Raw genomic sequence first — 111,220 nt, 5'->3', positions numbered from 1 at the left:
CTAGCGCTTGAATGCCGCCCGCAGTGCCACGAAGGCCCAAAGTGCGCTCGCAAGCACGTTCCAGCCGGCAAATGAGAGCCCCAGAAAACGGCCTGCGGCTTCGCTGCAGGATGGGGGAATCACCGCATTCAACTGGTCGAGCAGATTGCCTCCAAGGTTCTGGCTGGACGCGCCGGCACCGCAATCGGCCGGGCCTTCCCACCATTTCCACTCTACCCCGGAATGATAAACCCCAAGCGCCATTCCATAGAGCATCAACGCACCACCGATCAGCAACAGCCCGCGCGTGATGAGCGGAGGCGCCTTCAGCCATGAAGCCAGAACCGCAAGCAGCATCAGCGGCACGCCAATATAGTAGGGCGTACGTTGCTCAAGACACAGCATGCAGGGAAGGTAGCCACCGATATGCTCGAAGCCGAGCGCCGTGCCCACGGTTGCGGCCAAACCGAAAAAAAGCAAGCCGGCACTCAGGGTTTGTGTGGCACCGGTGGGAGCGGTCAGGGACATTGGGGGCCTCTAGAATACATAGCGGATGGTAACGAAGCCGCCGATCAGCAAAACCATGAAAAGGGTGAAAAGAAGGCCAAGGTTCTTCTCTATAAACGTCCGGATCGGGGCGCCAAACTTGTAGAGGAGCCAGGAGACCAGAAAGAATCGAAGGCCGCGACCGAGAATCGAGACGACCACGAAGACCGCAAGGTTGAGCCCTGTAGCGCCTGAAAAAATGGTCAACACCTTGTAGGGGAATGGTGTGACGGCAGCGAAAAGCACCCCCCAGCCACCCCATTCATTGTACCAGCCGGCCACTTGTTCAAATGCATTTTCCTTGCCGTAGAAGGCCAGGATCGGCTGCCCGACCGTTTCGTAAAGAAAGGCGCCGATTGCATATCCGAGAAGCGCACCAAGAACGGAACTCACGGTGCAGATCAACGCATAACGAAGCCATCTTGCGCGCTCCGAGAGCACCATTGGGATCAACAGAACATCGGGCGGGATGGGAAAGACCGAACTTTCAATGAAAGACACGGAGCCGAGCGCCTTCTCCGCATGCCGTGTGGCAGCGAGCGACATGGTCCAGTCATAGAGTTTGCGAAGCATGGAGGGCCCTCGGTGAGGTGTTTTGTCTAACCGCTGGCGCCCCTTGGCGCAACGGCGATGGTGAAAGAGGTGACAAGCGTGAGGATTTGCGACGTGAAGTGTTGACGCAAGCCCGCTTCCCCGTATAGTCCGCAACCTGTTCGTCCGTTCGCGGCGGGCCCCTGTGGCGGAATTGGTAGACGCGCTCGACTCAAAAGCGCCTCCCCTCTCTACGCACTACCACACAATCCCCATCCAGAACCACGGAGCTTTCCGCCATATGCTTCGGACAATCTATACGCATCTTCACACGGTCGTTCGCTCTATGTGGCAGAGAAATGCCACACAAAAAGTGCCCGCCTGTCACCTCCCAGACGAGACCAATTGGGAGGCAATGCTCCTCCTCTACAGTTTCATTGGGGTCGATGAGAACGGTGTCTGGTGGCGCGTCGAAACCCGCCAATGCAGGTGGACCGGCGTCATCATTCGCAAGACCAGGAGGATCACAAACTAATGGGCATCCACTCCATTCTCCTAGCTGACGCCCTCCAGAAGGGCTGGCTCGAAATCGAAGCCCGGAAGGGGTTCACCTCTGGGGACAAATATGTCCCTCCCCAGGTCGTCCTGTTTGCCAAGGTGCTGGGCGTACGTGTGCGCCTGCACCAACTCACTCAGACCGAAATTGAAGGCCTACTGACCGAGGTTGCTTAATGACTATCCACGTTGCACCGGCTCCACATCTCCATGACCGTTACGATGACCAGGTGGAGTTGGAGAAGGAAATGCTCGCCCTCGGAACCGAACGCATAAGGGACCGGATCAAGAAGGCCAAAGAGAAGAAGGACATGAACCGTATGCGGCCCTACCGGAGCTTACTCCAGGAGTGGGTCATCCCGGTCTCCGAGGAGATCAACAGGTGGGTAAGGGAGGCGAGCAAGAAGCGGGGTGTACGTCCAATCGCATTACCGCGTCTGAAAGAACTCGATGCGGATACAGCGGCAGTCGTGGCCCTCAAGTCAATCCTACGGATGCTGGGCATCGAGAAGCGCTACATCCTCTCAATAGCTGTAGAGATAGGAACGTGGTGTGAGCATGAAGCCCGCTGTAAGATGTGGGAGGAATGGCTCCCTAAAGACTGGAAAGCCACCCAGGCCCACTACCGGAAGCGCGGCTCCAACTCGGCCCACATTCGACGCTCACAAATCTCCCTCTTCAACAAGCACATCAGGGACGAACTTGGATGGATTGGGTGGACCGAGGAGGAGCGCCAACGGGTCGGACTTGAGCTAATCAACTGCGTCATCCAAGCCACCGGTCGCTTCACCATTACTACAGACCCAAGCTGGGAGCCAAAGAAGGGTAAGGGTGGGGTCTATATGAAGCGCCCCTATGTATTGGAGCCAGACCCAGAACTGGCAAGGTGGCTGGTCTCCGCTATGGACGATGAGCTGGTACATGCGCCGGTCTATCTTCCGACCCTCATCCCGCCTCTGGACTGGGAGGGGCCCCGCGAAGGCGGGTACTTCACGCCATTCGTCAAGACGCCGTTCCTCATCCGCTTCAAGGCGCACAACGAGGACCAGAGGCAGTGGGCACTGGAGGAGTTCGAGGGTCTCGATATGCCAGGGGTCTACGCCGCGATCAATGCGGTACAGTCTACCCCGTGGCGGATCAACAAGAGGGTCCTGGATGTCGCCCGCGAAGTATGGCTCAAGGACCTAGCCATCGCGGGACTGCCACGCCAGGGTGAGGAGTTCGTTGAGCCCAGGCCCGAAGGTGTCGTGAAAGGGACACCTGAATACGCAGAGTGGGCCAAGCGGGCAGGCGAGGCCAGGACCCGTAATGCAAAACGGGTCTCAAGGTTCATCGCATATCGCCGCGCCTTCCAGGTGGCCGAACGCTTCAAGGATGAGCCCGAGTTCTACTTCCCACACATGCTCGACTTCCGAGGCCGTATGTACCCCATCCCTTCTGACCTTAGCCCTCAGGGGGAAGACCTCCACCGGGGCCTATTGACGTTCGCCCGAGGGAAGCCAGTAACCAAGGAGGATGCTGGATGGCTGGCCGTCCACCTCGCCAACTGCTTTGGTGTCGATAAGGTCAGCTTCTCCGAGCGCATCGACTGGGTGGTGGCGCGAGAGGCCATGTGGCGATCCATAGCGGATGACCCTCTAGGTGACCGGCGCTGGTTGGGAGACAAGGACGACGACGACCACTGGCAGCGACTTGCAGCAGTCTTCGAGTGGGTCCGCTGGCTCGATGAGGGGGAAGGAATGATTAGCTCGCTCCCGATCCGGGTTGATGGGACCTGCAATGGCATCCAGCATCTTTCCGCAATGGTCCTGGACGAAGAGGGTGGAGCCTCGGTGAACCTAGTACCGGGAGAGAAGCCCAGGGACATCTACCAGGAAGTGGCCGACATCCTAACCCTCGCACTGAAGGCGAAGACATCAGACCCTACCGCCATCCAGTGGCTTAGGGTCTTCGAGGGTAACGCACCGAGGTCATTCACGAAGAGGCCAGTCATGATCCTTCCATATGGTGGCACACGCCACGCCTACTTCGGGTACATCATGGAGTGGCTGAAGAAGAATGACCCAAATGGTGAGCAGATACCGAAGGAGGATAGGGCTAAGGCCACCACATGGATCGTACCGTACGTATGGGAAGCGGTTGAGGGCGTGGTCGTCCGGGCGCGAGAGGTCATGGACTGGCTTCAAAAGTGTGCAATTGAGGCATCAAAACAGGGTCTCCCCTTATGGTGGAGAACACCAGCAGGTTTTTACGTCCGACACTTCTACGGGAAATCCGAGGCTGATAGGGTGCGGACTCGTCTAGATGGGCAGAGTGTCTACCTACAGACTTGGAAGATAACCTCCGCACTCTCAACAGAGGATCAGGCTAGAGGTATAGCTCCAAACTTCGTACACTCTATGGATGCCTCAGCACTCATGACTTGTGTCAACTTCGCAAAGGCCAACGGCGTGGAGTGCATCACAACCATCCATGATGCCTACGGCACCGTGGCGGCGGATATGTACGTCCTAGAGGCCTGCCTCAGACAAGCTTTCATCGAGACCTACGAGGAGCCGGTCCTGGAGAACTTTCGGTTGTCCTGCTTCGCCGTTGCCGGATCGGGCGCAAAACTGCCGAAGGCCCCAGCACCAGGAAGCCTCGATTTGGGGCAAATCCATAACAGCTCCTATTTCTTCGCCTAAATTCTACGCATGTGCACATTAATAGGGTCGTACTAGAAAAGGAGTATCCGCATGGCCAACGAATTGTCCACTCGCATCGACCGTACGCAACTGCACATGGTCTCCCGCGACCGCGTTGCTCACGTCGCCCACGCACTGCTTAATGGTGCCAACCATGAGAAGGGTGAGCTGCTAGCAGCCGGGACGGCTGTTCTGTTCGCCGTGATGTCGGAACGAACCGGTATGAACGCTGAAGAACTGTACCGGCTTGGTCACCGCATCCTCCACGCAGACACACCACACCACGTCAAGTCCAACGTCCAGATGGAGGCCCTCAGGGACTTCGCTGGCCTCCGCGTCCGAGAACACGCAATCATCTGAGGAGACCACATACATGGCACAGTTCAACATCAGCCCCTCCCTTGAGTTCCTCCATCCGTGGATCAACAAGCCCGACACCGAGTTCAACGAGAATGGCCTGTACCATGTTGACGGCCTCGGTGAAGGACCCGAGGTCGAGGCTCTGAAGAAGATCATCACGGCAGCGGCTGAGGCGGCCCTGGCGGAACACACCCAGGAGATGAAACCGGGTGAGGCCAAGAAGTGGTCAGTCTACGTACCCTTCGAGGATGAGGAGGACGACGAGGGCAACCCGACCGGTCGCACCAAGTTCACCTTCAAGCAGAACGCCAAGATCAAGTCGGCCAAGGAAGAGTCCGGCTTCAAGGACGTGAAGATCGAAATCCGCGACTCCAAGGACAAGGTTGTCGAGGTCCAGGTGTGGTCGGGCACAATCGGTCGCATCATGTTCTCCATGCGCCCCATTGTCATGGTCTCCTCCAAGCAGGCCGGTGTGCGGCTGGACTTCGCCAAGGTCCAGATCATCAAGCTCAAGCAGGGCTCTGCCTCTTCCCGTGGCTTTGGCGCGGTTGAGGGAGGCTTCGAGGCAGGCGTAGAGGACCAGGGCTTCGGTTCGGCACCGGACAGCGGCTCCCAGGACGACACCGGGGGCGACTACTGATGGAGGACCGGGAGATCATATTCGCGATCATAGGGTTCACTGTGTCTGCCGGGTTCCTGGTGCTTATGCTCACCTGCATCAAATGACTGATGGGTGTAGCCAAAGGTAATTGGCGATCCCGGAAGAAGGCGCAATGGGCACATACGCCCAAAACATCTGAGAGCGTCGGCCTGAGGTATGGCTTCAGGTCCGGCCTCGAAGAGATGAACGCTAAGTTCCTGGAGAGCCGTGGGGTTAGGTTCGGCTTTGAGTCGATCAAGATCAAGTATGTGGTCCCTGAGTCGCGGCGGACCTATACCCCAGACTTCCACCTCTTGGATAACGGCATCATAGCCGAAACCAAGGGCAAGCTGGAGCCCAAGGACCGTGCCAAGCACATCCTCATAAGCCTCCAATATCCCGACCTGGACATCCGCTTCGTGTTTCAACGCCCACACGACAAGATCGTGAAGGGTTCCAAAACGACCTACGCCATGTGGGCCGAGAAGCACGGCTTCAAGTGGGCCGTGAAAATCATACCGGAAACGTGGGTAAACGAGCCAGGTCCGAAGCGGAAACCTGAAGAAGTGCTGGGCATCGCTGCGTAAACGATAGGAATTTTATCCTCTCCTCCCCAGTTAGCCGTATAAGCACAATGTTCATGTTCCGTTCCCGGAGTTAAATTCTATGTGTCCACCTCATTTCGAGGCCACCGGGGGGTCGCCCCACGGTGACCATCAAGCCAACCGCCACCTCATGCTTGCTCTCATGTTTGCCGCCAACAAGGTTGAGGCCTGGGAGTGTCAGACCTTCCTTCAGGATTTCCTGGCTGGAAAGCTGGAAGATTGGCCCGAGTTTCGGGAGTTCATTGATGAGCTGGCCCAAAGCAAGGTCGAGGGTCGCTTATGATCCGCTACAAGGACCGGAAGAGCACAAAGCTCATCATCCTGCACGATAGCCATACCCTTCCAGAGGTCTGCAACATTGAGGATGTTCCCAGGTGGGCCGTCCTCGCCCACAAGCAGGGCCTCAAGATGGGCCTCTTGTCTATCGGGTACCACTACATCATCGAGCGAGATGGTACCGAGGTGGAGTGCCGCCCGGTCGATCAAATCGGCTCCCACACACCAGGCCTGAACCTGGAGTCAGTCTCCATCTGCCTGGTGGGAGGACGTGAGGAGATAGGCGGGATCGGCGTGGACAACTTCACCCGAGATCAACGCATCAAGGCGCTCGGTCGGTGCCATCAGCTCCTCCAGAAGTATCCGGGCGCAAAGGTCGTCGGACACTCTGAGGTTCAAAGGTATCGACGCAGAGACACGCCACCCTGCCCTCCAATCGACATGGACCTCTTCCGGGAGGACCTGAAGCTGTACGCACAGGGGATCGTCCTATGAGACTCCTCATACTCATCGGTGCCCTCTCGGTGGCGGGCGTAATGGCCACCGGCATCTGGTTCCTTCTGAACAACATCACACTCAAGAACGGGAAGCGCAAATGAGAGCTATCTTCGCGGGCATCGCGTCAGTATTCGCCCTTATCATCACCATCACCGTGGTCTTCGGCTCCTGGTACACCATCGATCAGGGCGAGCGAGGTGTTCTACTCCGCAATGGTGCCCTCATCGGTACCGCCGAGCCAGGTCTTGGGTTCAAGACCCCGTGGATCGAAGACGTTGTGGAAATCTCGGTGCAGTCCCAGGTGGTCTCCTTCACCGGTGACTCCAGCCTCCCGGCCTATAGCCGCGACCAGCAGCCAGCCGTTATCGGCCTCTCAGTCAACTTCCGTATCCCTCCGGATCGGGTCGGGGAGGTCTACTCGGACTATGGCGGTGTCGATGGACTCCTCTCCCGACTTCTCTACCCCCAGGTACGAGAAGAGGCCAAGACGGTATTCGGCAGGTTCAACGCGGTGACGGCCATCCAGGAGCGGGCGCGGCTGAATCAGGAGGTTGCAGCAGCCATCCAGGAGGCAGTGCGCGGACCCATCACGGTCGATAGCGTACAGATCGAGAATATCGACTTCTCCGACGCCTACGAGCAGAGCATCGAGCAGCGCATGTTGGCCGAGGTTGAGGTCCAGAAGCTCCGGCAGAACGCCGAGCGTGAGAAGGTCCAGGCCGAGATCACCGTGACGCAGGCCAAGGCAAAGGCAGACGCCGTGCGGGCAGAAGCAGAAGCACAGGCCGAGGCAATCCGCATCAAGGGTGATGCCGAGGCAGACGCCATCAAGGCCCGTGGTGACGCACTCCGAGACAATCCCGGACTGGTGGCCCTCACGCAGGCTGAGAGATGGAACGGTGTGCTTCCGACCACGATGCTCCCGACCAGCTCCGTACCGATGCTGTCTCTCCAGCGATGACCGCCGTCCTTCTCATCATCCTCATGCTCCTCGTCCACCACCACCACCACAATGGAGGCTGAAGCAGCCACATGCAGAACTCCCTCAATGACGCGACCATCATCAACCTCGGTCCTCAGCAGCGCCTCGTCTACGACTACCTCATGACAGGCCGACAGCTCTCCCGCCAGGTGGCCATCAACACGCTCAACGTCCAGGAGGTCACCACGCGCATCTCCGAGCTGAAAAAGCTGGGCCTCGACATCAAGTCCGAGTGGAAGCGCGACTTCGGCGGCACCCGCTACAAGGCTTACTGGGTGGAGGTGTCCGAATGAAGCGCGTACCAGTCTACGACTACCACAACGACAAGCGCCTCCTGGGGTCCCTCCCAACGGCGATGCTTCCGACCCCACGAGAGGGCTCGAACCGTGGCAGCATCAAGGTAGGCTTCATGCCAAGCTGGCCTCCGCGTCTCTATGCGGGACCATACGATCTTCCGGGACCGGATGAGGTGGAGATGTCGGTCCTCCATTTCGACGTTCGCACACGCATCAACGCCGGGTGGGACCCAGAGGCCTACCTCGCCACAGACGCCTGCCTGTCTTCCCTGATGAAGCTGGACGGCTTCCGGCTCCCACATGAGGCCAAGGCCGTGGCACGACACCGAATGGAAGCCGCGAGGTACCTCTCATGAGCAAGACTGTCTGGGTGGTCTACGGGACCACAGAGAGCGGGGACGACTGGATGTTCGTCCTCGACTCAAAGCCCTCCGACAAGGACATCAAGGAGCGCATCGAGGCCACAGACTGGATCCGCGAGGAGTGGGACGCCGGGTGCATCCAGGGGTGGACCGTGGACGAGCATGAGGTCGTACAGACGACCGCCGAAGACATCGTGACCATCACCAAGAAGGAATACGAGAGCCTCCTTGATGCCCAGAAGTGGCGCAACTGCCTCCAAGGCGGCGGCGTGGATAACTGGGAATGGTACCACGATAGCCTGAAAGAGGGTGGCTACTTCGAGGACGATGAGGAGGACTAGCGGTGAGGGAGGGCAGCGACACCGTAATCTCCAAGGGCCGCTGCCCAGACTGCGGCTCCAAGGACAACCTGGCGACCTACGCTGATGGTCACCAGTTCTGCTACACCCCAGGGTGTGGCCTGAAGACAAAAGGTCGGGACATGGAAGAGACAGACAGCGAGGGCTTCGGCAAGGTCGAGGCCAGCGGAAAAGCCATTCCCTACACCGAGGACCACATGCGGGAAGGGCTGAAGTCCCGCCGCATCAAGATCGATACCCTCCGTCGCGCCGGGTACTTCGTCAACAAGCAGGGCGGGAAGTCCAGCCACGTCGCTCCCTACTTCAACCAGAAGGGCGAGATGGTGCTTCAGAAGTTCCGCGACAAGGACAAGAACTTCTGGTTCACCCCCGTGGTAGACGACGCTCCTCAGCCAAAGATGTGTCAGCTCTTCGGGCAGCACATCTGGGGCGACAAGTTTGACCGCAAGGTGGTCATCACGGAAGGCGAGCTGGACATGCTCTCGGTCGCCCAGGCGACGAACTTCAAGATGGCCGTGGTGTCTATCCCGGCAGGTGTAGGCTCCGCTGTGGATGCCCTGAAGGCGAACTACCGGTGGCTCGACCGCTTCGAGGAAATCATCCTCTGGATGGACAACGACGAACCAGGGCAGAGCGTGGTCGCTGAGGCGGCTGGCCTGTTTGAACCTGGCAAGGTGAAGACCATCAAGGTCGAAGGCTTCAAGGACGCCTCCGAGATGCTCCAGGCGGGCAAGGAAGGCGAGGTCTATTCGGCAGTCTGGGGAGCAACCCTCTGGGCACCGGATGGCATCGTCAACGCGGCCCTCTGCATCACCGACATGGATGAGCCCGAGGCCGAGACCATCTGCACCTACCCATGGCCGAAGGTCCAGGAGATGACACGCGGTATCCGCGAGAAGGAAGTCATCTACCATGTGGCCGGTACGGGTGTAGGTAAGACCTCCATCATCGTTGAGATCATGGAGCACCTCCTCAAGAACAACGTGAAGTTCGGCGTCATGCGCTTCGAGGATACGCGGCGCAAGGCACAGCTCGACCTAATGTCCGTACGAGCCAACCGCCGCCTCCACCTAGACCCACTCCCACAGGAGGAGCTTCGTACGCTCCATGCCAGTGTCTTTGGGGCCGGACTGGTTGAACTGTTCGACCCGGAGGTGGCTGAGTGGTCATTCGAGGCGCTGGAGCGGTACATCCGCTACATGGTCAAGGGTCTAGACTGTAAGGTGGTCTTCATCGACCCTCTATCCTTCATCGTCGCGGCAGTAGACGTTGCGGATGAGCGTAAGGCCCTGGACAAAGTTTCCTACAGCTTTGCCCGGTTGGTGAAACAGACAGGGGCCAACCTCCAGATCACCCACCACCTGAATCGAGGTGATGGTAAGGCCTTCGAGGAGGGTGGACAGATCAGCCTCAAGAACATCCGTGGGTCTGCCGGTGTGGCGAACTTCTCCATGGGTGTCCACGCCTATGAGCGGGACCAGCAGGGTGAGCGACCGGACCTTACCCTACAGCGCATCCTCAAGAACCGGCACGTGGGCAAGACCGGCGTGGCCGACATCCTCAAATGGCACGAGGACATTGGTCGCCAGCTAGCCACCGACGAGCCATATCCAACACAAGACGACAAGGAGGCCCCAGCCTTCGGTCAAGTTCAAGGTGACTACTAGTGAGCGAGAGACTTCAGAAGGAGCTTGCAGAGGTCCGCAAGGACGTTGAGACGCTTGGCATCCGGTTAACGCTGGCCCAGGCTTGGGTAGGGTTCCTCAACTTCGCATATGACGCGCTCCTCCACCATGGGATCAACTACCGGTCCCTCAAGGAATACAAAGACTCAGCGGAACTCGACGATGCCCAAAAGCTCCCAGTCTCCCAGGCGCGAGACAAGATCGTCGGCTGGCTCGGGCGACTACAGAGCGCCATCAACGCAGCAGCACGACGCAAACAGTTCAAGGTCCACGAGAACACCGAGGTCTGACTGGGACCAGGGTATCTGGCCGACCGACCGACCACCATTTGACATCCACGAAGACAGCTTCAACCCGGACCATCAGGGCTTCATCGGGTTCATGCCACCAAGGGACGGACCCGTGCATCCAATCCACAAGCAGGCGCGACGTATCGCTGCCGAGTTGGTCCTGATGCCTAAAGAGCATCGAGGGTCAGCAGAGTATCCCGAGGAATACCTGAAGAAGACCTCCGGGTGTCGAGCCTGGCCGCGCCTCAGGTGCGCCTATTGCGACTGCCACAAGCAAGGAGATGAGGAATGACGCCAAAAGAGCTTTCAGAGATCGTCAGCTCCATCACCTACAAGCCAGGATGGATCGTCCACCTCAAGGCAGACTTCGGTCGTCCTTATCTCCAGCTTGAGGTCACCACCGAGACCGATGCTTCCCTAGACAGCTACCTTAGGGATGGCACCCGGACACCGTGGAAGTCAGGCAAGAGGTATCTCTCCCCACATATGTGCCGCCAGGAAGTGGTTGGCGCTGTGTTCGACCTCATCAAAGCGGCAGAGCTTCACGAGACGCACGAGTGGTTCAGGTATCGAGGCGCCTCCATCTACAACCCACACCTGGACCCGGATGCCCTGGTGGAGGTCGCCAGGAAGCGCTCCTCCTTCATCACGAGGGAGAACGCCATGAGCATGGAGGACCCCGCATGATGGACGCCCCATATGTCCCTCCCCGTTGGAAGATCGACGCGACTGGCTCCGAGTGGGGACACAGAAAGATTGCCGTCTTCAGGAGCTTCAGGTTGTTTGGCACCCATATCTTTTGGTGGCCTGTACACTACGCATCTACCTACGAAGACGCCGAAGAATACGTGAAGACGGTATCTCGCCTCCCGAGGTACTTCTCATGATCCGGCTGGCCTTCGACATTGAGACGAACGGCCTCCTCCCAGACGTAGACACCCTCCACTCCCTAGTCATCAAGGACCTTGAGACGGGGACTGTCTATAGCTGCGCCGACGATGAGGAACACTTCGACCGGGACTTCCCGGACAAAATGTATGCGCTGGACCTCAAGTCTGGCCTTGAGTACATCATGGACCTGGCTGAACCGGACAAGCTCTGCCTAACCGGTCACAACATCCTCTCATACGACCTGCCCGTCCTCCAGCACCTCTACCCGTGGTTTCAGCCAAGGGCACAGAAGCGCGACACCCTCATCATGGCCAAGATGATCTGGCCGGTGGACAAGCTCAAGGAGCTGGACTTCCCGAGGTGGCGGAAGGGTACACTTCCAGGTCAGCTCATTGGTGCCCAGAAGCTCGAAGCCTGGGGCTACCGGATGGGACGAATGAAGGGCGAATATTCGTCTGACGTGAAGGCCCTATCCAAGGAATACCAGGAGCACGGAGACCTTGAGAAGGTCCCTGAGTGGGCCAGGGTGTTGGCTTCTATAGATGCCAAGGGCAAGCCCTGCCTGGACCCCTGGAAGTCTTGGAACCTCCCGATGCAGGAATACTGCGAACAGGACGTGGAGGTCACCCACGAGCTTTGGAACCTCATCCAGGGCCACCTGAACGGTACCAGTAATGCGGCCAAAGGTGTCGATTGGAGTGAACGTAGCGTCGATCTGGAGCACCGCGTCTGGGAGCACATCAACGACCAGGAGCGGCGCGGCTATGGCTTTGACAGGGATCAGGCCATTGAGCTGGCCGGTAACCTGAAGAGCCGGCAACGGGAACTAGAGAAGCGCCTCGTAGATGTGTTCGGCTCATGGTGGCAGCCACTGGATGACACCGCCTCAGGACATCGACCGGCACGGCCATACTCCGAGAAGATGAAGCAGTTCCCGGATGTCACGGTGCGGCGCTTCTCCGAGAAGACGGGTAAGGAGCTGACACCCTATGTCGGCCCCCCTCAGTGCCACTACTCGCCGGATGCACCTTTTGTCCGAGTCACCTGGACGAGCTTCAACCCCAAGTCCAGACAGCATCTTGGCGACAGGCTTCAGGCCGTCTTCGGGTGGAAGCCTCTGGAGTTTGGAGGCAAGAATGGCGACCAGGCCAAGGTGGACGAAACCACCATCCGCTCCATACCACCATCGATCCTACCTGAGGACCTGAAGGAGACAATTCTGGAGTTCCTGGTGGTCTCCAAGACCCTGGGCCAGCTTGCGGATGGTAAGAAGAGCTGGATTGACCTATGCGCCGAAGATGGCCGTCTCCACGGTCGTATGGACCCATTAGGGACAGTCTCTCACCGAGGTGCCCACTTTGATCCAAACCTTGGACAAGTCCCCTCGGTCTCCATGGAAAAGGTGGAAGACCCGAACGGTGAGAAGCGTGAAGTCCCTATACTGGGGTGGAAAGGTGGCTTCGGCATCGAGAGTCGATCACTCTTCAGGCCAGGTAGGCCTGGGTGGTGGCAGACCGGTGTTGATGCTTCAGGCCTGGAGCTTCGACTACTGGGCCACTACCTTGAGCCATTTGACGGCGGGGAGTTCGCCCGTAGGGTCTCCACACCCGGTCTCGACATCCACTCGGAGAACGCCAAGATCACTGGCCTCTCCAGAGCGGACACGAAGACGGTCACCTACGGATTCCTTTACGGAGCCGGTGCCCTCCTCTTGGGGCTCTCAGTTGGGGTTCCTGAGGAAATGTGGGAAGAGCTGGCAAACAGCCCAGCCGCCAAGAACTATGTCAACTGGCTGAGGAAGACGCTGCGAAGCAAGTTCGTCATGCCAGACACAAAGACCCTCGCCCATGTGGTGAAAGGTCAACAGGTCTCCAAGGCATTCCTCGAAGGCATTCATGGCCTGAAGGACCTCAAGAAGGAACTCCAGGAAGAGGCCAAGGCCTATGGGTTCATCAAGGCCTTGGATGGTCGCAAGCTCTATATCCGCTCACCACACGTAACCATCAACCAGGCACTGCAAGGTGGTGGTGCCATTGTGTGTAAGGAGTGGATGTTGGAAACCGACCGTCTTTTGAGAGAACACTACGCACTTGTACGCGATGTGGACTACGGCCAGATGGCCTGGGTACACGACGAACTTCAATTCGAGCACAGAGAAGAGGCCCATGGAGCAATCATCCAGGAAGCCTCCAAGCAGGCCATGCAGAACGTCGCGGCGTCCATCGGCTTCCGAGGAGCACTCGACACGGACGGCAAGACAGGGAGAAACTGGAAAGACTGCCACTAAGGTAGGACGCTCACGATCTTCCGGCACAGGTGGCTACTTCGGGGACATCCCTGATGAGGTCTGGGAGGTGGTTGACCGCGCCTGGTACGAGCCTCCCTCCATCTCATCAAACTACTCGCGCGAACGCGCTCCCTTCATCGCCGTCGCAGCATCCCTTGGGTGGATCACAGTGATCGCCCCAGACGGCCAGTCATTGTCGCGGTCTTGGCACATCACCCTTGAGGGTATCGCCGCCTATCGCAATCGGAACCTTATGGAGAAACCATGAGCCTTCTCGTTTTCGCCCTCTACCTCATGTCGGTCTTCCTTATTCAGTTGGGCATGGCTGATCAGGAATTGGAGGAAGCCCCAACCCTCGGTCGCCGCCTGGCACTTCTCTACTGCATACCGGCTACGGCACTGGGGTGCCTCATCATCGCTGTGTTTTTCACCGTCAAGTATCAGGACACTGAGGTCCTGACCGAGATGGTTGACGGGTACTTCGAGTATGTCCGTTACGAGTGGAACGGTGAGGAGGTCTGAGGATGTTTGCACGTATCAGCCTCATCCTAGCTATCCTTGTGATCCTCTCGACGGTCTTCCTAACCGGGTGTGATCAGAAAACACGGAAGCCAGTCGGATCGGATCAGGTGGTGAGACCACCCGAGGTCGCACGGCCTACCACCAAGGTGAAGAAGCCAAAGAGCAAGCTCTGCGTAGGCTTCTGCATGGGGCCGCGAATTGACCTTGGCTCGGGGAAACTGAAGATCGGACCTGGGTTCGGCGTGGGGCTAGGCCTATGAAGACCCTCCTCCTGGTGGACGGGGACACACTGGCATTCCGAGCCGCCGCCGCATGTCAGCACACCGTTGAATCCCCAACCGGAATGATCGAGCCATTTGCCCGCCGATGGGAAGGTGAGGCCGTCCTGGACAACATGATCGCCCGCCTCAAGACGCGGCTCAGGGCTACCGAGATGCAGTTCTTCCTATCGTGTCCCACACAGGACAACTGGAGACTGAAGGTAGACCCAACCTACAAGTCGAACCGGAAGGATTCGGTTAGGCCCCTCCTCCTCGGTCCTCTCAAGGATTATCTGAGGCTTGAGTACGGAGCCAAACATTTCGCCTTCCTTGAGGCCGACGACATCATAGGCCTTATGGCAACAAAGCCAGACTGGCCGGAAGACACCCGCGTCATAGTGGTTGGTCGGGACAAGGACTTCGCCACCATCCCAGGTGAGCACTACCAGCTACTGGATGATGACAGTTCCGGTGAGCCAATCATCAGGCGCATCACGCCACTGGAAGCCGCCAAGTCTCATTACGCCCAGACCCTCTCTGGGGATGCCGTGGACGGCTACGCCGGGTGTCCTGGGATCGGAAAGGCAAGAGCGCTCCGCATTGTGGAAGAGCCTGTCCGTCTGGTCCCCAAGGAGGGGATCATCACACGTGGTGCCCGTAAGGGTCAGAAGACGGTGAAGTGGCACGACGCTGGACCATGCTCGATCTGGGAAGCCGTTGTTAGCAACTACGAGAAGGCGGGACTTACCGAGGCAGATGCCCTGAAGTCAGCACGTCTGGCCCGCATCCTCCTACACCCAGAGTACGACTTTGAAACACACACCGTGAGCCTCTGGGTTCCCGGACAGGAATAGGAACGACGCAATGATTTACATCTGGTGGGCGCTGATCGCAGCGCTGATCCTGATCAAGGTGACCGGTTATGCGGCCATCTCCTGGACACTCATCATCGGCCTCGCGGCGGTACCGTTTGTTCTCTGGCTCATCATGATGGGCCTGGTCCTCTATGCAGCAGCGGTCGGGTCTCGATGAGCGTTGTAACGGTCAGTACCGCCGACAGGGTACGCCGGGGTCTTGAGGACGACATAGAGGGTCTCATCACCCGAATAATGAACCTCTCTAAGGCTCCCCCTGCACGGGTAGATGCCATCCCGGAGAAGCTCAGAGAGACCGTCAAGAACCTCCGTCTGGCCCAGCAGAAGCTCTCCAAGGCAATCATCGACATCAAGGAATGAGACATGCGGAACCAAGCATGGGAATACGCCATGTCTGACGGTGAGGGAACACTCATCGAGCACGGCACAGTCCACCACTATTCGACCCTCCGCAAGAAGCAGCAGCTCGCACTACGCAGTGGGTACACTATGATCTTCGAGGAGGTCTCTCGGGGATGACACCGGACTACTCCTACCTCAATCCCTATGAGGATGGACCAAGGGAGCCGGTCGAGAAGTGTAAGACCAAAGTCATCAACCTCTTTGCGGGTCCCGGCGCGGGTAAATCCACAACGGCGGCTGGCCTTTTCAATCTGATGAAGATTCGCGGCCACAACGTTGAGCTGGTCACAGAGTTTGCCAAGGACCTAACCTGGTCTGGCCGACACTCGGAGTTGAGCAACCAGCTCTACATCCTGGCGAAGCAGGAGGCACGTCTTACACGGTTAGATGGGAAAGTGGATTTCATCATCACGGACAGTCCACTCCTCCTCGGACTCTTGTACGCGACCAGAAGGTTCCAGACCGAGTGGTTCGAGAACGCCGTCCGTGGTGCCTGGGACCTCTACGACAATGAGTGCTTCTACATCGGTCGGGTGAAACCATACCAACCGGTCGGACGCAACCAGACAGAGCTTGAGGCGCGTGACCTTGATGTCCGCGTCAGGGGCCTCCTAGGGAAGATGCAGATCACCTTGGAACATATCAACGGGGACGAAGACGCTCCCCGGAAAATCTACCGAAGCATCATCGGAGAACCAGCATGAGTATTCCATTAGAGCTGTTCCTCCATGTGAACAGAGACCTCACGGAGTTCCAGAGGGAAGTCATTTCCCTGGTGTTCAACGAGGAAGACGATGTGGGACAGATCACCCTCGCAATCAACAAGATCAACCGCCACGTTGCTCTCCTCACAGACAATGGGTGGTCCCCAACCAAGTCAACCGGGGATATGGTGAACCGGCCAGAACACTACGACCGCTTCCCCATTGAGCCAACCTTCTTCATCATGGAGAACAGCATCGACTGGCTCCGTGGAAACTTCCTCAAGTATGTCTGCCGGTTCCCATACAAGAACGGCATTGAGGACCTCAGGAAGGCCATGCGGAACCTCGCCATGTATGTCAGGTGGCATGACATGGACCCGAGCTGGAGTCGCTAATGCGTGACCCCAGGATAAGCCCAGACCTTGTAGATTGGCTCAAGAAGAACTTCCCACCCCTGTGCATTCATGAGGGACAGACTGAGGTCTCAGCCCACCGGTATGCCGGGAAGGTCGAGCTGGCCCAGCGCCTCATCAAAATGGGGCAGAGGGACGAGGCCTACGACATCTCAATCGATACGGAGTGACCATCATGTGTATGGGCCGTCAACCTGATCCCCCCGTGAACAAGCCCTCCTACGCACCACAGGAGGCACACAACCACTTCAAGTATTCCGTGGAGCCGGATGACACATCCCGCAGGGAACCTGAAGAGCCACAGCAGGTGGCCCGACCGAAGACAACGGCCACCACCAGTAAGAGCATAAGGATGTGAACAGATGTGCATGAAGAGCCGGTCCCAACCGGCGCAAGAAATCGCAGCAGCGCCAGCACCCGCACTACCTGCCCCGGAGGCCCCAGAGATCGGTGAACGCCGACGCCAGGAGTCCTTGCAGATGTTCGACGGACAGGACGCACCAAGCTATCGCGTCAAGAAGTCGAGCAAAGAGGACATGCCACAGGCCAACCCTGGCGGCGCAATCGTAATGTGAGGTGACGTATGGACAACCTGAGCGACACCTCCCTTGGGGTAACCGCCGAGGAGTTCTATGAGAGCCAGATCGCGGAACGCAACGGGCCGGTGGCGCTAGGTCGCCGCATTGCAGACATCTCCAGCCCGTCCACCTTCCCACCAGAAGACTGGCAATCAGGTGACCCATTGGAGACACCCAACCAGTCCGTGAACGCATACGCGCTCAACACGCTCTCCTCCAAGATGATGCTTTCGGCATTCCCTCCTGGCCTACCAGGATGGAAATCGACTCCAGACGAGACCAAGCTGGATGAGGACATACAGGCAGACCCCAAGCTTTATAGCGAGGTGGTCTACGCCCTGGCTCGACGGGATGAAATCCATAGGAGTCGGCTAGAGGCAACGCGGTGTCGATCCGCCATGGTGAAGTACAATAAGCTTCTCCTCCTGACCGGCAACGCCGCCTCACTCTGGACGGACATCGACAGCCCCATCATCTACAACATGCATCACTACGTGGTGAAGCGAGACTCCTCAGGCACCCCAATTGCCGGTGTCATCAAGGAGTCCGTCTCCAGGATGGTTGCGGATGATGATGTCATCGAGGCCTCAGAACGGCACCGGACGGAGACTCCAACTTCGGCCAACATCTGGGATGAAGAGATCACAATCTTCCACTGCCAGAAGCTCATCAACGACAACGGCGACAAGCAGTATGTCTACTGGCAGGAGGTAGAGGGGGGCGAGGTTATTGATGGCACCGTGGCATATGCGGACTTCGATACCCCGACCATCTACTTCGGGTGGATGATACCGGAGTTCGGATCGTCATGGGGCATCCCATACTGTGCCGACTATGAGGGAGACATGCAGGCCATCGAGAACTTCTCGTCGGCATTGCAAGATGGTGGAGCAGCAGCAGCCCGCTTCCTCACCCTGGTCGATCCAAACGGTAACACCGAGCTGAAGGACATCCTTGAGGCAGATAACCTTGAAGTAGTCCCAGGGCGTGAACAGGACATCCACGTTCTTCGAGCAGATAAGGGTGGGGACCTGGCAATTGCCTCCCAGGAGATGGAGTCGGCGGCACGGAGGCTTGGTCAAGCATTCCTCATGTTCTCAGCCATCCAGCGTAAGGGTGAGCGGGTAACCGCCGAGGAATGGCGAATCCTGGCCTCCGAGATCGACCAAGCTATGGGTGGCCTCTACTCGGACGTTTCCCAGACATCGCAGAGGTACTTTGTCCTCCGCTTCATCCACCTGCATGAGGAGACCGATAAGAAACTCGGGAAGCTTCCTCCAGGACTGGTTCAGGTGGCGGTGGTCACAGGCATCGACTCACTTGGTCAATCCTCAGAAGGAAATCGTCTACGGGAGTTCATGCTGGAGTCGGTGGAAGAGATCGGACAGGAGGCGGTTGCCGCCAACATCGACGTTTCAGACTACCTGAGACGGAAGGCCGCTGTGAAGAACATCAAGACAGATGGCCTCATCAAGTCCAAGGACCAACTCGCGGCTGAGGTCGCGCAACAGAAACAGGAAGCCCTCCAGAACACGATCATCGATAAGGCAACCGGCCCCCTAGCCCAGGGAGGGGCGGACATGCTCGGGAAGATGATGGAAGGCGGAATACCAGAAGGAATGATGGAAGATGTCTGACGACAGTAAATTGGACGTATCCGTAGGCGGCACCCCCGGCATGTCACTCCAGATGGGCGACAACTCGGACGCCAAGGAGTATGCCGTTGATAGGGTAGAGTTCGACACTGACGACCTGAAGGACGAGCAGGATACCGACGAAAAGGCAGGCACAGAGGAGTCTACCGATGGCGTTGAGCCTGAAGGTGGTGCCGACGAGACCGACCAGGAAGAGGACGAACTTGAAGAGGGCTCCGATGAGGTCGATGAAGACCTTGGCGACTTCGACCCTGAGGACGAGGAAGTTGTCGGGAAGTTCGACGCGAAGTATCTCCTGGAGGATGGCTCACTCGACGCAGAGGGTGCTCTCTCCAAGGAGTTCTTTGCCAACCAGGAGAAGGGTATCGAGGGACTGAACGAGTCCACCTATGCCTATCTTGCCTCCAAGGGTATCAACAAGGCCACTGTCAAACAGGTGGAGGCCATGGCAGCGACCAACGCGGAAGCAGCCAAGAAGTCGGTCTCATCGGACGACATGAAGTTGATGTCGGCAGTCGGAGGACCTGATGCCCTCAAGGCGGCTCTCTCCTGGGGTAAGCAGGGTGGTTATGACGAGGCGGCACAGAAGCGTTTCAACAAGATCATGAACGGGAAGGACTTCGCAGCGAAGCAAGACGCCGTGGAGGCCCTGATGGCCCGCTACCAGAAGGCAAACCCTCCCGAGAAGCCCCGCCTCCCGGCACGTGACGCCACCAAGGGCCAAGGCAAGCGTACCACAGGTCTGAAGCCCTTTGCGTCCCGAGAAGAGTACCGGAAGGCCCGTGACGCTGCCGAGAGCAACCCCAAGGCGTTCCGCCAAGTGATGGAGCGCCTCGCCATCTCAAAGCTCGACTAGGAGACCTATAGTGGCTTGGTACAGTATCATTCCATTCGCCGAGGTCGTCGTTCGGGAGGTGTCCGCCTGGTCTGAGCGCCGAGACACCATCAGGAAAGCCCAGCTTGAGGTGGAAGTGGCCGAGTTGAAGGCCAAAGCAGAGATCGCGGCCTATAAGGTCAAGGCGGATGTAGAGTGGGACCTTTCCTGGGCCGATGCTGCATCTCGTAGCTGGAAAGATGAGTTCATGCTCATCATCTGGGCAATCCCTCTCATCGGCCTCTTCCTTCCCGGCATCCGGCCCTTCGTTCTTGAGGGATTCGAGTACCTCAAGACGTTCCACCCAGACGCCCCCTCCTGGTATATGGCCGGGTGGGCAATCATCTTCGCGGCTACCTTCGGCTTCAAGCAGGCAGTCGCACTCATGCTTCCAGGCAAGGCCGCACAGTTGGCCGGTGTCCTGGCAAACATTCCCGACGACATCCCCTCAAGTGTCGCGGAAAAGGCCCAGTCCAAGATCGACAAGGCCCTTAGTGTAGGACGAGCCGCCCTAAAGTAGCTCGCCCACTCACATCACCACACAACCAAGCTTCGCCCTGGAGGGATCAACCCTCTGGGGTTTCCAGACATGGTAAAGGAGAAATACCATTAGCGCGTATACTGATGCCCGTTCCAAAGCGGGCCTGAAAATTGGCGGCTCTGACGAACGCGAACTCTTCCTCCGCAACTTTGGTGAGTATGTCATCGAGGCTTACGAGGAGACCTTCGACTTCCTCAATGAGACATTCGTCCGCAATATCGGTACCGGTAAGTCCGACACCTTCCCGATCATTGGTCGCAAGCGTGATGCCGTCGAGCATGTCCCCGGTGAGCTGATCCTGGGCGGCACGGTCGAGCACAACGAGACCGAGATCGCGCTAGATGCCATGCTTATCGAGTCGGCCTTCATTGCAGAAATCGATGAGCTGATGGCGCACTACCCCCTGAGCCGTCCCTATGCTCGTCAGATTGGCGAGTCCCTTGCGTCGGTCTCGAACCGCCGAATTGGCTGTGCCCTGGTCAACGCTTCCCGCGTTACCGTGCCGCCCTACACGGGTGGTCCCCTCCCGAGCTACCATTGGCACGCAAACATGCGTACCGACCCGGCCCAGCTCGAAGAAGCAGCCTTCAAGGGTGTGGAGCACATTCGCACCCATGACATCGGTGGCGGTACCCCGACCTACTGGCTCCCCTGGCAGCAGCAGCTCCTCCTGGCACGATACACGGGTATCGACACGGTGGACAGCTCCGGCTCCGGCAACCGTGCGGCAGGCACCGTTGGCCAGATCGCGGGTATCAACGTGAAGGGTACCAACTCGGTGCCCAAGACCCTTGTGGACGGCACGGTGGACAATCGCGCCAAGTACCAGGGTGACTTCACGTCCACGGTAGGTGTCATCTCCAACCGGATGGCGGTCGGTACGCTCCGTCGCCGTGGTCTCCGCGTGACGATGGACAACCAGAACGACCGTCTGGGCACCCTTCTGATCGGTTCCAAGCTGGAAGGTCACGACAAGCTCCGCCCCGAGTGCGCCTTCGAGGTCTGCACGGCAGAGCGCATCTAAGCGCCACCAAGAGGTCCCTGAGGGTCTTCCCTCGGGGGCCTCCCCCTCACATTCATCCAGGAGCACGAAACATGGCCTCCCTAACGGCACCACGTCGCATTTCTACCCTGGACGCCATAAACATCATGCTCTCCAATTTGGGCGAGGGCGAGGTGTCCAGCTATGGGCCAGAGTCCAAGCCTACAGCACAGAAAGCTGCGTCCCGACTTGCAGAAGAGAGCATTGCGGTACAGTCGGACGGCTACAACTTCTCGACCATCCGGGAACTAAAGCTCTCTCCAAGCCCTCTTACTGGTGAGATCATACTCCCAGACAACATCCTCTCGTGGCATCCGGTTGGACAATCAGCATCGATGGAGATCATCGAGCTAGATGGAAAACTGTACGACGCCAAGACGAACACCTTTTCGTTCACCACTGCCGTAACCGTCGAGGCGACACTTGCACACCCTTTCGAGTCGCTTCCGCAACCGGCCAGGCACTACATCACCCTGCGAGCTGCAATCGCATTCACCAACTCTGAGAACCCCGGTGGCCAGCATCTAAGGGTCACCATGGACATGCTTCAGGAGGCCAAGGCCCGCCTTGATGCCTACGACCGGCGACTGCGTAAGGGGGGGCTCCGGGCACATAACCCCCACGTCAAACGACTTAGAGGTAACCGCTGATGCCTTCCGGTAGTCACACTGTCCCAAGCCTTATCCAAGGTATCAGCCAGCAGGCCGAGATCGCCCGTGCCCTTGCCAGCGCTAAAGACCAAGAGAATTGCCTCAACGAGGTCCTGGATGGTGCGGCAAGCCGGATGGGCAGCGTGGTGAGGTTCAAGATTCCGTTCACCCACGACGATCCCTTTGTCTACGAGATACGTCGAAGCGGAACCGAACGTTACCTTGTGTTGGCAGAAGGTGGCTCCCTTAGGGTCTACAATAAGGACACAGGTCAGGCAGCAACGATCACCAACACAGGTGGTGCATATCTCACCCACACAGGGGCGGCTAGGAAGGCTTTCACGGCGGTAACGATTGGCGACACGACCTTCCTGATCAACCGCCAGAAGACCGTACAGATGGCGACAACCAAGAGTGCGGTTCGTGGAAACTGGGCATGTGCCCACTTTAAGGCCGGTGGATACAAGGTAACCTATACCCTCTCCATCATTGTCGGTGGAAACAAGTATTCTGCGACCTACACCACTCCCGACAACAGTTCGGCGGGAAACGCACAGTACATCACTACGGACCACCTGGCTGAACAGTTTCGTCTCGGTCTCATCAACACGATCTTCCCGGCGCTCGCAGGTGACGGACATACGGGCTTCTCAGTAGCACGGTATGGTTCCACCCTCATCATCAAGAGAAGCAGCCAGACCGCATTCGACATCACCACTACTGACGGTATCGGTGACCAGCACTTCATTTCGTTTAAGGATAACGTCAAGTCCCTGTCAGACCTCCCCGCAAAGTGTGAGGATGGGTATCAGGTGTCGGTATCTGGAAATGCGGGACCGGAATCCAGCAAGTACTTCTTGAAGTACAGCGGCGAGGAGCACACCGGGCGATGGGAGGAGGTCGTCAAGTGGGACACCAAGACCCACTTAGATGCAAACACGATGCCCCATGTCCTCAAGAGGACAGGACTTAACACCTTCACATTTGGACCAGTGACCTGGGGGGCACGTCTTGCAGGTGATGGAGCGAACACGGCCAAAGACCCCTCGTTCGTGGGGAACGCAATGTCGTCCGGTCAGAAGATTGGTGGGAGACTGGCGCTCACCACCGACTACGAGATGACACTATCCCGCTCCAGGAACGCATTCGTTTTCTTCCCTGATACTGTGCAGACCAATCTGGACACGGCACCCATCGACTATGATGTGTCAAACGGGTCTACCACAGACATATTCCACGCCGTTGTGGTTGGGGAGAAGATTCAGTTCTGGGGGGACAAGCAGCAGACCTACCTAAGCTCTGGTCAAGACCCGATTCGGGAAGACACCACCGAGGTCCTCCCCATGTCCAACTACGAGTACGATGGGGAGGTAGCTCCGGTACCGGCGGGCCTAGCATCGCTCGTATTTGGGACAGCAGTGGGAAATTGGCAGAAGCTCGTAGAGGTATTCTTCAACCAGGGTAGGACATCGGGTGAGATAGAGATCAGCTCACACGTCCCAAAGCTTATCAAGGGAAAGCTTCGTCATCTGGCGGTAGGTGAGGCGGCGAAGAAGACTTTCGTATTCACCGATGGTAGCCCTAACGAGTTCTACCTTTACCAGTGGTACAATCAGGAAGACGCCCGCGTACAGAGTGCCTGGTGTCGCTGGAATATGCCCGCGCCGGATAAGGTTATCTGGGGCTCGGTCGAGGGAAGTACCCTGAACCTCCTCTTGAAGTGGGGGAACAGTGTAACCTACGAAACCCTGGAGCTGGACAGCACCGGTGACGAGAAGGATCAGAGGTTCCCTCTCCGACTGGATCACAGGGTCTCTGAGGCCTCCGCCACATGGGATGGTGAGAAATTCATACTTACCCTCCCCTACGTGGTTCAGTCCGCAAAGAGATCGTCCTTCCATTGCGTGGAGCGACTAGATGTCCAGGACTTTTCGCAACGCGGCAGGAAGCTACCCATCAAGTGGGTGAATAGTACGACCGTTGAGGTCACCGCCCCGAGTAACCAAACGAAGTTCTACTTCGGGTCTATCCCTGTGGCTCGCAGGAGGCAGACTCGGTTCTATGCAAGGGACCGTTCCGACACGGTAATGCTTCACGATAGGCTCCTTATCCGAGACATCGTGGTCAGCCACAAGGACAGTTCCACATACAAGGTGGTGGTCACGAAGTTTGGTCCCGAGGAGGTTACCAAGGAGGTCATCATCCAGGAATGGAGCGGACGCCTCCTGGGAGACCCCACAGTCCTCAACGATCAGGTCCCCATCAAGACAGGATCGTTCCGCGCCAAGGTTGGCGAGGAGACAGAAAACGTCGAGATCGACCTGGTGAACGACACCGTGTTCCCCGCAATCTGGACCGCCGCAAGGTACACCTATGAGATCACCGTGCGGGAGGGCTCATGAAGGTTGAGGTTGTCGATGCCACCCTCGATCAGGTGTACTCTGTTCTGGATGATATTCGACCGGCGGATATGGCCGAATGGTACGCAGGATCAGGTTTATGGTTCGAGAAAGCTGTAGCCGAGGCATTTGAAGGTAACGAGTATCGTAAGGCCGCCCTCCTGGGCGGTCTTCCTCTCTGCTTCTGGGGTGTAGGAACCGATGGTTACGTGTGGCTCTTCGCCACTGAGACGGCTGAGAAACATGCCCTCTCGCTCCACCGCGTATTGAAGCCTGAGCTTAATAAGCTCTTCGAGGTATCCCCCAGGCTCCTAGCCCTCGCAGACTCAAGAAACACCGTCCACCACCAATGGCTTGAATGGCTCGGTTTCTCCTTCCAGGAGGAGGTCCCGTCTGGGCCGCTGGGTATGGACTTCAAGCTCTATACTAAGGAGGCATAGAATGTGCCTTGGAGTGGCCGTAGCGGTCGCGTCTTCAGTCGTCTCTTTCATGGCGGCTGAGGCGGACTACCAGAACCGCGCAGAACAGTGGAAGCAGAACTATACAAACTCCCTCGCGGCAGGACGTGAGGAGCAGAACCAGCTCCAGCTCAGGATGATCCAAGAGCAGGAAGGACACCTCCAGAAGCAGCAGCTCGCCCGTATCGAGGGTGCAGAGATCGCAGCACAGGCAGAGTCTTCGGCGGCTTCGGCAGGGGTATCCGGCATCTCCCTGGATAACATCCTGATAGGCATCAATCGGAAGATCGGCCAGAAGCTCGCAGCCGACGAGACCAACCACCTCAACACGGTCGCCCAGATCGGCGCTGAGATGAAGGCCACCAACACCACCATCAAGAACCGGATCAATTCCGTACAGAGGCCAACCGCCCCTAATCCCATCGGCTATGCACTTCAGGGGATTGGTGGGGCGTTAAAGGCAGCGAGCTAGGAGTAGTCATGGCGCGAGCACAGGTTAGGGAGGTCTCAGGCCCCTCAGAGATCAGAGGTGTCGCCTCACCGGTCAACACCTATGTACGTCCGGCAGACCCAGACAGGTCCCCTCTCCATGAGCTGGCTCAGGGTCTATCGGCGCTGGATGAGGGTATGTCTTCGTTCCTCGACAAGAGGACCAAGGACCAGAACGAGTTGGACAAGCAGCGGGGTATCGCAGCATTCAACCGTAGTAATCATACCGCCTGGGGTGAGGCAGTCCGGCAGGGTCTCGTTCCACCCAATGCCTCCCCGGTGTTCATGGAGTGGTACAAGAAGTCCCAGGGCAATGTTCAGGGCCTCAAGCTCCGCGACAAGTTCGCCATCGAATATCAGCAGTGGGAAGGTCGGAACTCAGGAGACCCAGCCGCCTTTGAGCAGTTCGTTGGGAGTTTCCTGAAGAACAACCTCGGTGAGGAGAATGATCCTCACGTCCTGGCGGGCCTCAACCCCCATGTGGATAGCCTCTTCACGGAGAGCTTCGACCGGTTCAACCGGGAGCGGGCCGATACGGTCTACTCGGGGGCGGTTGGTACACAAGGCTCCCTCATCATCTCGACCATCGACGGTCTGGAGTCACAGGGAAAGACCAGCGAGACCGGTACCGACTACGAGGCCATGTGGTCCTCCATCACGGCCCTACGCGAGGAGGCACTCAGTACGGGTGTTCTGGCGAAGGACTATGATGGGATGATCGTTGACTCTATCATCCTGGAGGCCGAGCGGACCAACAACACGGAACTCCTCCAGCTCCTCGAACGGAAGCTGCCGGATGCCGAACACCCCATGTCGTACGACATCAAGGTCCGCGAGAAGCGGGACCGGGCGCTCGAAAACATCGGGAATGCCCAGGCACGGCAGGAAACCACCAACGCAGCCGCCCGAGAGAAGCTGGAGAAGCAGCAGCAGGAGCAACGCTGGGCAGAGGTCGTGCGGGTCCTGGCAGAGGATCACAACGCAAACGTACCCGAGGAGATCATCACCGAGCTATCACGCCGGGATGGGGATGCAAGGGCAAAGATTGCGCAATATCGACGCCAGTTTGCCGATGCCGAGGTACTAGAGGACCCCCAGGCGATAGCTCAGGTGTTCCGTGACATCCATGAGGGTGCAACCGAACGGCAAATCCTGACCCTGTATGAGAAAGGCGTCATCCGCACCCGCGAGACACTGAACCTGGCCCTTGACCGCGTTGAGAAGCTCAGGAAGTCCAACACTGAGGGTCGTGGTGTCCTTGGCAATCAGACCGCCAAGAGGTGGCGCGGTAAGTTCCAGAACGATCTGGGTACCGGAGAGCTGGACGCCTGGGGCATGAAAGGTCTCACCACCGAAGCCAATGAAGCCATCATCGATTTTGACATGATGCTGCTAGAGTGGGAGGAAGCCAACCCTGACGCCACTGCGATGGACCGGGAGAGGGCTATCAACGAGATTGGTGGCATCATCCAGCAGCGCATAACCGTCAGCGGCGCTGATAAAGGCTCCTACAACGATCCAGATGCACCTGCCACACAAACCGACCCTGTAAGTAGTCAGCAAGAAGCAGAACCACAGGGTGGCGAAGTGGAGGTGGACGATGGTGGGATCATCGATGGCATACGGAACTTCTTCTTTGGTGAGGATGATACGGAACAGCCTTCCGATCCTACATCAAGGGCTGTACAGGCCCTAGCGAGGAAGTATGGGGTAGAGCCTGAAGAGGCTCAACGGATGTTCGATGAGAGGATGCAGACCCTCACTGATGAAGATCCTGGTGTAGACAATACGATCACGAACTCCATCCCAGAGGAACAGCGATCGAGCCTCCAGAACCTCCTCCGTAACCCTCCCAAGTTGGCTGACGGTAGCTCATCGGCCGGCAACGCTCCGGTAGAGCCGCTACTCTCTTTGCTCGGTCACACAGAAGGTACAGACAGGGGGGACGGATACAACGAGACATTGGGTTACGGCGCCTACACTGGTGGTGATGTTGATCTAGTCAACATGACCCTTGGAGACATCGACAGGCTCCAGACACAGATGCTCCGTCACCCAGACAACAAGTGGAACTCATCGGCAATCGGTAGGTATCAGATCGTTCGGAAAACCCTTCGCGGCCTCAAGAAGGAGCTTGGACTTACGGACGACATGAAGTTCGATCAGAAGCTCCAGGACCGGCTCGCCATGCATCTTCTGGAGCGGCGAGGACTATCCAAGTGGATGGCCGGGAAGATGACCGACGAGCAATTCATGTCGGGGCTCTCCCAGGAGTGGGCCTCACTACCTAAGGCAGATGGCCAAGGCTCCTATAAAGGTCAGCGAGTTGGAACATCTGCGGGTGGGCTTCGCAACGCGCTTGGGAAAGTCCGTAAGGGCGGAACGCAGGTGGCCTCTCTCGGAGGCAGTGAGGGTCTTACCCCGAAAGCCTACTCGAAGCTCCCTGTAACGGATAGCCGGGGTGAGGACCAGATTGCCAAGTTCATAGAGTGGAACGACGATCCGGTTGCCAACCACGAGGAAAACCTCAGGAGCATCAAGCCCGATCTCCAGAAGGTCGTCAAACGGGCTCAGGAACTATCCCCGGTCAGGTTCGTAATTGGGTCGGGCAAGCGGGATGCAGAGCTACAGAAGAAGGCCGTCAAGTGGGGATGGTCCAAGACACAGGACAGTGACCATCTACATGGTGGTGCCGTTGACCTCTGGCCCCTCGATGGGGACGGAGCGGTGGTCTTCGATAAGAAACTACAGACTCAGATCGTCAAGGCCATGCGAGAAGCAGCCAATGAGTTGGGTGTGAAGTTGGACATCGGAGCGGACTGGAAGAGCTTCAAGGACCTCCCGCATTTCGCCATCAAGTCATAAGGAAATACTACGCATGTTCTCATGGTTTAAGAAGCTTCTCAGTGGCAGCACCTATGCTCCACGGGAATGCCCTGAGCCCCTACCCCCGGTACCCAAGATGGATGATACCGTAACGCCTCCCGTGATCGTGGACATCTACTATGACTATCGCCCTCTCTTTGACCTCTTTGGGAAGTCAGAAGGCACAGACAAGGGTGATGGATACAACGAGACCCTCGGGTATGGGGCCTATACCGGTGGTGATGTGAACCTCACTGCTATGACACTCCGCGAAGTGGATGCACTTCAGACACGGATGCTCAAGCACCCGGCCAACAAATGGAACTCCTCAGCGGTCGGTCGGTATCAGATCGTTCGCACCACTCTACGGAAGATCAAGAAGGCACTCCAGCTAACGGACGACATGAAGTTCGACCAGAAGCTACAGGACCATATGTGTCTGCATCTCCTGGAGGGTCGAGGTCTGTCCAAGTATCTGACCGGGAAACTCTCTGAAGACGCCTTCATGACGAACCTTGCCAAGGAGTGGGCATCGATCCCAACCCCCAATGGCACCGGCTACTACAGCAACCAGAAGAAGACACCGGTAACTCCCAACCAGGTCCGCACAGTGCTGGCCGAGGTGAAGCGCCGCATTAAGGGATAAACTATGACCGACCTGACCCCCGAAGCAAGCAGGGTCCTCCAGGAGATGGAGGCAGAGCTTGCAGCCAAGCGTTCGGCCTCCGACCAGGAGGTGCTCTCCAGGGCTGACAAGGAGTTTGGCTCCGACCCGGTGAGCCGTGGCCTTGCGTCCATGGCGACAGGTATTGCCCAGGCAGGCTTTGAGACCAAGGACTTCATCTTTGGCGAACCTGAAGAGGGCAAGAAGTCGCAGACCCGACGAGACGTTGAGGCGCTGGACCGTGCGCTCGACAACGAGAGTGTCGGCTATGGATTGACTTCGGGGGTCTCGCAGATGGTTGTGGGCCTCATCGGTGCTGGTAAGTTGCTAGCTCCGGTGAAGGCCGCACAGAAGCTCAAGACGGCGGGTAAGGCCGGTCGGGCAGCCTACGAGACGGGTAAGGCAGCAGCGGCATCAGCCGTGGTCCTCGACCCCCATGAGGAACGGCTCAGTGACCTCGTGGAGTCCTTCCCCGCGCTCCAGAACCCTGTGACGGACTACCTTGCGTCGGACATCGAAGACAGCGCCGCCGAGGGACGCTTCAAGAATGCCATCGAGTCCATCGGCGTGGACTTCGCCCTCCTTGGTGCCCTCAAGGTCATCAAGCTTCTCCGGGCAGGCAAGCAGGATGCAGCCGCCAAGGAAATCGCTAAGCTGGAACGTGCCAGAGCGGCCAATGAAGACTACTTCGGGATGGACTTCGGGCCTGACCAAAAAGAGGCTCCTATAGCCCCTCAGGTAGCGCCTGTGGAGGCGATTGATGATCAGCCTACCAATCTACCGGATGCAGCGGTAAAAGCCCCTTCTGAGGCTCCTGTGGCTCAACCCAAGGAAGCCATCAGCGAGCAGCTCGGTACCAAGCCTCTCCCGGTCGATCCCAAGACGGGCGAGCCCATCAGGCCGATGCAGAAAATTGGTCCCGATGAAATCCGCACACAGGAAATCTCCGACGCCGACCTGGACACGATCCTGAAGGCATCCAAGTCAGACTCTGAGGCCATCGCCAAGTTTGGTTCCAGGGATGAAGCCATTGCGAACGGACACAGGTTTCAGAAGGACGCGCCCCTCCCCTGGCAGAAGCTTCGCACCACCGAAACATCAAGGGCACTCCTCCAGCGGACCACCGAGGTACTTCAGAAGCGGTTCGACAGGGCCAAAGGTGGTGCCGTTCTGAAGGACAGAAATGTCCGACAACTGGTGAATGACATTGCCAATCTCTATGAGGAGGACCCCGCGTTCATCCTTGGGCAGCTCTCGGAGGCCGGTGACGATGCTTCCAAGATGGTTGCCAACATGGAGGCTTCACTCCGCATCGGCAACAAGATGTTCAACGATGTTGATGAGCTGGCAGCACGTATCCGAGCAGGTAGTCTCCAGGAGTTCGGGGGCAATACCGCACTCGCCCACGAGGAGCTGAAGGCTCGTCTCTCGGTTGCCTTGGATACGCTCGCAGCAGGTAACTCCATCCTGTCCAACTCAGGTAGGTCCCTGCGGCGGGCTCGGGGTCAATTCCGCTTCCGGCCAAAGGACCTGGAGCGCCTCAAATCGATGGACCCAGAGAAGCTTGTCGTGGTTATGGAGAAGGCTGGAGGTGATCCCCGCAAGGTTGCGATGATCCTAGATGAGACCTGGAACAAGAGGGTTATGGACGAGGTTTCGTTCCACCTCACCAACGGTCTCCTCTGGATGTGGCCGACACATCTGGTGAATACAACCACTAACGCCCTCATGATGGTGGGAAGGCCCACAGAGAAGCTCTTCGGGTCTAGCGCTCTCAGACTACTCACAAAGGACCCGGCTCGACGGGCAGAACTTTCGGCGGTGGCGCGACAGGCCAAGAAGGAATATCTGTACACGGTGACTGCCCTCAGTGAGGGTTGGACCAACGCGGTAGAAGCATTCCGTCGAGGTGATTCAATCCTGAATCCCCACAACACGGAGTTCTTTGACGTTGGGGTCCAGACGCAGGAGCTGCCCTGGCGTCCTGTACAAAGCATCAACGATATTGCCTACAACGCCTTCGTATCTGCACGTTATCGCAACTTTGTGGGACTTCCGACACGGACCCTCGGTGCGGCGGATGAGTTCTTCAAGACACTTCGATACCGTGCGGTCATCCAGGCACGTGCGGCGGTTGAAGCGTCAGAGAGGGGTTTGTCTGGGAAGGAGGCGAAAGCCTATATAGCTCGTTCACTAAACGACTCCATCGACCCCGCAACGGGTAGAGCCGTGGATGCAAACGCCATCCGTGAGGCTCAGTCGGTCTCATTCCAACAGGACCTAAATTACGAGACCACCATTGGGGGTAGTTTCGGTAGGGCACTTCAGAACGCTCGAAAGACTGCACCGGCTCTCGGTGTGGTGCTTCCATTCGTCAAGACCCCAGTCAACGTCATCCGCTATGGGGTGAAGCTGACCCCCGGATTGAATCTCCTCCAGAAGGAGTTCCGGGACTCTCTCTATGGGTCCATGGGGACCGAGGCACAGGCACACGCTATGGGGCAGATGTCCCTCGCGTCAATGTTCGGTGGCCTTGCCGCCTACCTTGCCAGCACAGACCAACTGACGGGAGCCGGTCCCGACGACTACAAGCTCAAGCAGGAGCTTATGGCGACCGGGTGGAAGCCGTACTCCTTCAAGTGGGAGGACGAGAACGGTGATACCAAGTACCTCACCTTGGGAAGATTTGACCCTATGGGTATGGCCTTTGGCATGGTGGCGGATATTGTTCACCTACAGAAGAAGAACCCGGAGGCCGACTACAGCGAGTTGATTGGCGCGGCGATGATCGCGGTAGCCAAGAACCTTGGGGAGAAGACGTTCCTCCTCAACCTCAACAGCGCCATGGAGGCCTTCCTCGATCCCGAGAACAGACTCGCCAAGTGGACCGGACGGACAGCCGGTTCAATGCTCCCCTTCAGTTCACTCATGCGGGGGATGAATCCCGACCCATACCTTCGGGAGGCACGGGGCTTCATCGATAGTGCAATGCGGGGCATACCAGGACTAAGCGACAAGCTGCCTCTGGCATTGGATGTCTTTGGTGATCCTATCGAGCGCTTCGTTGGTGTGGTCGATACCCAGAAGTCCGGTGACATTGTGGAAGCAGAGCACAACCGCATAATGCTTCAGACCGACAAGGGTATCGGAAAGCCAGACCCAAAGTTTGAGGGTGTTGATCTTAGGGACATTACCCTCAGCGATGGAGTGAATGCATATCAAAGGTATCAGGAGCTGGCCGGACACCTTCCCGGTCAGAGGAGCCTGAAGTCGCGCCTCGAAGACATCATTAGGTCCGAGACATATCAGGACCTCCCGGACGGGGACAGCGGTGTTCCCGGTACAAGACTCAATGCCATCGCAAAGCTCGTCGGTAAGTACCGACAACAGGCGAAGAAGGTACTTCTCCGGCAGAACCCTGAACTACGTGACCTTGTGAAGTCGCGGCAGAGGGAGGCGCATGGAGCATACCTGAAGAACCGTGAGAGCAGGCGCGAACCTGGGGCGACGGAACTCTTGAACGCCCTGCGCCCGTAACATCAAGGAACTATGATGCCGTATAGTTATACCGACCAGGGGCCTAAAGTCCCTGGTGACACCATCACGGTTGGTTTCCCGTTCATCGACAGGTCCCATGTATCGGTCCTGGTGGATGGTATCACCGTATCAGCAAGCCACTGGTCGTGGATCAACGATGGACTTCTAAAGGCTGAAGCAGGCTTCCCATCAGGTGCAAATACGCGGGTACTTCGCACCACACCCAGTGAGTTAGAGGGGACCCTCACAGGTTCGTCCTCCCTGGACTACCCCCTCATCAACAGAAACTCCAAGCGCCTCCTCTTTGTGGCCCAGGAGCAGTTCGACAAGTTCTTCGAGTACACTGCCATTCAGGGGGCACTAGAGGGCCGTATCGCTGTAATGGAATCGGCCATCGGTGACCTGGAGTTCATCGAGGGGCCAATGGGGCCTCAGGGGCCGGTGGGTCCAGTCGGCCCACGTGGTCTGGAGGGGCCAGCGGGACCTCAGGGGCCGGTCGGAGCAACAGGTGCTACCGGTGCAACAGGTCCTCAGGGAATACAGGGTCCTCAGGGCAACCGAGGGCCTGCCGGACCACAGGGGGCAATCGGCCCACAAGGTCTCCAGGGCGCTCCTGGTGCATCAGGTCCACAGGGACCTGTAGGCCCACAAGGCCTCCAAGGCCCAATAGGTCCGCAAGGTCCAGCAGGTGAATCCTTTCAACCGGATTATGTTGGCCTAGAAGTGGAGAGATCAAACCACGATCTGAAACCAAAAGGCACGTCGTTCCTCGCAACAGACATTGGTAAGCTCTACTTCAAGCTCTCCAACGCGGTAGCGGACTGGTCCATGGGTACGGACTTCGGGCGAGGCGAGCAAGGTCCTGTTGGCCCTATGGGTCCTCAAGGACCTAAGGGAGATAAAGGTGATACCGGGGAAGTTGGCCCAATAGGCCCTATGGGTCCTCAAGGCCCTCAAGGTCCAGAAGGCGAGAAGGGTGAGACCGGTCTTCAGGGGCCCCAGGGCATCCAGGGTCCAAAGGGTGACAAGGGCGATCAAGGTGAAACTGGACCCCAGGGACCTCAGGGTATCCAGGGTGATCCCGGACCTATGGGACCAGAAGGACCTATGGGGCCTCAAGGTATTCAGGGACTTACAGGAGCCACAGGTGCCCAGGGTCCCGTTGGTCCACAAGGTCCAGAAGGACCGGAGGGTCCAATTGGCCCGATGGGTCCTCAAGGACCTCAGGGTCCCAAGGGTGCTGATGGTAGTGACGCAACGGTTCCATCTCAGTCGCAGTCAACTTGGAACGGCGGCACCAACACGACCGAGAGTAAGATTAGTGCGGCCAAGCTAAAGTCGGCAATAATTGCTCACGCACCGGGAATGGAAATCTATACCGGATCATCCCAGAACAACACCGTGTTCCCTATTGGGCACATCATCTCTGCCGGATACATATCACCAGATAATCGAAATGGTCACCAGAATGCTTACCTAGTTTCGACCAGTGTATCCAATTACGCAGGTGGTGAGGCCTACGTAAGTCGTGGCGCACAGCTTTCTGGCGTATGGGCATATCGAGGTGGCACCATACTACAACGAGTAGCCTGAGGAGCAATATTCGTGAACCTTAAAAGAATTATTGGCGTCAGCTTCGCCGAGAATATTGATGACTACCACGTGATGGTTGAGCTTGAGGAACCAGGTGGCCAACCCTTCGAGTACAATTACTACCTATCTTCTATGGACCCCCATGGTCTAGCCCCTAGGCTCCGTGAGGAGGTTGCCGAGTGGATTGCCCAGGGCGGACAGGTCATGCCATTTGTCCCCCCAGCCGCACCAACACCTGAAGAGTCTCGGGCAGCAATGCCTCCATTGTCCAGGCGTCAGCTCCTACTTGGCCTATACTCCATCTCCATCACCGAGGCTCAGGTGGACGCGGCCATAGGTAGCGACACTCAGAGCATGATCGAGTGGAGGGATGCTGGATCATACCGTAGGACACACCCGCTGGTGTCCAGCCTGGCAGCATACTTCTCTCTAACAGATGTGGAGGTTGATTCCCTATGGCTCTGGGCGTCTGAGCTGTGACCGCACACTACGCATGAGTACAGAGAGGTACAATGGGACGCGATTACTCAGAGGATGATGATCTGGAGGACGACTTCTACGATAGCGGCAACGTGAGGGACATGCATCAGGACCCTCGTGCCCAGATCGGGTCGAACTCTGGGATGGAGCCAGATGATGCCATCGATGACCTGAACTTGGATGACCTCATGAAGGAAGCCCGCAAGGACCTCTTTGCGGACCTCCTCAGGGGTCTCCGATCTGGCATGTTGACACCGGCAGAGAAGAACGTCCTCAGGCAACTCCTGAAGGACAACGGAATGGTTATGGGAGACCCTAATGAAGGCGCTTCAGAGGAACCGAAGAGGCCGAAAGCGGACCTCCCGTCCTTCAGTGATCCTGAATACAATCGATGAAAGTGTAGCCTACCTGGAGACACTCCAGAGGCAGCACAAGATTACCCTACGAAGGGTGGAGTCCATCGAGCGCCGTCTCCAGCAGGAGAAAGAAGAGGCGTCTACAATTCGGGATACCCGTACAGGTTTGGCGGACTGGTTCCGCCGCCTGATGGGGCACTGAGGAAACAACCATGACGAACGGCAATGAACAGCTCCTTCGGGAGCTTCATGCGGGATTAGCCGTGGTTAAATCCCAGCAGACAGAAATCAACAGGCGGCTCGGGAAGATCGAGGAAAGCCTGGAGAAGGCCGACGAAGAGGCCGAAGAGAAGCGGGACGACTGGTGGGCATGGGTCTTGCAGACCATCGGTCAGGTGATCCTGGTCACAGTCCTGGTGACACTAGGGAAGGCGTTCGGACTGGAGCTGAGTTGGTGACACCCAACCAGCGGGCAACATCCATGTGGTCCCTCATCCGGGAGAGGCCAGCACTCTCCGTCCCCTGGTATCTCATCACCTCGTGGCTCTACTACAAGCGGGACATCTCCCTCCTCCCTGATGAGGACTACGACAGGCTCTGCAAGTTCCTCCTCGACCGTTGGAACAGCATCGAGCACCGACACAAACATTACGTGGACTTTGAAGGTCTCAGCGCGGGCACTGGGTACGCACTTACGGAGTATCCAGAGATCGTGCTTGGAGCTGCCTCAAGTCTCGCCAGAGAAGATGGATTGGTGGAATGGAACAACGCATCCCAGCAATGGGAGAAGGCGGGAGGGTAGTATACGACAACACCCCAACCGTAGTGGCGGTCTTAGTACCGTACGGGAAGAAACTTCTCGCAATTCGGCGTGGAAACGATCCTGGCAAGGGCCTACTCGGTCTTCCGGGTGGATACCACATGCGCGGCGAGACGTGGCAAGAGGCGGGTGCCAGGGAGGTCCTGGAGGAGACCGGCATCACCATACGTCCTGACCAACTGCGTCTCATCTCCATGGAGACGGACGAGTATGGGAACAACCTGGTTATCGCCAGGTGCCCTGGTCCCCAGAGGTGCGTCGATCCGATCACCACTCCTGAGGAGGTCCAAGAGATCGTGTACCTGGAGAAGACCCCCAGGGTTAAGGACGTGGCCTTTCCACGCCATCACTACGCAATGCTCGGGCACTTCAGGGGGTGGTTTGACGATGAGACATGGTAATCCACATTTCGATCCACGTATCAAGGCAGCAAGGCGGAAAGCGGCAGCGGCTGAGAGCAATCTTCGGAGGATAACACGTAGAGTCCAAGAGGAGTGCGACCACCCGGTTGTTGCGCACCTGGATGGCCGTCTCAGCGAGTATTTTGGCCCCAGTCCTTCCTGGAGAATCTGCGTACGGTGCGGCTTAGAGGAGAAGGTCAGGTACGGCACGACCACAAGCTGGAGGGGCCGTAGAGAGGACCCGTGTGGTGAAGCCCTAAGCTATGAGGAGGCCTATGCCCCCCTGAAGCTTTCTGGGAAACCACTCATCGTCTGTAGGGAGGTCTCAGAGATCAGGAGGCACAAGCCACATGGCTGATCTACAGATCGTTGACCCTCTCAAAGACCCTCCCATCAAGAAGTCAGCAAGGAACTCTACGCATCTACAGCCAATAGGACACACAGGGGATCCTATTGCGGATGACTTCCGGGTGTTTCTGACCTTACTTTGGAGACACCTAGGGCTACCTGACCCCACCCCTCTCCAGCTCGACATTGCGTGGTTCCTACAGCACCACCCGCGGTCCGGCGAGATCGACCACCTCATCATCATGGCATTCCGTGGTGCGGCCAAGAGCTGGATCACCGGTGCCTACGTACTCTGGACCCTCTACCGGGACCCCCAAAAGAAGGTCCTCGTAGCCTCCGGCTCGGTACGTCGCTCTGTGGCGTTCGTCAACTGGTGTCTCAACCTGATCGCTGAGTGGCCGGTCATCCAGCACCTGCGTCCTAAGCCAAACCAAAGACAGTCCTCCACGGCATTCGATGTGGGACCCGCACGTCCAGACCAGACGCCCTCCGTCTTTGCGGTAGGCATCACGGCACAGATCGTTGGCTTCCGAGGTGACCTCATTGTGGGCGATGACGTGGAGACCAATACGAACTCCATGACGCCGGACATGCGGGAGAAGCTGGCCGATGGTGTCCGAGAGTTTGATGCAATCATCAAGCCAGGCGGACAGATCATCTTCCTGGGTACGCCCCAGACCGAGGCCTCCATCTACAACGTCCTGGAGCGGGAACGCGGCTACGTCATCAAGATTTGGCCCGCACGGTTCCCCACCGGGAAACAACGCCGAGGCTACGGCCACAGGTTGGCAGACTGGGTGGGATGGCAACTGGATAACAACCCGAAGCTGGCCGGTCAGCCCACCGAGCCAACGCGCTTCAGTGATGAGGACTTGGCGGCTCGTGAACTATCATGGGGTAAGGCAGGCTTTGCGCTCCAGTTCATGCTGGACACCAGCCTTATGGACGTGGACCGCTACCCGCTGCGCCTGCGTGACCTGATCTGCATGTCCCTCGACCGGCGTACCGCCCCAGATTTGGTCTCCTGGGGCACTGGGGACCACTTGGCGCTAAGGGACGTGGATGTCATCGCCTTCGACGGAGATCGCGCCTACGGGCCTGCAAGCGTCTCCCAGGGCTATTCCAAGTACCAGGCAATCCGGGCCTTCATCGATCCCTCGGGCCGAGGCAAGGATGAGACCACGCTGACCATCGCTGCGGTTCTCCACTCTACGCCTTTCATCCTCAAGCAGGCCGGGTGGTTGGATGGCTTCGGCCCCAGGACCCTGGAGGAGATCGCAGAGCTACTCGTCCAGTTCAACGTCTCGGTCTGCCGGGTGGAGGAGGACTTCGGCCAAGGCATGTTCGCCCAGCTCTTGAAGCCCTACGTCAAGGAAGCCTGGGAGAAGCACAACAAGCAACTACCCAAGCTACCAGGCGAGAACCGCACCATGACAGAGATTGTCTCGGAGCGGGCCGCAAAGCAGCAGAAGGAACTTCGCATCCTGGAGGTCCTGGAGCCGCTGTTCCAGAGCAACCGGATCGTCATCGCTAAGGAGGTGCTCCAGGATGACTACCGGGCGACAATGCAACGCGATGGTACTGAGCTTCGTGACCGCTACTCGCTGATGTATCAAATCACCCGCCTCACCCGCGAGAAGGACTGCCTCACGCACGATGACCGCGTGGAGGGCCTAGCGGGCGTCCTGGGCATGTTCCTTGATGAGCTGGGCCTGATGCCTGCCAAACAGGCGGAAGCCGCTGAGGAGAAGCGCCAGGAGGAATACTGGGACAAGTTCTTCAAGGAGGCCGACCGGATCGGCAAGAGGGTGGCCAAAGGCGTTCGGAGGCGGCTTGGATTGCGACCTGGAGGGCGGCGCTAAGGCCGCTCTAATGAAATCAAGGGGTTAGCTATGCTAATAGGGTCGTACTTGTGGTGTCCCTCAAAGTAGTAACATCAAGCTAGCTCCTGGTGAGGGGGAGAGACCAATCTCCTCCTCCCCCTTGGCTACATGAAGCAGCTTCTTTTCGATCCTGCTTTAATGCTTAAAGTGACTGCATTGGGTAGCACCACCACGCCCTCCTCCCGGTATCCCATCATGGGTAGGGGATGAGAGGATAGACAATCCCCCTCCTTTAGGTGCTCAAAGTGACTGCTATCATGCCCCTCACAGCCCACGTATGGTGGTTCTGGCTGTGGTTCCGCATCAGGACTCTCCTCTGGAACCCCGGACAGCTCCAGGGGTCGCCCATCTGATAGCTCCAATTTACGCGACAATTGGCGGGCTTCCCCCCATGCCCCTCACAGTGGTCCTGCCCAGCCTTTTGTGGCGGAATGTGGCATTGTGGCCGACCATACACGACCTAACCAGTTGATTTCATTAGGCATTGCACTAGATGCTAGATCGAGTGATCATGCCACAAGGCCAGACACAAGGCCTGACATCAAGCGATTGCGTGGGGTCGCTCGTTTGATCCGATCAGTGAGACATTCCAATCACTTTGAGCACAGCTCCCTCGATCAGCTCCCTCGATCAGCTCCCTCATGCCACCACATAAGGCCATGACACGGGGTCTCATGCACTAGGCCCATGCGTGGGGTGAAGCGCGGCCTAATGGGCAGGCTGAAGGGGTCTAGACATGGTGCATATGCGTAGTGAATAGGGCATTAGGTGGCGACATCAGGAAAAAGATGATGGATGAGGCTAGACGCAGAGCCTTGATACACAAGGGGTCCAGCGACAAGCGGTAATTTTTTTCGGTATCAGTGCATTTTTTTCTTGCTGCGCACTTGCACATTATGTGGATTAGTGTATGTTCAATGCATCGGCGTCATATGCCGCTACGTCACGGACCTGAAGAGGGTCAGGACGGCTAGACAGGCCAGCCGCGAAGCGGTGCCCCAAGGGGGGAAATGGAGAGTGACAGTCTAGCTTGGCGGAAAGGGTCTAGGGCTAATGCGAGCCCTACTGAAGAGCCTAGCAAGGCGAAACCAAACAAAAGGCAATCACAATGAGCACGGTTTATCTGGGTGAAACATTCCGCAAGCATCGCGGCCAAGCTACACGGTTTGAACGATACTTTGAGGAAGAGCCAAGCGGCGACGATATGCCAGTATTTGATAGGGCGTCATATGGCGGTCGCGGCGAGTATGAGAGGCCAGACCGTTGGGAGGATCGCGTGACAATGCGCAGGCTCCCAGCCTTCAGACGTTAATGGGGTCTAATCCGCCGGAGCGCACCGGACAGGCCCAAGCCATACGAGACACGCGAGCCCCATGGAGCCCCTCCTTTTGGGGAAAAATTCGCCTCGGCGCTTCGCGCCTCGGAGGGAGCCCATACGGAGACCACGCGCCTCTCACTTGATAGACCTCCTCGGCCCTCATTGTGACACGACACTACGCATCTACCTACAATCCAAACCAAAGGACTACCACCATGGCAAAGGACAATCAGTATTACCTCCGCAAGATCATCGGGGACGCCATCGCCGATGGATGGACCATCACGGCACGTGTTGAGGATGAGGTGGACTACAGGGGCACCGACAAGCGGAAAGCCCTCGACGCTCTCACCGCATGTGATGAGATGCTCATGGTCCTCACAAAGGAAGTCGATGGGGTCACGCTCAGGGAGCGAGTCTTCATCGTCAATGACATCAGCAACGAGCCTGAAGAGATCATCGCGAACTACGCATTGACCAAGACAGGCTGGGTCGATGCTTGGTGGAACCAGAACATTGGAGCAGCAGCATGAGACAGCTCAGTCTTCCATTCGACCACGAGGTTCTCAAAGAGAAGAATGGTGTCGCCCTCGTGCAAATCAATGACCGCAATCAGACACGATATGCCACCTACCGGACCAACAAAGAGGGTCACGCCTATTGGGGCAACTACACGAACAACCAGGCTGAAGCAGAGTTCGACTTCGAGAAGAGGGCTAACCTATGACCATCTACACCATGGATGACATCGAGTGGCGTGAAGGGGAGCTTGCGGACACCGTGGAGTTCCTCAACGCCGTAAACCCTCACGGCCAGACGGCTGAACGCATCAAGGCACAAGCCTTCAGAAGCTGGGAGGATGGTGGGTACACGCCAACCTTCATCGGCACAGCAGGCTGGTACGTCACGATTATCCCCATTGAGAACAGCCAGAAGCCATTCCTCGCCCTGGTATCCGTCATGGCCTACACGGCGCGGAAGAGCTTGGAGGAGAGGCTCTGATGGTACGCACACTCACACTGACCAAGACCATCTTCAAACTCGATGAGCTGGATGACGACGCCAAGGAGAAGGCCCGAGACTGGTACCGGACAGGTGCCTTGGACTACGAATGGTGGGACGCTGTGTACGAAGACGCAGACAGGGTGGCGAAGATACTCGGTATCGAGATCACCCATAAGAAACCGGGCGTTCCATCCATCTGGTTCCAAGGGTTCTACACGCAGGGAAGCGGCTCATCGTTCGACGGTAGGTACTCCTACGCAAAGGGAGCCACAAAGGCCATCAAGGAGTATGCACCAAACGACACCGCACTCCACACGATTGCAGCCGACCTCCAGGCCATACAGCGCCGCCACTTCTACCAACTTTCAGCACATATCACCTCCGGCTGGCGGGACACAACGATAGACGTTGATGTCCTGAAGGATGGCCACTGGGATGTCCCGGAGGAGGCTGAGGAGGGCATCAAGGAAGCCATGAACGACTTCAACCACTGGGTCTTTCAGCGCCTGGAGAAAGAGTATGAATACTTGATGTCTGACGAAGCCGTGGATGAGAACATCAAGGCGAACGAGTACGAGTTCACCTCAGACGGAGAGATCGCATGAAGGGGATAATCCAGGACATCACCTCCCTCTTCACCATCATACTCTTCGTGTCAGCAGCCGGATTCTGGCTTCACTCTTTAGGCTGACACTACGCATCTTCCTACAATCAAATCCAATCCAAAGGAACCAGCCATGTCATCACATGACGAGGTAGCCCATGCATGGGCCAACAAGACCGGTCGCCACCGGAAGGGACACAATATGTTCTACGAGGGCGATACCATCTACAGCTATGGGTACCACTTCCCGATAGCCACCCTTATGGCGGACGCGGAGGGCCGCACGGTGGTGCTCTTCACCACGGACAATTACAGCACCTCAACCGCCAAGCATAAGAGCATCACGGGCCGCGCCTGTAGCCACATGACAGTCTTCCATGTGCCGCACCTGGGAGTTCACGGCTCGCGGTTCGCACTCGATGTAGGCCACCACCTCAACGTCCAAGATTACCTGAGGCGCATCACCGAGACCCTAGAGAGGGCAAAGAGGGCAAGGTCCTGGGGGCCGTTCCATCTTGAGCAGGCCGATAGGCTGATAGCTGAGGCCGAACGCTACATAACCGCCTTCTCACTCAAGGGCTACGAGGACATAGACTGGTCCCCAGAGAGCATCGTCGCGGGGGTCAAGGAGGCAACACGGCTTCAGGCTGAGCGTGAGGAAGAGGCCCGACGCAAGCGCGAAGAAGCGGCCAGAAGGAAGTATCGGGAGGAGGCATGGCCACAAATCAAGGCGTGGCTTCGAGGAGAAACCCTACCGCCCCATAAATTCCACTCCGGCTTTAGCACCAAGCGCCCTCTCCCACGCATCTCACATGATCGCGTCGAGACAACCTGGGGAGCCAACGTCCCCCTTGAAGTTGCCAAGCTTCTCTACTGGCGGTCCATCAGGTGCCGCCGCGAGCACACCGAATATGTACCGGAACGGTCAATCCATGTGGGCGACTTCAGGCTCACCAGGATCAAGCCGAACGGCGACCTCGTAGTTGGCTGTCACGACATTCCCTTCTGGTTCATGCACTACGCCGCCAAGAAGGCAGGCATCCCAGACAAACCGGCCTCCATCGCGGCCTGACTCTACGCATCTGTACAAGGAGAAACCAAGATGCTTACACCACTGACCACCAAGATGCCAATGACACCGCCTCCTCCACGACTTCACCGCAGTCCGGGAGCGCCGACCGACATTCACATCCGCACAGGGTACGGCCTAGTCGCCACCGGACGGACACCGGAAGAGGCCCAGGCTAACCTCATGGAGAAAATCCGCCAGGCTCGGGAGAACTGAGGTGGAATACAAGCTGATCCACCACCAAGCCAGCCGGACGACCTACGTGGAGACGGACGACAAGAAGAAGGTCATCATCGGATATGTCGAGCAGTTGCGACCGAGGAAGTTCCGATACGTCCGATACCTCAAGCCCAGGCCATACGAGAAGCTCTTCGGACCCAAGCAGAACCATCCGGTGTCAACGAGCCAGCACACCTACGCAGGGCGGAACACCGCAATCTGGGCTCTGAAGATCGAGCACGAGAACGCGCAGAAGGAGACGCCAGAATGACGGCCCTCCATCAACGACTGAACAAGCTCGACAGTGAGGGAACAGCTTACGAGTTGGACTACCTCACACTCATCTCCGGCTTCGTCTACAGGAACGCAGAAGTGCTCCACCACGACGAGGACTCCATCATCATCAAAACCCGAACCAATAGGGGAGAACTGATCGAGACATTCATCAACATCTCTGAAATTTCAACATCACGCATCCGCACACTCTAAGCCAAAGAACCTACGAAAGGAACACCGAATGGCAAAGAATGAACAGACCATCGGAGAGACGATCATGGAAGCAACCAAGGGTGAGGCCCAGGACAACCAGAACACAACCAACTGGGGTAGCTTCAAGGTGGAGATCGGCGTCGAACCACCCTCCCGCGCCGGACATTCCAGCAAGTATCCCTGGCACGAGTTCCCAGCCCCCGCCGACCCGGAAGACCCGAAAACATGGCCTTCTGTCTTCATCCCTGATGTCGTCGCCAAGACCATCTATGGATCGCTCAAGGCATACCGGGACAAACTACAGAAGGACGGCGAGGAGGCCCCTGAGTTCACTGTGTCCGTGAGTAAGGACCCCAAGGGTGTCCGCGTATTCCGCAAGAAGTAGCTGGATCAACATTCCAGAACTTGTGGCATCCAACTATACGTATTGACACACTATGTAATTATCCGTAACGATTTCTTTACGGATACCGGTGAGTGGGCCGCCACGGTCCTGAGGCCCCTCACACACCCAGACAACAAGGACCAGGAGAAGACACGAAATGACCAATCGCATCGCAGTCCACATGGAAGGCCAGGAAGGCGCACTCCACATTGACGGCCTCACCGGACAGATCGTCACCCCAAACCAGGAACGCCCAGAGTGGGCCGATGGATACGCGGTGGCACTTCTGGCAGAGCGCATCGGGTGGTACGAGCAGCGCCTGGGTCACCAGCTCCCAGAGGCCATCCGCAAGCCACAGCTCCTCACCGCACAGGACCTGGGGTGGATCGGAGTGGATGCCGAAGGTGACGAGGTGGAGATCGAAGCCAACGCTGAACACCGCATGGAGCTTCTTGCCGGCTACCTGGGGATCGACCGAACCGACTTCGACCAGGAGCGCAACTTTGCCGGTGCCATCGCGCAGGCTGATGTGGACCACACCTACGTGACACAAGCCACCGATGAAGCCACCCTGGAACAGGTTGAAGGGCAGGGCTTCAGCGAGACCCAGAAGAAGGCAATCAACGGTTAACTTCGCAATATGATGGGGGTCGGGGTAACGCCCGACCCTCGCCATTACCCTACGAGGAGGGTGAGGATGCTTCTGCGTATAAGCGGCCACGAGATACTGGCCGAATTATGGGAGCCGGACGGGTTCTTCAAACCGGGTTTATGGATGATGGGTTTCAACAGGAAGCGGCTAATTGCAGGTGTTGAAACCAGAGAAGCATGGATTGGACCTTTCCATTTCATGCTTTGTGCAGTAAATGTGAATATGCGTAGCAAGTATCCAGAAAAGGACACGAGAGTTCATGGACACGCCACTGAGGAGGGAAACACTTAGGGCATATCTAGAAGCCAACAGACGGGTTCAAGCAGCCCAGAACGATGGACAGATTATGCCTATAGCAATCCTCAACACCTTTCTAGGTGTTGCCATTTGGGGCCAAGACCATACCAAACAGGGAGAGCCCATAACTCTCGAACACTTAGCCGAGAACCTGGCTATTACACCCACCACACTATCTACCCACCTTAGATACCTGAGTGACAAGTATCGTTCCGGGAGAGAGGGACTAGAGCTAGTGGTCATGGAGACCTACCCACTGAATAGACGCCAGAAGGTCGTAAAACTCACGCAGAAGGGGAAAGCCCTGGCACAACAACTGGGTTTTATATTGGAAGGAAGACGGAGCGATGCCAATAACTGAGAGAGGTGGTGGATACCAAGTAACCGTCAATCGCGCCTCTGCCAAAGCAGGGTATCGCAGAATCAGACGACAAGTGCAGTCTCTGTGCGAGGCCGAAAGCCTGGAGACCGAGATCAACGAGGCGCTCGATGTCTATGGAAAGTGGCCGGTCGAGGAGGGGGACAAGCCCCTCCCCGTGCCAACCCTCCACGGAAGGAGTACCCGGACACAGGCCATCCTCACTCCAACCGGGCAGACCGGTACACTTCGCAAGGCAGCCGAGATCGCAATAGAGACACACTGGAAGGGTATGCGAAGCGAGACCCAGACCGGCTACACCTTGATGAGCGATGTCGCCTTCCTTGAGCAGCGCGGTAAGAGGGACATCGACCAGATCGTAAGTGAGGACATAGACGCCCTAGTGGCACACCACCGCGAGAAGGGGCACTCAGCCAGTTACATCAACCAGGCACTGGGGCACATCCGCAAGGTCAACCAGATCGCCCTCAAACGTCTACCGCCTCTATGCACTACCGTGATCCCAATCACGAAGCAGAAGGCCAGAAACAAGAAGACCTGGTGGCTACGCCCTGAGGATCATCAGCAAGTGTCTGAGTGGTTGCGCCGCCCTGGTGGTGATCCGCTTTTCGCCGACCTCATCGACATCATCGTCTATGAAGGCCTCCGCGTGGAAGAAGCCCTGAGATTGACCGAAGGGTGCTTCACCGGCCTGGCGGGAAACAAGCCGTGGCTTCACCCCGACGGAACCAAGACAGCAGACTCAGATAATGCCGTTCCGGTCTACCCGGAGGCACTCCCAGTCATCAAGAGGTCCATCGCCAGGGCCAAGGCCAACCGGTGGGAACGTCTATTCCCCATCTCGCCGCGTCAGGCAATGAGCCGGTGGAATACTGTCAGGGAGTTCTTAGGGGCCTCACACATCCCGACCGCCACGATGAAGTCTCTACGGCGGACCTTCGCCTGGTATGCAAACAGTCGGGGGATGCCCACCGCAACACTACAGAAGGTCCTCCGTCACCGGACCATCACGACCACCTCAGGGTACCTCAACCTTGTGGGGGCGGGTGAGCTGGAGGACAGCCGAAAATACTTTTCAAAGGACTCTACGCAACACCACACAGTACCCTCCCCAAGTGGTAACTCAGTGGGAGAGATCATCAAGGCATACGCACAGACACCTGGGGTAACACCAGAGGATGTCGCACGGTTCGCAAAGGAGCTAATGGGATGAAGAGAACGCAGGCAACAGGTACTACCGGACGCGCCCTATCGGATGCCTACACCAAGCTAGGACAGGTGAACTTGCGGTGGACTAGCGGCGCATACGCCAAGGAAGTTTATGAAGACCTGCAAGAGGTTAAGCGCCTCATCGAGGAGGCCGAAATGAAACTAATGGCTCATTTTCTTGATTAGTGGTGCCTCCTCCCGGACTCGAACCGGGACTCCCGAGAGAAACGCATTTTGAGTGCGTCGCGTCTACCAATTCCGCCAAGGAGGCTCTAATATGTCTGCTATGTCACGGGACCAGCAGATGTCAACCATTACCAGCACTGCCCAGAAGCTTTTCGGCATCTTCGCCGCCCTCGCCTTCATCCTGGTAGGGGCACCAACCATAGCCGCCCTATGGGAGACCATGTGGGGCTATTTAGGGATGCTCTTCTTCTCCATCTTCTAGTGCCACAAGAATGCCACACGTGGCAGACGCAAAGCCTTATAAACTAAGGGTGTGGCACCCGAAAACACTAGGCTCAAAATCGAGTTCCGCAAGGAGTGCTGGTTCGAGTCCGGCCAGGGGCACCAAGACATACTCCCTGTGAAATCGCCCCCCTGTAAAATCGTCTGTTCTTCTCCGTTCGCAAGAAACGGCTCGGCTGGGGAAAATTCGGTTGCTTGAGCCGCGACAGACCGGCACCAGACCAAGCAGCGGTTTTTCCGCTGAACATCCTTTTTACAGATGCCGCACAGCGTGAAAGAGTGACAGCACCTGTTATCCAGCCATGGGTGACGGCTGGTCAACCAGGCGAGCAAGAGCCGAGAAGTCGGCCTTTATAGGCGCCGCATCAATTGCCACGTCGACCCAGCTTAGATCCTTCAGACCGTGGCCGGTGACGACGGCCACTATGCGGTCGTTTTCCTTCACAAGGCCCTTTCGGCGCAGCTGCCCGAGGGCCGCTATCGGTACGGCTCCACTGGGCTCAGCCAGTATCCCTTCCATCTGCGAGAGGTCGCGGAGGCCCTGAAGGATATCAGGATCGTCCACTGCAAACGCAGCACCTTTGAAGCGCTTGATCCACGAAAGGGTGTAGTCGCCGTCGCGTTCGTAACCCGCCAAGGTGTCATTGAGTGCAGATGCTATCGTGGTTTGGTGCTCCCATGGCTTGACGCTGCTGCCACTTTGGAAAGCTTGCACGATGGGTGCGCACCTGCTTGCCTGTATGGCGATAGGCCGCGGGACTGTTGCAAGGTGGCCTGCTTCGAGCAGCCGCTGGAAGCCCTTCATGATGCCGCCCAGCAGCGGACCGCTCGAAATTGGGAGCAGCAAAACATCTGCCTCAAGATGTGCGATCTCGTAGGCGAGCGTCGCATAGGCATCAACCCCATAGGGGTTATGATATGTGGTGGTGAGATTGACCCAGTCCCGTTCGCGCGCCAGCTTGTCGGCCAGGCGGCAACAGTCGCTCGTGTTACCCTCGACTTTGACGAGTCGTGCTCCCGTGGCAGCGATCTGACGCAGTTTCGCCTCAGGGGCAGAGGCCGGAACAAGAACGACAACCGGCAGACCGGCGCGCGCAGCATACGCCGCTGCAGAAGCACCGGCATTTCCGCTTGAAGACAGCACCAAACCCTTGCGTTGGTGCTGTCGTGCGAGTGAAGTGGCTAACGCAATCGCCCGATCTTTGAACGACGCCGTCGGAGATATGGAATCATTTTTGATCCACAGATCTGCGACACCCATCTTCCTGGCCAACCGTGGGCAGGCGAGGAGCGGTGAGCCTGCTTCGCCCAGCGAGATACGATTTTCCTCCGAGCAGTATGGAAGATGGTGAGCCCAATGCCATAGGCTGGTCGGTGCCGGATCGCGATCGGCCTGCGTATTGTCCGGCAGATGCAAATCGAGAATTCCGCCACAACTCGGGCAGGTGGACGGTACGGAGGTGATGCTGGTCTCCTCTCCACACTCAGTACAGGCAAGCCACTCCGAATGTCTCATTTTTCCACCTCGTGGATGCGCCGCAGATCCTGTACCAGCTGCTGGAGCTGAATTGTCACGGCCTCCGTGATGGCGCGACCTTTCTGGCGAGTGGCAAGAGCTGGTTCGCCGACAGTGCCCGTTCCTCCTGATTTGTCTTTCATGCTGCGATAGAGCGATATGGGCGGGGCAGCCAACATGTCTTCCACAGTCCAACGCGTGGTTGGGCCTAAGCTGCGCTCTTCGATGCAGTGACGGCGAACACTTGCCGGGTCGGCCTCCATCATCAGCGACGTCTCGAACTCACAAGCGTGATTGGCACCTCCCAATTCGCTTTCACGGATTTGTGCCAATGCTGGAGCCGCAAGAGTCCACCATGTCGCCAAAGCGATGCGGCACCCCTGCTCCTGGTGCCCAATCTGATCGACGAGAACTCTGCCAATCGCCTGATTCCCGCCATGGCTGTTGAAGATCAGCAGGGTGCGAAACCCATGAGCGATGACCGAGCGCAGAATGTCTCCTGCATAGGCAAGAAAGGTCTCGTGACGGACAGTCAGCGTCCCCACGAAATCCATGTGGTGATCGGAACAGCAAACCTGAACCTGCGGCAGGATCAGCATGTCGTTGCTGCAGCGTTGCTCCACGCTTTCCAGCAAGTGCATACCGATCCTGCAGTCCGTGGAAAGGGGGAGATGCGGACCATGTTGCTCGACTGCTGCGATCGGCAGGATCACCACCGTATCACGATCCACCTGGTCGATTTCCGCCGTGGTCAGGTCAGCCCATCTCATGCCGGGTGCCACCACCGGCCATTGAGCACGACGCCTGCCGCCTGGAGACGCTGGTTTGTGTGAAGGATTTCGCCTTCCACATCCTCAAGAGCAAACTCGCCCGAAGCAAGGGTAAGGATTGAGGCGTCTCCCACAGCCCCCTTCCGGAACGTACCAAGCTCGGGACGCTGAAGGACTTGGCCTGCTCTGACCGTGGACCTTTCGATGACCTCGCTCAACGGCATGCCAAGGCCTAGGAACTTGCTCATGGTCGTCAGCTGATCGTAGGCAGGCCCCTCGGTGCAAAATGCATGAACATCAGAGGAAATTGTATCAGGAGGGAAGCCAGCTTCCAGCATGGCTCGAGCCGTTTTGTAGGAGAAGGAGCCCATACCGTGCCCAATGTCGAAATAGACGCCTCGCTCCCGCGCTTCCAGAACCTCTGCCTTGACCCGCCCATTGCCCATGATTGGAGCGTTCGGAAACGGGCGAAAGCAATGTGTAAGCACATCACCTTTGCGCAGTTTCGAAACCACTGCTTCATATGAAGGCGGCGGTTCATCGATGTGGCACATGACAGGCAGCCCCACTTCGTCCGAAAGTCCAAGCGCCACGTCCAGAGGAGCTATGCCCTGTGGTCCGCTTGCATGCCGCCCAATTCGTACCTTGATACCGACGATGACGTCACGATTGGCTTCAATGACCTCCGCAGCATGTTTCGGTGCCATCAGTCGGAAGTCATGGCTTTCGCCCACCATAATTTTCGTGTCGAAGCCGTAGATGCCCGCGAAGGAAACATGAAGGTAGACGAGAATGCGCGCATCGGCAGGCTCAATCACATGTCGGCGAAAGCCTGGAAAATTGCCAGGACCGGCGCTGCCCGTGTCCACGCAGGTGGTCACCGCACTGCTTCGGGCGAAATCATCGGCATCAATACCGAGTGACGTACCGCCCCAGTACACATGTGTATGAAGGTCAATGATTCCCGGCGTAACAATCTTCCCGGAAACGTCCCTGACTGATTGAGCTTGTGCTGCCAGATCGTCTCCCACCGCAGCCACTTTGCCGTCGGTAAAACCCACTTGCGTAACGCGGTCGAGGTTCTGTGAAGGATCGAGGACGCGACCACCTGCGAGTACTAGGTCGAACTTCATTGAACTGAATTCCTTGACGCCTGGAGGAGGAACTCATCGAGCTCCCTCATTCAAATAGGTATGAAATTTTCCAACATAATTGGATTTTATTGCGAAATATGTGGCAAATCTCTTGTGATATAATGTTGCTTTTTTTCATATCCGGTGTCAAGCTGGCATCGAAAGGCTTGGGGATCGGAGCAATTTGCTGAGGGGCAGCGCTTGACCACCACTGACATCATCAACCGATTGCGGATCTGGGCGGCAGACGGCAGCAACGCTGAAAAGCGGCTCGCTGAGATCGTATTGTCCGACATCGAGTACGCATCGAAGGCGTCGATTGCCGACCTCGCACTCCGTGCTGGCGTCAGTGAACCGACAGTCACCCGCTTCTGCCGCGCCCTCGGATGTGACGGTATCCGCGACTTCAAATTCAAATTGGCGCAAGTGCTCGCGATCGGTGGGGTTTATCTTTTCCCTGAACCCCTCGTGCGTGACGAGCGAGATGCGCGGATCGTAGGTGCCATAGCGGATGGCGCAGCCAATGCGATGCAGCGCGTGCGCGATGCGATTGACATGAAAACCGTCAACGAGGTGGCGCAACATGTCGTTGATGCGGGCCAGGTCTATGTGTTCGGGTCTGGCGGCGTTTCTTCCATGGGTGCGGTCGAAATGCAGAACCGGCTTTTTCGACTGGGCGTACCGATCGTTGCCCATACCGATGGGCAAATGCAGCGCATGACTGCTGCCGTGTGCGACAAGCGTTCGCTCGTTTTCGCCATATCGGCCTCAGGTCAGGCAGCATCCATTATCGAGTCTGTTCGCGTCGCGCGCCAGTATGGCGCCCGCACCATCACCATCACTCACCCTGAATCTGTCTTGGCGAAAGAGGCTGAGGCTTGCCTGCCTTTCGTCATTCCTGCCGATACGCAGCTCTACAAGCCCACCTCGGGCCGATATGCGCTCCTCTTCCTGATTGATCTCATCGCGATGACCACAGCCGAGCTGATCGGGCCCAGCGTTCTTGAAAGCCTGCGACGCATCCGTGTGAGCCTCTCAAGTCTGAATACGAATGATCCGGGTCGGCCAATCGGCGATTAGCAGGAAGCGGAGGTAGGAGCCAATGGGAGGCGAACCATGATTAGACAAGTGGCGGGAGAGCTCAGCGAAAAATTGAATCGCTGCGTCGAGATCATCTTGATCGCATTGATGGCCGCTCTTGTTGTCAATGTGTGGATCGGGGTGGCTGACCGCTACTATTTCCATTGGCAATTCAACTGGCCGGAGCCTCTGGCGCGCTATCTGATGATATGGACGGTGCTGCTGGCGATTTCGAGCGGAATTGTCCGCCGTGAACACATAGGCTTGACGATCCTGATCGACCGGCTGCCGGTCTCCCTGCGCCGTACTGCGCTGCTATTGTCGGATCTTCTAGGAATCCTGCTGTTTGCATATCTCTTCTGGTTCGGCCTCGGTTTTGCTGCCGCGGGTTTGACACGCCAAGCCATGATCCTAGGGCTTTCCCTCGGTCCCGCCTACTCCGCCATTCCGGCGGCGGCAGGACTTGCCGCAATCCAGCTTCTTCTCGTCATGTTGCGCGATTTGGGTGAGCAGCGGGTCGAAGATCAGGCGGAGCTATAGTCCATGATCGTTGCAGCTATTTTCCTTGTTTTGTTGCTCCTTGGCACCCCCATCGGGTTCGCAATCGGTATTGCTGGACTTGCAGGCATGGTGGGGATGGGTGGCGCCCACTTTTTGGCGATGGGGCCAAGCCGCATGTTCAACAGCCTGGACATCTTCCCTTTCCTGGCGATGCCATTTTTCATACTCGCCGGCGAGATTATGAATCACATCGGCATCACCCAGCGTCTCATGCGGTTTGCCCACATTCTCGTTGGGCATTTTCGGGGAGGCCTGGCCCACGCCAACATGATCGCTTCCGTAATGTTTGCAGGCCTGACAGGCGCCGCGACCGCTGATGCTGCAGCATTCGGCAAGACCCTGGTGCCAGAGATGGTGCGCCAGGGTTATCGTCGGGACTATGCGTGCGCGGTCACGGCCGCAGGATCGATCATAGGACCTACCATCCCACCTTCGGGTATAATGGTGGTCTATGGATCACTGATGGGCGTATCCATCGGCGGTCTGTTTGCAGCCGGCATTCTCCCCGGCTTGATTATCTGCATCGTCTGCATGGCCGTTATCGCGCTCGGCGCCACGCGCAACAATCTGCCCAAGGCCGAAAAGCGAGCAAGCCTCCGCGAAATTGCCCGCAGCTTCTTCCACTCGATCGCTGCGCTGGCCATGCCCTTTATCATTCTCGGCGGCATACTGGGCGGCATCGTGACGCCGACTGAAGCCGCTTCGATTGCCGTCGCCTATGCATTGCTTCTGGGGGTCTTCGTCTATCGCAACATTACGATTCAAGCATTGTGCAACATGCTTCTGCGCACGGCCATCATCAGCGGCGTGATTTTTGTGATCATCGCTTTTGCGAGCCTGCTTGGATGGTGGATGAGCTTCAACCGAGTACCGCAGGAGATTGCGTCCGCGATACTGAGTTTCTCCGAAAATCCTTACATCATCATCCTGCTGATTATCTGCCTTCTGCTGCTTATCGGCATGGTCATGGACATAACGGCCATCCTTATCATTCTCACGCCCGTTCTCGTACCTATAACCAATCAGATTGGCCTTGAGCCGATCCATGCGGGGATCATCTTCATAATTGCACTGAACATCTCGCTGATGACGCCGCCCGTCGGCGCTTGCCTGTTCGTGCTGTCATCGGTGACCGGCGAGAAGCTGGAGCGCATTTCCATCAAGCTTTGGCCATTTCTCATCGCCGAGATTGCCGTTCTCGTCACGTTCGCATTCTGGGAGGACATGGCGTTGCTGGTGCCGCGGTGGTTGGGGTTCGCCTGAACCGCGCAAAGTTAAAATCAAAGAAAAAACCGAAGGAGTGGAATATGAAAAAAGTGCTCGCCCAAAGTTTTGCAGCCATCCTTGCTGCATCCGCTATGACAGTGACAGCCGGGGCACAGGAACATGTGCTGAAGCTCGCTCATGACAACAACCCGGACCCGTTCGATAATCCGGGTCATGCATGTGCAGCTGTGTTTGCAAACATCGTCAACTCCGACACGAACGGTGAGGTCGAGGTCGAAATCTATCCGAACGATCAGATCGGAACGAATGCCGAATCTGTCCAGATGGTCCGGGACGGAGTGATCCAGGCCACCATTTCATCGACAGGCTCACTCGCATCATACTATCCGAAAATCGATGTTTTGAACTTGCCGTTCGCCTTCTCGGACAATGCTGCAACCTACAAGGCCTTCGATGGAAAATTCGGCAAGGCATTAAAAGCCGACATCGAAAAGGAACTGGATGGGGTCAAGGTTCTGGCTTTCCCTGACACCGGGGGCTTTTTTGCGGTAACGACATCGACAAAACCGATCAACACGCTTGAGGATTTCGAAGGCGTGCGTTTGCGCACGATGACGCTTTCATCCCACCAAGTCATCATGAATGCTCTCGGTGCAGAGGCCTATCCGCTGGCTTGGGGTGAGGTCTATTCCGCACTGCAAACCGGCGTCATCGATGGACAGATGAATCCGGTGCCGATTATTTCGTTCTCCAATTTCTCCGAGGTGCAGAAGCATCTCGCTCTCACCAACCATCTGTTTTCACCATACATCTTTCTGCTCTCGGAAAGCTTCTGGGATGGCCTGACCGAGGATCAGCAGAATGTTGTCCGGTATGCGGCACAGTCCTGTGTCGCCGCTTCGCGCGGCCTCGCCCGCATTATCGAAGCTTCCGATCGAGGCGTTGCAGGCCTGCGTGAGAAGATGGAAGTGACGGCGCTGACACCTGAGCAGCGGACGGCCATGCGCGAAGCGACTCAGCCTGCTTTTGAGAAGCACATCCAAACTGAGTACGGCGAAGATGCGGTTGCGCTGCTCGAGCTTTTCAAGGAAGAGGCAGCCAAAGCCAACCAATCCGACTATCTGAAGTAAGCTTTCTTCCGTGACCGAGGGGACGTCCGCGTATCGGCGGTCGTTCCCTCCTTCATACAGAGATTGTCAAAGCAGGCATCTGGTCCCGCTCGCTCCCCCCTCTCCTTCTCGGTCATGAACTCGATGCCTTGGTTGGCGTCCTACCGCCATACCGCTGATCGCTCGAGTGAGACCTCCTGACCGCAGCGTGCCAAAGCGGCCCCGCCCGTGCGGTATTGTGTTTTCGATCACACCACGGCAGTTTAGTCCGATGTCTCATGCACTGCGCATAGCCAGGGGGCGCTTTGGGCGTGTCGCGCTTCTGGATATGGATCGCCCACTGGTGCGCCACGCGCATCCGCACTGCCACGTTCTTCTGAAGGTGGAGGGGGCGGACACGCAGTTTCAGGTCGGAGACAGGATTGCACGGCTCACGGATGAAAGCGCAGTCCTGATCAATGCTTGGGAACCGCATGCGTATGAGCATGATACCGAGCAGCCGAAAACCGTAATTCTCGCTCTCTATATCGAGCCGCAATGGCTTGGGCTTTTCCGCCCCAACTGGGCTGTCAGCAATGCGCCCGATTTCTTCAACTGCTCCGTCGGCGCAATCACACAGGAAATCCGGCGCCTGACACAACTTTTGGCTTCCACCATGGTCCACGCGCCGCAAGATGAGCGCGTGCATGAGGATCTCCTTGGACGCTTGATGATTGCCGTCATTGAACGCTTCACCAGCTGGCGCGGCCTACCCAATTCGATCCGAAGTCTGGCCAACAGTCACCTGACCGATTTCCGGATTCAAAAAGCTGTGCGGCTCATTCAGCAGGCACCGGGTGAGATAGGCGACATGAACATGCTGGCCCGCGATGTGGGATTGTCTCGGGCACACTTCTTCCGTCTTTTCGAGACCAATATGGGCGTCAGCCCCCGCGTTTTCTTGAATGTGCACCGACTGGAACACGCGGTAAACCAGATCGTGGAAAGCGATGAGACCTTCGCCGCAATTGGCGAAAAGCTCGGCTTTTCGGTGCCCGCTCATTTTTCGCGGTTTTTCCATGATCACGCTGGGTCCTCTCCCAGCGTTTTTCGCAGAGTCACCCGGTTGAACGAGCGAATTTGAGACTTCTGGGTAAGTTGTAAGACTTACCGGTATCGTCGTCTCGCCCTTCCTCGAGCATGAACTCTCCCAGGGACCGCCCTCTCGGGCGGGGGAGGAGAGCATGACGATCAATCTGCAGCGAGCCGGCCTCGTGGGCCGTTCAATGCCGCGTGTTGAAGATGCCGCGCTACTGATCGGACGCGGGCGCTATATCGACGACCTGCCGACCCGTCGTGACACGGCGCATATGGTAGTTCTGCGCTCGCCGCATGCTCACGCCGAAATTCGCTCCATCGATGTGTCTAAGGCCCTCGAAGTCGAAGGGGTCCATGCCGTCATTACAGGCGATGACGTAGCCGCCCTCACACGAAGCCTGACCGTTGGCGTCAAAGCCGATGTGGAATGCTGGCCTATCGCACGGGATCGGGTTCGCTATGTGGGTGAACCGGTAGCCCTGGTCGTCGCTGATACACGCTATATTGCCGAAGATGCTCTCGATCTCATCGCGGTCGAGTACGACATGCTGCCGGTGGTGATGGATCCAGAGGCCGCGCTTCAAGAGGATGCGGCGCTGTTGCATCCCTCGCTTGGCAGCAATTGTATTGCCGAGCGCAGCTTCCGCTATGGTGACCCCGAAAGCGCTTTTGCAGAAGCGAAACACCGCTTCGCAATCGACGTGTCCTATCCGCGCAACTCCTGCACGCCTATTGAGACCTATGGGGTCATTGCTGAGTACGACCCAGGTGAAGACGCCTACGATGTAACGGCAAACTTCCAAGGACCATTCTCGATCCATGCGGTTGTGGCACTGGCGCTAAAAGTGCCAGGCAATCGGATGCGCCTTAGAACGCCACCTGACTCAGGTGGTTCCTTCGGCGTCAAGCAAGGTGTTTTCGTGTATGCGATCCTTGCCGCTGTTGCCGCGCGCGTCTCCGGTCGACCTGTCAAATGGATTGAGGATCGGCTCGAGCATCTGATGGCTTCCGTATCTGCGACCAATCGTGCCACCCGGCTGGAAGCGGCCGTCGAGGCCGACGGCCGGATAACAGCGCTTCGTTGGGACCAGATAGAGGACTGCGGGGCGCATTTGCGCGCACCCGAGCCAGCAACCCTATACCGCATGCACGGGAACATGACGGGGGCCTACGCGATTGCCAACGTCGCCATTCGCAACCGTGTCGTGCTTACCAACAAGACGCCGACAGGCCTCAACCGCGGTTTTGGCGGCCCGCAAATCTACTACCCGCTGGAGCGGCTGATGCACCGCATCGCTGATGAGCTTGGGATCGATCGGCTGGAAGTTATCCGCCGTAATCTTGTGCCCTCCGACGCATTTCCCTACCGCACGGCCACCGGAGCGCTTCTGGATTCGGGAGACTATGCGGCTGCTCTCGATACCGCACTCGCGAATGGCAATTTTGACGAACTGATCGAACGGCGCCGCCAAGCCCGCGCAGCCGGAAAACTCTACGGAATCGGGCTGGCTGCAGCTGTAGAGCCGAGCGTCTCCAATATGGGCTACATCACCACCGCCCTGACACCTGAGCAGCGCGCCAAGGCAGGACCGAAAAACGGTGCGCAGGCTGTCGCCACGATTTCCATCGATCCGCTTGGCGCAGTCACTGTCAAGGTCGCTTCGGTGCCACAGGGACAGGGGCATCGTACCGTGCTGGCGCAGGTCGTTGCTGAACGCCTTGGCATTCCTTTCAAGGCGGTGCGGGTGAACACCGAGCTGGATACCGCTCGGGACGCTTGGTCTATAGCGTCGGGGAATTATTCCAGCCGGTTTGCAGCGGCTGTCGCGGGCACGGCTCGTCTCGCAGCTGACCGTATCAGGGATCGCCTGGCTGAAATTGCCGCTGGCCAGCTTAATGTTGAAGCATCGCAGGTCGATTTTTTGGACGGGCGCATTTTTGATCGCTTGAATCCCGACAATTCGATTTCCTTCAATCGTGTCGCCGCCACCAGCCATTGGGCACCGGGTATGCTGCCTGAGGGCACTGATCACACGATCCAGGAGACCGTTTTCTGGACCCCCGAACAGCTCGAGGCTCCCACGTCAAAGGACGGCATCAACTCCTCACTTTGTCATGGTTTCATCTTCGATTTTTGCGGCATAGAGATCGATCCCGCTACAGGGGCAGTGCGCATCGACAAATATGTGACGATGCATGACTGCGGGCGTGTTCTCCATCCCGCCATGGTTGAGGGGCAGGTGCGTGGAGCCTTCGCGCAGGCCGTGGGAGCAGCCTTGTTCGAAGAGTATGCCTATGGTCAGGACGGCTCCTTTTTGTCGGGGACACTTGCGGATTATCTCATCCCGACTGTCATGGAGGTCCCTGACCCGGTCATCCTTCACTATGAAAGTCCGTCGCCGTTCACACCGCTTGGCGCCAAGGGCGTGGGTGAAGGAAACTGCATGTCCACCCCGGTTTGCATCGCCAATGCAATTGCTGATGCCACGGGCGCGATCGATATCACTCTGCCCCTTTCGCCTGGCCGCATTGGCGATCTGATCTTCGGCGAAGAAAAACCCTCCTCACAGCCGCAGACCAGAACTCCCAACAAAAGCTCCTCAGGCCAGCGTCAGTTGACCGGACAGGGCAGCGCTACGGTATCTGCCAGCCGCCAGACTGTTTGGGACATGCTGCTGGACCCTGCCACCCTGGAGGCAATCATCCCCGGGGCGCATGGTGTGGAGCGGGTCAGTGCAACGCATTTCCGCGCCGATGTGACGCTCGGCGTCGGCCCCGTGAAAGGGCGTTACCGCGCTGAAATCAAGTTGTCTGACATGGTCGAACCTGAAGCGGTCACATTAAGCGGTTCCACCCAAGGTGCCTTGGGGTTCGGCAATGGGGTGGGACGCATCACACTGCGTGAAGCCGACGGCAAGACGATCGTTGGATACAGCTACGAAGCAGGCATAGGCGGCAAGGTCGCTTCCGTTGGCGGACGTCTTCTCGACGGCGCGGCACGAGTGGTTATTGGCCAGTTTTTCCAGGCTTTGGCGCGCCATGCAGGCGGCGGAACGCCGCATGGTGGTTTGCTTTCCCGTTTGAAAGCACTTTTGGGAGGCCGTTCATGAAGCCGCCCGCTTTTGACTTTGTCAGACCAGAAGGGATGGAAGAGGTGCTCGAGACACTGCACCTCAGAAGCTCCGATGCGCGCATTATTGCGGGCGGTCAGTCGTTGGTGCCGATGTTGAACATGAGACTTGCTCGGCCCGGCGTCCTGGTTGACATCACTGGTCTTCGAAACCTTCAGAGCATCCACGAAGTGCGTGGGGAAGTGGTCATCGGTGCCGCCGTCCGCCAAGCCGAACTCGAGGCCTGGCCGCACCTGAGAAGGAAGTTACCTCTCCTTGCACAGGCGATCCGATGGATAGGACATGTGCAGACCCGCGCACGAGGGACGGTGTGTGGGTCCGTGGCACACGCAGATCCAAGCGCCGAGCTGCCGCTTGCCTTGATCGCGCTGAACGGTTCGGTGCGGCTCGCAAGCCAGAGGAGCAAGCGCACTGTCCCGGCGGCAGACTTCTTTCTGGGGATGATGTCCACGGCGATCGCCGAGGGCGAGATGATCGAAGCTGTAACCTTTCCGGTTGCTGAAAATGGAACAGGCTACGCTTTCCGTGAGATCGGCAGGCGTCATGGTGATTTTGCAATCGTTGCTTGCGCCGCTGTTGCAGATAAGACGGCAACCCGTCTTGCCATTGGAGGGGTGGACGACCATCCCCGACAGTTCGACCTTCCGCAGGAAAATGGTGATGAGCTTGATGACGCGCTCAACGATATCGCCTGGGCGCTGAACGCGCGTGACGACTTGCACGCGAGCGGGCGTTATCGGCGCGAACTTGTACGCCGGCTGGGTCGAGAAACCGTTTTGGAGGCCCGCTCATGCCGCAATTAGCTGCTGACACGAAACATCGCGTCGCCTTTCACCTCAATGGCAGAAAGGTGGAGGTGCTTGCCGAGAACCGGATGCTTCTCAGCGATCTTCTAAGACACGAACTGGGCGCAACAGGCACTCATGTGGGCTGCGAACACGGTGTTTGTGGTGCGTGCACCGTTCAGGTGGATGGTGCGCCCGTGCGCGCCTGTCTCATTCTTGCGGCTCAGATTGACGGGGCAGATGTGCGAACGGTCGAAGCGCTGACGCCGACCGCACAGCAGCTTTCGCCTCTGCAGGCTGCTTTTCGTGAAAAACATGGGCTGCAGTGCGGATTTTGCACACCCGGCATCCTGATGACGCTCGACGCGCTTCTAACCACGCGACCAGACGCCAGCGAGCAGGAAATCCGCGAACATTTGTCCGGGCATCTGTGTCGCTGCACCGGCTACGCGACGATCGTGGCCGCTGCTTTGGCGGCCGTGGAGGAAATTAGGAAGGAGCAAAAATACAATGCTTGATCTGGGGGCAAGTTTTCTGGCGAGCGTAAGCCGGGACCGGGATGCGTTGGCCATTGTTGATGGCGATATGCGGCTCACCTACTCCGAGTGGTACCGCAAGATTTCAGCGCTCGTGACCGGCTTTGATCAGCTTGGCCTGAAGCACGGCGATCACGTGGTCACTCTCATGATGAACCGCTGGGAGAACGCGTCACTGCATTGGGCCTGTCAATTCGCCGGTCTCATTGTCACGCCTCTGAACTGGCGCGCCAAGAGCGAAGAGGTGGATTATGCAATCAAGGACGCTGAAGCAAAAGCAGTCTTCTACGAGGATGTAACGCGCGAGGCGCTGGTTCAAACACCCTCGGCTGCTGGACTTAGCTGCATATCGACAGAAGAACTCGTCTCCATGATGGAGGCTGAAGCCCCTGACGTCGTGCCGCGTGCGGACGCCAATGACTGGTCGTTGATGCTGTACACTTCCGGCACCACGTCTCGGCCAAAAGGTGTGCCGCGCCGCCATCGTGTCGAACGTGCAGGGGCGGTCGCCCATGTAGCGCAGAACCTGTATCGGCATGGTGAGCGCACACTCGGAGTGATGCCGCTGTATCACACGATGGGTGTGCGCTCTCTTATCGCTTCTTCGCTAACAGGCGGTGCCTTCATTTGTCTTCCGCGCTTCGATGCCTCTCGTGCGATTGAACTGATCGAGGCTGAGGCGATTACAAATCTCTACCTGGTGCCGACGCTTTATCATGATCTCCTGCATGAGCCCGCCTTTTCACCCGAACGAGTAAAAAGTGTCACCAAGCTCGGCTTTGCCGGCGCCTCAATGACCGACGGTCTTCTGAAGCGGCTCAATGAGGCGTTCAAACCCGAGCTTTTCGTCAATCATTACGGTTCCTCGGAAATTTACACCTTTACAATCGAGCAGAACGCAGTGGCAAAACCTGGCTCGGCGGGTCGCGCCGGGATCAACCAGATGATCCGTGTGGTCAAGCTCGGCGCGGACTCCCCGGAACAACATGCGGGTGTCGCAGAGGAAGGCGAGATCATCGCTTATCTGAAGGGTGATGAAGCTTTCGAAGGTTATTGGAACCGCCCCGATGCGGATGCAAAGGCACTGCGGGAGGGGTGGTATTTCACCGGCGATACCGGCTTCTTCGACGCGGACGGTGATCTGTTCGTTACGGGTCGTGTTGACGACATGATCATCACAGGCGGTGAGAATGTGTCGCCAGTCGAGGTTGAGAGCTGCCTTTCTCTTCATGAACAGGTGGCAGAGGTAGCCGTGGTCGGCCTACCTGATGAACGCTGGGGCAAACTTGTCACCGCCTTCGTCAAGCGCAAGGGAAGCGTTACCGCGGAAGAGCTGGATGAGCATTGCAAGACCTCCGGGCTTGCCAATTTCCGCCGCCCGCGGCGCATCGTCTTCGTTGATGAGATTCCAAAATCGCCGGTCGGAAAGATCCTGCGCCGCATGCTCGTTGCTGGGGAATACAGCGTCGAGCGCCCGCTGGATCACGACCGGTCCGTTCAATAGCAGACTTGAAAGGATCCCGATCAGATGGCTGAAACAATGAAATTCGCCGATCCGCGACTGGCCGAACTCGATGGCTTCGCAGTCAAGATCGATACTGCACGTCAGCGTGCGGACATTACGCTCGACCGACCACCGTACAACGTCGTCTCGATGGATCAGCGTGATCAGCTTCGTCTCGTTTTTGAAGCGCTGGACGCTGATGAGCGTGTACGTGTGATCGTTGTCGGTGGAGCCGGCGCACATTTCTCGTCAGGCGGCAATATTCGAGGCTTCCTGGAGGCATCTCCAGAGCACGTATCGCATCTGGCATGGAACATTGCCGCACCAGCACGCTGCTCAAAGCCCGTCATCGCCGCCAATCGCGGCTACTGTTTCGGAGTAGGTTTTGAGCTTTCGCTCGCATGCGATTTCCGAATTGCCAGCGAAACAACCCTCTACGCATTGCCGGAGCAGAAACTGGGCCAAATTCCGGGGTCAGGCGGCTCAGCTCGTCTGCAGAAAATGGTGGGCATAACCCGGACCAAGCACATCGTCATGCGTTCGAAGCGGATTAGCGGGCAACAGGCCTATGACTGGGGCATCGCAACGGAAGTTGTTCCCGATGCAGAGCTGGAAAGCGCCGTTGATGCTCTAGTCGAGGAACTGATCGCCTTCTCGCCCATCGCTCAGCGTACGGCAAAGAAACTGCTCAATGACACGGACGACGCAAACCTGTCGGTGGCTATCGAACTGGAGGGCCATTGCTACAGCCGTTTGCGCAATTCGGATGATTTCAGGGAAGGCGTCAACGCATTCCACGAGAAACGCGCGCCGAACTTCATCGGCAGCTGACCGTCAGTATCCGCGTTTGGGAGCGGGCGGTCTGAAGGTCTGGAGTCGGGAGCATGCAAGACGTCAGCTCCCGATCAGCTAAAGGGAGGAAGTGAAAATGGAAAAAAGACAGATTATAGAATCGGGTCCAGGGGTCGCCAGCGGCATAAGGGACTTGCCTAAACATCTGAATTTGAAGACGGCAAGCGCCGGACTTGTGGCCGCGATTTTCGGATGCTCGGGGCCTGCCTTGATCGTCATCGGCGGCGCCAACAAAGCAGGTCTCAGCAACGGCCAGACAGTTGCCTGGTTGTTTGCGATCTATTTTCTTGGCGGGTTGATCAGCATATTCCTGGCTCTGAGATACAAGCAGCCGGTGACGGGCGCGTATTCTATTCCGGGTGCAGCGCTTGTTGCCGGTTCTCTCGCCACTTTTTCGTTCGATCAGGCCATCGGCGCCTTCGTGATGTCAGGAATCATTGTCTTTCTTCTGGGGGTCAGCGGCCTGATTGGAAAGGTCATGCGCTGGCTGCCTATGCCCATAGTGATGGCAATGATTGCAGGTGCGTTGATCCGCTTCGCAACTGGTGCGGTGTCCGCGGTGGGGACAGCGCCGATAATTGCCGGGGCAGCAATTATTGCCTTCTTTGTCTCAATGCGCTTCATCAAGGCGGTTCCGCCTGTTTTGGCAGCATTGGTGGTCGGATTGATCGCTGCCTTTGCAACGGGTTCAGTAGGCGGTGGAAGTGCCGAAATCGCCTTTGTGATGCCGGAGTTCACTGCACCAGCATTCACCCTTGATGCGTTTCTCGCTATATCCATTCCGCTCGCACTCCTGGTTATCGGTGCAGAAAATGCGCAGGCAACGGGTGTGCTCATGGCGGAAGGGTATCGCCCTCCCATCAACATGATGACGACGATTTCAGGACTTGGTGGAATCGCGGCGGGTTTTCTGGGTGGCCATAATGCGAACATTGCCGGCCCGATGACAGCCATCTGCTCCTCGGAACAGGCAGGCGAGAACAAGGAAGGGCGTTACGCTGCGACGGTGGTAAACGGCGTTCTCTTCGGCGCCTTCGGCCTGATCGCCGGAGCTGCGGTTCCAGTGGTCATGTCATTGCCTGGTGCGTTGATTGGCACCGTTGCCGGTCTTGCAATGATCGGCGTTCTCCTGGCGGCTTTTCAGAATGCTTTTGGCCGCACACTTGGAAATCAGACTGGTGCATTTGTTGCTCTGGCAGTGGCGATGTCAAACATCTCAATACTGGGAATCAGTGCTCCGTTCTGGGCACTCGTGGCGGGCGTCATTGTTTCCTTTATCGTGGAACGGGATGGTCTCCTGACCCGGGCAACGGCCCCTTCTGAAGCCGTTTAATCGCTATTCGGCGATAGCAACATGGGGTGTGATTTCTACACCCCATGTTTCCGCAGGTTAAATATCAACGGATTCTGGGAACTGCGCGCTGAACAATAAACAGCACACTGCCCAGTCTTGAAATACTCCTGGATGTACCCGAAAATCGCCGATCGGTTCAGCTCTAGGGCCCTCACACAGTCCTAACCTGACGGTATTCGGTTAGGGCACGCTATGATCGCCCGTGTATAAGGTTGGTAAAGACATGCGGGCACGGCCAGGAGCATCACTTTCCCTGAAGCATTGCGGCGCAGGACAGGGACAAGATCAGCACGGCCATGCTTGAACGGCGCGAAAGCTATCGGCAGCTTTACGATGGGTTCCGCTGGAGCATCCCCCAGACTTTCAACATCGGTGTCGCAATCTCGAACGCATGGGCTCTGCGGGAGCCTGAGCGTATTGCGCTCTTCGAGCATCGCGAGAATGCCTGCCCTGCAACGCTGACTTATGGAGAGCTCGCAACGCTATCGGATAGCCTGGCGCTCGGGTTGGCAAAGACCGGCATAAGGCGGGGAGACCGGGTAGCACTTCTATTACCGCAATCGTTCGAAACTGCAATCGCCCATGCTGCCATCTACAAGCTGGGCGCTATTGCCGTACCCCTTGCCCTTCTTTTTGGCCCGGAAGCTCTCGAATATCGACTTTTCAGCGCTGGAGCGGCAGCCGTCATCACGACCAGCGACGGGCTTGCGAAAATCGCCCGCATACGCGATCGGCTACCGGCACTGCAATTGGTCATCTGCGTGGAAGGCGCAGGCGGCGGAGCGGAAGACTTACACAAGCTGATTGCAGATAGTTCCGGTCCCTTTGCCGCTGCCGACACCGGCCCTGACGACCCGGCCATGATGATCTTCACCTCCGGCACCACCGGCCCGCCGAAAGGCGCCCTCCACGGACATCGTGTTCTGCTCGGACACCTGCCCGGCGTCCAGTTTCACCACGAATTCCTCCCCCAGACCCACGACCGTATGTGGACGCCTGCTGATTGGGCCTGGGCCGGCGGTCTTCTCAATATCCTCTTACCCGGGCTCTATCTCGGAACGCCGGTTGTTGCGGGTCGGTTCGAAAAATTCGACCCTCAAACAGCGCTCGGTCTCATGGAAAGAATGAAAGTACGCAACGCCTTCATCCCTCCGACCGCGCTGCGCATGCTGAAGGCGGTCTCAGGGATTCGGAAACGGTTCGACCTATCGTTGCGCACCATCGGCTCTGGCGGAGAAGCCCTCGGGCGCGAAACCTTCGAGTGGGCCCGTGGCGAACTGGGGCTTCGCATCAACGAGTTCTACGGACAGACCGAGTGCAATCTGGTCCTCTCATCTTGTCATACGCTGGGGATTGGCAAACCCGGTGCCATCGGCCTGCCCGTGCCCGGCCATCGGGTCGAAATCATCGATGAGCAAGGCAGACCGGTTCGCAATGGGGAGCCCGGCGATATTGCCGTTCTGCGTCCAGATCCAGTTATGTTTCTCGGGTACTGGGAAAACGACACCGCCACCCGTGAAAAATTCGTCGGAGAGTGGATGACCACCGGAGACCAGGGCATTCGCGACGAAGAAGGTTATATCCATTTCGTCGGGCGCGATGACGACGTCATCACATCGGCTGGATACCGCATCGGGCCGACCGAGATCGAAGACTGCCTGACCGCTCATCCAAAGGTGGCGTTGGCTGCAGCCGTAGGCAAGCCCGATCCCGTGCGCACGGAGATCGTCAAGGCCTACATCGTTCTTCACGAAGGCATAGAGCCCAGCGACGCGTTGGCGGAAGAAATTCGCCTGTGGGTCCGGGAGCGTCTTTCAGCCCATGAATACCCCCGAGAGATCGCCTTTGTGGAATCCATGCCTTTGACCACCACTGGCAAGGTGATCCGGCGCCTGTTCCGGGAGCGCGCGAGAAACGAATAGCCGCCCGAGCACTTTTGGGGCGCGCTGGAAACCACTCAGGCCGCGTAGCGCCTGCGTTTGTGTTCATCGAGAAATTCAGGGATGTCCTTGGCAAGGATCGGCTTGCTGAAAAGGTTGCCCTGCGCCTCGTCGCAACCCATCGCGCGGATGATGCGCAGTTGTTCTTCCATCTCGACACCTTCGACGACCGTCGTCATGCCCAGTGTGAAAGCCAGATTGACGATGGTCTGTACAATGGCGGCCTGATCCGCGCTCTTTGTGATTTCCTTGATAAACAGCCTGTCGATCTTCACCTTGTCGAAAGCGAACTTTTGCAAATAGCTGAGCGATGAATACCCGGTGCCAAAATCGTCAAGCGATATGCGCGTACCGAGCTGGCGCAGCCGCCGGAGGTCTGCATGCAGTTTGCGGTTGTCCTCAAGCAGAAGTGTTTCCGTGATCTCAAGTTCGAGCCTGTGCGCCGGAGTGTCGGTGTCCACGAGTACACGCGCTACGGTTTCGACAATATCATCCCGTTTGAACTGCATCGGAGACAGATTGGCAGCGATGCTGATGTCGTCGGGCAGAGATTTCATCTCCAGACAGACTTGCCGCAAAACCCATTCACCCAGTTGAACGATGGCACCGGTATCTTCCGCGATTCCAATGAATTCATCCGGCGGAACAGGGCCATGAACAGGGTGGGTCCATCTCAGCAGGGCCTCGAACGTCGTCACCTTGTTTGTCCCCAACCCGATGATCGGCTGGAACACAAGATGGAATTGTTCGTCCAGATTGGCTGAGCGAAGTTCGGCCTCGAGCGCTCTGCGTCGCTGCAGCCGCTTGTTCATCCCATCCTCATAGAACCGGAACACCCCACGGCCATCCCCCTTGGCCTGGTAAAGCGCCACGTCCGCCTGCATCAAAAGGTCGTCCGCCGCTTCGCCCCCCGGAGCGGCGACTGCAATACCGACACTCGCGCCGGTCAGCACCTGATGCCCTTCGATGATATAGGGTTCATCGAGTGCATCGATGAGGCGTTTGGCAAGACTGCTCGCCTGCTCAGGCTTTTCGATGTTGCCCTGAACCACAACAAACTCATCACCGCCAAGGCGCGCCACCGCATCTGCCTCGCGCACCGTGTTGCGAATCCGCCCGGCCACTGCTCGTAGCAAAGCATCCCCGACGGGATGCCCGAGCGTATCATTGATGCTCTTGAAATTGTCGAGATCGACACACATCACAGCCGTGGAGAAGCCGCGTTCATTGCTGCTGGCAAGTATCTCCTCCAACTGCTCGCGCATCATCAAGCGGTTTGGCAGGTCTGTCAGCGTATCGTGACGCGCCATATAGGCGACCTGAGCCTGCGCCTTGTGGCGTTCGGTTATGTCTTCATAAGTAGCCACCCAGCCACCGCCTCGCATCGGCTGGTGCGAAATGAGGATGGTGCGCCCGTCTCGCAGTTCCTGTGTCAGCGTGTCGGATCGATTCTGCTCGATGAGCAGCGTTTGGAGCTGCGCAAGCTGCTCCGCTTCCTCCTCCGCGCTTGCACCAGCCTCGACCATATGAGCGATCAGCGCGTTTAGTGATGTTCCAAGCTTGAGTTGCTCCGGCGTCAGCCCGTAAATTCGCTCCATTTTCTGATTGCTGACGATAAGCTTTCCCTCAGCATCGAACATGCAAAGACCGTGGGACATGTTATTCAGCGCTGTGTTGAACAGCAGGTTCTGGGTAATCAGTTCCTCATTGGCCCGCCGTGCGGCATGCGCGCTGTCGCTCAATTCCGCGCTGGTGCGCAAAAGGTCTTCATTGGTCGCCTTGAGCCGCTGCTGAACACTGATCTGCAGCCGGTGTTGCCACCTCAGCATTGCGATGAAAATAAAGCCGGTTATGACGAGCGAAAGCGCCAACGCGGAAAACAGCCAATGAAGCCGGAGAAGCTCGCCCTGGTCCTTGGCCTGTGCTGTCGCACCATATTCGTTCGCCTTCGACGCCAGCGCCACCATCTTGCTTTCCAGTGGAGCCGTCAGATCGAGCGCCAGCTGGGCGTTCTCAGGTTGATCGATATCATCGATGAAGCCGCCGATCTGGCGCAACGCCGAAGCGAGTTGCTGCACCGTTTCCTGGTTTTCAGGCATGACCGAGACAAAGTTTACAAACTCGCCCTGCTCGAAAAGGCTGAGCCTGCTCACCATGATCTGGTAGCGCAGTTCCACATCCTGCTTGCTGGCCTGCGGCGGCTCAATCAGTATCGCTGCCAGCCTCTGCCGGAATCGCAGAAGCTCATTCATGCCCTGACTGGCGCTATAGGCGATGTTATAGCGAAAGATCTGCGTCAGAGCTTCCTGACGCTGAAAAACCAGGACCGAAATGTAGAGCGCCGCAACGGCCAGGGCGACCATCCCTATGGACAGCACTGTCTGCACCACGCGCGATGCTGTGCGGCGCCTCATTTTTCTTATCTCCGGGTCCGACATGGGCAAAGCCTGTCAGACGCCTACCGGACGGTAAAGCGTCGAACCTGCCAAACGGAACGCGAGTAGAATTTCTGCGTGTTGAGTTCCGGATCGGAATCGTAGGGATAGATGATGAAGAGCGGCCCCTTGTCGCTGATCGGCATGTAATTCCCATCCCGCTTATAGGCGAGAATGGTGCCATGGGCTGCAAAATCAGCGATCGGTACCGGTGCCTGGTAATCATTGAGCGCGGTAACGACCACCTCCTCACCGTCCGCCTTGACGAGAGCCATCAGCTCGGAGAGCAATGCCCCTTCAAACTCAACAGCACCGTCGAACCACGGAGTGCTCGTCCGAATTTTGGCCGACTTCAGCGCTTCAAGCATCGCAAGGTCGAAATCGGCAACGCCGTCACCGTTGGTTGCGCCGATATTGCCGTCGATCGTCAGAATGACATCCCCTTGCGGCTTTGGCAGGGCGGCGTCCTGAGCGAAAGCGGGAGTGACAAACGAGAAGAGCAGTATTGCTGCAACCGCAAACCAGCCTCCCGCGAGCTTTTTATTGTACATTTTTGTGCCTCTTTACTGGCGTAAACCCCAACGCGGCTAATCATAGTGTCGGCTAACCAAACAACAGGTTAACGGCGAGCTGATTTGCAACACACATCGCCCGCGATTGACACACCCCCCGACCGATGACAAAGCTCTAGACTTAGAGGACTATACATCAGGCACGCCGGCTCGCATAACGGCGGCTGGTCCAAACAATTCCCGACGCGGAAGACTGCGGGAAGTTCAGACACCCAAAAGCAAGAAATATCTTTTTAGATCAGGGGTTTAGGAAGTGGAAACGTACAAAGAGTTCACGTTCGAGGCAGCGCACAAACTGGAGCCCTATTCAGGCCTCCACGGTCATTCCTTCAAGGTCTCTGTCCATCTCGTCGGCGAGCCGGATCCCGTCTATGGCTGGGCTGCCAACCTCTACGAAGTAGAAAAGCAAATCGACGAGATACATAAAATTCTCGACCATACTTATCTCAATGACATCGAGGGCCTCTCCGTGCCTTCGCTCGAGAACCTGGCCAAGTGGATCTACGACAAGTTAGCGGAGAAATCCCCGGCTCTCCACCGCGTGGAGCTGAAGCGGGGCGCCGAGGGACAGGCCGAAGGGTGTATCTATCAGCCTGCCAAAGCCGCTTAAACAATTCTGACAGCCGTTTGACTTCTGCCAGGGATTTCGGGGAGCGATGCTCCCCGGTTACACGTTATTGGTCCGGGTTCGATAGAGCCCTATCCACCAGGCGCTCGGCATCCGGGCTTGCCCATTCCGCTGGGCCGTTCATATGCGCCAGCAGGCATCCGTCTTCGCCAATCAGCAGTGTTACCGGCAGCCCCAGTGCCAATCCCTGGCTCTTCAGATCATTGAAAATCTTCATGGAAGCGTCCCGGTAATAGGAAAGCGCCTCGATCCCGGTTTCCTGCAGGAATGCGGTAGGCTTTTCATCATCGCTCCGATCCACGTTCACCGCCACTACCTCGAACCTGTCGGAGCCCTTTGCGGCCTGCAGCGCATCGAGTGCCGGCATTTCCTCCCGGCAGGGCGTGCACCAGGTGGCCCATAGGTTCATCAGCACCACCTTCCCCGTAAAATCCGCCACTGTCATCGGGTTACCGTCCGGCCCATTGAACCCGAGATTCTTGAGGGATCGAGGCGGATCGGCGGCAAGCATTGCCGCGACGTGACCCGTTGCCGCATCGCCCACTGCTTTGGCCAGGGCCTGCTTTGCAGAACAGGCTGCATCACCGGCTTCTGCAACAATCGGCGTCGCCGCCGTGTTGCCATCCAGCCCGCCCTTCACGTATACCGCAAGCGCACCCGCAATGGCGCCCGCGGCGACAGCCAGGACGACCAGACGGAGTGCCGGGAATTTTTGTTTCTGCTTCGACATTCTTCTTTCCACACTAGCGCCCGGTTATCATGATGAGCGAAGACCAAGCCAGCAACCGCATGTGGGGTGGACGTTTTGCCTCAGGACCCGATGCCGTCATGGAGGCAATCAACGCATCCATCGGTTTCGACAAGAAGCTTTACGCCCAGGACATCCGCGGCAGTCTGGCCCATGCCGCAATGCTGGCGAAGACTGGCATAATTTCGGCGGAAGACGAAAAAAAGATCGTTCACGGGCTGAACACGATCCTGTCAGAGATCGAGGCTGGTAAGTTCACCTTCTCCGCGCAGCTCGAAGACATTCACATGAATGTCGAGGCGCGGCTGGCGGAGCTGATCGGTCCCGCCGCCGGCCGCCTGCACACGGCGCGTTCGCGCAATGACCAGGTGGCGCTCGATTTCCGGCTCTGGGTGAAGGAAGAGCTGCTGCGCATCGATGCCGCTCTTGGTGGTCTCATCGAAGCGTTTCTCACCCGTGCCGAAGAGCACGCCGCCAGCGTGATGCCGGGCTTCACGCATCTCCAGTCGGCTCAGCCGGTAACGTTCGGCCATCATATGATGGCTTATGTCGAGATGTTTGGCCGTGACCGTTCGCGCGTGCGAGACGCTATCGAGCGGCTGGATGAAAGCCCGATCGGCGTGGCCGCCCTTGCCGGAACCGGCTTCCCGGTCGACCGTCACATGACAGCCGAAGCGCTCGGCTTCCGTGAACCGACACGCAACTCCATCGATACGGTCTCGGATCGGGATTTCGCTCTCGAATTCCTGTCGATCTCAGCCATCTGCGCCACACATCTCTCGCGTCTGGCCGAGGAAATCGTCATCTGGTCGACGCCGCAGTTCGGCTTCGTGCGCCTGTCGGACTCCTTTTCCACCGGCTCCTCCATCATGCCGCAGAAGAAGAACCCGGACGCCGCCGAGCTGATCCGCGCCAAGACCGGCCGCATCAATGGCGATCTCATTGCCCTTCTGACAGTCATGAAGGGCCTGCCGCTTGCCTATTCGAAGGACATGCAGGAAGACAAGGAAGCCGTCTTCGACGCTGCCGAGACACTCGACCTGATGCTGGCGGCGATGACCGGCATGGTGGGCGACATGGAGATCAATACGGTAGCCATGAAAAAGGCAGCCGGAGCCGGCTTCTCCACCGCCACCGATCTTGCCGACTGGCTGGTGCGCGAGGCGGGCCTGCCGTTCCGCGAGGCGCATCACGTGACAGGTCGCGCCGTCGCCCTTGCCGAAGAAAAGAAGTGCGGGCTGGAAAAACTTGCGCTTGAAGACCTCAAGGCAATCAACCCGGCTATACACGAAGGTGTGTTCTCGGTTCTCTCGGTCGGAAATTCCGTAAAGAGTCGAACGTCTTTCGGAGGAACGGCGCCTTCCGAGGTACATCGTCAGATACGCTACTGGAAGAAACGTTTGAAACGGGATGCACCCCCCGGCAAAAAGCGCTAAAACGCAGCGTACGCATTTTCGAGGAATGGAACGCTCATGACGGCCCGCCGCACGCTCACCCTTGTCATGCTCGGTCTCGCGCTGGGCCTTGCCGCCTGCGGGCGCAAGGCACCGCTTGATTCGCCCTACGAGGCGGCAGTGGATGCGCGCAAGGAAGCTGAGCGAAACGACCAGCCCGTACCGCCGGCACCAGAGAAACCGGTTGAGGATCGTCCATTCATTCTCGATGGTCTTCTCTAGAACAGAGCCGAAAGGGCCTGCGCCGCGCGGCGGCGCAACCCCGCGTCCAATCGCACAGCCGAAAGTATCCTGCCGTGAATCATTTCGAGTATCGTGACGGCGTCCTGCATGCCGAAGACGTGTCGGTGCCCTCCATCGCGGAAGCCGTCGGCACCCCGTTCTACTGCTATTCCACGGCAACGCTGACGCGCCACTACCGTGTCTTCTCGGCAGCCTTCGAGGGGCTCGACGCGCTCGTCTGCTACGCCATGAAGGCGAACTCCAACCAGGCTGTTCTCACCACGCTCGCCCGCCTCGGCGCCGGCATGGACGTGGTCTCCGAAGGCGAGTTGCGCCGCGCGCTGGCCGCAGGCGTGCCTGCCAACAAGATCCTGTTTTCCGGTGTCGGCAAGACCGCGCGCGAAATGGACTTCGCGCTCCAGGCCGGCATCCTCTGCTTCAACGTCGAATCGATGCCCGAGCTCGAGCAGCTTTCGGCGCGCGCCACCGTGCTGGGGCTAACGGCCAATGTATCGCTGCGCATCAACCCGGACGTCGACGCGAAAACACACAGGAAAATCTCCACCGGCAAGGCCGAGAACAAGTTCGGAATCAGCTGGAAGGACGCCCGCGCCGCCTATGCGCGGGCCGCGGAGCTTCCGGGCCTCAAGGTAACTGGCATCGACATGCATATCGGCAGCCAGATCACCGAGCTGCAGCCCTTTGACGATGCTTTCGCTCTGCTGACGGAGCTGACCGAAACCCTGCGCGCCGACGGCCACGCCATCGAGCATGTGGATCTCGGCGGTGGTCTTGGCGTTCCCTACGCAGAGGATGGCGACCAGCCGCCCCTGCCCGACGCCTATGCCGAGATCGTGCGCAAGCACATGAAGAAACTCGGCCTCAAGGTCATGCTTGAGCCGGGCCGTCTGATCGCCGCCAATGCCGGCATCCTCGTCTCTGAAGTGATCTATGTGAAAGAAGGCGAAGCGAAGAACTTCGTCATCGTGGACGCGGCGATGAACGACCTCATCCGGCCCACGCTCTATGAAGCCTTCCATTCGATCAGGCCGGTTTCCGAAGCACGGCAGGATGCGGGAACCATGATCGCCGACGTGGTGGGCCCGGTTTGCGAAACCGGCGATTATCTCGCGCTCGACCGCAAGCTTCCTCTTCTCAAAGCAGGTGATCTCATCGCCATTGGTTCTGCCGGCGCTTATGGCGCTGTTCAGGCCAGCACCTACAATTCGCGCCCACTGGTGCCAGAAGTGCTGGTGAATGGCGACCAGTTCCATGTCATCCGGGCCCGCCCCAGCCATGAAGAGCTGATCGGCCTTGATTCGATCCCGGATTGGCTCACGAATTGAAACGGCAATTGACGCGGATCACAATTTCGCGTGCCGCCTCGCCTTCGCCCGGTTTGCTGCTATCCTTGTAAAAGGTAGGGCGCACGATTCACGTGCGCTACGGCACCTTGCTGAGAGCGTCTATGGCTGAATTAACTCCAGGGCATGAACGCACACGCGGCCGCTTCGTTCGGCTGGCACACACCCGTTTCGCCACGCGCCTGATCATGGTCATGGAGCGGTTCTGGCCGCGCATCCTGCCTCTCCTGGTTGTCATCAGTCTGTTCATCAGCATCTCCTGGCTGGGCCTCTTCAGACTGATGCCCGACGCAGTTCGCTATGGCGTTGCCGCAAGTCTCGCTCTGCTTGCTGTCGCTTCATTCTGGCCTCTGCGAAGCTTCCGCCGCCCCACCTCCGCCGAGATCGACAAGCGCATTGAGCGCGCAAACCAGTTGGTGCATGAGCCCGTCGCCGCCCAATCCGACCGCCTCGCGGGAAATCGGGACGGGTTTGCCGAAGCGCTTTGGCGGGAACACCAGAAGCGGATGGCTGGCAAGCTCGACAATATCCATGGCGATCTGCCCAGAACGGGAGTGCCGGAAAGAGACCCGTGGGGTCTACGCGCCGCCGCTGCCCTGCTTCTGGTAACCGCTGCGGCCTTCTCCAGCAGCCCCTATGGCGGCAGCGTTCTGGACGCCTTCCGGACACATGGTGGGGCCGAAGTCGTACCGCCGCGTGTCGACGCCTGGGTCACCCCACCCGCCTATACACGCCGCGCCCCGATCTATCTTACGGCAGAGGCAAATCGCGACACAGAGCGATTTACCGTTCCGCAAGGCAGCATACTTGCGCTCCGCGTGACCGGTGGCTCCGGATCCGAAACCCTCTCCTACCTCACCACGGACGATGCAGAAAGCCTGATCGACCCAGAAGGCGCTTCCCAGAGCGAAGCTCTGTCGACAGACACATCCGCCCGGCGTTTTGCCGCAACATTGACGGAAGACGGAAAATTGCGTCTGAAGCGCGACGGGCAGGAGATCGAAGGCTGGCTTTTCTCGGTTACGCCCGACAATCCACCGGAAATACGCTTTGCAGAAGACCCGAAACGCGCTGTAAACGGCGCTTTGGAGCTCGCTTACGAAATTGAGGATGACTACGGACCGGCGGAAGCGCGGGCGATTTTCGAACAGGCCCGCAATGCCCCCGATGCCCGACCGCTATACAGTGCCCCTGACCTGCCTCTCACGCTGCCGCGCCGCGACGGCCGTACAGTGGCCGCAAAAACCTCGCGTGATCTCACCGAACACCCATGGGCCGGCAGTACCGTAAAGATGCGCCTACACGCCATCGATGATGCCGGTCAGGAAGCGCAAAGCGAGACAAAGCTGTTCGCTCTGCCTGAACGGACTTTCACCAATCCTCTCGCCAAAGCCTTGATCGAGCAGCGACGGACGCTCGCACTGGATGCCAATAAAAAGCCCCGCGTGCTGGCGATGATGGACGCGGTCATGACCTGGCCTGAAGAAACGCTGAAAGATCTGTCCCAATTTCTCGGCATCTCCGCCGCACGCTCCAGGTTGGAAACCGCGCAGACAGACGAACAACTTCGCGATGTCGTCGACTACCTTTGGGAGATTGCCCTCATCATCGAAGATGGCGACCTGACAGCGGCTGAAAAACGTCTGCGGCAGGCGCAGGAGGCTCTGAAGAACGCATTGGAAGAAGGCGCGAGCGAAGAGGAAATCGCCCGTCTTATGGATGAGTTGCGAAGCGCCATGCAGGAGTTCCTCCGTGAATTCGCTGAGCGTGCACAGCAGAACCCGAACATGGCGCAGCAATTGCCGGAGAATAGCCAGATGCTGAACCAGAACGACCTGGATCGCATCCTCGATCAAATCGAGGAACTGGCCAAGTCCGGAGCCCGCGACCAGGCTCGGGAGCTGCTTTCGCAGCTCGAAAACATGATGAACAATCTGCAAGCCGGCCGGTCCCAGCAGGGCCAGTCTGGCAACCAGCAATCGGAAATGCGCCAGCAGATGGACGAGCTTGGCAATCTGATGCGTCGCCAGCAGGAACTGATGAACGAAACCTTCCGCATGGACCAGATGCAGCGCGGGCAACGAAATCAGCAGGGACAAGAGGGCCAAGGCGAGCAGGGTCAACAAGGCGAGCAGGGTCAACAGGGCCAGGGTAACGGCCAGCAGCCCGGTGACGGCCAGGGCATGTCACCACAGGAGTTCGCGGATGCCATGCGCGGCTTGCAACAGGGTCAAGGGACGCTCCGGCAGGACCTGGAAAGCCTGATGCAGGGGCTCGAGGGGCTGGGCATCAGGCCGGGTGAAGGGTTCGGCGAAGCCGGCGAAGCCATGGGTCAAGCCGAAGGTGCGCTTGGAGAAGGTGAAGGCGAGCAGGCTGTCGGCGAGCAGGGACGCGCGCTGGAAGCGCTGCGTCGAGGCGCTCAGGACATGATGAACCAGTTGCAGCAGGCCATGCGCGGCGAGCAGGGCGGCGGTGAACAGGGTTTTCGACAAAGCAACAATGGACGCGACCCGCTCGGACGGCCGCAGGCAACCACGGGCCCGGATTTTGGCGATTCGGTAGAGGTTCCCGATGAGATCGACACCCAACGCGCGCGCCGCATTCTGGAAGCAATTCGCAAACGCCTCGGCGATGCCTTGAGCCCTGCACTTGAAAAGGAATATCTGGAGCGGCTGCTCGACATGCAGTGATCCGCCACGGGGACAGATCATAAGGCGCCCTATCTACCCTGAACTGTCAGGCAGCCAGTGCTTCGCCAACGCGCTGGCGAAGCTCACTCAGCGTGAAGGGCTTGTTCACGACACCCGAGACCGTGCCTTCAAGCTCCACCGCCCGTTCGCGCTGGTCCGCGTAGCCGGTCATAAGAAGCAGCCGAAGTCCAGGAAACGCGTCTGCAACGGCGCGCGCCATCTCGATGCCATCCATTGCCGGCATACGGATATCCGACAGGACAAGATCGTAACTTCCCTCCGTGGCATTGATCTTCTCAAGCCCCTCAAGACCATCACCCGCGGTCTCCACGGTATGGCCTGCGGCACTCAATGCGCGGGCAGTAAAATTACGGACGGACTCATCGTCCTCGACGATCAAAAGCTTAGCCATGGCCTGTTTTCACCTGATCCAATTACGCTTCGGTAAACGAGCCAGCCATCACTTGTTTAAAATATCGCCGCTCAGCTATCGCTCTCGGCATCGCCCTTGACGACACCCACGAATGGCAACTCACGGAAAGCGTGGGCTACATCCATGCCATATCCGACCACAAAATAGTCAGGGCATTCGAAGCCGACAAACTCGGCATCGACATCTGTCTGGCGCCGCGAATGCTTGTCCAGAAGCACAGCAATGGAAACCGACTTGGCTCCCCGCGAAAGCATCAGTTCCCGCGTATGCTTGAGTGTCTTCCCCGATTCCAGAATATCGTCGATGAGCAACACGTCGCGCCCACTCACATCATTGTCGATATCACGCAGCACCTTGATTTCGCCGCTCTCCGTTCCGGTGCCGTAGCTGGAGATCATGATGAACTCCACTTCCGGTGAAATGCCGACATCGTGCATGGCCCGGATCAAGTCCGCTGCAAAGATGAAAGAGCCCTTGAGCACGGAGATGACAAGCAGGTCCTCATAGTCGCGCGAAGCGATGTCCTTGGCGAGCTCCAGATTACGCCTGGCGATCGTCGAGGCTGAAAACAAAACCTCGATTTCCTTGCCGCGAACAACAGGCATGGGCGGCGAACTCCTGTCAGGGCACTTCCGGTAATCTTCGATAGCCGGAACCGCGAAACCAGATAATCTATGACGTGTGAAACGTCACAGAGACGGACTTGATCCCTTCCCTAGGCGCGACAAGCCGGCTGGAGAAGGGAAAGCGCGCGCCCGGGCCAAGATGCTGGGTGTTTGTCCCCAGAAAATAGCGCGTTGTCGAGCCGTTTTCCGTGAGAACGTTGATCGAGATCTGCGGAAGCAACACGAGACCATCGCCACCGTTGAGCGCGGCCCCGTCAACGATGAGCATGGCATTGTCTCCCTGCCGCTCCACCCGTGATGTCACATCGACAAGCTGAAGAACCTGTTGAGGCTGCCGGGTTGCAAGAACATTTAGTTCCCGAAAGAGGCTGTGCCCTCCGGATATCCAGAAGGCTCCAGCCGTGATCAAAGCCCCGAACATCCAGAAGGCCGGCCCGGCACGTGAGGTTGTCTGTCGCGTAGTCTGACCGCCCGGCCTAAGCATATCAAGGCCCGCCACGACTGGATCAGCAGACGGTGTGGATGGCGATGCAGAGACGGTACGGGCGGTGGAAACAATGGTTTCGAAGTCAGCATCGACAGTGTCACACGATGCCGCGCCCCGGGAGTGCGTTTGCCGCATCCGGTCGGGCATCATGATTTCACCCGAAACGGGGCGTGAGCTGTCAGAGTGCCTCATGCGGGCAGACTGTCCTTTCGTGATCCACCTTTCCGGGGTAAATGGAAATGGTTAATGCTTCGCCATCACGCATACCAAGCAAGAGTTAACTTGCTATTAACCATGCGGGTTGATGGTCTGGCAGCATGCGTCCAGGCAGCGTCCGCCACTCACAGAACGCAGGTTCCACGTGATTCGATTTGAAAATGTCGGCCATAGGTATGGGATGGGTCCGGAAATTCTCCGTGACGTCTCCTTTCACCTGCCCGAACGTTCCTTCCAGTTTCTCAGCGGCCCCTCAGGCGCAGGCAAAACAACGCTGCTGCGCCTGCTGTTCATGTCTTTGAAGCCGACCCGCGGGCTCATCACGATTTTCGGCAAGGATCGCTCCGCGATCACGCGCACCGAACTCCCGCTCCTCCGGCGCAATATTGGCGTCGTGTTCCAGGACTTCCGTCTCCTCGACCATCTCACCACCTACGAGAACGTGGCGCTCCCTCTGCGCGTACGCGGGCGGGAGGAATCCACTTATCGCAGCGATGTGATTGAGCTGTTGAAATGGGTGGGGTTGGGTGAGCGCATGCATGTCCTGCCACCCATTCTATCAGGCGGAGAGAAGCAACGCGCAGCCATCGCCCGTGCGCTTATTGAGCAACCGCGCATCCTTCTGGCCGATGAGCCGACCGGCAATGTGGATCCGCAACTGGCTCGCCGCCTGCTTCGGCTTCTCATCGAGCTGAACCGTCTCGGCACCGCCGTTCTTATCGCCACCCACGATCTCGGCCTGATGGATCAGGTGGATGCACGCCGCATGGTTTTGTCCGGCGGAAGGCTCGAAATCTATGACTGAGACCAAGCGCCTCCTGAAAAATCTCGGCACACGCATCAGTTCTGGCGCGCGCGGGGCGGTCTCTCGCAAGCAGATGCCCATCGTGCCTCCAGACAATGTGGCCGGCCGCGCCATGGTTCTTGTCATAGCGATCATGACATTTCTGTCCTGTCTCACGCTGGGCGCGGTAACCCTCGTGCGGGATACGGCGGCAACCTGGCAGACGCAGATCGCCCGCGAGGCGACAATTCAGATCAAGCCGGAGGAAGGGCTGGATATGGCATCCGCCCTCGCCCAGGCGCGCGATATTGCTGCAAGCTATCCTGGCGTCGTCGATGCCACTGTCGTCGATGCTCAAGCCACCGCCCGACTTCTGGAGCCATGGCTTGGGACGGGTCTCGACATCGAGAGCCTCCCCGTACCGCGACTGGTGATCGTTACCATCGATCCATTGTCGCGTCCCGATTTCGCCGCTATGCGCTCGCAATTGCAGGAGACCGTGGCAAACGCCACACTGGACGACCATCGTACATGGGTTGACCGATTGGTCGCCATGGCCCGGACCACGGTCACAATCGGCATGTCAGCGCTCGCCCTCATGCTTTCGGCGACAGCTCTGACCGTGATCTTCGCCACCCGTGGCGCCATGGCGGGAAACGGCCACATTATCGAGGTGCTGCATTTCGTCGGCGCGGAAGCGCCATTCATTGCCTCCCAGTTCAGACGCCATTTCCTGCTCGCCGGCATGAAGGGCGCAGCCGCCGGAGGAATCGGTGCGATCCTCGTTTTCGTCGGCTTTTACTGGTGGTCTTCCCGAAACATGGCCACTCCGGAAGCCGATCAGGCTACTGCACTTTTCGGAAATTTCGCGATTGGCCCCTCAGGTTATATCGGGGTTGGCGCCATTGTCGTCGTTATTGCTGTTCTGACCGCTGCGACCACGCATGTCACCGTGCTATCCTATCTGAAGAACGTGGACAGCACTCACCCCGACAGCATGTAGGGCTCAACCGCATGTAGAGAGAAAGCGGCTTTCGCTTGTTGACCAGTACCTCGTCGACTATCCATTGCCGCAATTTATGGCTAACCATCACACCATGACACAAGAGCGCCAGAGCGGCCTCGACGGCCCGGAAATGCCTCCGCCACGCGGCAGCCGGTTTGGCATGCGCCGTGTGGTCCGGCTTGCTCTCTTGGTTTGCCTTGTTGCAACCTCTGCCTTCATTGCCGGCTTCGGGTTATTCGCCGATCATATTGGGCACCTTTCGGCCCCTCGCGATATCGACGATGCTGATGGCATCATCGTTCTGACCGGCGGACAGTCCCGAATAGATGCAGCGGTAAGCCTGCTCAAAGCCGGCAAGGGAAAAAGACTGTTGATCAGTGGGGTGAACCCCGTGGCACGAGCGGATGATCTGCGCATTGCGACCGGCAGCGAAGCGGAACTTTTCGATTGTTGCGTCGACATCGACCATGCGGCACTCGATACGATCGGCAACGCCGAAGAAAGTGCCAAATGGGTTCAGGCCAACGCGTATAGCAGCATCATCCTCGTAACGAACAACTATCACATGCCGCGCAGCCTCCTGGAGATGCAGCGGCTGCTGCCGGATTCGAAGGTCTATCCCTACCCCGTCGTCAACACCCCGCTCGACAACGGCGCTTGGCTCGCCAAGCCCGACGCGCTTCGCGTTCTTGCGACCGAGTATACCAAATATGTGGGAGCTCTTGTTCGCGAGGTTATTCCGCTGCCCCGCAACACTGGCGTGAGCACTCATGCGAAGCTTACCAAAGCGACTGTGCATCACGACTGACTTCCTCAGCGCTTTGCCTCACCGTCCTGTTGATGTAAGAGCCTCGCAAGACACCCAACGGGCCACCGTCATGCTCTTTATCCGTTCTGCCGTTTTCAACCTCGTTTTCTATCTGAACCTGATTGTTCAGATGTTGTTTTGGACTCCCCTGTTTTTCCTCTTGCCACGCAAGAAAGCCTGGTTCGTGCCAAAATTCTGGGCCGCTTCCAGCCTGTGGTTGCAGCGGGTCATTACGGGTGCGCGATCCGAAATCACTGGCCTTGAAAACCTGCCTGACGGTCCCTGCATCATCGCTCCAAAACACCAGTCGTTCTGGGATACGATTGCCTTCCTGCCAAACATTCCTGACGCACTCTATATTTTGAAGCGGGAGCTGGTCTGGATCCCGTTTTTCGGCTGGTACGTGGCGAAGATGCGCATGATCCCCATCAATCGCGGCAGCCGCACCAAAGCGCTGAAGCAGGCTGTTAAGTCAGCTCACGAACTGATGAAAGACAACCGTCAGCTCATCATCTATCCGGAAGGCACGCGCCGTCCGCCGGGGGCCGAGCCAGCCTACAAATACGGTATTGTTGAACTCTACGGCCAGCTCGGTGTCCCCGTGGTGCCGGTCGCACATGCTGCGGGACTTTTCTGGCCCCGGCGCAAATTCCTGCGCCATCCAGGGCTCATCCGCGCTCGTTTTCTGCCACCGATAGAGCCAGGCCTTCCACGTGATGTGTTTCAGGAACGTCTGGTCAGGGAAACCGAAACCGCCTGCGACGAGATGCTGGTGGAGGCCGCAACTTCTCCCAATCCGCCGCCTCTACCCGAAACCGCTCGCCGGCGCTTGAAAGAGCTCGGTGTTATGAAGCAATCAAGCACAAGCCAGACCAGCTAGACTGCTCCTGCCACCGTGTCGAGACGCGCCGCTACAGCTTCGAGCCAGTGATCGCGAATGTCGAGTGCCTTTAGATGCTCGACGGTGTTGCGGACATACTCCACATTGGGTCCCGATTGCCCGACAGATGCGTGAACCTGCCGCGCCGCATGGTCGATGTCGAGACTGCCCGCATACTGGCCATGGCTGCGGTCGACCACATAGGTAAGCGCAGTCACTGACGCTCCGCCGGCCAAGCGGATACCAACCCGGCGCTCCAGATAGACGTTGGTGACAAGTTCCCGTTCCCGAAGATAACCGACCACCTCACTTTCCAGCTCCCTGGGAACCCGAAAGGCTAGTCCGAGGCAGGAACCACCACGATCGAGGCCCAACACGAGCCCCGGGCGATCTGGAGTGCCACGATGAACATGGGAATAAATGCACAGAGCACGGCGATAGCCGTATAGCCTCGCCTTGCAGGTTTCAACATGCGCAAAACCCGGGCGCCACATCAGCGATCCGTAGCCAAAGACCCAAAAATCGTCCATATCGCCTGCCCAATGCTTGAAAGGGTGCTGCCGTCTCGCCATGACTAAAGGCGAACGGGTTAACCGGAGGACCACATGCCGTCAAGAAAACGCGCGGGACGCAGCTTCAGTCGCCGCTTCATACTGTTTGCGCTTTTCATCATTCTGGCGATCCTGGCTTATACCGGTGTCTGGTTCTACGCCGCCGACACGCTGGAACGCCGCACCATAACGGCCATCGAGAATTTGAACGTCGGCCATCAGCGCGCAAACTGCGAAGAGCCGACAGCGCGTGGCTATCCGTTCCGCATTGGCCTTTTCTGCCGAAGCGTGTTCTACGAGGATGCCAAAAACGGCATTTCCATCAGCGCCGGCGCCTTCCGCTCGGCAGCACAGGTCTATCAGCCAATGCGCACGGTCGGCGAGCTTGATGGACCTGCCCGCATTGCGACACCCTATCTCCCGGCCATTGAGGCCGCCTGGGAAAACATGCGCGTCAGCGCGCGCCTGACGACAAGCCTGCCTGAACGCATCTCCAGCGAGGCAAGAAATGTTGTCCTCACACTCGATGACGAGAGCCGCCAGCCCATCGCGCGCGCAGAATCGTTTCAGGCCCACACCAGGCAAAACGGGAGCGATCTCGACATTGCCGTCATTGCCCAGGCTCTAACAATCGATCCAGAGTTCACAAATGGCAGCGCGATGCCGGCTCTCGCTGGCGAATTGCTTCTGACTGTCGACGATGGCGTGTCCCTGGCTCGCTTGAATGCGCCCGGATTGCGTGGGCGTTCGGGAACAATTGAAAACCTTAGCCTGAAGATCGCGGGTGGAGAAGCCGGCCTCATCCTGAAGGGGCCCGTCCGCGTTGCAGAGAATGGGCTGCTGGATGCCGAACTGCGTGTGACGGTCAGCGAACCTCAGAGGATCGCGCAACTCGTTGGCACGATCCTGCCGGAAAAGCGCGACGAGATCGCTGGAATTACGGCAGGGCTCGCCAATCTGGGCACGGCACCGACCCTGCCGGTAAACATTCGCCAGGGCCGCGTTTTCGTCGGCTTTCTGCCGCTCGGATCGATCCCGCCCGTCCAGTAGCGCTTATGGCTTTTCGGGATGGGCCAATGCGTGCCGGCCGAAGTCCGGCACGTCGATATCCTGGCCCGCTTCGATGATGGAGCGCCGTATCGCACGGGTCCGTGTAAACATCTCGAAGAGTTTGTCGCCGTCGCCCCAGCGGATCGCACGCTGAAGCGCGGAGAGGTCTTCGGAGAAGCGTGCGAGCATCTCCAGAATGGCATCGCTGTTGTGCAGGCACACATCCCGCCACATCGTCGGATCGGAGGCTGCAAGCCGCGTAAAATCACGAAAACCGGATGCCGAGTATTTGATGACTTCCGACTTGGTCACCGCTTCCAGATCGTCCGCTGTGCCAACGATGTTGTAGGCGATGATGTGCGGCAGATGCGAGACGATGGCAAGCACCATGTCGTGATGCTGCGGGTCCATGCTGTCGACCATGGCGCCACACCGTTCCCAAAAAACCGTCAGCAGCGAAAGCGCGTCGGGATTGGTGTCGGGAAGCGGCGTGAGAATGCACCAGCGCCCTTCAAAGAGGTCTGCGAAGCCGGCATCTGGACCGGAATCCTCCGTGCCCGCGATCGGATGCCCGGGGATGAAATGGACGTTGTCAGGCAGGTGCGGCTGCATCTGCGCAATCACAGACGCCTTGGTTGAGCCCACATCCGTGACAATCGCCCCCGGTTTCAACCCGGGTGCGATGGCTTGGGCAACCGCACCGGAAGCACCCACGGGAACCGAGACGATCACCAGGTCGGCATCTCGCACTGCTTCGGCAGGATCCTGCTCGTAGACATCACCCAATTCCAGTTCGCGCGCTCTGGAGAGCGTCTTTTCGCTTCGGCTTGAAATGGCGACGGTCGATGCTAGACCGCCATGCCTGATCGCTCGCGCCAGCGAGGAACCGATCAGGCCGATGCCGACCAGCGCGATCTTTTCAAAAAGTGGGTCAGGCACAACTCAGCTTTCCATGAAATCCTTGAGCGCGGCAACAACGCCGCGATTGGCCTCTTCCGGGCCGACGGTCAGGCGCAATGCATTGGGAAACCCATAGGGCACCACCCTGCGCAGTATATAACCGCGAGACCCGAGGAAAGCGTCGGCATCGGCAGCCGACTTGCCACCATTCTCGGGGAAATGGATCAGCAGAAAATTACCAACGCTGGGCGTAACGCGCAGACCAAGCTTGCCGAGCTCCTCCACGAGCCATGCACTCCAGGTTTCGTTGTGCGCAACAGCCCGTTCCACATGCGCCTTGTCGCGGATTGCGGCTGCACCCGCCTCAATGGCCAACGCATTGACATTGAAGGGGCCGCGCACCCTGTTCACCGCATCCACCACATGAGCCGGCGCATACATCCAGCCAATGCGGAGCGCCGCCATGCCGTGAATTTTCGAGAATGTGCGCGTCATCACGACATTCTCACTCGACGAAACCAGCTCAATGCCGGACTCGTAATCATTGCGGCGCACATATTCGGCATAGGCCGCATCCAACACGAGCAGCACATTCTTCGGCAGGCCTGCCTGCAGACGGCGCACCTCATCCACCGGCAGATAGGTGCCGGTGGGGTTGTTGGGATTGGCAAGAAACACAATGCGCGTCTTGTCCGTCACCGCCGCCAGAATGGCATCCACGTCCGCACGCTCTTTGTCTTCCTTCACCACCACCGGCTTGCCACCGGCGGCAAGCGTCTGGATACGGTAGACAAGGAAACCGTGCTCGGTGAAAATCGCCTCATCGCCGGGCTTGATATAGGTCTGCGCCAGCAGGCCAAGAAGCTCATCGGACCCGTTGGAGCAAAGAATGTTGGCCGGGTTCAGGCCATGCGTCTCCGCAATGGCATTACGCAGCTTTGCTGCCGATCCGTCCGGATAAAGCTCCAGATGCCCCATCGCTTTGGAAATCGCCTCGACAGCCGCAGGCGAAGGCCCGAGCGGAGATTCGTTCGAGGAGAGCTTCCACACCTTCGTCGCACCTGGCGCGCTCTCGCGGCCGGGCACATAAGCGGCGATATCCATGACACCGGGCTTCGGTTCGGGACGGACGGACGTGCTCATTGAATGGTCCTGTTTTGAAAAACGGTTGAACGGATCCTCAACCCTTCGGAGAAAATCCGTCCGTTGCTTTAGACCATGACGGCGATTGACGCAAAGAAAACACCATCCTAAATAAAGGCCTCTCTTCGTGGTGATTTGGCCGGTCGGCTTGCAGCCACGTAAAACAATTCGCTAAAAGGCCGTGCGAAGCAGAATTTGCTGAGACCGGTCGCGATTTCGCCGCCGGTCTTTTTTGTTGGAGCAAAACGATGCCGATCAAGATACCCGACCAGCTTCCCGCCCGCGACGTTCTCGTGCGTGAAGGTGTGTCCGTGATGGACGAGCAGACAGCGCTGCGGCAGGACGTCCGCCCTCTGCAGATCGGTCTCCTCAATCTTATGCCCAACAAAATCCGGACCGAAACCCAGTTCGCCCGCCTGATTGGCGCCTCACCTCTGCAGGTGGAATTGACCCTCGTGCGCATCGGCAACCATCGCGCAAAGAACACACCGGAGGAACACCTCATTTCCTTCTACCAGACGTGGGAGGAAGTGCGTGACCGCAAGTTCGACGGCTTCATCATTACCGGTGCGCCCATCGAGCTTTTGCCCTTCGAAGAAGTTACCTACTGGAAGGAGCTCGAGGAGATTTTGGATTGGACTCTAACCAACGTCCACTCTTCATTTTTTATTTGCTGGGGAGCCATGGCGGCTGCCTGGCATTTCCATCGCATTCCCAAATACACACTGGAGAAGAAGGCTTTTGGCGTCTTCCGGCACCGCAACAACGCGCCCGCCTCACCTTTCCTCGCCGGTTTCTCCGATGATTTTGCAATTCCCGTTTCACGGTGGACCGAGGTCCGCTCTTCAGACATCCCTGCTGATCGCGGCCTTCAGGTGCTCATGGAATCGGACGTTACCGGCCCCTGCCTCCTGACAGAAGAAACCGGCAATCGGCTCTATATGTTCAATCACATCGAATACGATTCCACCTCGCTCAAGGAGGAATATGACCGCGATGTTGCAACAGGAACCGAGATAGCCGTCCCGCATGGGTATTACCCGGACGACGATCCGAGCCGTCCGCCGCTCAACCGCTGGCGCTCACACGCGCACCTGCTCTTCGGCAACTGGATTAATCAGGTTTATCAGTCGACGCCTTATGAGCTTGAACAGATCGGTCAGCGCTAGTAAACGCACACCGCTCCTTTCGCCCTATAGGTTACCAGACGCGCGCTAAAAACAGCGGGTCGAGAAGGAGCGACTACTCGAAATACAACTTATTATTGTATATTATAATAATACACTAAAAAATTTAAGACAGTGATTTGATTGAGCTTTTTCAGCAGCTCTTGATTTCGACAATGGATAGAAACCGATGCACAAGTTTTTCATTTCTACAGCTTTTTTAATTTCCGTTCTGCCTACATCGGCTCCTGCGGCCGATCTCGCAATCCCCGACAGGCTGGAGGTGACCTCGCAGGACCGTGCAGTCACCTTCATCGGAGGCGTAGGCTACACGTTCCTCGAGGCTGAAGAGATCGTCTACGATTCTGCCGGAAATCGCATCAGCGCGCTTTTCTGGGAGAGTGAAGCGCCTGTGCTGACCGGGGGCTTACGTGCGCGCCTTGCAGGCCCATGGACGCTGGCGGCCAATGCGACAGTAGGGTTATCCGGGAACAGCGGAATGGAGGATTACGATTGGCTCGATGCGTCGCCGAGCTATGCCTTCAACGATTGGAGTGATCGTTCGGTTCATCCCGATACCGAGTTGAACCATTATTTCACCGGTGATATCGCACTCGGGCGGGATTTCGAGATCCGGGATTCGGTCACTCTCAATCTGCATGGCGGATTCACATATACAGATGTCAAATGGACTGCTTTCGGCGGTTCATATGTCTATAGCGAAAATGGTTTCCGTGACGAACAGGGCGACTTCCGCGACAGTGAGCGTGGCATCTCCTATCAGCAGAAGTTTCCGGGGGTCTTCATCGGGGCGGAAGCCACTTCCAGACACAAAGGCTGGACCTTCTCCCTCCAGGCGCGCGGGGGCCTCAACTTCAAAGTCGAGGATGAAGACCATCACTGGTCGCGCGACCTGCGCTTTAACGGTGACTTCGGCACTATGCCGTTTCTATCTTTATCCGGGCGTGTGGAACACAGCATCAGCAACAATGCAAATCTCTTTCTCGCTGGAAGCTTTGAACAGCACTTCGATAGAATAGGCGATGTACGGATTTCCGAGATCGCTTCCGGCACACCAGTCGGAACATTTTGGAACGGTGGAGGTCTAGGATTCCGTGCGATCACGCTCTCTGGCGGTTTCAAGATGAGGTTCTGAGCTAACCCAGGCCCGGCGGATTTCACGTTTCTTGGAATGCGATCAGAATATCGCTCGCCTTATGGCCGGGATCGACCCCATCAATCAGCAGGATGTCGCCATCCGCGTGATCACTGCGTAAGCGCTTGATGACCTGATAGGCTGAAGACGCATACCAGTCGTCGGCGTTTTGACGACTAGGGAAGGCGATCACAATCAGATCGCCCTCCCAATTTCCTTCCTTCACGTCCGGTCGAGCGCCATGGATGATGAATTGCCCGCCAAACGGCTCCAGCGTTTCATCGATACGCTCCAGATACTCAATGATGGCCGGGCCCAATACAACATTGCGAAGATGACCGATGGCATAAGCTTGCATGGACGGTACTCCTCTCTCAGAAAATGTTGAGAGCACATTGGAGTGCCTTCCGAATGAAACCAATTACCCGAGAGGTAAACGCTATCCTCGAAGGAGTTTCTCCGCATCACGGGCCAGTTTGACGGTCAGCTCGCCAGCCGGCATTGGAGCGGAAAGAGCCGCTGCCTGCCCCGCCCAGAGCGGCGAAAAATCACTCACACCCGCCTTCTCGGCAGCCGCGCGCAATGGCCCTACAGCAGCCGTCGCCAAAGGAAAGGCCGGAGCCTCCTCGCTCATTGGGCCTACTTCGGTAACGAAGCGGTTCAGGAGCCCTCGGGCTGGGCGCCCGGTAAACACATTCGTGAGCACCGTGCGATCGTCCCGTGCCAGCGCCAGCGCATCCCGATGTCCCGGGCTGGTGAGCGCCTCCGGCGACTGTAGATACGCCGTGCCCACCTGCACGCCCGACGCACCGAGCATGAAGCAAGCGGCCACCGCCCGGCCATCGGAGATTCCGCCTGCCGCAATCACAGGAACGGAGACCGCATCCACCACCTGTGGCACCAGCGCCAGCGTTCCCGGCTGCGTGGCGATGTCCGGCTCGAGAAAAACACCTCTGTGGCCTCCGGCTTCCACGCCTTGCGCGATGATGGCATCGCAGCCGTTTTCTTCCAGAAAGCGTGCCTCCGCGACGGTCGTGGCCGACGCTATGATCTTTGCACCTGCTGCCCGCACACGCTCCACCAGGCCGGTGTCCGGCAAACCGAAATGAAAACTTACCACCTCCGGGCGGAATTCCTCCACAATGGCGCAGCTTTCCTCGTTGAACGGGTTTCGACCCGCACCAGCGGGTGCCGCATCCGGATCGATGCCGAACTCGGAATAATATGGTCTCAATCGCTCGCGCCACGCCGCTTCCCGTTCTGCATCGGGCGTCGGAGGCACATGGCAGAAGAAGTTCAGATTGACTGGTCTGTCCGTGCGCTGCCTGATAACCCCCATTTCAGCGCGGATCTTCTCCGGCGTCAGCATGGCGCAGGGCAAAGAGCCAAGTCCGCCAGCCGCGCTCACCGCAATGGCGAGCTCTGAGCCAGCTGACCCTGCCATCGGCGCGAGAAGAATGGGCAGATCGATCCCAAACAATTCGGTGATTCGCGTATCCCTCGCCATCGATCAACACTCCCTTTCCCGATTGCGCCGGACGGCACCAACGCGCGTGGCACCCTGTGGTGACAGCACGGGCACAAAAACGCGACGTGATGCGCGGGCCGTCACCGGCAGCCCTTGATAGAGCCGCTTTTCAGCCTCCACCACCAGAACGCCGGCGAAAATCGGCCAGAACCGCCGTCCAGCCTGTTCCAGCAACTGGTGAAATCGCAAAACAAAGCGCCGTTCAGAAGGGGGAAAATGGAGCGCATCGCCCCACGCCGTCGCCGTAAAGTTCGCGTCGCGGAGCGCTTCTGCCAGCTGGGTTCTCGAATAGGGGCGGCCGGTGCCGAAAGGGGTATTCTCGAACCGCGCCCACATGCCGCGGCGATTGGGCACGGCGATCACGAGCCGCCCGCCCGGCGCCAGAACGCGCCAGACCTCCAGAAGTGCCTGCTGTGGATTTTCGGTGTGTTCCAGCGCATGCACCATGAGCACCCTGTCCACTGAAGAATCGGGCAGTGGAAGCTCCTCCTCGAAGACCAGTGCCGTGGTTGAGGGTTGCCCCACCGGCCATGGTACTGCCCCCTGCATGGCCGGCATGAACGCAAATGCGCGTTCCGCATCAGCGCCGAAGCGGTCAAGCCATGGCAAGGTGTAGCCAAGACCCACCAGTCGTTCACTGGCGCTTTTGGACCAGATGGACGACAGGGCCAAAGCCAGCGAGCGCTCCGCCAGACGGCCAAGGAGGGAAGAATAGAAAGCGCGAAGTGCGACGATGTCCGAGATCATGGCCGTGACGGTACCGTCCTTCCACGACACCGGCAAGAATTGTCGCACCCGGCGTGACAAGCCGCCGCCCTCGCCCTATCGTCCGGCCATCAACGGAGAGACCCATGGCCCTGAAAATCGAGCAGTTCATGTGCCGAAGCGATAATTTCGGCATTTTGGCCCATGACACAGAAACGGGCGAAACAGCCCTGATAGATGCACCGGAGGAAGGCGCTATTCTTGCAGCCGTGGAACGCACCGGCTGGCGCCCCACAATGATCCTCACCACGCATCATCACCCGGATCACGTGGAGGCGAATCTGGCGCTCAAAGAGCGTTTTGGCTTGTCCATCACGGGCCCCGCTGCAGAAGCCGACCGCATACCCGGCATAGACCGCACCGTCAGTGAAGGTGACACGGTTACTGTGGGCAAACAAAACGCGACGGTGATCGAAACCCCCGGACACACGGCGGGCCATGTGAGTTACCATTTCTCCGACGCTGGCATCGTGTTCACTGCCGACACATTGTTTGCGCTCGGTTGCGGCCGCCTTTTCGAGTGCAAGCCGCCCGTGATGCTCGCCTCACTCAAGAAGCTCGCCGCTCTTCCATTGGAGACGGTCGTCTATTGTGGTCATGAATACACCGAAGCCAATGCCCGCTTCGCCTTGACGGTGGATCCAACCAATTCTGCGCTCAAAGAGCGTGCAAAGGAAATCTCGCGTCTTCGCAGTGAAGGCAAACCCACATTGCCCACCACGATGGGCAAGGAAATGGCGACAAACCCGTTTCTACGCTGGCACGATCCGGTCATCCGACGCAATCTCGGTATGGAAGACGCAAGCGACGAAGCCGTCTTTGCCGAGATCAGGAAACGCAAGGATATTTCCTGATATTACGATGCTGCACCGGCTTCCCGCCGGCGTGGCTTCAAAATCATGTTCTTCGCAGCGAGCACGGCACCGAAGGTGATCAGAAGACAGGCGGCAATGATGTTTGCAGTTGGCTCTGCAGCACCGGCAGCAATCAGGATCAACGTCGAAAGAAGCGGCGCGGCATAGCTTGCCGCTCCCAGCACCTGAATGTTGCCGCGTTTGACCCCGTAATCCCAGGCGTAGAAGGCCGCCCCCACTGGCAAAAGGCCGAGACCGAGCACATTCAGCCATTCCCCGGTTGAAGCCGGCCAGACCGTCTCCTCCAGTCCGAGATGGCAGAGCGCTGAAAGCACAGCCGTTGCCCCGCAGAACCACGTGACAATGCTGGTTGGCACGGCGTCAAACCGGCGTGACAGAAGCGAATAGCCGGACCAGAAAAGAGCACAGGCTCCCGCCGCCGCATAGCCGAGCGCATAGCGGCTTTCAAAGCTGAACCCGCCGCCCTTGGTGATGATGAGCGCCGTGCCCGCAAGCCCCAGAAGCGCCCCCGCAATATGGTGCCAGCCAAGCCGCTCCCCCGGCATCAACGCCGAGCCCAGAACGATCAGCAGTGGCCAGAGATAGGCGATGAGGCTCGCCTCCACCGCTGGCGCGTTACGCAATGCAGTGAAGTAAAAGAAGTGATAGCCGAAAAGCCCCGCAATACCGATGAGCCAGACCACCGGTGGCACACGAGCGGCAGGCTCCGCCGGTGGCACGGCGATCCTCATCACAAGCCCAATCAGCGTGGCCACCGAAAAGGCCAAGGCTGAAAGGAGGAAGGGAGGAACCTTCCCTGTACCAGCCGTAAAAAGCGCCAGTAACGCCCACATGACGACCGCCGTGAACCCGATCAACGTGGCACGTGCCAATTGCCCCTCCCTGAGGACTCTTCTAGTCGACTGGCCGGCCTTGAATATGGACGGTTCCAATCTTGGTTCCGATCTGCGCCAGCACGGGCGTGTGATGACCACGTGTGCCAAGCGGTTTGAACGCAACCAATATACGAGCCTTATCGCGCAGGAAAGCAATTGTGGAGCGCCCCTTGCGGTAGCCGGAGATCGGAATGAAACGCGCCTTGCAGGTGATCAGATCACGCCCGATTCGCTCCCCCTTGGCCGCAGGTGAAAAGACGATGTCGGCACGCATTTCACCATCGAAAACCTTGAAGCGGCGGTTGCAGACACCGGACGCGCCCTGCACGGGCGAGAGCAATGCGGCCAGCGGATCGAGTGCATCCGTGAGATCGTCTTTTGAAACGGCGACCCAATCCTTTCCGCGCTTCTTGGGCTTCGGCGTTATCACCGTCTTTACAACCTGCCCCTTTTCATAGTGGATTGACGTGGTCTCCCGCTTCTTTCCGCTCGTATAGGCGAGCTCGTAGGAAGAAGGCACCACGGATTGATTTGAAAGCTGACCTTTCGACGTCACGCGCCCATCGGTTCTGTCGAAAAGGCGGGCCACGCCCGCGCTGGCAAAACGCCCCGAAACCTCGAAACGATCTTCTTCGAGCCGGCTTGTGAAATCAGCCTTGCCGATGGGAATTCCAAACAGCGATGCGCTATATCGAAAGCGGTGTGTTTCTCCGCCTTCGGCTCCGGCATTTCCAGCCGCGCCCAGGAAAAAGGTCGCGAGAAAAATTCGAACAACGACAGGCCGCATCACGAGCCGTGCCCTCCAGCATGCCGGCAAACCGGCGCGTCCCTCCCCTTGCCTTAAGAAGAATAATACGGCAAATCTTTGGAAAAGGGCCATGGAGATTGCCTCTACCGCGGCGCAGGGTGCTTGACCCACACGCCAAATATCTCTATGGAACGGCAACTTTTTCCATAAGGCCGCCAACAACCGACCGCGCGCCGCCAGTTTCAGGTGCGGCAGTTGGGTATGGACGGGCCAAGACGATGAAGGTTTGAAAAATGTCCCGCGCCTGCGAACTGACCGGCAAAGCCGTAATGACCGGCAACAATGTGAGCCACGCGAACAACAAGACGCGTCGTCGCTTTCTGCCCAATCTGTGCCATGTGACGCTTCAGTCCGAGGCTCTTGGCCAGAACGTGCGCCTGCGCGTTTCCGCCAATGCCCTGCGCACGGTGGAGCACCGCGGCGGTCTTGACGCGTTTCTCGTTAAGGCAAAGGCCAACGAGCTGTCCCAGCGCGCTCGCCTGCTCAAGAAGCAGGTCGAGAAGAAGATCGCTGAGCAGGCAGCAGCCTGAGGCCATCGCCTCAGCGTGGCTGCGGCCCGGCAAAGAAAATCACCGGTCCGCCAAGACCGCGCAGTTCATGAATGGGCTTGTGCTCCTATGAATTGGCGCTTTTGGCGGGCTTTCTGGTTCCATCACCCAGGATAAAAAAATGCATCGTCTCTATGCGATCTGGCCCTTCATGGCCGCCATGGCGTTCATCGTCACCGCCTCGAATTTTCTCGTTCAATATCCGTTTCAGCATTTCGGCCTCGGTGATTTGCTCACCTGGGGCGCGTTCACCTATCCGGTGGCGTTTCTGATCAACGATCTGACGAACCGCCGCTTCGGCCCCGCTGCCGCCCGACGCGTGGTTCTGTCCGGTTTTCTGCTTGCGGTGGTTCTTTCGATCTGGCTTGCCAGTCCGCGCATCGCCATTGCGTCGGGTGCAGCGTTCTTGTTCGCACAATTGCTCGATGTCGCCGTGTTCGACAAGCTGCGCGGCACCGCCTGGTGGCGCGCCCCCCTTATCTCCACGCTAATCGGCTCCATGCTCGACACAGTGTTGTTCTTTTCGCTCGCATTTGCAGCGCGGTTTGCGTTTCTCGACACCGCTTTCGGCCTGGAAGACGGTTCTCTCGCCTTCCCGGTGTCGCTGTTTGGCACAGGCCTTGAAGCGCCGCTCTGGCTATCGCTGGCGCTTGGCGATTTTGCAGTGAAGATCCTGATTGGCCTTGCCATGCTTGCGCCCTACGGCGCCCTGTTGACCATTCTGCGCCCCGGGCCGGCCGTTATCCAGCGATAACGCTCATCCCTCAGCGAGCTTTGTCAGAAGCCGCAGAAAGGTTGCGGTCTCGCGCGGGGTGAGCGGCGCGAGCGTTTCTTCGCTTACGTCCAGCGCATCGGGAAGCAGCGCTTCAATGAGCGCTTTCCCGTCATCGCTCAGGCTCACCACCAGCCGTCGCCGGTCGCGTCCGTGTGGCTCGAGCACCACAAGATCACGCGCCTTAAGCCGGTCGATCACGCCCTTGATGGTGGCGGCGTCCATCGCCACCAGCTGGCCAAGCTGATTCTGGGAGGTCGCTCCCACCTCGTAAAGCTTGGCCAGAGCCGCAAACTGCGGCGGCGTAAGATCGCTGATGCGGGAAGCGAAGATCGACAGATGGCGCTGGTTGGCCTTGCGCAGGATAAAGCCGACCTGCTCGCTCAGATCATAAGCATCGGCAGATTTTCCACCGGCCAGAACCCTGAGCTTGCTCTGCTCTCCACTCATCTGAGGCCGTCCTCACCTTTCACGTCTTCCGCTTTCAAGCCGCCCATGCGTGCATGGATACGCGGACCACAAGCCATGGCAAGTACAAACAGGATTTCATCAGGACGAGGGCCGTCTGCCAACCCCACTTCCATCGCATCGAAATGGCTGCGCACATAGGCCGCATTGATGTGCCCGAGCGGAATATCGATGCGCGCACCGAAGGCCCCCACTTTCTTCGAAGAGGGGACTATCGCCTTTGAATCGCCAAGCCGCTCACGCATCGCATAGCCGCCCGGCACGTGCCAAAGCGCACCGTGCTCCAGCTCTCCGTCGGTGCCGACGATCGCGCCCTTACCGAAACCGTCGATCACGGAAATATCTCCCCCAAGCGCCGCAATCAGCCGATCCGTCATATCAAGACCGAGAGGTTTCAAATCCTCCATTGCGCTTTCAAGCTCTTCTACATATCCGCCCGCAAAAGGGTTTTTGACCAGCGCGAGAGCCGCCGCCCGGCGGCGAGGCCCAGCCGGAGCAGGACCGCCCTCATGGAAGATTTCTTCGGTGACAAGCGCAATCTTGCGCAAGGTGAATTCAGGCATGAATGGAACCTTTTTGTACAACAGAATGAGCAGGAGCGGTCGAATGCGTCGGAATTTCCAGCGCGATTGAGCCGCATTCCCGGGTTTCTCTCTCTAAAAACAGGGCAGCCGCCTCAATAAGGCCACGCTCACGCATGGCCGACGCGGTGGCAAGTCCCCTGTCGAGGGCAAGCGCAACATCGGCAGGGGAAAGCAGCCCCACCGTCTGCGTCACCAGGCGATTGCGCAAATCGCTGTCCGGGTCAATCTCGTTTGCAGGGACACGCTTCACGGCTGGATGCCCCGGCAGATCGATGTCATTGGCGATCAGCGTCGCCGCCACGTCCGCCGCCGCCGCCGAAGGGGCAAGCACCGTCACGGCATCCGCAATCCCGAGCGAATGGCTCCTGCCGCGCCAGCCACTGGTCGCAATGCCCCGAACCGGATCGCTGGCGCTCACTGCGATGCGATCCGCCATGCCATTCCCCGTGCCTGCGATGGCAATGTCCAGCGTCTCGCCCTCCGCGAGGTAAAGCGCAACATCCCCGCCATTGTTCACGTAGGCCCGCGCCAGCGCCCGGCCCTTCAAAAGTGCCGCCAGAACTTCGTCGGCGACACTGCCGGCCACAGCGGCCATCGGCGTAACGAAAGCGGGCACATGCGCATGCACCGCCCTTTCCATACGCTGCGCGGTGGAGCCGCAAAAGCGGCGGAGCCTCGCACCAGCCGGACTGCGCAGGGCCGGCAATTCAGCCACCAGTTCATCAAGGATCGTCTCAAACCGCGCCACGGCCTGCCGATAGGCCAAAAGCCGCTCCTGCTCTTGCCCAAAAGCCTCGACGATCAGGTCGATGGGCCCATGGTTCAAATGCAGGCGGCGTCCATCGGCAAGCCAACTGGCGGTCGCACCACTCATCGCTTCGGTTCCCGGCGCAATTGCTGGAGCGGCGGCCAGGGATTGGAAACCACAGCCCCCCGCGCCTCACGCGGGTTGAAATATTCGCCACCCTTTTCCAGCACATCCTCGACGCTGCGGATTTCATCCGCATAGCCGCCGAGCCGCACATAATCCTCCCGCCTGAGCGTGAATTCGATGGGCGCCACCAGCGCCGGCGTTGGCACATAGCCAAAGGCGTTTTCCGGCGTGCGCATCACATCCACCATGATGGTGATGCCGCCACCCGGCCACACATAAACCGGCGCTCCGCCGACTGTGACATAGGTCTTGAGGCCCTGAACGGAGCGCGTCAGATTGACCGGGTTCTCCGTCACGCCGGCGCGCAGGCTGCCCCCCGCCCCACCCATGAAAAGCACGGTGCACAGCGCCGGCTCGCAATTCTGCTCGATCAGGTCGACCGATTTGCGCAAGCGCTCCGGGAATGGCTTCTTGACCGGCTGAAGCGCCTCATCAAGCTCGTAATAGGCAAACTGCTCGCCCGTGGTGGAAACCATGAGCAGGGAGAGGCCTGGCCGCGCGCCCTTCTTCTCGTTGAAGGGACCAAGAATATCGAGCGGGTCGTCAATGGTCGTCCCGCCCCATCCGAGCCCCGGCTCCGACACCTTGAAATAACGCCCCGGCGTGGAACGGCGGCCGATGATCTTGATGCCTGTATCCTCCCAGCCGATCACCTTTCCCGCCTGATGCTCGGAGACGACACCGGTAATGTGGTCATCGACCACGACAACCTCGTCCACGAGACCCTTCCACTGGGTGGCGAACATGCCGATGGTGGCCGAGCCGCAGCCCACCCGCATGCGCTCTTCACGCGTTCCGTCGATCACCGGCGGCTGTCCGGCCTGCACGACAACGCTCGCGCCCCCGTCAATGGTCAGTTCCACCGGCTTCTTGTTGCACAGATCGAGCATCGCCTGGCACGTGACGCGACCCTCCGCCTTCGATCCGCCGGTCAGGTGATGCACGCCGCCGAGCGAGAGCATCTGGCTGCCGTATTCGGCGGTGGTGACATGGCCGACCGCTTCACCATTCGCCCGCACGGTGGCCGCTTCGGGCCCCAGATGGCGGTCCGTATCGATCTTCACCTTCACGCCGCAATAGGAGAAGATGCCCTCCGTCACCACCGTGACGAGATCGACACCCTCCACCTCCTGCGAAACGATGAAAGGGGCAGGTTTGTAGTCCGGATAGGTGGTGCCCGCGCCCACCGCGCTCACGAAGCGGCGCTTCGTGTTGACCAGTTCGCCATCCCATGGCGCTTCGCCTTCAAAGGGGACAACAGCATCCCCCTCCTCGGCGGCATGTTCAAGGATCGTCACCGGATCACATCGGGTAATGCGCCCGCCGAAATTGCCATAGCGGTCGCAGGCACCCGTGCGCCCCTCGGCGATATAGCACATCACCGGGCAGGCATCACAGCGCAGCTTTTCGTCCAAAGGCTTCTTCGGCGGCGTGACCTCAAAACGCTCGGTGAGCTCGTTCATCACCCGTTCTCCCGTGCCCGGATCGCCGCCAGAATGCGGCTCGGCGTTGCCGGCACTTTCGTAACTTCCACTCCCACCGCATGGCGGATCGCATTAAGGATCGCCGGCGCGGTGGGGATAAGCACATGCTCGCCCAGCCCCTTGGCGCCAAAAGGCCCCTCCGGATCCGGCACTTCCACCAGAATGGTTTCGACCGGCGGCACATCGCCAATGGTGGGGATCAGATAATCATGCAGGTTTTCCGTGCGCCCCGGCACATATTCCTCCATCAGCGCAAGGCCAATACCCTGCGCGATGCCACCCTCGATCTGCCCTTCCACGAGAAGCGGGTTGATCGCACGGCCCACATCATGCGCCGCCGTGATTTTCAGAAGTCGCACCGTGCCAAGCGTGGTGTCGACTTCCAGCTCCACAAGCTGCGCACCATAACCGTAGACCGCATAGGGAACACCCTGCCCCTTCTCGTCCAGCGCCGTCGTGGGCGGATCGTAGGTCTCTTCCGCCGAAAACACATAACCATGCGCATCGGCCTCAATATCGGAAAGCGCCACGCGCCGGCGCTCCGTCCCCTCGCTGATCACCAGCGCGCCATCCTCCAGCGCAATCTTCGCCCCATCCGACACATTGGCAAAGCGCAGGATCTTTTCGCGCAGAGCACGTCCCGCCTTTTCGGCAGCCTTGCCCGTCACATAGGTCTGGCGCGAGGCCGATGTCTTCCCGGCATCCGGCGTGACACCCGTATCACCGCCCACAAGCTGAAACGCCGAGAGCGGCAGGCCGCTCGCATCAGCGCAGATCTGCGTCACCACCGTGTTGGAGCCCTGGCCGATATCCACCGCGCCCTGATGCAGCATCACCGCACCGGACGTTGTGATCCCCACACGAATGGTTGAAGGGTTCGGTAGCGCGGTGTTGCCGCAGCCATACCAGCAGGACGCGACGCCGATGCCGCGCCGCACCCTGCCCTCTCGAGCATTGGCCTCTTCAGCTTCACCTCGGGCCCGCGCCCAGTGCGGTTTCAGCGCCTCGAGACACTGGCGAATGCCGACGCCAGAAAGCACCTGCCCGCAGGTGGTGCGGTCCCCATCGGAAAGCGCATTCTCGATGCGAAATTCCAGCCGGTCGCGTCCCAGCTTTTCCGCCAGCCGGTCATAGAGCGTTTCCTGCATGATCGTCGCCTGCGGCACACCGAACCCGCGAAACGCACCTGAAATCGGACCATTGGTGTGGATAGCCCGCCCCGTCGCGCGATAATGCGGCGTGCGATAGGGCCCCGAGGCATGAACCGGAACGCGGTTTGCAACCGTCGGCCCCCAGCTTGCATAGGCCCCGGTGTTGAAATCCCCTTCAAACACCATGCCGGTCACGCGCCCCGCCTCGTCGGCGGCAATGGAAGCGCGCATCGTTGCCGGGTGCCGCTTGGTGGTGGAGCGCATGGAATCGCCGCGCGTATAGACAATCGCCGCCGGTCTCCCGGTCTTGAGCGCAACCAGCCCCACCAGCGGCTGCAAGGAGACGTCAAGCTTGGAACCAAAGCCGCCGCCCGTCGCCAACGGCACGATGCGCACCTTCTCCGGCGGCAGACCGAGCACCTTCGCCGTGTCGTCGCGATCCATATAGGGCGCCTGCGTGCAGGCCTTGATGACCAGCATATCGCCATCCATCATCGCATAGCCCGCTTCCGGCTCGATATAGGCGTGCTCCACATAGGAGGTCTCGACCTCACCGGAGACCGAGACAAAGGCTTTGGAAAGCGCGCCTTCCGGGTCGCCGCATTCCACGAACCCTCGCGTCAGCTCATTGCCCGCCCGCCCCTCATGCAGATCCGCAAAGCCTTCCCGCCGCGCCTCATCGGGCGTCAGCGCATGGGGCAGTTCCTGCCAGCGGATCGGAAAGGCATCCATATCGAGTGCCTCGATTGCATCGCGCTCGCCCGCAATCAGCGCCACCGCCTCGCCGCGAAACCGCGCCCGGCCCTCGGCCAGCGCCGGCTGATCGGCGAAAGGCGGGATGACGCCAAACCGGTTTTCGCCTGGAATGTCGGCTGCAGTGAAAACCGCGACAATGCCCGGATGCGCGGCGATGAACGCCTCCGTGTCACCGATCTCGAAATCGGCATGCCAGTGCGGCGACCGCACAACCGCGACCGACAGCGCATCGGCAGGTCGCTCATCCGCGCCGAAAATCTCCGTTCCATTCACCTTGCGCTCGCCATCGAGCCTGATCGGCGAGGCGCCAACCGCATGACCCTGCTCGACCATACTGGCCTTGACACCCACGGAGCGGTTGGCGTTCATCACCGCCTCGATGATCTTGCGATAGCCTGTGCAGCGGCACAGAACCCCGCCCAGGGCGTCCTGCACCTCGGTCTCAGACGGTGTCGGGTTCTGCTCCAGAAGTGCTGCCGCGCTCACCAGAACGCCCGGTGTGCAAATCCCGCACTGGGCCGCCCCGTGGCGCAGAAAGGATTCCTGAAGTGCCGAGAGGCTGCCATTTGAAAGCCCCTCCACCGTGCGCACTTTTTTGCCCGAAAGACCGGCGGCCGGCACGAGGCAGGCGCAGACCACCGCGCCATCCACCATCACCGAACAGGCCCCGCAATCGCCGGCGTCACAGCCGACTTTGGTGCCAGTCAGCCCCAGTTCGTCACGCAACACGGAAGAAAGCCTCTGAAGCGGAGAGACCTCGGTCACGATGGACTTGCCATTGACTTCCAGAGATACGGACAGGCTTTTCCCGCTCATGCCGCCACCTCGCTGTGCCCTGCACCCTGCCATGCCTGCTCAAGCGCACGGATCACGATCTCCCGCGCCGCCTCGCGCCGATAGGTGGCGGTGCCTCGCACATCATCGATGGGGGAAAGCTCCGGAAAAGCGTATTCCATCACGGTCCGGCGCATCTCAGATCTCTTGATACCCTCAAGCCGCGATTCCAGCCCCGAAAGGCGCTGCGCCACGGCAGAGCATGAACCGACACTGATGGCCGCTTTCGCGACCCGCCCTCCGTCAGGCACAACCCGGGCAGCGGCCATGGCGATGGAAATGACCAGATAGCGCCGCGCGCCCAGCTTGACGAAGCCGGAGGCACCGCGCGTTGCGGCCTTGGGCACTCGGACAGCGGTGAGAAGTTCATCATCCGCCCGTGCGGTCTTGCGATTGCCCAGAATGAAGTTCGCGAGCGGCAGGTGTCGCGCACCCCTCACCGAGCGCAATTCCACCTCCGCATCCAGAGCTAGAAGCGGCGGAACGCCGTCAGCCGCCGGCGAGGCGTTGCAAAGGTTTCCGGCAACCGTCCCCGTGTTCTGGATCTGCACCGAACCAACCTCCCGGGCCGCCTGTTTGAGCATGTCGAAGGCAGGCGGCAGCCCCGCAGCGATCACCGCACTCCAACTCGTCCGCGCGCCGATCACGAAATGCGTCTCGGTCTCTTCAATCCCGCTCAATGCCGATAATCCGTTTATGTCGAGCACGTCGCTCTTCAGCGGGCCCGCGCCGAGGGCGGGATAAAAATCCGTGCCTCCGGCAAGTATGGTCCAGCGCTTCGTGCATAAGAGCCCGAGCGCTTCCTCCAGTTCGGTCGGTCTGGCATAGTCCATGCTGCGCCTGCCTGCCATTTGCGATGTTGTTCCCAGGCCCCTGCCGATGCAATGCCAGCGGGGCTCAAATTTGTTTGTACACGAATGATACGCTCCTCAGCACGCTTGTCAAAGGGGAACATTCGGTCCACCTTCGCGACGACTTCATGCGAGAGGGAGACAAGGCATGGCCGACGAGGCACTGATCGTGATTGATGTGCAGAATGATTTCTGCCCCGGAGGAGCGCTTGCCGTTGAAGATGGCGACGCGGTGGTTCCGGTCATCAACGGGCTGATCGAGCGCTTCGACCATGTGGTGCTGACCCAGGACTGGCACCGGGAGGGCCATTCGAGCTTCGCCTCCTCGCATCAGGGCAAGGCCCCGTTCGATACGATCGAAATGCCCTATGGCACGCAGACGCTTTGGCCCGATCACTGTGTGCAAGGCACGAAGGGCGCCGCGTTTCACGAGGATCTGGCGTGGGACAAGGCGGAGCTTGTCATCCGCAAGGGTTTTCGCAGCGCGATCGACAGCTATTCCGCCTTCTTCGAAAACGACCACGAAACGCCGACCGGCCTTTCAGGCTATCTTCGCGAACGTGGCATCACCAGGGTGACGCTTGCCGGCCTCGCAACGGATTTCTGCGTAGCCTATTCGGCCATCGACGCGCGCCGTCAGGGTTTTGAGGCCACCGTCATCATAGATGCCTGCCGCGCCATCGACCTCGGCGGCTCACTTTCCGCGATGACTGCGAAGATGAAAGAGGCCGGTGTGACGCTCGCGTGAGTGATGGGCTTGCTGAGTTAGGAGCCAAGCGCCCTCGTCCTTCGACAAGCTCAGGATGAGGGCTGTTGAAGCGTAGCCCCTGTCATCAGCACCACCACGGCTGCACCGACACTGCAGTCGCGCTGAAGTAACCCTCATCCTGAGCTTGTCGAAGGGCGAAGGCGCCCGGCACCAACGTCCCGATCACCCTACCCCCACATAGCGGTGCACCATCTCGGGGTCCTCCCGCAGCCGCTCGACATCCACCGTCTCGCGGTTGCGCCCGTTCTCGATGAACGCGACCCGGTCCGCCACCGGCAGCACCGCATCCACCCGCTGCTCAACGAGAATGGTGGAGACCCCGCGCTCGCGCAGCCCTGCCACCGTCTCGCGGATGCGCGCGATCATGGAGGGCATCAGCCCTTCCGTCGGCTCATCCAGAAGCAGCACCTGCGGCTCCAGACACAGCGCCCGCGCCATGGCCAGCATTTGCTGCTCGCCGCCGGAAAGCGTGCCGGAGCGCTGCTTCAAGCGCTCGCGCAACACAGGGAAGAGATCCAGCACACTGTCGCGCGTGGCAGCGCCCTTGCCGCGCGTCATCAGACCGATCTCGATATTTTCGCCCACCGTCAGCTCGGAAAAGAGCCGCCGCCCCTGCGGCACATAGGCGACACCCGCCTTCGGCACCTCGTGCGGCGCAAGACTGTTCAACTCCACATCGCCAAGCAGAATGCGCCCGGCGGTTGCCGGCACCAGTCCCATGATCGTTTTCAGCGCCGTGGTCTTGCCGGCACCGTTGCGGCCAAGCAGGCAGAGAACCTCACCTTGCCGCAGTTCCAGATCGAAGCCGCGCAGCACCTGCACATGGCCATAGGCGCTGTCGACATGTTCCATTGTCAGGGCAGCCGTCATCTCAACCTCCGAGATAGGCCTGCTGGACGGCCTGGTTCGCGCGGATTTCGGCAGGTGCGCCCTGCGCGAGAATGCGCCCCTGCTCCATCACCGTGATGCGCTCGGCAAGCGCCATGACCACATCCATATTGTGTTCGATCAGAAGCACCGTCGCCTCCTCGCCGATCTGGCGCACCAGCGCGATGAAATTCTCGATCTCGCTGTCGGAGAGGCCCTGCGTGGGCTCGTCGAGAATCAGGAGGCGCGGCCGGAGCGCCAGCCCCATCGCCACCTCAAGAAGCCTCTGGTGGCCATAGGAGAGATTGCCGGCCACCTTGTCGGCATATCCACCAAGTCCGACCTTCTGAAGTGCGTCCATGCCGTGCTCGGTCAGCGCGCGGGAGGAGAGCCCCCTCTCATGATCGTCGATCAATTGCCGCTGCACCGCCAGCGCCACATTGTCGAAGGCCGTCAGATTGGCAAACACGCTGGTGATCTGAAACGTGTAGGCGATGCCCGCCCGCACCCGCTTGTGAGCGGGCATGAGCGAAATGTCCTTCCCATCGAAGACGACGCGCCCATCGGTCGGCGCAACACGCCCGCAGATCAGGCTCACAAAGGTGGTCTTGCCGGCCCCGTTCGGCCCGATGATCGCGTGCGTCTCGCCTTCCGGCAGTGAGAAGTCCACGCCATCCACCGCCCGCAGCCCGCCGAAGGAGCGGCCAAGCCCATGGGTCTCAAGAAGCGGCTTCACGGCAGCCATGGCAACCACCTTTCACGCACCGTTCCGATGATGCCTTTGGGGAAAAACAGGATCACGCCGATCAGCACCAGTCCGACCACCATGAGATGCGCCGTGGTGTAGCTCGACGCGGTGTCGATAACATAAAACATGAACAGCGTGCCGATCAGAGGCCCGAGCGTCGCCGCCGCCCCGCCGACCAGCACCCACAGCAGCGGCAGGATGGAATACTGGATCGCCGCAAAGCCTGACCCGACATAGCCGAAGAGCACCGCATAGGCCGCACCCGAGGCTGCGCAGAAAAGCCCCGAAAGCACCACCGCCATCAGCTTGTTGACGAAGACGTTATAGCCCAGCATGCGCATGCGCTCCTCGTTCTCGCGGATGGCGATCAGAGACCGGCCATAGGGTGCGCGCACCAGAAACAGGATCGCAGCCAGAACGATCGCGAACAGCGAAAGTGCCACGAGATAGCGCGTCGACGGGTCCGAGAGATCGAGCATCCCGCCGGGAAAGCCCAGAACCCGTGTTTCCTGTGGCAGAACGAGCCCCTCCTCGCCGCGCGTATAGGTCGTGAAATAGAGGGTCATCAGGTAAAAGACCTGCGCGAACATCAGCGTCACGATCATGAACGCGACACCCGTGGTGCGCAGCGCCAGAAAGCCGACCACAAGCGCCACCACCACGCCGGCGGCAAGCCCCGCTCCAAAGGCCGGCCACACGCTCCATTCCAGATGATAGATGGTCAGCCCGGCTCCATAGAGCCCGGCAGCAAAGAACATCGCATGACCAAGGCTGAGCAGGCCCGTATAGCCGAAGGCCAGATTGTAGCCCATGGCGAAGACGGCCAGCACCAGCACCCGCGCAAACACGCCGCGATGATATTCCGGCAGGAGAAAGTTGAGTGCCAGCAGTGCGAGAACCACGCCGATGTGAAGCGCAACGGATTTTGTGGAAGGGGTCAGTCTGGTCATCGTGCCGCCGCTCCGAACAGGCCCTGCGGGCGGAACACGAGGATCATCGCGACAGCCAGCGTCGCCAGCATTTTGGCAAGTGTCGGCGAGAAGAACATTGAGATGATGCCATCCGACAGGCCGATCAGCACCGCCGCCAAAACCGTGCCGCGCAGCGAGCCAAGCCCGCCGATGATCACGACAATGAAGGACAGAAGCAGCGGATCGTGCCCCATCAAATAATGCGCCTGCTGGATCGGCACGATCAGCACGGCGGCAACGGCGGCAAGCCCCGCCCCCAGCGCGAACACGCCGGCATAGACGCGCCCGACCGGAATGCCAAAAGCCTGCGCCGTCTCCCGGTCGAACTGTGTGGCGCGCATGACGAGGCCGATCTTCGTGCGTGTGAGCACAAACCACGTCGCCAGCATCATGACGATGGAAAACCCGATCACGGCCAGCTTGTAGGCAGAATAGCCGAACCATGGCAGTTGCATGCGATAGTGGAACGGCGCCTCCACCGGTCGCGCTTCGGGGCCGTAGAATGTCAGTGCCAGCTGCTGGATGATGTAGAGCAAGCCAATCGTGGCGACGATGGTTGCCTCCGGCTCATACTTCAGCCGGCTCAAAACCAGCCGCTCGGCAACAAAGGCGATGGCGGCGACGACGAGCGGGCTCAGCACCAGCGCCACCATGAAGCCGATTGCCGGATGCCCGCCGAACAGCGAGGCAACCCACCAGGCGAGCACCGCGCCCAGCATGTAGAACTCGCCATGGGCGACATTCACCACGCGCATGACACCGAAGACCAGCGAAAGGCCGAGTGCAATCAGCGACAGGACAGCCGCCGTCACCAGCCCTTCAAGCGTAGCGAGGAGAAAATACGGACCGAAGGCCATTCACAAATGCACTTTCATGAAAGGAGCGGAAGGAGAGCCGCCGAGCCATCCCATGGGAAAGCCGCAACGCTGACAACCCCTCTCCCCGCCTGCGGGGAGAGGGTAAGGGTGAGGGGCAAACACCGCCCGCCTTGATGTTTTAGAACGACATCGCCGTATAGTCGGCCTCAGGCTCGTAGGCTCCATCCTCGATGGAGGTGCGGTGCACCACTTCGAGCTTACCCTTTTTCACCTGGCTGATGTTCTGTTCGCCAAAGACCTGGTGGATCTTGCCGTTGAACAGCTTCTTGCCCTGCGGATGGTCCGGCCCGGCCTCCATTTCGGTCATCGCCTCGGTTGCCTCGATCATCGCGGCGCGGTCATCCGGCCCCTTGTAGTCGCAGGCTTCCATCGATGCCTTGATGATGTTGAGCGTCTCCCAGCAGCCGAACATATGGGCTGCGGTTGAAACATCCTTGGCATCATTGGCGCTGGCGCCATTCTGGTCGATGCCCACGGCCTCACGATACGCGGTCACATAGTCCGGCTGATCGGGCTGCGCATAGCGCGGCATGCCTTCCCAGAAATGGCTGCCCTCGAGGAATTCCAGACCCGGGCTTGAGATATCGACGGCTTCGAGCGAATCGATGAAGCCGAAGAGCTGCGGCCCACCGGAGCCGAAGAACTCGCCCATCTCCTTCACAAAGGTCAGCACGGCCGGCCCCACCATCACATGGTAGATCACATCCGTGTCACGCGGGATCTGCGGGAAATAGCGGGTGAACGAGGTTTCGGTCGGGGGGATCGGCACCTTGGCGACCACCTGCCCGCCCTGCGCCTCGATGGCCGGAGTGAAGAAATCGCGGTGATCATGGCCGAACGCGTAGTCGGGATAGACGAGCGTGACCTTCTTGCCGAGATTGTCGGCAATCCACGGCGCTACGGAGCGCGCCTGCGCCTTCACATCGGTGATACCAGGCTGCACACAATAGCGGTTCATCTTGCCCGATGCTACGTGGTAGCCCTCGCTCACCACGTAATAGGGGATCTTCAGCTCGCCCGCCGCCGGCGCGGAGCCGACAACCACGTGGGAAAACAGCGTGCCATAGACCAGGTCGACCTTGTGCTGATTGGCGAATTTCTCCACCACTTCCGCACCACGCTTCGGGTCCGTGCCATCGTCCTCGATGATGATCTCGAGCGGGCGTCCATTGATGCCGCCGGCATCGTTGATGCGCTTGGCGGCTGCGGTCGTCACGCGCTCATACCAACGGCCATACGCTGCGCCGATGCCGGTGCGATGGCACTGGAAACCGACCTTGATGGGTTCGGAAGACTGCGCCTGGCCATAGCGCACGAAGCCAGGTGCAGCCACCAGACCCGCCGCTGCTCCCAACCCCTTGAGCGCGGACCTGCGCGTCAGACCGCCGTTTAAATTAATCAGAGACTTGCGATTTTCACTCATGCCGGTTCCCCATTGTTGTGATCGTTTGACCGAGCATTTCCAACGGTTGGAAGCATTTTCCAGCGTCGGAAAAATCACTTGTGTACAAACTAAATCACCAAACCTTTCCCTTGGCAACAGGACATGCCCCAAGGGAACTACGGCTCTGTTCTAGTGCATTTCGGGCTTAAGCGGAATTGCCGATGGGGGACAAAATCCCGAAGAAACAAAGAGTTATCACAGTGCAGAGAAGGTTGGAATTGCCTGCGCGTGAACACGTCCTGCAAGGAAATTTATTCCAGCATGTGTGTAATTCTTCAGCCCGCAGTTGGCGCAGACAGCAGCCAAAGACCGAAAACCGTGTATCCGACCATGAGAACCGCAAAAGGAATCTGGCTCATCGTGGCGCGTTGAGCCGAGCCGAAATGTCGATACGCGATCAGATGCGACAGAACCACCGCCAGCACATGCCCTCCAATGATCGCGAATGCCTGTGCATTCCAGATGATCCACGCCGATTGCGCCCCGAGCGTCGCGCCCGCCTGCACGTGCAGGCCTGCCGTTCCAAACAGGTTCCAGCCGCGCATAAGCGGGTCGGAAAGCGCGGCCAGCGCATACTGGCTGTTGATGGTGAAACCCACCAGATAGTGCGAGAAATGATAGGCAAGCGCGATGGGGATGATCGACCACGCGAGATGTCCCGCCAGTTCTAGCCAATCGTCTTCCCCGGCCAGCCGGCAGCCAAGCCACACCGCAGCCAGGAACGCGGAAAACAGCAGTCCGAACATGACGATTAGCCCGAGCGAACTCGCCCCGACCACCGCCGAACGCCCCGGGAACTCCAGCGGATTGATGCCGATGAGATCGAGCCAGAAGAATGTGTGTTTGAGTCCGTCGAAGGAAACCGAGCTCAGGGCGAACAGAAGAAAGGCGATGCCCGAAATTGACAGCGCTGCCACACCGCCAAGCTTGTAGCCCGGCAAACCAAACACCAGCTTCCGCCGCCCTTCCCTCTCGCTCACCGCAAGGAAAGAGAGGCGCGAAAGCATGCCGAAAAAGAGCGTCAGGAACTCCACCCGGCGGCTCCACGCTGCGTGTCCGAAAAGAACCATGCCTGCAAACGTGAACACCCAGTAGATCGACACCGCAACCGCGAGCCGCTCGGGATCAGCCGGTGCCAGATACACCAGTTCGAACCATGCAAATCCGCATAGGGTGAAGAACGCTGGCCATCGCCCCAGAACGCCGGGCATCCGCCAGATCCCCGTTTCAGGCACCCCCAGCCTCACAAGAAGCCGCCAGGGTCCGTACCATGGATTGATCCAGGCCCAGACATTCCCAATCACGCCCTGAACGATGGTCACCCCCACCCAGAGCAGCGTCCATACGACCAAAGGCAGCGGATTTGAGAGCGGATCGCGACTGCCCGAAAACCCGGCAAACACAAGCCCTGCGAGAATGAGAAAGGAGGCAAAGCTGATCGCCGCCCGACCGTCGAGAGGCACGGAGAACAATGCCCAACCCCGCGCCAGAAGCCGCTCGAAACCCTCAACCGGAAGAAAAACAAGAACAAGAAAGCTCAGCGCAACTGCAAGCATGCCGCCGAACAGATAATAATCCGTCGGCAAAAGCAGCACATAGCCGCGCTCAGATGCATGAGCCCAGGCCCCTCCGACGGAAGAACACAGCGCAGCACCCGCAAGAGCGGAGCGCGCGACTACCTTCATGCCTTGGACCCGGCGGCCCCTGCGCCATCCAGATCGGCAAGGGTAAAGACGTCGACCGTCAGCCCCACATGCTCTTTCATCAGTGCCAGCGCCCCCTCGAGATTGCGGTCAAGGGCAAACTCCATGAGTTGCGTATGCTGGTCAAGTGACATGGCTGCATCGAGCCCCGCGATGGCCGCTTCATGACCATCCTCAGCCCCCGCAGCCGCACGCAGTGTCGGCGTAACAGTCAGGAAGATGTGGTGCCGGCAGAGCTGCCCCCAGATCTGCGCATAAAAATGCTTGAGCCAGGTCGCATCAGCCGCGGAAAGTAGAGCCTCGTGAAAGGCCTGATGGCGTTCCACCCAGTCATGCAGGGCGTCGTCGGAAAGCCCTTCAGCGGGTATCTGGCAGCGTGAAAGGCGATAATGCGCGGTCACCACCGCAGCCTCCCAGTCGGCATTGCCCTTGCGAATGGATTCTTCCAGAAGCGTGGTTTCAATCGCCAATCGCGCCTTGGAAAGGTCCTCCAGCTCCGCTCGCGAAACCGGCGCAACCGAAAAGCCCCGATTGCTTTCAGCCGTCACGAGCCGTTCGGCCTCCAGCCGCGAAAGCGCTTCCCGCAGCGGTGTCCAGCCGAAACCATAGGCCTTCCGCAAGGCAGCGATCCGCAAGGGCGCACCCGGCATCAGCCTTGTTGCGAGAATATCGCGCCGAAGCTGGTGATAGGCTGCTTCAGTCTTCGTCAGCGGCTCCGAGCCATCCACCACGATTTGATGCAATTCTGCTCCTCCTCGGGAACAAAAGTATATATAATTTCATGCCTGTTCAACGATTATATATAGTGTTTGACAGGCATTGCCCCGACGATATGATGGCCCTTCAACGGATGGGGAGGACCATCCAGCAGAGGTTGCAGCGAAAAGCTGCGAGGTCTCTGATTTGTGTTTGGCAAGGACGCAGTTTGCTGACTGCCCCGTTTTTGCAGGCCCTGGCCCTGGGAGGAATGAGATGACTGTAAAATCACGCTTATCGTTGCGCGGCATTGTTGCTGCCGGTGCAATTATGCTTGGTCTTGGCGCGGCCGGCGCTGAGCCGATCCGCATCGGCATTGCCAATTTCGGCGAGCATCCGCAGCTCAACACCGCGATCCAGGGCTTCAAGGATGCCCTTGCTGCCGGTGGCTATGAGGAAGGCAAGGATGTTGTCTATTCGGAAAGCCACACCAATTTCGATGCCTCGCTCGTACCGCAGATGATCGCGAAGCTTCAGGCCGAAGGCCCCGCCCTCATGTACACCGTCACGACGCCCGTTTCCCAGATCGCCAAGAAGGCGCTTGCTGGCTCCGGCATCCCGATTGTCTTCTCCGCTGTCACCGACCCGGTGGCCGCCAAGCTCGTTCCCTCCTGGGAAGCGGGCGATGAAGGCATGACCGGCGCAACCGACCTGCAGGATGTTGCAGCCGTCATGGAATTCGCCAAGAAGCTCGTTCCTGACGCAAAGCGCATCGGCCAGCCCTACAATCCGGGCGAGGCCAACGACGTTGCGCTCCTTGAAAAGGTTCAGGCTGCCGCGCCGGATGCCGGGTTCGAGGTTGTGCCCGTGGGCGTCGACAATGTGAACGACATCCAGCAGCGCATTGCCTCTCTCGCCGGTAAGGCCGACGTGATCTACACGCCCGCCTCAAACCTCCTTCAGCCGGCCATCGCTGCCGTTTCGGCCGCCGCAAGGCAGGCCGGCATCCCGATCATCAATTCCGATGACGGCGCCGTGTCCGATGGCGTTGTTCCGGCAAGCTTTGCCGTGAACTATCAGCAGGTCGGCCTCAACGCCGGCAAGATCGCTCTGCAGATCCTCGATGGTACCGACCCCAAGACCATCCCGCCGATGAACCCGGCCTATGAGGACCACGCTCCGCGCATCTCGAAAAAGGCCATGGCCGCCTTTGGCATCGAGATCCCTGAAGAGTTTGCCGACTGCGACTGCATCGTCGAGTAATCCGGTCAGCCAGAGACGCGGCGCCTTCCAACAGGCGCCGCGTTCATTTCATGGGAGGTGCCGGTGCTGGAAATCCGTGCCGCACGCAAAGTGTTCTATCGGGGACAACCCGACGAGAAGATCGCCTTGAACGGGCTTGATCTCACCCTCAACACCGGAGAATTCGGCGTCGTGATAGGCTCCAACGGAGCCGGCAAGAGCAGCATGCTCAATGCCATTTCCGGTTCGCTCGCACTCGATTCCGGACAGATCCTCATCAATGGCGACGACATGACGGGCCTGCCCGTTCACAAGCGCGCCAAGCGCATTGCACGCGTGTTTCAGGACCCCATGCTCGGCACCGCCGCCAGCATGACGGTGGCCGAAAACATGCTGCTTGCCGAATTACGCAATTCCAGGCGCACCCTTCGCCACGGTCTCAACGCAAAGCGGCTGGCCGACTACCGCGAACGCCTTGCCATTCTGGGCCTCGGCCTTGAGGACCGTCTCAACACCCGTGTCGATCTTCTGTCCGGTGGGCAGCGCCAGTCGCTATCGCTCATCATGGCCGTTGGCGGATCGCCCGATCTCCTGCTCCTCGACGAGCACACGGCAGCGCTTGACCCGCGCACCGCCGATATCGTCATGGACGCAACCGTTCGCGCTGTGGAGACACTTAAGCTGACCACACTCATGGTCACCCACAACATGCAGCATGCCGTCGATTACGGTCATCGTGTCATCATGCTCAATGCCGGCCGTGTGCATCTGGAAATCGGCGGAGAAGAAAAGACCAATGTGACCGTCCCCGACCTGATCGGCCATTTCGCCACCAAGACCGACAGCATGTTGCTCGCGAGCTGACCCATGATCGATTTTCTTCAAACAACGTTAGGAAGCTTCGTCGCGCTCATCCCGGTCACGCTTGCGCAGAGCCTGATCCTCGGCTTCGTCGTCGCCGGCATCATGATTCCCTTCCGCATGCTGAGCTTTCCCGATCTCACCAGCGAGGGCGCGTTCCCCCTCGGCGGCTGCGTGTGTGGCGTGGCGCTTGCCTCCGGTCTCGGCCCCCTCACCGCAATCGGGCTGGCGCTGCTCACCGGCTTCATCGCCGGTTGCTGCACGGCCTTTATCCATCTGCGCTTCCGCATCCACACGCTTCTGGCCGGCATTCTCGTGATGACCATGCTTTACAGCGTGAACCTGCGCATCATGGGCCGCTCCAACCTTTCGGTATTCGGCACGGAAACCATCTTCGACTGGGTGCCGTTCGTGCAGCCGGGTTTCCCGCTCGCCAAGATCATCGCCGTCGGCGTCATCACGCTGGCCATCTTCCTGGCACTCAACTTCTTCTTCACGACTGAAAAGGGGACGGCAGTTCGCGCCGTCGGCGCCAACCCGGTAATGGCCGAAGCACAGGGCATCAATGTCTGGGCGGCAACCATCGGCGGCATCGGGCTTGCCGGCGCGTTTTCCGCGTTCAGCGGCGCATTGATGGTGCAGTCGCAGGGTTTCGCCGACGTGAATATGGGCCTCGGCATCCTCATCAACGGCCTTGCGGCCCTGATGATCGGCGAGGCCATCGTCGGCAAGGCAACTGTGTGGCGGCAGTTGCTCGCCCCCTTCGCCGGCGCGATGGTCTATTACCAGCTTGTCTCGCTCTGTCTGGCAGCCGGCATGCCGCCACCCGATCTCAAGCTCGCCACCGGCGCATTCGTGCTGTTGATGCTGGCCCTGCCCACGCTGCGCGCAGCGCGCGGCCGGCAGGCGGCGACCCCGCGCGAGAGCTTCCGCGAATAGAAGTGGCAAGGTGCGGCCTCAATCGAGGGGCCGCGCCTCCGAGGGCAGCATGATGGGGATTCCGTCGCGCACCGGATAGGCAAGCTTTGCGCTTTTCGAGATCAGTTCGCTGTTCTCAGCGTCCCAGCGCAGAGAGCCCTTGGTCAGCGGACAGACGAGAAGTTCCAGAAGCTTGGGATCGAGTGCCGTCCCCTTTCCGTTTTCATCTTCAACCTGCATCGGATGCTCCAGCGTTCTTTTTTGCAG

The 111,220-nt window shown here is 58.7% G+C and carries 118 protein-coding genes, 1 tRNA gene and 1 riboswitch; of the genes, 84 read left to right on the top strand and 35 right to left on the bottom strand.

The window, feature by feature from the left end:
* Both H7H48_RS16040 and H7H48_RS16035 read right to left on the bottom strand, forming a co-directional pair.
* A complete protein-coding gene (locus tag H7H48_RS16040; protein ID WP_229450028.1) occupies window positions 1-507 on the bottom strand; it encodes a disulfide bond formation protein B in 507 nt (168 codons plus the stop codon).
* A gap of 9 nt (window positions 508-516) precedes the next feature.
* A complete protein-coding gene (locus tag H7H48_RS16035; RefSeq protein ID WP_229450027.1) occupies window positions 517-1,098 on the bottom strand; it encodes a YqaA family protein in 582 nt (193 codons plus the stop codon).
* A gap of 492 nt (window positions 1,099-1,590) precedes the next feature.
* On the opposite strand from H7H48_RS16035, the gene H7H48_RS16030 reads away from it, so the two are divergent.
* The 25 genes from H7H48_RS16030 (at window position 1,591) to H7H48_RS15910 (ending at window position 20,629) form a co-directional block, all read left to right on the top strand.
* Window positions 1,591-1,788, top strand: a complete 198-nt coding sequence (locus H7H48_RS16030) for a hypothetical protein (RefSeq protein ID WP_229450026.1) — start codon at window positions 1,591-1,593, stop codon at window positions 1,786-1,788.
* Window positions 1,788-4,295 carry a DNA-directed RNA polymerase gene (locus tag H7H48_RS16025; protein WP_255663942.1) on the top strand — a complete coding sequence of 836 codons (2,508 nt, stop codon included), beginning with the start codon at window positions 1,788-1,790 and terminating at the stop codon, window positions 4,293-4,295. Before H7H48_RS16030 ends, H7H48_RS16025 begins: the two co-directional genes overlap by 1 nt.
* Before the next feature lie 51 nt (window positions 4,296-4,346).
* Window positions 4,347-4,655 (top strand): hypothetical protein, encoded by a 309-nt coding sequence (locus H7H48_RS16020; protein ID WP_229450024.1) that lies wholly within the window; start codon window positions 4,347-4,349, stop codon window positions 4,653-4,655.
* A 13-nt stretch (window positions 4,656-4,668) separates the two neighbouring features.
* Window positions 4,669-5,295, top strand: a complete 627-nt coding sequence (locus H7H48_RS16015) for a hypothetical protein (RefSeq protein WP_229450023.1) — start codon at window positions 4,669-4,671, stop codon at window positions 5,293-5,295.
* Between the two features lie 89 nt (window positions 5,296-5,384).
* Window positions 5,385-5,882 (top strand): hypothetical protein, encoded by a 498-nt coding sequence (locus H7H48_RS16010; protein WP_229450022.1) that lies wholly within the window; start codon window positions 5,385-5,387, stop codon window positions 5,880-5,882.
* Between the two features lie 297 nt (window positions 5,883-6,179).
* The gene (locus H7H48_RS16005; protein ID WP_229450021.1) at window positions 6,180-6,671 is read left to right on the top strand and encodes an N-acetylmuramoyl-L-alanine amidase; all 492 of its coding nucleotides are present in this window, start codon (window positions 6,180-6,182) and stop codon (window positions 6,669-6,671) included.
* A gap of 100 nt (window positions 6,672-6,771) precedes the next feature.
* The gene (locus tag H7H48_RS16000; protein ID WP_229450020.1) at window positions 6,772-7,635 is read left to right on the top strand and encodes a prohibitin family protein; all 864 of its coding nucleotides are present in this window, start codon (window positions 6,772-6,774) and stop codon (window positions 7,633-7,635) included.
* Between the two features lie 71 nt (window positions 7,636-7,706).
* Entirely contained in the window at window positions 7,707-7,949 is a 243-nt protein-coding gene (locus H7H48_RS15995) for a helix-turn-helix domain-containing protein (protein ID WP_229450019.1), read from the top strand.
* Complete coding sequence (locus H7H48_RS15990; RefSeq protein ID WP_229450018.1) at window positions 7,946-8,308, top strand: hypothetical protein; 363 nt, start codon at window positions 7,946-7,948, stop codon at window positions 8,306-8,308. Before H7H48_RS15995 ends, H7H48_RS15990 begins: the two co-directional genes overlap by 4 nt.
* Entirely contained in the window at window positions 8,305-8,655 is a 351-nt protein-coding gene (locus H7H48_RS15985) for a hypothetical protein (protein WP_229450017.1), read from the top strand. Before H7H48_RS15990 ends, H7H48_RS15985 begins: the two co-directional genes overlap by 4 nt.
* A 2-nt stretch (window positions 8,656-8,657) precedes the next feature.
* A complete protein-coding gene (locus H7H48_RS15980; protein WP_229450016.1) occupies window positions 8,658-10,340 on the top strand; it encodes a toprim domain-containing protein in 1,683 nt (560 codons plus the stop codon).
* Window positions 10,340-10,648, top strand: a complete 309-nt coding sequence (locus H7H48_RS15975; protein ID WP_229450015.1) for a hypothetical protein — start codon at window positions 10,340-10,342, stop codon at window positions 10,646-10,648. Before H7H48_RS15980 ends, H7H48_RS15975 begins: the two co-directional genes overlap by 1 nt.
* 288 nt (window positions 10,649-10,936) lie before the next feature.
* A complete protein-coding gene (locus H7H48_RS15970) occupies window positions 10,937-11,335 on the top strand; it encodes a hypothetical protein (RefSeq protein ID WP_229450014.1) in 399 nt (132 codons plus the stop codon).
* Between the two features lie 196 nt (window positions 11,336-11,531).
* Window positions 11,532-13,826: a DNA polymerase gene (locus H7H48_RS15965; RefSeq protein ID WP_229450013.1), complete on the top strand. Its 2,295-nt coding sequence runs from the start codon at window positions 11,532-11,534 to the stop codon at window positions 13,824-13,826.
* Window positions 13,827-14,090: 264 nt separating this feature from the next.
* Window positions 14,091-14,348 (top strand): hypothetical protein, encoded by a 258-nt coding sequence (locus H7H48_RS15960; protein ID WP_229450012.1) that lies wholly within the window; start codon window positions 14,091-14,093, stop codon window positions 14,346-14,348.
* A 256-nt stretch (window positions 14,349-14,604) separates the two neighbouring features.
* Window positions 14,605-15,462: a hypothetical protein gene (locus H7H48_RS15955; protein WP_229450011.1), complete on the top strand. Its 858-nt coding sequence runs from the start codon at window positions 14,605-14,607 to the stop codon at window positions 15,460-15,462.
* 10 nt (window positions 15,463-15,472) lie between these two features.
* Window positions 15,473-15,640: a hypothetical protein gene (locus H7H48_RS15950; RefSeq protein WP_229450010.1), complete on the top strand. Its 168-nt coding sequence runs from the start codon at window positions 15,473-15,475 to the stop codon at window positions 15,638-15,640.
* The gene (locus H7H48_RS15945) at window positions 15,637-15,843 is read left to right on the top strand and encodes a hypothetical protein (RefSeq protein ID WP_229450009.1); all 207 of its coding nucleotides are present in this window, start codon (window positions 15,637-15,639) and stop codon (window positions 15,841-15,843) included. Before H7H48_RS15950 ends, H7H48_RS15945 begins: the two co-directional genes overlap by 4 nt.
* Before the next feature lie 3 nt (window positions 15,844-15,846).
* Complete coding sequence (locus H7H48_RS15940; RefSeq protein ID WP_229450008.1) at window positions 15,847-16,002, top strand: hypothetical protein; 156 nt, start codon at window positions 15,847-15,849, stop codon at window positions 16,000-16,002.
* Window positions 15,999-16,589: an AAA family ATPase gene (locus H7H48_RS15935; protein ID WP_229450007.1), complete on the top strand. Its 591-nt coding sequence runs from the start codon at window positions 15,999-16,001 to the stop codon at window positions 16,587-16,589. The genes H7H48_RS15940 and H7H48_RS15935 overlap by 4 nt, the downstream gene beginning before the upstream one ends.
* A complete protein-coding gene (locus H7H48_RS15930; RefSeq protein ID WP_229450006.1) occupies window positions 16,586-16,984 on the top strand; it encodes a DUF3310 domain-containing protein in 399 nt (132 codons plus the stop codon). Before H7H48_RS15935 ends, H7H48_RS15930 begins: the two co-directional genes overlap by 4 nt.
* Window positions 16,984-17,172, top strand: coding sequence for a hypothetical protein (locus H7H48_RS15925; RefSeq protein ID WP_229450005.1), 189 nt, complete (start codon window positions 16,984-16,986; stop codon window positions 17,170-17,172). The genes H7H48_RS15930 and H7H48_RS15925 overlap by 1 nt, the downstream gene beginning before the upstream one ends.
* Window positions 17,173-17,585: 413 nt before the next feature.
* Window positions 17,586-19,217 (top strand): portal protein, encoded by a 1,632-nt coding sequence (locus H7H48_RS15920; protein ID WP_229450004.1) that lies wholly within the window; start codon window positions 17,586-17,588, stop codon window positions 19,215-19,217.
* On the top strand, window positions 19,210-20,091 hold the full coding sequence (locus H7H48_RS15915; RefSeq protein WP_229450003.1) for a hypothetical protein: 882 nt from the start codon (window positions 19,210-19,212) through the stop codon (window positions 20,089-20,091). Before H7H48_RS15920 ends, H7H48_RS15915 begins: the two co-directional genes overlap by 8 nt.
* Before the next feature lie 10 nt (window positions 20,092-20,101).
* Window positions 20,102-20,629, top strand: coding sequence for a hypothetical protein (locus H7H48_RS15910; protein WP_229450002.1), 528 nt, complete (start codon window positions 20,102-20,104; stop codon window positions 20,627-20,629).
* A 46-nt stretch (window positions 20,630-20,675) separates the two neighbouring features.
* On the opposite strand, the gene H7H48_RS15905 is transcribed toward H7H48_RS15910, so the two are convergent.
* The gene (locus H7H48_RS15905) at window positions 20,676-20,930 is read right to left on the bottom strand and encodes a hypothetical protein (protein ID WP_229450001.1); all 255 of its coding nucleotides are present in this window, start codon (window positions 20,928-20,930) and stop codon (window positions 20,676-20,678) included.
* Here H7H48_RS15905 and H7H48_RS15900 point away from each other — a divergent pair.
* The 27 genes from H7H48_RS15900 to H7H48_RS15770 all read left to right on the top strand — a co-directional run bounded on the left by H7H48_RS15900 (window position 20,814) and on the right by H7H48_RS15770 (window position 46,447).
* Window positions 20,814-21,674, top strand: a complete 861-nt coding sequence (locus H7H48_RS15900) for a hypothetical protein (RefSeq protein WP_370633407.1) — start codon at window positions 20,814-20,816, stop codon at window positions 21,672-21,674. The two genes, H7H48_RS15905 and H7H48_RS15900, sit on opposite strands and share 117 nt — an antisense overlap.
* A 71-nt stretch (window positions 21,675-21,745) precedes the next feature.
* Window positions 21,746-22,342, top strand: coding sequence for a hypothetical protein (locus H7H48_RS15895; RefSeq protein WP_229449999.1), 597 nt, complete (start codon window positions 21,746-21,748; stop codon window positions 22,340-22,342).
* Window positions 22,342-24,744: a hypothetical protein gene (locus tag H7H48_RS15890; RefSeq protein WP_229449998.1), complete on the top strand. Its 2,403-nt coding sequence runs from the start codon at window positions 22,342-22,344 to the stop codon at window positions 24,742-24,744. The genes H7H48_RS15895 and H7H48_RS15890 overlap by 1 nt, the downstream gene beginning before the upstream one ends.
* On the top strand, window positions 24,741-25,181 hold the full coding sequence (locus tag H7H48_RS15885) for a hypothetical protein (protein WP_229449997.1): 441 nt from the start codon (window positions 24,741-24,743) through the stop codon (window positions 25,179-25,181). Before H7H48_RS15890 ends, H7H48_RS15885 begins: the two co-directional genes overlap by 4 nt.
* A 1-nt stretch (window position 25,182) precedes the next feature.
* A complete protein-coding gene (locus H7H48_RS15880) occupies window positions 25,183-25,671 on the top strand; it encodes a hypothetical protein (protein ID WP_229449996.1) in 489 nt (162 codons plus the stop codon).
* A gap of 8 nt (window positions 25,672-25,679) precedes the next feature.
* On the top strand, window positions 25,680-28,553 hold the full coding sequence (locus H7H48_RS15875; protein WP_229449995.1) for a M15 family metallopeptidase: 2,874 nt from the start codon (window positions 25,680-25,682) through the stop codon (window positions 28,551-28,553).
* 97 nt (window positions 28,554-28,650) lie between these two features.
* Window positions 28,651-29,199, top strand: coding sequence for a hypothetical protein (locus H7H48_RS15870; protein ID WP_229449994.1), 549 nt, complete (start codon window positions 28,651-28,653; stop codon window positions 29,197-29,199).
* A gap of 3 nt (window positions 29,200-29,202) precedes the next feature.
* Window positions 29,203-32,754, top strand: a complete 3,552-nt coding sequence (locus H7H48_RS15865; protein WP_229449993.1) for a hypothetical protein — start codon at window positions 29,203-29,205, stop codon at window positions 32,752-32,754.
* 1,605 nt (window positions 32,755-34,359) lie between these two features.
* Entirely contained in the window at window positions 34,360-34,827 is a 468-nt protein-coding gene (locus H7H48_RS15860) for a hypothetical protein (protein ID WP_229449992.1), read from the top strand.
* 32 nt (window positions 34,828-34,859) lie between these two features.
* Window positions 34,860-35,222: a hypothetical protein gene (locus tag H7H48_RS15855; protein ID WP_229449991.1), complete on the top strand. Its 363-nt coding sequence runs from the start codon at window positions 34,860-34,862 to the stop codon at window positions 35,220-35,222.
* Window positions 35,223-35,395: 173 nt separating this feature from the next.
* Window positions 35,396-35,641, top strand: coding sequence for a hypothetical protein (locus tag H7H48_RS15850; protein ID WP_229449990.1), 246 nt, complete (start codon window positions 35,396-35,398; stop codon window positions 35,639-35,641).
* Complete coding sequence (locus H7H48_RS15845; protein ID WP_229449989.1) at window positions 35,638-35,985, top strand: hypothetical protein; 348 nt, start codon at window positions 35,638-35,640, stop codon at window positions 35,983-35,985. Before H7H48_RS15850 ends, H7H48_RS15845 begins: the two co-directional genes overlap by 4 nt.
* The gene (locus H7H48_RS15840) at window positions 35,943-36,404 is read left to right on the top strand and encodes an NUDIX domain-containing protein (protein ID WP_229449988.1); all 462 of its coding nucleotides are present in this window, start codon (window positions 35,943-35,945) and stop codon (window positions 36,402-36,404) included. Before H7H48_RS15845 ends, H7H48_RS15840 begins: the two co-directional genes overlap by 43 nt.
* Before the next feature lie 350 nt (window positions 36,405-36,754).
* Entirely contained in the window at window positions 36,755-38,614 is a 1,860-nt protein-coding gene (gene terL, locus H7H48_RS15835; RefSeq protein WP_229449987.1) for a phage terminase large subunit, read from the top strand.
* 1,554 nt (window positions 38,615-40,168) lie between these two features.
* On the top strand, window positions 40,169-40,486 hold the full coding sequence (locus H7H48_RS15830) for a hypothetical protein (RefSeq protein ID WP_229449986.1): 318 nt from the start codon (window positions 40,169-40,171) through the stop codon (window positions 40,484-40,486).
* The gene (locus tag H7H48_RS15825) at window positions 40,483-40,680 is read left to right on the top strand and encodes a hypothetical protein (RefSeq protein WP_229449985.1); all 198 of its coding nucleotides are present in this window, start codon (window positions 40,483-40,485) and stop codon (window positions 40,678-40,680) included. The genes H7H48_RS15830 and H7H48_RS15825 overlap by 4 nt, the downstream gene beginning before the upstream one ends.
* Window positions 40,677-40,955, top strand: a complete 279-nt coding sequence (locus H7H48_RS15820) for a hypothetical protein (RefSeq protein ID WP_229449984.1) — start codon at window positions 40,677-40,679, stop codon at window positions 40,953-40,955. Before H7H48_RS15825 ends, H7H48_RS15820 begins: the two co-directional genes overlap by 4 nt.
* A complete protein-coding gene (locus H7H48_RS15815; protein WP_229449983.1) occupies window positions 40,955-41,563 on the top strand; it encodes an antitoxin of toxin-antitoxin stability system in 609 nt (202 codons plus the stop codon). The genes H7H48_RS15820 and H7H48_RS15815 overlap by 1 nt, the downstream gene beginning before the upstream one ends.
* A 201-nt stretch (window positions 41,564-41,764) precedes the next feature.
* Window positions 41,765-42,634: a hypothetical protein gene (locus tag H7H48_RS15810; RefSeq protein ID WP_229449982.1), complete on the top strand. Its 870-nt coding sequence runs from the start codon at window positions 41,765-41,767 to the stop codon at window positions 42,632-42,634.
* 30 nt (window positions 42,635-42,664) lie between these two features.
* Entirely contained in the window at window positions 42,665-42,847 is a 183-nt protein-coding gene (locus H7H48_RS15805) for a hypothetical protein (protein ID WP_229449981.1), read from the top strand.
* A gap of 1 nt (window position 42,848) precedes the next feature.
* Complete coding sequence (locus H7H48_RS15800; protein ID WP_229449980.1) at window positions 42,849-43,121, top strand: hypothetical protein; 273 nt, start codon at window positions 42,849-42,851, stop codon at window positions 43,119-43,121.
* Window positions 43,118-43,339: a hypothetical protein gene (locus tag H7H48_RS15795; RefSeq protein ID WP_229449979.1), complete on the top strand. Its 222-nt coding sequence runs from the start codon at window positions 43,118-43,120 to the stop codon at window positions 43,337-43,339. Before H7H48_RS15800 ends, H7H48_RS15795 begins: the two co-directional genes overlap by 4 nt.
* Window positions 43,340-43,367: 28 nt before the next feature.
* Complete coding sequence (locus H7H48_RS15790; protein ID WP_229449978.1) at window positions 43,368-43,724, top strand: hypothetical protein; 357 nt, start codon at window positions 43,368-43,370, stop codon at window positions 43,722-43,724.
* Between the two features lie 157 nt (window positions 43,725-43,881).
* Window positions 43,882-44,355 (top strand): hypothetical protein, encoded by a 474-nt coding sequence (locus H7H48_RS15785; RefSeq protein WP_229449977.1) that lies wholly within the window; start codon window positions 43,882-43,884, stop codon window positions 44,353-44,355.
* A gap of 280 nt (window positions 44,356-44,635) precedes the next feature.
* Window positions 44,636-45,034 (top strand): hypothetical protein, encoded by a 399-nt coding sequence (locus H7H48_RS15780; RefSeq protein ID WP_229449976.1) that lies wholly within the window; start codon window positions 44,636-44,638, stop codon window positions 45,032-45,034.
* The gene (locus H7H48_RS15775; RefSeq protein ID WP_229449975.1) at window positions 45,021-46,265 is read left to right on the top strand and encodes a tyrosine-type recombinase/integrase; all 1,245 of its coding nucleotides are present in this window, start codon (window positions 45,021-45,023) and stop codon (window positions 46,263-46,265) included. Before H7H48_RS15780 ends, H7H48_RS15775 begins: the two co-directional genes overlap by 14 nt.
* A complete protein-coding gene (locus H7H48_RS15770) occupies window positions 46,262-46,447 on the top strand; it encodes a hypothetical protein (RefSeq protein ID WP_229449974.1) in 186 nt (61 codons plus the stop codon). The genes H7H48_RS15775 and H7H48_RS15770 overlap by 4 nt, the downstream gene beginning before the upstream one ends.
* On the opposite strand, the gene H7H48_RS15765 is transcribed toward H7H48_RS15770, so the two are convergent.
* Window positions 46,448-46,532: transfer RNA gene (locus H7H48_RS15765), tRNA-Leu, on the bottom strand.
* Window positions 46,533-46,538: 6 nt separating this feature from the next.
* Between H7H48_RS15765 and H7H48_RS15760 the strand changes: the two genes are divergently transcribed.
* Window positions 46,539-46,709 (top strand): hypothetical protein, encoded by a 171-nt coding sequence (locus tag H7H48_RS15760; protein ID WP_229449973.1) that lies wholly within the window; start codon window positions 46,539-46,541, stop codon window positions 46,707-46,709.
* A 312-nt stretch (window positions 46,710-47,021) separates the two neighbouring features.
* Here H7H48_RS15760 and H7H48_RS15755 read toward each other — a convergent pair whose 3' ends face one another.
* From H7H48_RS15755 to H7H48_RS15745, 3 genes are read right to left on the bottom strand one after another with little or no spacing between them, the layout of a single operon-like run.
* Complete coding sequence (locus H7H48_RS15755; RefSeq protein ID WP_255663927.1) at window positions 47,022-48,245, bottom strand: pyridoxal-phosphate dependent enzyme; 1,224 nt, start codon at window positions 48,243-48,245, stop codon at window positions 47,022-47,024.
* Window positions 48,242-49,015: a creatininase family protein gene (locus H7H48_RS15750; protein ID WP_229449971.1), complete on the bottom strand. Its 774-nt coding sequence runs from the start codon at window positions 49,013-49,015 to the stop codon at window positions 48,242-48,244. The genes H7H48_RS15755 and H7H48_RS15750 overlap by 4 nt, the downstream gene beginning before the upstream one ends.
* Window positions 49,012-50,148, bottom strand: a complete 1,137-nt coding sequence (locus tag H7H48_RS15745; protein ID WP_229449970.1) for an amidohydrolase/deacetylase family metallohydrolase — start codon at window positions 50,146-50,148, stop codon at window positions 49,012-49,014. Before H7H48_RS15745 ends, H7H48_RS15750 begins: the two co-directional genes overlap by 4 nt.
* Before the next feature lie 201 nt (window positions 50,149-50,349).
* Between H7H48_RS15745 and H7H48_RS15740 the strand changes: the two genes are divergently transcribed.
* The 12 genes from H7H48_RS15740 to H7H48_RS15685 all read left to right on the top strand — a co-directional run bounded on the left by H7H48_RS15740 (window position 50,350) and on the right by H7H48_RS15685 (window position 65,286).
* Window positions 50,350-51,228 carry a MurR/RpiR family transcriptional regulator gene (locus H7H48_RS15740; RefSeq protein WP_229449969.1) on the top strand — a complete coding sequence of 293 codons (879 nt, stop codon included), beginning with the start codon at window positions 50,350-50,352 and terminating at the stop codon, window positions 51,226-51,228.
* A gap of 48 nt (window positions 51,229-51,276) precedes the next feature.
* Window positions 51,277-51,768: a TRAP transporter small permease subunit gene (locus H7H48_RS15735; protein WP_229449968.1), complete on the top strand. Its 492-nt coding sequence runs from the start codon at window positions 51,277-51,279 to the stop codon at window positions 51,766-51,768.
* Between the two features lie 3 nt (window positions 51,769-51,771).
* A complete protein-coding gene (locus tag H7H48_RS15730; protein ID WP_229449967.1) occupies window positions 51,772-53,052 on the top strand; it encodes a TRAP transporter large permease in 1,281 nt (426 codons plus the stop codon).
* A gap of 44 nt (window positions 53,053-53,096) precedes the next feature.
* A complete protein-coding gene (locus H7H48_RS15725; protein WP_229450103.1) occupies window positions 53,097-54,146 on the top strand; it encodes a DctP family TRAP transporter solute-binding subunit in 1,050 nt (349 codons plus the stop codon).
* 250 nt (window positions 54,147-54,396) lie between these two features.
* The gene (locus tag H7H48_RS15720) at window positions 54,397-55,248 is read left to right on the top strand and encodes an AraC family transcriptional regulator (protein ID WP_229449966.1); all 852 of its coding nucleotides are present in this window, start codon (window positions 54,397-54,399) and stop codon (window positions 55,246-55,248) included.
* A gap of 100 nt (window positions 55,249-55,348) precedes the next feature.
* Entirely contained in the window at window positions 55,349-58,312 is a 2,964-nt protein-coding gene (locus tag H7H48_RS15715; protein WP_229449965.1) for a molybdopterin cofactor-binding domain-containing protein, read from the top strand.
* Entirely contained in the window at window positions 58,309-59,136 is an 828-nt protein-coding gene (locus H7H48_RS15710; RefSeq protein ID WP_229449964.1) for a xanthine dehydrogenase family protein subunit M, read from the top strand. The genes H7H48_RS15715 and H7H48_RS15710 overlap by 4 nt, the downstream gene beginning before the upstream one ends.
* A complete protein-coding gene (locus tag H7H48_RS15705) occupies window positions 59,124-59,636 on the top strand; it encodes a (2Fe-2S)-binding protein (RefSeq protein WP_229449963.1) in 513 nt (170 codons plus the stop codon). The genes H7H48_RS15710 and H7H48_RS15705 overlap by 13 nt, the downstream gene beginning before the upstream one ends.
* Window positions 59,629-61,158 carry an AMP-binding protein gene (locus H7H48_RS15700; protein ID WP_229449962.1) on the top strand — a complete coding sequence of 510 codons (1,530 nt, stop codon included), beginning with the start codon at window positions 59,629-59,631 and terminating at the stop codon, window positions 61,156-61,158. The genes H7H48_RS15705 and H7H48_RS15700 overlap by 8 nt, the downstream gene beginning before the upstream one ends.
* Before the next feature lie 24 nt (window positions 61,159-61,182).
* Entirely contained in the window at window positions 61,183-61,989 is an 807-nt protein-coding gene (locus H7H48_RS15695) for an enoyl-CoA hydratase/isomerase family protein (RefSeq protein ID WP_229449961.1), read from the top strand.
* A 154-nt stretch (window positions 61,990-62,143) separates the two neighbouring features.
* Window positions 62,144-63,343 (top strand): benzoate/H(+) symporter BenE family transporter, encoded by a 1,200-nt coding sequence (locus tag H7H48_RS15690; RefSeq protein WP_229449960.1) that lies wholly within the window; start codon window positions 62,144-62,146, stop codon window positions 63,341-63,343.
* Window positions 63,344-63,660: 317 nt separating this feature from the next.
* Complete coding sequence (locus tag H7H48_RS15685) at window positions 63,661-65,286, top strand: AMP-binding protein (protein WP_229449959.1); 1,626 nt, start codon at window positions 63,661-63,663, stop codon at window positions 65,284-65,286.
* A gap of 35 nt (window positions 65,287-65,321) precedes the next feature.
* Here H7H48_RS15685 and H7H48_RS15680 read toward each other — a convergent pair whose 3' ends face one another.
* Together H7H48_RS15680 and H7H48_RS15675 are read right to left on the bottom strand one after the other, a co-directional pair.
* Complete coding sequence (locus H7H48_RS15680; protein ID WP_229449958.1) at window positions 65,322-67,718, bottom strand: bifunctional diguanylate cyclase/phosphodiesterase; 2,397 nt, start codon at window positions 67,716-67,718, stop codon at window positions 65,322-65,324.
* A 44-nt stretch (window positions 67,719-67,762) separates the two neighbouring features.
* Entirely contained in the window at window positions 67,763-68,290 is a 528-nt protein-coding gene (locus tag H7H48_RS15675; protein ID WP_229449957.1) for a molybdopterin-dependent oxidoreductase, read from the bottom strand.
* A gap of 274 nt (window positions 68,291-68,564) precedes the next feature.
* On the opposite strand from H7H48_RS15675, the gene H7H48_RS15670 reads away from it, so the two are divergent.
* Complete coding sequence (locus tag H7H48_RS15670) at window positions 68,565-68,921, top strand: 6-carboxytetrahydropterin synthase (protein WP_229449956.1); 357 nt, start codon at window positions 68,565-68,567, stop codon at window positions 68,919-68,921.
* A 64-nt stretch (window positions 68,922-68,985) separates the two neighbouring features.
* Here H7H48_RS15670 and H7H48_RS15665 read toward each other — a convergent pair whose 3' ends face one another.
* The gene (locus tag H7H48_RS15665; protein WP_229449955.1) at window positions 68,986-69,669 is read right to left on the bottom strand and encodes a TlpA disulfide reductase family protein; all 684 of its coding nucleotides are present in this window, start codon (window positions 69,667-69,669) and stop codon (window positions 68,986-68,988) included.
* Window positions 69,670-69,701: 32 nt separating this feature from the next.
* On the opposite strand from H7H48_RS15665, the gene argH reads away from it, so the two are divergent.
* The 4 genes from argH to H7H48_RS15645 all read left to right on the top strand — a co-directional run bounded on the left by argH (window position 69,702) and on the right by H7H48_RS15645 (window position 75,417).
* A complete protein-coding gene (gene argH / locus H7H48_RS15660; RefSeq protein WP_229449954.1) occupies window positions 69,702-71,123 on the top strand; it encodes an argininosuccinate lyase in 1,422 nt (473 codons plus the stop codon).
* A 36-nt stretch (window positions 71,124-71,159) separates the two neighbouring features.
* The gene (locus H7H48_RS15655) at window positions 71,160-71,363 is read left to right on the top strand and encodes a lipoprotein (RefSeq protein ID WP_113153139.1); all 204 of its coding nucleotides are present in this window, start codon (window positions 71,160-71,162) and stop codon (window positions 71,361-71,363) included.
* A 74-nt stretch (window positions 71,364-71,437) separates the two neighbouring features.
* The gene (gene lysA / locus H7H48_RS15650; RefSeq protein WP_229449953.1) at window positions 71,438-72,709 is read left to right on the top strand and encodes a diaminopimelate decarboxylase; all 1,272 of its coding nucleotides are present in this window, start codon (window positions 71,438-71,440) and stop codon (window positions 72,707-72,709) included.
* Window positions 72,710-72,831: 122 nt separating this feature from the next.
* A complete protein-coding gene (locus H7H48_RS15645) occupies window positions 72,832-75,417 on the top strand; it encodes a TIGR02302 family protein (RefSeq protein ID WP_229449952.1) in 2,586 nt (861 codons plus the stop codon).
* Between the two features lie 46 nt (window positions 75,418-75,463).
* Here the strand turns inward: H7H48_RS15645 and H7H48_RS15640 are convergent, their stop codons facing one another.
* The 3 genes from H7H48_RS15640 to H7H48_RS15630 form a co-directional block, all read right to left on the bottom strand.
* Window positions 75,464-75,829, bottom strand: coding sequence for a response regulator (locus H7H48_RS15640; RefSeq protein WP_229449951.1), 366 nt, complete (start codon window positions 75,827-75,829; stop codon window positions 75,464-75,466).
* A gap of 71 nt (window positions 75,830-75,900) precedes the next feature.
* Window positions 75,901-76,455 carry a hypoxanthine phosphoribosyltransferase gene (gene hpt, locus H7H48_RS15635; protein ID WP_229449950.1) on the bottom strand — a complete coding sequence of 185 codons (555 nt, stop codon included), beginning with the start codon at window positions 76,453-76,455 and terminating at the stop codon, window positions 75,901-75,903.
* Window positions 76,456-76,522: 67 nt separating this feature from the next.
* Window positions 76,523-76,744, bottom strand: a complete 222-nt coding sequence (locus tag H7H48_RS15630; RefSeq protein ID WP_229449949.1) for a hypothetical protein — start codon at window positions 76,742-76,744, stop codon at window positions 76,523-76,525.
* 580 nt (window positions 76,745-77,324) lie between these two features.
* Here H7H48_RS15630 and ftsE point away from each other — a divergent pair.
* The 4 genes from ftsE (at window position 77,325) to H7H48_RS15610 (ending at window position 80,657) form a co-directional block, all read left to right on the top strand.
* Window positions 77,325-77,984, top strand: coding sequence for a cell division ATP-binding protein FtsE (gene ftsE / locus H7H48_RS15625; protein WP_223021660.1), 660 nt, complete (start codon window positions 77,325-77,327; stop codon window positions 77,982-77,984).
* Entirely contained in the window at window positions 77,977-78,966 is a 990-nt protein-coding gene (locus H7H48_RS15620) for an ABC transporter permease (RefSeq protein ID WP_229449948.1), read from the top strand. The genes ftsE and H7H48_RS15620 overlap by 8 nt, the downstream gene beginning before the upstream one ends.
* Window positions 78,967-79,129: 163 nt before the next feature.
* Window positions 79,130-79,777 carry a YdcF family protein gene (locus tag H7H48_RS15615; RefSeq protein WP_229450102.1) on the top strand — a complete coding sequence of 216 codons (648 nt, stop codon included), beginning with the start codon at window positions 79,130-79,132 and terminating at the stop codon, window positions 79,775-79,777.
* A 70-nt stretch (window positions 79,778-79,847) separates the two neighbouring features.
* Complete coding sequence (locus H7H48_RS15610) at window positions 79,848-80,657, top strand: 1-acyl-sn-glycerol-3-phosphate acyltransferase (RefSeq protein WP_229449947.1); 810 nt, start codon at window positions 79,848-79,850, stop codon at window positions 80,655-80,657.
* Here the strand turns inward: H7H48_RS15610 and H7H48_RS15605 are convergent.
* Entirely contained in the window at window positions 80,654-81,187 is a 534-nt protein-coding gene (locus H7H48_RS15605) for a gamma-glutamylcyclotransferase (RefSeq protein WP_229449946.1), read from the bottom strand. The genes H7H48_RS15610 and H7H48_RS15605 overlap by 4 nt on opposite strands.
* Window positions 81,188-81,262: 75 nt before the next feature.
* On the opposite strand from H7H48_RS15605, the gene H7H48_RS15600 reads away from it, so the two are divergent.
* Window positions 81,263-82,258 (top strand): DUF2125 domain-containing protein, encoded by a 996-nt coding sequence (locus H7H48_RS15600; RefSeq protein ID WP_229449945.1) that lies wholly within the window; start codon window positions 81,263-81,265, stop codon window positions 82,256-82,258.
* Window positions 82,259-82,261: 3 nt separating this feature from the next.
* Here H7H48_RS15600 and H7H48_RS15595 read toward each other — a convergent pair whose 3' ends face one another.
* Both H7H48_RS15595 and hisC read right to left on the bottom strand, forming a co-directional pair.
* Window positions 82,262-83,197: a prephenate/arogenate dehydrogenase family protein gene (locus tag H7H48_RS15595; protein WP_229449944.1), complete on the bottom strand. Its 936-nt coding sequence runs from the start codon at window positions 83,195-83,197 to the stop codon at window positions 82,262-82,264.
* 3 nt (window positions 83,198-83,200) lie between these two features.
* Window positions 83,201-84,301 carry a histidinol-phosphate transaminase gene (gene hisC, locus H7H48_RS15590; protein WP_229449943.1) on the bottom strand — a complete coding sequence of 367 codons (1,101 nt, stop codon included), beginning with the start codon at window positions 84,299-84,301 and terminating at the stop codon, window positions 83,201-83,203.
* 117 nt (window positions 84,302-84,418) lie between these two features.
* A riboswitch (SAM riboswitch) is annotated at window positions 84,419-84,496 on the top strand.
* A 53-nt stretch (window positions 84,497-84,549) separates the two neighbouring features.
* On the opposite strand from hisC, the gene metA reads away from it, so the two are divergent.
* Together metA and H7H48_RS15580 are read left to right on the top strand one after the other, a co-directional pair.
* On the top strand, window positions 84,550-85,470 hold the full coding sequence (gene metA / locus H7H48_RS15585) for a homoserine O-succinyltransferase (RefSeq protein WP_229449942.1): 921 nt from the start codon (window positions 84,550-84,552) through the stop codon (window positions 85,468-85,470).
* A 187-nt stretch (window positions 85,471-85,657) separates the two neighbouring features.
* Complete coding sequence (locus tag H7H48_RS15580; protein ID WP_229449941.1) at window positions 85,658-86,623, top strand: omptin family outer membrane protease; 966 nt, start codon at window positions 85,658-85,660, stop codon at window positions 86,621-86,623.
* A gap of 22 nt (window positions 86,624-86,645) precedes the next feature.
* Here the strand turns inward: H7H48_RS15580 and H7H48_RS15575 are convergent, their stop codons facing one another.
* From H7H48_RS15575 to H7H48_RS15565, 3 genes are all read right to left on the bottom strand, one after another.
* A complete protein-coding gene (locus H7H48_RS15575; RefSeq protein ID WP_229449940.1) occupies window positions 86,646-86,981 on the bottom strand; it encodes a DUF1330 domain-containing protein in 336 nt (111 codons plus the stop codon).
* Between the two features lie 81 nt (window positions 86,982-87,062).
* Complete coding sequence (locus tag H7H48_RS15570; protein WP_229449939.1) at window positions 87,063-88,130, bottom strand: nitronate monooxygenase family protein; 1,068 nt, start codon at window positions 88,128-88,130, stop codon at window positions 87,063-87,065.
* Between the two features lie 3 nt (window positions 88,131-88,133).
* Window positions 88,134-88,898, bottom strand: coding sequence for a class I SAM-dependent methyltransferase (locus tag H7H48_RS15565; RefSeq protein WP_229450101.1), 765 nt, complete (start codon window positions 88,896-88,898; stop codon window positions 88,134-88,136).
* 104 nt (window positions 88,899-89,002) lie between these two features.
* Here H7H48_RS15565 and gloB point away from each other — a divergent pair, with 104 nt between their 5' ends.
* The gene (gene gloB / locus H7H48_RS15560; RefSeq protein WP_229449938.1) at window positions 89,003-89,770 is read left to right on the top strand and encodes a hydroxyacylglutathione hydrolase; all 768 of its coding nucleotides are present in this window, start codon (window positions 89,003-89,005) and stop codon (window positions 89,768-89,770) included.
* A 2-nt stretch (window positions 89,771-89,772) separates the two neighbouring features.
* Here the strand turns inward: gloB and H7H48_RS15555 are convergent, their stop codons facing one another.
* Together H7H48_RS15555 and H7H48_RS15550 are read right to left on the bottom strand one after the other, a co-directional pair.
* Window positions 89,773-90,663, bottom strand: a complete 891-nt coding sequence (locus H7H48_RS15555) for a DMT family transporter (RefSeq protein WP_229449937.1) — start codon at window positions 90,661-90,663, stop codon at window positions 89,773-89,775.
* A gap of 22 nt (window positions 90,664-90,685) precedes the next feature.
* A complete protein-coding gene (locus H7H48_RS15550) occupies window positions 90,686-91,453 on the bottom strand; it encodes a DUF3108 domain-containing protein (protein ID WP_229450100.1) in 768 nt (255 codons plus the stop codon).
* Between the two features lie 254 nt (window positions 91,454-91,707).
* On the opposite strand from H7H48_RS15550, the gene rpmB reads away from it, so the two are divergent.
* Together rpmB and H7H48_RS15540 are read left to right on the top strand one after the other, a co-directional pair.
* Window positions 91,708-92,004 (top strand): 50S ribosomal protein L28, encoded by a 297-nt coding sequence (gene rpmB, locus H7H48_RS15545; protein ID WP_007010112.1) that lies wholly within the window; start codon window positions 91,708-91,710, stop codon window positions 92,002-92,004.
* A gap of 139 nt (window positions 92,005-92,143) precedes the next feature.
* Window positions 92,144-92,776: a queuosine precursor transporter gene (locus tag H7H48_RS15540; RefSeq protein WP_229449936.1), complete on the top strand. Its 633-nt coding sequence runs from the start codon at window positions 92,144-92,146 to the stop codon at window positions 92,774-92,776.
* A 3-nt stretch (window positions 92,777-92,779) separates the two neighbouring features.
* Here the strand turns inward: H7H48_RS15540 and H7H48_RS15535 are convergent, their stop codons facing one another.
* Genes H7H48_RS15535 through H7H48_RS15510 form a run of 6 tightly spaced genes read right to left on the bottom strand, consistent with a single transcriptional unit; the run spans window position 92,780 to window position 99,856 of the window.
* Entirely contained in the window at window positions 92,780-93,244 is a 465-nt protein-coding gene (locus H7H48_RS15535) for a MarR family winged helix-turn-helix transcriptional regulator (RefSeq protein ID WP_229449935.1), read from the bottom strand.
* The gene (locus H7H48_RS15530; protein ID WP_229449934.1) at window positions 93,241-93,825 is read right to left on the bottom strand and encodes an amino acid synthesis family protein; all 585 of its coding nucleotides are present in this window, start codon (window positions 93,823-93,825) and stop codon (window positions 93,241-93,243) included. Before H7H48_RS15530 ends, H7H48_RS15535 begins: the two co-directional genes overlap by 4 nt.
* Entirely contained in the window at window positions 93,818-94,720 is a 903-nt protein-coding gene (locus H7H48_RS15525; RefSeq protein ID WP_229449933.1) for a UPF0280 family protein, read from the bottom strand. The genes H7H48_RS15530 and H7H48_RS15525 overlap by 8 nt, the downstream gene beginning before the upstream one ends.
* The gene (locus H7H48_RS15520) at window positions 94,717-96,243 is read right to left on the bottom strand and encodes a 6-hydroxynicotinate reductase (RefSeq protein ID WP_229449932.1); all 1,527 of its coding nucleotides are present in this window, start codon (window positions 96,241-96,243) and stop codon (window positions 94,717-94,719) included. The genes H7H48_RS15525 and H7H48_RS15520 overlap by 4 nt, the downstream gene beginning before the upstream one ends.
* Entirely contained in the window at window positions 96,243-98,987 is a 2,745-nt protein-coding gene (locus H7H48_RS15515) for a molybdopterin-dependent oxidoreductase (protein ID WP_229449931.1), read from the bottom strand. The genes H7H48_RS15520 and H7H48_RS15515 overlap by 1 nt, the downstream gene beginning before the upstream one ends.
* The gene (locus H7H48_RS15510; protein ID WP_229449930.1) at window positions 98,984-99,856 is read right to left on the bottom strand and encodes a xanthine dehydrogenase family protein subunit M; all 873 of its coding nucleotides are present in this window, start codon (window positions 99,854-99,856) and stop codon (window positions 98,984-98,986) included. Before H7H48_RS15510 ends, H7H48_RS15515 begins: the two co-directional genes overlap by 4 nt.
* 148 nt (window positions 99,857-100,004) lie before the next feature.
* Here H7H48_RS15510 and pncA point away from each other — a divergent pair, with 148 nt between their 5' ends.
* On the top strand, window positions 100,005-100,604 hold the full coding sequence (gene pncA / locus H7H48_RS15505; protein WP_229449929.1) for a bifunctional nicotinamidase/pyrazinamidase: 600 nt from the start codon (window positions 100,005-100,007) through the stop codon (window positions 100,602-100,604).
* A 183-nt stretch (window positions 100,605-100,787) separates the two neighbouring features.
* On the opposite strand, the gene H7H48_RS15500 is transcribed toward pncA, so the two are convergent.
* From H7H48_RS15500 to H7H48_RS15470, 7 genes are all read right to left on the bottom strand, one after another.
* Window positions 100,788-101,495 carry an ABC transporter ATP-binding protein gene (locus H7H48_RS15500; RefSeq protein ID WP_229449928.1) on the bottom strand — a complete coding sequence of 236 codons (708 nt, stop codon included), beginning with the start codon at window positions 101,493-101,495 and terminating at the stop codon, window positions 100,788-100,790.
* A gap of 1 nt (window position 101,496) precedes the next feature.
* On the bottom strand, window positions 101,497-102,237 hold the full coding sequence (locus tag H7H48_RS15495) for an ABC transporter ATP-binding protein (protein ID WP_229449927.1): 741 nt from the start codon (window positions 102,235-102,237) through the stop codon (window positions 101,497-101,499).
* Window positions 102,225-103,190 carry a branched-chain amino acid ABC transporter permease gene (locus tag H7H48_RS15490; RefSeq protein ID WP_229449926.1) on the bottom strand — a complete coding sequence of 322 codons (966 nt, stop codon included), beginning with the start codon at window positions 103,188-103,190 and terminating at the stop codon, window positions 102,225-102,227. The genes H7H48_RS15495 and H7H48_RS15490 overlap by 13 nt, the downstream gene beginning before the upstream one ends.
* Window positions 103,187-104,068 carry a branched-chain amino acid ABC transporter permease gene (locus H7H48_RS15485; protein WP_065818187.1) on the bottom strand — a complete coding sequence of 294 codons (882 nt, stop codon included), beginning with the start codon at window positions 104,066-104,068 and terminating at the stop codon, window positions 103,187-103,189. The genes H7H48_RS15490 and H7H48_RS15485 overlap by 4 nt, the downstream gene beginning before the upstream one ends.
* 139 nt (window positions 104,069-104,207) lie before the next feature.
* A complete protein-coding gene (locus H7H48_RS15480; RefSeq protein ID WP_229449925.1) occupies window positions 104,208-105,512 on the bottom strand; it encodes an ABC transporter substrate-binding protein in 1,305 nt (434 codons plus the stop codon).
* 296 nt (window positions 105,513-105,808) lie between these two features.
* Complete coding sequence (locus H7H48_RS15475; RefSeq protein ID WP_229449924.1) at window positions 105,809-107,218, bottom strand: hypothetical protein; 1,410 nt, start codon at window positions 107,216-107,218, stop codon at window positions 105,809-105,811.
* Window positions 107,215-107,970, bottom strand: coding sequence for a GntR family transcriptional regulator (locus H7H48_RS15470; protein ID WP_229450099.1), 756 nt, complete (start codon window positions 107,968-107,970; stop codon window positions 107,215-107,217). Before H7H48_RS15470 ends, H7H48_RS15475 begins: the two co-directional genes overlap by 4 nt.
* Before the next feature lie 238 nt (window positions 107,971-108,208).
* Between H7H48_RS15470 and H7H48_RS15465 the strand changes: the two genes are divergently transcribed.
* The 3 genes from H7H48_RS15465 to H7H48_RS15455 all read left to right on the top strand — a co-directional run bounded on the left by H7H48_RS15465 (window position 108,209) and on the right by H7H48_RS15455 (window position 110,974).
* Window positions 108,209-109,195, top strand: a complete 987-nt coding sequence (locus H7H48_RS15465) for an ABC transporter substrate-binding protein (RefSeq protein WP_229449923.1) — start codon at window positions 108,209-108,211, stop codon at window positions 109,193-109,195.
* A 63-nt stretch (window positions 109,196-109,258) separates the two neighbouring features.
* On the top strand, window positions 109,259-110,038 hold the full coding sequence (locus tag H7H48_RS15460; RefSeq protein WP_229449922.1) for an ABC transporter ATP-binding protein: 780 nt from the start codon (window positions 109,259-109,261) through the stop codon (window positions 110,036-110,038).
* A gap of 3 nt (window positions 110,039-110,041) precedes the next feature.
* On the top strand, window positions 110,042-110,974 hold the full coding sequence (locus tag H7H48_RS15455) for an ABC transporter permease (protein WP_255663892.1): 933 nt from the start codon (window positions 110,042-110,044) through the stop codon (window positions 110,972-110,974).
* A gap of 18 nt (window positions 110,975-110,992) precedes the next feature.
* On the opposite strand, the gene H7H48_RS15450 is transcribed toward H7H48_RS15455, so the two are convergent.
* On the bottom strand, window positions 110,993-111,193 hold the full coding sequence (locus H7H48_RS15450; protein ID WP_229449921.1) for a Trm112 family protein: 201 nt from the start codon (window positions 111,191-111,193) through the stop codon (window positions 110,993-110,995).
* Between the last annotated feature and the right edge of the window lie 27 nt (window positions 111,194-111,220).

Source organism: Nitratireductor sp. B36 (assembly GCF_020833685.1).
GTDB lineage: Bacteria > Pseudomonadota > Alphaproteobacteria > Rhizobiales > Rhizobiaceae > Nitratireductor.
This window is presented reverse-complemented; position numbering and strand designations above follow the sequence as displayed.

What these genes read in the sequence shown, in the direction of transcription:
- H7H48_RS15685 (WP_229449959.1), top strand. Translation starts at nt 63,661, where the DNA reads ATGCTTGAACGGCGCGAAAGCTATCGGCAGCTTTACGATGGGTTCCGC.
- H7H48_RS15605 (WP_229449946.1), bottom strand. Translation starts at nt 81,187, where the DNA reads ATGGACGATTTTTGGGTCTTTGGCTACGGATCGCTGATGTGGCGCCCG.
- gloB (WP_229449938.1), top strand. Translation starts at nt 89,003, where the DNA reads ATGGCCCTGAAAATCGAGCAGTTCATGTGCCGAAGCGATAATTTCGGC.
- H7H48_RS15580 (WP_229449941.1), top strand. Translation starts at nt 85,658, where the DNA reads ATGCACAAGTTTTTCATTTCTACAGCTTTTTTAATTTCCGTTCTGCCT.
- H7H48_RS15990 (WP_229450018.1), top strand. Translation starts at nt 7,946, where the DNA reads ATGAAGCGCGTACCAGTCTACGACTACCACAACGACAAGCGCCTCCTG.
- H7H48_RS15935 (WP_229450007.1), top strand. Translation starts at nt 15,999, where the DNA reads ATGACACCGGACTACTCCTACCTCAATCCCTATGAGGATGGACCAAGG.
- H7H48_RS15785 (WP_229449977.1), top strand. Translation starts at nt 43,882, where the DNA reads ATGACCAATCGCATCGCAGTCCACATGGAAGGCCAGGAAGGCGCACTC.
- H7H48_RS15945 (WP_229450009.1), top strand. Translation starts at nt 15,637, where the DNA reads ATGAGCGTTGTAACGGTCAGTACCGCCGACAGGGTACGCCGGGGTCTT.
- H7H48_RS15770 (WP_229449974.1), top strand. Translation starts at nt 46,262, where the DNA reads ATGAAGAGAACGCAGGCAACAGGTACTACCGGACGCGCCCTATCGGAT.
- H7H48_RS15500 (WP_229449928.1), bottom strand. Translation starts at nt 101,495, where the DNA reads ATGACGGCTGCCCTGACAATGGAACATGTCGACAGCGCCTATGGCCAT.
- H7H48_RS15640 (WP_229449951.1), bottom strand. Translation starts at nt 75,829, where the DNA reads ATGGCTAAGCTTTTGATCGTCGAGGACGATGAGTCCGTCCGTAATTTT.
- H7H48_RS16020 (WP_229450024.1), top strand. Translation starts at nt 4,347, where the DNA reads ATGGCCAACGAATTGTCCACTCGCATCGACCGTACGCAACTGCACATG.
- H7H48_RS15475 (WP_229449924.1), bottom strand. Translation starts at nt 107,218, where the DNA reads ATGAAGGTAGTCGCGCGCTCCGCTCTTGCGGGTGCTGCGCTGTGTTCT.
- H7H48_RS15540 (WP_229449936.1), top strand. Translation starts at nt 92,144, where the DNA reads ATGCATCGTCTCTATGCGATCTGGCCCTTCATGGCCGCCATGGCGTTC.
- H7H48_RS15700 (WP_229449962.1), top strand. Translation starts at nt 59,629, where the DNA reads ATGCTTGATCTGGGGGCAAGTTTTCTGGCGAGCGTAAGCCGGGACCGG.
- H7H48_RS15750 (WP_229449971.1), bottom strand. Translation starts at nt 49,015, where the DNA reads ATGAGATGGGCTGACCTGACCACGGCGGAAATCGACCAGGTGGATCGT.
- H7H48_RS15895 (WP_229449999.1), top strand. Translation starts at nt 21,746, where the DNA reads ATGGCCTCCCTAACGGCACCACGTCGCATTTCTACCCTGGACGCCATA.
- H7H48_RS15665 (WP_229449955.1), bottom strand. Translation starts at nt 69,669, where the DNA reads ATGTCGAAGCAGAAACAAAAATTCCCGGCACTCCGTCTGGTCGTCCTG.
- H7H48_RS15705 (WP_229449963.1), top strand. Translation starts at nt 59,124, where the DNA reads ATGCCGCAATTAGCTGCTGACACGAAACATCGCGTCGCCTTTCACCTC.
- H7H48_RS15995 (WP_229450019.1), top strand. Translation starts at nt 7,707, where the DNA reads ATGCAGAACTCCCTCAATGACGCGACCATCATCAACCTCGGTCCTCAG.
- H7H48_RS15535 (WP_229449935.1), bottom strand. Translation starts at nt 93,244, where the DNA reads ATGAGTGGAGAGCAGAGCAAGCTCAGGGTTCTGGCCGGTGGAAAATCT.
- H7H48_RS15515 (WP_229449931.1), bottom strand. Translation starts at nt 98,987, where the DNA reads ATGAGCGGGAAAAGCCTGTCCGTATCTCTGGAAGTCAATGGCAAGTCC.
- H7H48_RS15490 (WP_229449926.1), bottom strand. Translation starts at nt 103,190, where the DNA reads ATGACCAGACTGACCCCTTCCACAAAATCCGTTGCGCTTCACATCGGC.
- H7H48_RS15710 (WP_229449964.1), top strand. Translation starts at nt 58,309, where the DNA reads ATGAAGCCGCCCGCTTTTGACTTTGTCAGACCAGAAGGGATGGAAGAG.
- H7H48_RS16000 (WP_229450020.1), top strand. Translation starts at nt 6,772, where the DNA reads ATGAGAGCTATCTTCGCGGGCATCGCGTCAGTATTCGCCCTTATCATC.
- H7H48_RS15825 (WP_229449985.1), top strand. Translation starts at nt 40,483, where the DNA reads ATGAGACAGCTCAGTCTTCCATTCGACCACGAGGTTCTCAAAGAGAAG.
- argH (WP_229449954.1), top strand. Translation starts at nt 69,702, where the DNA reads ATGAGCGAAGACCAAGCCAGCAACCGCATGTGGGGTGGACGTTTTGCC.
- H7H48_RS15570 (WP_229449939.1), bottom strand. Translation starts at nt 88,130, where the DNA reads ATGGCGAGGGATACGCGAATCACCGAATTGTTTGGGATCGATCTGCCC.
- H7H48_RS15780 (WP_229449976.1), top strand. Translation starts at nt 44,636, where the DNA reads ATGGACACGCCACTGAGGAGGGAAACACTTAGGGCATATCTAGAAGCC.
- H7H48_RS15680 (WP_229449958.1), bottom strand. Translation starts at nt 67,718, where the DNA reads ATGAGGCGCCGCACAGCATCGCGCGTGGTGCAGACAGTGCTGTCCATA.
- H7H48_RS15720 (WP_229449966.1), top strand. Translation starts at nt 54,397, where the DNA reads ATGTCTCATGCACTGCGCATAGCCAGGGGGCGCTTTGGGCGTGTCGCG.
- H7H48_RS16015 (WP_229450023.1), top strand. Translation starts at nt 4,669, where the DNA reads ATGGCACAGTTCAACATCAGCCCCTCCCTTGAGTTCCTCCATCCGTGG.
- H7H48_RS15565 (WP_229450101.1), bottom strand. Translation starts at nt 88,898, where the DNA reads ATGATCTCGGACATCGTCGCACTTCGCGCTTTCTATTCTTCCCTCCTT.
- H7H48_RS15645 (WP_229449952.1), top strand. Translation starts at nt 72,832, where the DNA reads ATGGCTGAATTAACTCCAGGGCATGAACGCACACGCGGCCGCTTCGTT.
- H7H48_RS15920 (WP_229450004.1), top strand. Translation starts at nt 17,586, where the DNA reads ATGGACAACCTGAGCGACACCTCCCTTGGGGTAACCGCCGAGGAGTTC.
- terL (WP_229449987.1), top strand. Translation starts at nt 36,755, where the DNA reads ATGGCTGATCTACAGATCGTTGACCCTCTCAAAGACCCTCCCATCAAG.
- H7H48_RS15890 (WP_229449998.1), top strand. Translation starts at nt 22,342, where the DNA reads ATGCCTTCCGGTAGTCACACTGTCCCAAGCCTTATCCAAGGTATCAGC.
- H7H48_RS15655 (WP_113153139.1), top strand. Translation starts at nt 71,160, where the DNA reads ATGACGGCCCGCCGCACGCTCACCCTTGTCATGCTCGGTCTCGCGCTG.
- hisC (WP_229449943.1), bottom strand. Translation starts at nt 84,301, where the DNA reads ATGAGCACGTCCGTCCGTCCCGAACCGAAGCCCGGTGTCATGGATATC.
- H7H48_RS15450 (WP_229449921.1), bottom strand. Translation starts at nt 111,193, where the DNA reads ATGCAGGTTGAAGATGAAAACGGAAAGGGGACGGCACTCGATCCCAAG.
- H7H48_RS15755 (WP_255663927.1), bottom strand. Translation starts at nt 48,245, where the DNA reads ATGAGACATTCGGAGTGGCTTGCCTGTACTGAGTGTGGAGAGGAGACC.
- hpt (WP_229449950.1), bottom strand. Translation starts at nt 76,455, where the DNA reads ATGCCTGTTGTTCGCGGCAAGGAAATCGAGGTTTTGTTTTCAGCCTCG.
- H7H48_RS15525 (WP_229449933.1), bottom strand. Translation starts at nt 94,720, where the DNA reads ATGAGTGGTGCGACCGCCAGTTGGCTTGCCGATGGACGCCGCCTGCAT.
- H7H48_RS15880 (WP_229449996.1), top strand. Translation starts at nt 25,183, where the DNA reads ATGTGCCTTGGAGTGGCCGTAGCGGTCGCGTCTTCAGTCGTCTCTTTC.
- H7H48_RS16025 (WP_255663942.1), top strand. Translation starts at nt 1,788, where the DNA reads ATGACTATCCACGTTGCACCGGCTCCACATCTCCATGACCGTTACGAT.
- H7H48_RS15620 (WP_229449948.1), top strand. Translation starts at nt 77,977, where the DNA reads ATGACTGAGACCAAGCGCCTCCTGAAAAATCTCGGCACACGCATCAGT.
- H7H48_RS15575 (WP_229449940.1), bottom strand. Translation starts at nt 86,981, where the DNA reads ATGCAAGCTTATGCCATCGGTCATCTTCGCAATGTTGTATTGGGCCCG.
- H7H48_RS15865 (WP_229449993.1), top strand. Translation starts at nt 29,203, where the DNA reads ATGACCGACCTGACCCCCGAAGCAAGCAGGGTCCTCCAGGAGATGGAG.
- H7H48_RS16010 (WP_229450022.1), top strand. Translation starts at nt 5,385, where the DNA reads ATGGGTGTAGCCAAAGGTAATTGGCGATCCCGGAAGAAGGCGCAATGG.
- H7H48_RS15715 (WP_229449965.1), top strand. Translation starts at nt 55,349, where the DNA reads ATGACGATCAATCTGCAGCGAGCCGGCCTCGTGGGCCGTTCAATGCCG.
- H7H48_RS15630 (WP_229449949.1), bottom strand. Translation starts at nt 76,744, where the DNA reads ATGCTCATCGTTGACGGGGCCGCGCTCAACGGTGGCGATGGTCTCGTG.
- H7H48_RS15805 (WP_229449981.1), top strand. Translation starts at nt 42,665, where the DNA reads ATGCTTACACCACTGACCACCAAGATGCCAATGACACCGCCTCCTCCA.
- H7H48_RS15940 (WP_229450008.1), top strand. Translation starts at nt 15,847, where the DNA reads ATGCGGAACCAAGCATGGGAATACGCCATGTCTGACGGTGAGGGAACA.
- H7H48_RS15960 (WP_229450012.1), top strand. Translation starts at nt 14,091, where the DNA reads ATGAGCCTTCTCGTTTTCGCCCTCTACCTCATGTCGGTCTTCCTTATT.
- H7H48_RS15695 (WP_229449961.1), top strand. Translation starts at nt 61,183, where the DNA reads ATGGCTGAAACAATGAAATTCGCCGATCCGCGACTGGCCGAACTCGAT.
- H7H48_RS15955 (WP_229450011.1), top strand. Translation starts at nt 14,605, where the DNA reads ATGAAGACCCTCCTCCTGGTGGACGGGGACACACTGGCATTCCGAGCC.
- H7H48_RS15730 (WP_229449967.1), top strand. Translation starts at nt 51,772, where the DNA reads ATGATCGTTGCAGCTATTTTCCTTGTTTTGTTGCTCCTTGGCACCCCC.
- H7H48_RS15985 (WP_229450017.1), top strand. Translation starts at nt 8,305, where the DNA reads ATGAGCAAGACTGTCTGGGTGGTCTACGGGACCACAGAGAGCGGGGAC.
- H7H48_RS15600 (WP_229449945.1), top strand. Translation starts at nt 81,263, where the DNA reads ATGCCGTCAAGAAAACGCGCGGGACGCAGCTTCAGTCGCCGCTTCATA.
- H7H48_RS15455 (WP_255663892.1), top strand. Translation starts at nt 110,042, where the DNA reads ATGATCGATTTTCTTCAAACAACGTTAGGAAGCTTCGTCGCGCTCATC.
- H7H48_RS15510 (WP_229449930.1), bottom strand. Translation starts at nt 99,856, where the DNA reads ATGGCAGGCAGGCGCAGCATGGACTATGCCAGACCGACCGAACTGGAG.
- rpmB (WP_007010112.1), top strand. Translation starts at nt 91,708, where the DNA reads ATGTCCCGCGCCTGCGAACTGACCGGCAAAGCCGTAATGACCGGCAAC.
- H7H48_RS15745 (WP_229449970.1), bottom strand. Translation starts at nt 50,148, where the DNA reads ATGAAGTTCGACCTAGTACTCGCAGGTGGTCGCGTCCTCGATCCTTCA.
- H7H48_RS15970 (WP_229450014.1), top strand. Translation starts at nt 10,937, where the DNA reads ATGACGCCAAAAGAGCTTTCAGAGATCGTCAGCTCCATCACCTACAAG.
- H7H48_RS15815 (WP_229449983.1), top strand. Translation starts at nt 40,955, where the DNA reads ATGGTACGCACACTCACACTGACCAAGACCATCTTCAAACTCGATGAG.
- H7H48_RS15775 (WP_229449975.1), top strand. Translation starts at nt 45,021, where the DNA reads ATGCCAATAACTGAGAGAGGTGGTGGATACCAAGTAACCGTCAATCGC.
- H7H48_RS15795 (WP_229449979.1), top strand. Translation starts at nt 43,118, where the DNA reads ATGACGGCCCTCCATCAACGACTGAACAAGCTCGACAGTGAGGGAACA.
- H7H48_RS15810 (WP_229449982.1), top strand. Translation starts at nt 41,765, where the DNA reads ATGTTCTACGAGGGCGATACCATCTACAGCTATGGGTACCACTTCCCG.
- H7H48_RS15950 (WP_229450010.1), top strand. Translation starts at nt 15,473, where the DNA reads ATGATTTACATCTGGTGGGCGCTGATCGCAGCGCTGATCCTGATCAAG.
- H7H48_RS15840 (WP_229449988.1), top strand. Translation starts at nt 35,943, where the DNA reads ATGGAACAACGCATCCCAGCAATGGGAGAAGGCGGGAGGGTAGTATAC.
- H7H48_RS15550 (WP_229450100.1), bottom strand. Translation starts at nt 91,453, where the DNA reads ATGCGGCCTGTCGTTGTTCGAATTTTTCTCGCGACCTTTTTCCTGGGC.
- H7H48_RS15530 (WP_229449934.1), bottom strand. Translation starts at nt 93,825, where the DNA reads ATGCCTGAATTCACCTTGCGCAAGATTGCGCTTGTCACCGAAGAAATC.
- H7H48_RS15820 (WP_229449984.1), top strand. Translation starts at nt 40,677, where the DNA reads ATGACCATCTACACCATGGATGACATCGAGTGGCGTGAAGGGGAGCTT.
- H7H48_RS15905 (WP_229450001.1), bottom strand. Translation starts at nt 20,930, where the DNA reads ATGCTCGACGGCATCACGCTTGCGACCAATGATCGGGAAGGTGTCGGA.
- H7H48_RS15915 (WP_229450003.1), top strand. Translation starts at nt 19,210, where the DNA reads ATGTCTGACGACAGTAAATTGGACGTATCCGTAGGCGGCACCCCCGGC.
- H7H48_RS15855 (WP_229449991.1), top strand. Translation starts at nt 34,860, where the DNA reads ATGGGACGCGATTACTCAGAGGATGATGATCTGGAGGACGACTTCTAC.
- H7H48_RS16035 (WP_229450027.1), bottom strand. Translation starts at nt 1,098, where the DNA reads ATGCTTCGCAAACTCTATGACTGGACCATGTCGCTCGCTGCCACACGG.
- H7H48_RS15610 (WP_229449947.1), top strand. Translation starts at nt 79,848, where the DNA reads ATGCTCTTTATCCGTTCTGCCGTTTTCAACCTCGTTTTCTATCTGAAC.
- H7H48_RS15485 (WP_065818187.1), bottom strand. Translation starts at nt 104,068, where the DNA reads ATGGCCTTCGGTCCGTATTTTCTCCTCGCTACGCTTGAAGGGCTGGTG.
- H7H48_RS15495 (WP_229449927.1), bottom strand. Translation starts at nt 102,237, where the DNA reads ATGGCTGCCGTGAAGCCGCTTCTTGAGACCCATGGGCTTGGCCGCTCC.
- H7H48_RS15925 (WP_229450005.1), top strand. Translation starts at nt 16,984, where the DNA reads ATGCGTGACCCCAGGATAAGCCCAGACCTTGTAGATTGGCTCAAGAAG.
- H7H48_RS15725 (WP_229450103.1), top strand. Translation starts at nt 53,097, where the DNA reads ATGAAAAAAGTGCTCGCCCAAAGTTTTGCAGCCATCCTTGCTGCATCC.
- H7H48_RS15850 (WP_229449990.1), top strand. Translation starts at nt 35,396, where the DNA reads ATGACGAACGGCAATGAACAGCTCCTTCGGGAGCTTCATGCGGGATTA.
- metA (WP_229449942.1), top strand. Translation starts at nt 84,550, where the DNA reads ATGCCGATCAAGATACCCGACCAGCTTCCCGCCCGCGACGTTCTCGTG.
- H7H48_RS15675 (WP_229449957.1), bottom strand. Translation starts at nt 68,290, where the DNA reads ATGTACAATAAAAAGCTCGCGGGAGGCTGGTTTGCGGTTGCAGCAATA.
- H7H48_RS15885 (WP_229449997.1), top strand. Translation starts at nt 24,741, where the DNA reads ATGAAGGTTGAGGTTGTCGATGCCACCCTCGATCAGGTGTACTCTGTT.
- H7H48_RS15870 (WP_229449994.1), top strand. Translation starts at nt 28,651, where the DNA reads ATGGATGATACCGTAACGCCTCCCGTGATCGTGGACATCTACTATGAC.
- H7H48_RS16005 (WP_229450021.1), top strand. Translation starts at nt 6,180, where the DNA reads ATGATCCGCTACAAGGACCGGAAGAGCACAAAGCTCATCATCCTGCAC.
- H7H48_RS15615 (WP_229450102.1), top strand. Translation starts at nt 79,130, where the DNA reads ATGCGCCGTGTGGTCCGGCTTGCTCTCTTGGTTTGCCTTGTTGCAACC.
- H7H48_RS15465 (WP_229449923.1), top strand. Translation starts at nt 108,209, where the DNA reads ATGACTGTAAAATCACGCTTATCGTTGCGCGGCATTGTTGCTGCCGGT.
- H7H48_RS16030 (WP_229450026.1), top strand. Translation starts at nt 1,591, where the DNA reads ATGGGCATCCACTCCATTCTCCTAGCTGACGCCCTCCAGAAGGGCTGG.
- H7H48_RS15830 (WP_229449986.1), top strand. Translation starts at nt 40,169, where the DNA reads ATGGCAAAGGACAATCAGTATTACCTCCGCAAGATCATCGGGGACGCC.
- H7H48_RS15930 (WP_229450006.1), top strand. Translation starts at nt 16,586, where the DNA reads ATGAGTATTCCATTAGAGCTGTTCCTCCATGTGAACAGAGACCTCACG.
- H7H48_RS15790 (WP_229449978.1), top strand. Translation starts at nt 43,368, where the DNA reads ATGGCAAAGAATGAACAGACCATCGGAGAGACGATCATGGAAGCAACC.
- H7H48_RS15480 (WP_229449925.1), bottom strand. Translation starts at nt 105,512, where the DNA reads ATGAGTGAAAATCGCAAGTCTCTGATTAATTTAAACGGCGGTCTGACG.
- H7H48_RS15760 (WP_229449973.1), top strand. Translation starts at nt 46,539, where the DNA reads ATGTCTGCTATGTCACGGGACCAGCAGATGTCAACCATTACCAGCACT.
- H7H48_RS15875 (WP_229449995.1), top strand. Translation starts at nt 25,680, where the DNA reads ATGGCGCGAGCACAGGTTAGGGAGGTCTCAGGCCCCTCAGAGATCAGA.
- H7H48_RS16040 (WP_229450028.1), bottom strand. Translation starts at nt 507, where the DNA reads ATGTCCCTGACCGCTCCCACCGGTGCCACACAAACCCTGAGTGCCGGC.
- H7H48_RS15520 (WP_229449932.1), bottom strand. Translation starts at nt 96,243, where the DNA reads ATGAACGAGCTCACCGAGCGTTTTGAGGTCACGCCGCCGAAGAAGCCT.
- H7H48_RS15965 (WP_229450013.1), top strand. Translation starts at nt 11,532, where the DNA reads ATGATCCGGCTGGCCTTCGACATTGAGACGAACGGCCTCCTCCCAGAC.
- pncA (WP_229449929.1), top strand. Translation starts at nt 100,005, where the DNA reads ATGGCCGACGAGGCACTGATCGTGATTGATGTGCAGAATGATTTCTGC.